The sequence below is a fragment of the Pedobacter jeongneungensis genome (assembly GCF_039538295.1).
GTDB classification, from domain to species: domain Bacteria; phylum Bacteroidota; class Bacteroidia; order Sphingobacteriales; family Sphingobacteriaceae; genus Pedobacter; species Pedobacter jeongneungensis.
Map to the genome: position 1 here is coordinate 576,717 of NZ_BAABBY010000001.1, position 115,343 is coordinate 692,059.

98 protein-coding genes, 7 tRNA genes and 1 pseudogene (2 of these 106 cut by a window edge) are annotated in these 115,343 nt (G+C 38.7%); 72 read left to right on the forward strand and 34 right to left on the reverse strand.

Annotated features, from left to right (window positions below):
- Nucleotides 1-2,023 carry the 3' portion of an NADP-dependent isocitrate dehydrogenase gene (locus ABD769_RS02540; protein WP_344849133.1) on the forward strand. The gene continues 197 nt to the left of window position 1, outside the view, so only the last 2,023 of its 2,220 coding nucleotides appear in the window; the start codon falls outside the window, past its left edge; its stop codon occupies nt 2,021-2,023.
- A 329-nt stretch (nt 2,024-2,352) separates the two neighbouring features.
- Here ABD769_RS02540 and ABD769_RS02545 read toward each other — a convergent pair whose 3' ends face one another.
- Nucleotides 2,353-2,826, reverse strand: coding sequence for a hypothetical protein (locus tag ABD769_RS02545; RefSeq protein ID WP_344849134.1), 474 nt, complete (start codon nt 2,824-2,826; stop codon nt 2,353-2,355).
- 328 nt (nt 2,827-3,154) lie between these two features.
- On the opposite strand from ABD769_RS02545, the gene ABD769_RS02550 reads away from it, so the two are divergent.
- Entirely contained in the window at nt 3,155-3,562 is a 408-nt protein-coding gene (locus ABD769_RS02550; RefSeq protein WP_344849136.1) for a hypothetical protein, read from the forward strand.
- A gap of 121 nt (nt 3,563-3,683) precedes the next feature.
- Here the strand turns inward: ABD769_RS02550 and ABD769_RS02555 are convergent, their stop codons facing one another.
- From ABD769_RS02555 to ABD769_RS02565, 3 genes are all read right to left on the reverse strand, one after another.
- Nucleotides 3,684-5,510, reverse strand: a complete 1,827-nt coding sequence (locus ABD769_RS02555; protein WP_344849138.1) for a DNA polymerase III subunit gamma/tau — start codon at nt 5,508-5,510, stop codon at nt 3,684-3,686.
- A gap of 422 nt (nt 5,511-5,932) precedes the next feature.
- The gene (locus ABD769_RS02560) at nt 5,933-6,688 is read right to left on the reverse strand and encodes a DUF1570 domain-containing protein (protein ID WP_344849139.1); all 756 of its coding nucleotides are present in this window, start codon (nt 6,686-6,688) and stop codon (nt 5,933-5,935) included.
- Between the two features lie 25 nt (nt 6,689-6,713).
- Nucleotides 6,714-7,577 (reverse strand): AraC family transcriptional regulator, encoded by an 864-nt coding sequence (locus ABD769_RS02565; protein ID WP_344849141.1) that lies wholly within the window; start codon nt 7,575-7,577, stop codon nt 6,714-6,716.
- A 182-nt stretch (nt 7,578-7,759) separates the two neighbouring features.
- Here ABD769_RS02565 and ABD769_RS02570 point away from each other — a divergent pair, with 182 nt between their 5' ends.
- The 4 genes from ABD769_RS02570 (at nt 7,760) to rplI (ending at nt 9,800) form a co-directional block, all read left to right on the forward strand.
- A complete protein-coding gene (locus ABD769_RS02570; RefSeq protein WP_344849143.1) occupies nt 7,760-8,353 on the forward strand; it encodes a hypothetical protein in 594 nt (197 codons plus the stop codon).
- Between the two features lie 371 nt (nt 8,354-8,724).
- Nucleotides 8,725-9,081, forward strand: a complete 357-nt coding sequence (gene rpsF, locus ABD769_RS02575; protein WP_025144598.1) for a 30S ribosomal protein S6 — start codon at nt 8,725-8,727, stop codon at nt 9,079-9,081.
- Entirely contained in the window at nt 9,081-9,344 is a 264-nt protein-coding gene (gene rpsR, locus ABD769_RS02580; protein WP_010599582.1) for a 30S ribosomal protein S18, read from the forward strand. The genes rpsF and rpsR overlap by 1 nt, the downstream gene beginning before the upstream one ends.
- A gap of 12 nt (nt 9,345-9,356) precedes the next feature.
- Nucleotides 9,357-9,800 (forward strand): 50S ribosomal protein L9, encoded by a 444-nt coding sequence (gene rplI, locus ABD769_RS02585; RefSeq protein WP_025144599.1) that lies wholly within the window; start codon nt 9,357-9,359, stop codon nt 9,798-9,800.
- A gap of 97 nt (nt 9,801-9,897) precedes the next feature.
- On the opposite strand, the gene ABD769_RS02590 is transcribed toward rplI, so the two are convergent.
- The 4 genes and pseudogenes from ABD769_RS02590 to ABD769_RS02605 form a co-directional block, all read right to left on the reverse strand.
- Entirely contained in the window at nt 9,898-10,683 is a 786-nt protein-coding gene (locus ABD769_RS02590; RefSeq protein ID WP_344849535.1) for a DUF4143 domain-containing protein, read from the reverse strand.
- Nucleotides 10,684-10,806: 123 nt separating this feature from the next.
- A pseudogene (locus tag ABD769_RS02595) lies at nt 10,807-11,151 on the reverse strand (AAA family ATPase); the annotation flags it as partial.
- 353 nt (nt 11,152-11,504) lie between these two features.
- The gene (locus ABD769_RS02600) at nt 11,505-12,203 is read right to left on the reverse strand and encodes an SDR family oxidoreductase (RefSeq protein WP_344849146.1); all 699 of its coding nucleotides are present in this window, start codon (nt 12,201-12,203) and stop codon (nt 11,505-11,507) included.
- 30 nt (nt 12,204-12,233) lie between these two features.
- On the reverse strand, nt 12,234-13,043 hold the full coding sequence (locus ABD769_RS02605; protein ID WP_344849148.1) for a 3-keto-disaccharide hydrolase: 810 nt from the start codon (nt 13,041-13,043) through the stop codon (nt 12,234-12,236).
- Nucleotides 13,044-13,376: 333 nt separating this feature from the next.
- On the opposite strand from ABD769_RS02605, the gene mtgA reads away from it, so the two are divergent.
- Entirely contained in the window at nt 13,377-14,105 is a 729-nt protein-coding gene (gene mtgA, locus ABD769_RS02610; protein WP_344849149.1) for a monofunctional biosynthetic peptidoglycan transglycosylase, read from the forward strand.
- A gap of 81 nt (nt 14,106-14,186) precedes the next feature.
- Here the strand turns inward: mtgA and ABD769_RS02615 are convergent, their stop codons facing one another.
- The 3 genes from ABD769_RS02615 to ABD769_RS02625 all read right to left on the reverse strand — a co-directional run bounded on the left by ABD769_RS02615 (nt 14,187) and on the right by ABD769_RS02625 (nt 17,478).
- Nucleotides 14,187-16,604: an AsmA family protein gene (locus ABD769_RS02615; RefSeq protein ID WP_344849150.1), complete on the reverse strand. Its 2,418-nt coding sequence runs from the start codon at nt 16,602-16,604 to the stop codon at nt 14,187-14,189.
- A 101-nt stretch (nt 16,605-16,705) separates the two neighbouring features.
- Nucleotides 16,706-16,993 (reverse strand): YciI family protein, encoded by a 288-nt coding sequence (locus tag ABD769_RS02620; RefSeq protein WP_344849152.1) that lies wholly within the window; start codon nt 16,991-16,993, stop codon nt 16,706-16,708.
- A 5-nt stretch (nt 16,994-16,998) separates the two neighbouring features.
- Nucleotides 16,999-17,478, reverse strand: coding sequence for an ABC transporter ATPase (locus ABD769_RS02625; RefSeq protein ID WP_344849154.1), 480 nt, complete (start codon nt 17,476-17,478; stop codon nt 16,999-17,001).
- A gap of 50 nt (nt 17,479-17,528) precedes the next feature.
- On the opposite strand from ABD769_RS02625, the gene ABD769_RS02630 reads away from it, so the two are divergent.
- Nucleotides 17,529-18,035: a hypothetical protein gene (locus ABD769_RS02630; protein ID WP_344849156.1), complete on the forward strand. Its 507-nt coding sequence runs from the start codon at nt 17,529-17,531 to the stop codon at nt 18,033-18,035.
- 147 nt (nt 18,036-18,182) lie between these two features.
- Here ABD769_RS02630 and ABD769_RS02635 read toward each other — a convergent pair whose 3' ends face one another.
- Together ABD769_RS02635 and ABD769_RS02640 are read right to left on the reverse strand one after the other, a co-directional pair.
- Nucleotides 18,183-18,971, reverse strand: a complete 789-nt coding sequence (locus ABD769_RS02635) for a (Fe-S)-binding protein (RefSeq protein ID WP_113948060.1) — start codon at nt 18,969-18,971, stop codon at nt 18,183-18,185.
- A gap of 115 nt (nt 18,972-19,086) precedes the next feature.
- Nucleotides 19,087-20,382 carry a 4Fe-4S dicluster domain-containing protein gene (locus ABD769_RS02640; RefSeq protein ID WP_344849159.1) on the reverse strand — a complete coding sequence of 432 codons (1,296 nt, stop codon included), beginning with the start codon at nt 20,380-20,382 and terminating at the stop codon, nt 19,087-19,089.
- A 229-nt stretch (nt 20,383-20,611) separates the two neighbouring features.
- Between ABD769_RS02640 and ABD769_RS02645 the strand changes: the two genes are divergently transcribed.
- A tRNA-Phe gene (locus tag ABD769_RS02645) sits at nt 20,612-20,684 on the forward strand.
- A 306-nt stretch (nt 20,685-20,990) separates the two neighbouring features.
- Nucleotides 20,991-21,063: transfer RNA gene (locus tag ABD769_RS02650), tRNA-Phe, on the forward strand.
- A 138-nt stretch (nt 21,064-21,201) separates the two neighbouring features.
- Here ABD769_RS02650 and ABD769_RS02655 read toward each other — a convergent pair.
- On the reverse strand, nt 21,202-21,660 hold the full coding sequence (locus ABD769_RS02655) for an SRPBCC domain-containing protein (protein WP_344849161.1): 459 nt from the start codon (nt 21,658-21,660) through the stop codon (nt 21,202-21,204).
- A gap of 315 nt (nt 21,661-21,975) precedes the next feature.
- On the opposite strand from ABD769_RS02655, the gene ABD769_RS02660 reads away from it, so the two are divergent.
- Nucleotides 21,976-23,571: a S41 family peptidase gene (locus tag ABD769_RS02660; RefSeq protein ID WP_344849163.1), complete on the forward strand. Its 1,596-nt coding sequence runs from the start codon at nt 21,976-21,978 to the stop codon at nt 23,569-23,571.
- A gap of 496 nt (nt 23,572-24,067) precedes the next feature.
- On the opposite strand, the gene ABD769_RS02665 is transcribed toward ABD769_RS02660, so the two are convergent.
- A complete protein-coding gene (locus ABD769_RS02665) occupies nt 24,068-24,670 on the reverse strand; it encodes a hypothetical protein (RefSeq protein ID WP_344849165.1) in 603 nt (200 codons plus the stop codon).
- A gap of 375 nt (nt 24,671-25,045) precedes the next feature.
- Between ABD769_RS02665 and ABD769_RS02670 the strand changes: the two genes are divergently transcribed.
- Together ABD769_RS02670 and ABD769_RS02675 are read left to right on the forward strand one after the other, a co-directional pair.
- The gene (locus ABD769_RS02670; RefSeq protein WP_344849168.1) at nt 25,046-25,528 is read left to right on the forward strand and encodes a GNAT family N-acetyltransferase; all 483 of its coding nucleotides are present in this window, start codon (nt 25,046-25,048) and stop codon (nt 25,526-25,528) included.
- A 117-nt stretch (nt 25,529-25,645) separates the two neighbouring features.
- Nucleotides 25,646-26,650, forward strand: a complete 1,005-nt coding sequence (locus tag ABD769_RS02675) for an LLM class flavin-dependent oxidoreductase (protein ID WP_344849169.1) — start codon at nt 25,646-25,648, stop codon at nt 26,648-26,650.
- A gap of 111 nt (nt 26,651-26,761) precedes the next feature.
- Here ABD769_RS02675 and ABD769_RS02680 read toward each other — a convergent pair whose 3' ends face one another.
- Entirely contained in the window at nt 26,762-26,977 is a 216-nt protein-coding gene (locus ABD769_RS02680) for a hypothetical protein (protein ID WP_344849171.1), read from the reverse strand.
- Nucleotides 26,978-27,498: 521 nt separating this feature from the next.
- Here ABD769_RS02680 and ABD769_RS02685 point away from each other — a divergent pair.
- The 7 genes from ABD769_RS02685 to ABD769_RS02715 all read left to right on the forward strand — a co-directional run bounded on the left by ABD769_RS02685 (nt 27,499) and on the right by ABD769_RS02715 (nt 38,928).
- Nucleotides 27,499-28,062, forward strand: a complete 564-nt coding sequence (locus ABD769_RS02685) for an RNA polymerase sigma-70 factor (protein ID WP_344849173.1) — start codon at nt 27,499-27,501, stop codon at nt 28,060-28,062.
- A gap of 63 nt (nt 28,063-28,125) precedes the next feature.
- The gene (locus tag ABD769_RS02690; protein WP_344849175.1) at nt 28,126-29,070 is read left to right on the forward strand and encodes a FecR family protein; all 945 of its coding nucleotides are present in this window, start codon (nt 28,126-28,128) and stop codon (nt 29,068-29,070) included.
- Between the two features lie 169 nt (nt 29,071-29,239).
- Nucleotides 29,240-32,539, forward strand: coding sequence for a SusC/RagA family TonB-linked outer membrane protein (locus tag ABD769_RS02695; protein ID WP_344849177.1), 3,300 nt, complete (start codon nt 29,240-29,242; stop codon nt 32,537-32,539).
- Between the two features lie 11 nt (nt 32,540-32,550).
- Complete coding sequence (locus ABD769_RS02700) at nt 32,551-34,074, forward strand: RagB/SusD family nutrient uptake outer membrane protein (protein ID WP_344849179.1); 1,524 nt, start codon at nt 32,551-32,553, stop codon at nt 34,072-34,074.
- Nucleotides 34,068-35,930: an alkaline phosphatase gene (locus ABD769_RS02705; protein ID WP_344849180.1), complete on the forward strand. Its 1,863-nt coding sequence runs from the start codon at nt 34,068-34,070 to the stop codon at nt 35,928-35,930. The genes ABD769_RS02700 and ABD769_RS02705 overlap by 7 nt, the downstream gene beginning before the upstream one ends.
- 197 nt (nt 35,931-36,127) lie before the next feature.
- Entirely contained in the window at nt 36,128-37,030 is a 903-nt protein-coding gene (locus ABD769_RS02710; protein WP_344849181.1) for a metallophosphoesterase family protein, read from the forward strand.
- 602 nt (nt 37,031-37,632) lie between these two features.
- Entirely contained in the window at nt 37,633-38,928 is a 1,296-nt protein-coding gene (locus ABD769_RS02715) for an esterase-like activity of phytase family protein (RefSeq protein WP_344849183.1), read from the forward strand.
- A 116-nt stretch (nt 38,929-39,044) separates the two neighbouring features.
- On the opposite strand, the gene ABD769_RS02720 is transcribed toward ABD769_RS02715, so the two are convergent.
- Nucleotides 39,045-41,459, reverse strand: a complete 2,415-nt coding sequence (locus ABD769_RS02720; RefSeq protein WP_344849185.1) for an outer membrane beta-barrel family protein — start codon at nt 41,457-41,459, stop codon at nt 39,045-39,047.
- Nucleotides 41,460-41,665: 206 nt separating this feature from the next.
- Here ABD769_RS02720 and ABD769_RS02725 point away from each other — a divergent pair, with 206 nt between their 5' ends.
- The 14 genes from ABD769_RS02725 to ABD769_RS02790 all read left to right on the forward strand — a co-directional run bounded on the left by ABD769_RS02725 (nt 41,666) and on the right by ABD769_RS02790 (nt 58,431).
- Nucleotides 41,666-42,673, forward strand: a complete 1,008-nt coding sequence (locus tag ABD769_RS02725) for a sensor histidine kinase (protein ID WP_344849187.1) — start codon at nt 41,666-41,668, stop codon at nt 42,671-42,673.
- A gap of 65 nt (nt 42,674-42,738) precedes the next feature.
- The gene (locus tag ABD769_RS02730) at nt 42,739-43,464 is read left to right on the forward strand and encodes a LytR/AlgR family response regulator transcription factor (RefSeq protein ID WP_344849189.1); all 726 of its coding nucleotides are present in this window, start codon (nt 42,739-42,741) and stop codon (nt 43,462-43,464) included.
- Between the two features lie 89 nt (nt 43,465-43,553).
- Nucleotides 43,554-43,772 (forward strand): hypothetical protein, encoded by a 219-nt coding sequence (locus ABD769_RS02735; protein WP_344849191.1) that lies wholly within the window; start codon nt 43,554-43,556, stop codon nt 43,770-43,772.
- Nucleotides 43,772-44,431 (forward strand): hypothetical protein, encoded by a 660-nt coding sequence (locus ABD769_RS02740; RefSeq protein ID WP_344849193.1) that lies wholly within the window; start codon nt 43,772-43,774, stop codon nt 44,429-44,431. The genes ABD769_RS02735 and ABD769_RS02740 overlap by 1 nt, the downstream gene beginning before the upstream one ends.
- Nucleotides 44,432-44,642: 211 nt before the next feature.
- Nucleotides 44,643-45,116 carry a pyrophosphohydrolase domain-containing protein gene (locus tag ABD769_RS02745; RefSeq protein WP_025144629.1) on the forward strand — a complete coding sequence of 158 codons (474 nt, stop codon included), beginning with the start codon at nt 44,643-44,645 and terminating at the stop codon, nt 45,114-45,116.
- A 6-nt stretch (nt 45,117-45,122) separates the two neighbouring features.
- A complete protein-coding gene (locus ABD769_RS02750; protein WP_344849195.1) occupies nt 45,123-45,974 on the forward strand; it encodes an alpha/beta hydrolase in 852 nt (283 codons plus the stop codon).
- A 641-nt stretch (nt 45,975-46,615) separates the two neighbouring features.
- A complete protein-coding gene (gene rhaT, locus ABD769_RS02755; RefSeq protein ID WP_344849197.1) occupies nt 46,616-47,710 on the forward strand; it encodes an L-rhamnose/proton symporter RhaT in 1,095 nt (364 codons plus the stop codon).
- A gap of 28 nt (nt 47,711-47,738) precedes the next feature.
- Nucleotides 47,739-49,859 (forward strand): bifunctional aldolase/short-chain dehydrogenase, encoded by a 2,121-nt coding sequence (locus ABD769_RS02760; protein WP_344849199.1) that lies wholly within the window; start codon nt 47,739-47,741, stop codon nt 49,857-49,859.
- Between the two features lie 457 nt (nt 49,860-50,316).
- The gene (locus tag ABD769_RS02765; protein ID WP_344849201.1) at nt 50,317-51,597 is read left to right on the forward strand and encodes a sugar isomerase; all 1,281 of its coding nucleotides are present in this window, start codon (nt 50,317-50,319) and stop codon (nt 51,595-51,597) included.
- 13 nt (nt 51,598-51,610) lie between these two features.
- The gene (locus tag ABD769_RS02770) at nt 51,611-52,996 is read left to right on the forward strand and encodes an FGGY-family carbohydrate kinase (RefSeq protein ID WP_344849203.1); all 1,386 of its coding nucleotides are present in this window, start codon (nt 51,611-51,613) and stop codon (nt 52,994-52,996) included.
- Between the two features lie 42 nt (nt 52,997-53,038).
- Nucleotides 53,039-54,070 carry a GntR family transcriptional regulator gene (locus tag ABD769_RS02775; RefSeq protein WP_344849205.1) on the forward strand — a complete coding sequence of 344 codons (1,032 nt, stop codon included), beginning with the start codon at nt 53,039-53,041 and terminating at the stop codon, nt 54,068-54,070.
- A gap of 282 nt (nt 54,071-54,352) precedes the next feature.
- Nucleotides 54,353-54,706: a type II toxin-antitoxin system RelE/ParE family toxin gene (locus tag ABD769_RS02780; RefSeq protein WP_344849207.1), complete on the forward strand. Its 354-nt coding sequence runs from the start codon at nt 54,353-54,355 to the stop codon at nt 54,704-54,706.
- Nucleotides 54,687-54,992: a helix-turn-helix domain-containing protein gene (locus ABD769_RS02785; protein WP_344849209.1), complete on the forward strand. Its 306-nt coding sequence runs from the start codon at nt 54,687-54,689 to the stop codon at nt 54,990-54,992. Before ABD769_RS02780 ends, ABD769_RS02785 begins: the two co-directional genes overlap by 20 nt.
- A gap of 25 nt (nt 54,993-55,017) precedes the next feature.
- Nucleotides 55,018-58,431 (forward strand): DEAD/DEAH box helicase, encoded by a 3,414-nt coding sequence (locus ABD769_RS02790; RefSeq protein WP_344849211.1) that lies wholly within the window; start codon nt 55,018-55,020, stop codon nt 58,429-58,431.
- A gap of 242 nt (nt 58,432-58,673) precedes the next feature.
- Here the strand turns inward: ABD769_RS02790 and ABD769_RS02795 are convergent, their stop codons facing one another.
- Nucleotides 58,674-59,474, reverse strand: a complete 801-nt coding sequence (locus ABD769_RS02795; RefSeq protein WP_344849213.1) for an SDR family oxidoreductase — start codon at nt 59,472-59,474, stop codon at nt 58,674-58,676.
- A 386-nt stretch (nt 59,475-59,860) separates the two neighbouring features.
- Complete coding sequence (locus ABD769_RS02800; RefSeq protein WP_344849215.1) at nt 59,861-60,442, reverse strand: thymidine kinase; 582 nt, start codon at nt 60,440-60,442, stop codon at nt 59,861-59,863.
- 123 nt (nt 60,443-60,565) lie between these two features.
- Here ABD769_RS02800 and ABD769_RS02805 point away from each other — a divergent pair, with 123 nt between their 5' ends.
- Complete coding sequence (locus tag ABD769_RS02805; RefSeq protein ID WP_344849217.1) at nt 60,566-61,774, forward strand: hypothetical protein; 1,209 nt, start codon at nt 60,566-60,568, stop codon at nt 61,772-61,774.
- Nucleotides 61,775-61,994: 220 nt separating this feature from the next.
- On the opposite strand, the gene rodA is transcribed toward ABD769_RS02805, so the two are convergent.
- The 7 genes from rodA to ABD769_RS02840 form a co-directional block, all read right to left on the reverse strand.
- Nucleotides 61,995-63,260, reverse strand: coding sequence for a rod shape-determining protein RodA (rodA, locus tag ABD769_RS02810; RefSeq protein WP_344849219.1), 1,266 nt, complete (start codon nt 63,258-63,260; stop codon nt 61,995-61,997).
- Nucleotides 63,261-65,270, reverse strand: coding sequence for a penicillin-binding protein 2 (mrdA, locus tag ABD769_RS02815; protein ID WP_344849221.1), 2,010 nt, complete (start codon nt 65,268-65,270; stop codon nt 63,261-63,263).
- On the reverse strand, nt 65,270-65,785 hold the full coding sequence (locus ABD769_RS02820; protein ID WP_183762780.1) for a rod shape-determining protein MreD: 516 nt from the start codon (nt 65,783-65,785) through the stop codon (nt 65,270-65,272). The genes mrdA and ABD769_RS02820 overlap by 1 nt, the downstream gene beginning before the upstream one ends.
- Nucleotides 65,778-66,617 carry a rod shape-determining protein MreC gene (gene mreC, locus ABD769_RS02825; protein WP_344849223.1) on the reverse strand — a complete coding sequence of 280 codons (840 nt, stop codon included), beginning with the start codon at nt 66,615-66,617 and terminating at the stop codon, nt 65,778-65,780. Before mreC ends, ABD769_RS02820 begins: the two co-directional genes overlap by 8 nt.
- 85 nt (nt 66,618-66,702) lie before the next feature.
- On the reverse strand, nt 66,703-67,725 hold the full coding sequence (locus ABD769_RS02830; protein ID WP_010601761.1) for a rod shape-determining protein: 1,023 nt from the start codon (nt 67,723-67,725) through the stop codon (nt 66,703-66,705).
- 244 nt (nt 67,726-67,969) lie between these two features.
- Nucleotides 67,970-69,496, reverse strand: a complete 1,527-nt coding sequence (gene purH, locus ABD769_RS02835) for a bifunctional phosphoribosylaminoimidazolecarboxamide formyltransferase/IMP cyclohydrolase (protein ID WP_344849225.1) — start codon at nt 69,494-69,496, stop codon at nt 67,970-67,972.
- 173 nt (nt 69,497-69,669) lie between these two features.
- Nucleotides 69,670-70,059, reverse strand: a complete 390-nt coding sequence (locus ABD769_RS02840; RefSeq protein WP_344849227.1) for a winged helix-turn-helix transcriptional regulator — start codon at nt 70,057-70,059, stop codon at nt 69,670-69,672.
- Nucleotides 70,060-70,135: 76 nt separating this feature from the next.
- Here ABD769_RS02840 and ABD769_RS02845 point away from each other — a divergent pair, with 76 nt between their 5' ends.
- The gene (locus ABD769_RS02845; RefSeq protein ID WP_344849229.1) at nt 70,136-71,539 is read left to right on the forward strand and encodes an MFS transporter; all 1,404 of its coding nucleotides are present in this window, start codon (nt 70,136-70,138) and stop codon (nt 71,537-71,539) included.
- Between the two features lie 7 nt (nt 71,540-71,546).
- Here ABD769_RS02845 and purN read toward each other — a convergent pair whose 3' ends face one another.
- The 3 genes from purN to ABD769_RS02860 all read right to left on the reverse strand — a co-directional run bounded on the left by purN (nt 71,547) and on the right by ABD769_RS02860 (nt 73,847).
- Nucleotides 71,547-72,125: a phosphoribosylglycinamide formyltransferase gene (purN, locus tag ABD769_RS02850; RefSeq protein WP_344849231.1), complete on the reverse strand. Its 579-nt coding sequence runs from the start codon at nt 72,123-72,125 to the stop codon at nt 71,547-71,549.
- A 175-nt stretch (nt 72,126-72,300) separates the two neighbouring features.
- Nucleotides 72,301-72,885 (reverse strand): hypothetical protein, encoded by a 585-nt coding sequence (locus ABD769_RS02855; RefSeq protein ID WP_344849233.1) that lies wholly within the window; start codon nt 72,883-72,885, stop codon nt 72,301-72,303.
- Nucleotides 72,886-72,920: 35 nt separating this feature from the next.
- Nucleotides 72,921-73,847 (reverse strand): DUF3289 family protein, encoded by a 927-nt coding sequence (locus ABD769_RS02860; RefSeq protein ID WP_344849235.1) that lies wholly within the window; start codon nt 73,845-73,847, stop codon nt 72,921-72,923.
- A gap of 241 nt (nt 73,848-74,088) precedes the next feature.
- On the opposite strand from ABD769_RS02860, the gene rpsT reads away from it, so the two are divergent.
- The 15 genes from rpsT (at nt 74,089) to ABD769_RS02935 (ending at nt 90,233) form a co-directional block, all read left to right on the forward strand.
- On the forward strand, nt 74,089-74,343 hold the full coding sequence (gene rpsT, locus ABD769_RS02865; protein WP_344849237.1) for a 30S ribosomal protein S20: 255 nt from the start codon (nt 74,089-74,091) through the stop codon (nt 74,341-74,343).
- 70 nt (nt 74,344-74,413) lie between these two features.
- Nucleotides 74,414-75,112 (forward strand): RadC family protein, encoded by a 699-nt coding sequence (gene radC, locus ABD769_RS02870; RefSeq protein ID WP_344849239.1) that lies wholly within the window; start codon nt 74,414-74,416, stop codon nt 75,110-75,112.
- Between the two features lie 105 nt (nt 75,113-75,217).
- The gene (locus ABD769_RS02875; protein ID WP_344849241.1) at nt 75,218-76,057 is read left to right on the forward strand and encodes an endonuclease/exonuclease/phosphatase family protein; all 840 of its coding nucleotides are present in this window, start codon (nt 75,218-75,220) and stop codon (nt 76,055-76,057) included.
- Nucleotides 76,058-76,822 (forward strand): prolipoprotein diacylglyceryl transferase family protein, encoded by a 765-nt coding sequence (locus tag ABD769_RS02880; protein WP_344849243.1) that lies wholly within the window; start codon nt 76,058-76,060, stop codon nt 76,820-76,822.
- A 5-nt stretch (nt 76,823-76,827) separates the two neighbouring features.
- Entirely contained in the window at nt 76,828-78,222 is a 1,395-nt protein-coding gene (locus ABD769_RS02885) for a radical SAM protein (protein ID WP_344849245.1), read from the forward strand.
- A gap of 1 nt (nt 78,223) precedes the next feature.
- Nucleotides 78,224-78,418: a hypothetical protein gene (locus ABD769_RS02890; protein ID WP_344849249.1), complete on the forward strand. Its 195-nt coding sequence runs from the start codon at nt 78,224-78,226 to the stop codon at nt 78,416-78,418.
- 16 nt (nt 78,419-78,434) lie between these two features.
- A complete protein-coding gene (locus ABD769_RS02895; RefSeq protein WP_344849252.1) occupies nt 78,435-78,629 on the forward strand; it encodes a hypothetical protein in 195 nt (64 codons plus the stop codon).
- A 139-nt stretch (nt 78,630-78,768) separates the two neighbouring features.
- Nucleotides 78,769-81,168, forward strand: coding sequence for a phenylalanine--tRNA ligase subunit beta (gene pheT, locus ABD769_RS02900; protein ID WP_344849254.1), 2,400 nt, complete (start codon nt 78,769-78,771; stop codon nt 81,166-81,168).
- Nucleotides 81,169-81,199: 31 nt separating this feature from the next.
- Nucleotides 81,200-81,490 (forward strand): hypothetical protein, encoded by a 291-nt coding sequence (locus ABD769_RS02905; protein WP_344849256.1) that lies wholly within the window; start codon nt 81,200-81,202, stop codon nt 81,488-81,490.
- 33 nt (nt 81,491-81,523) lie between these two features.
- Complete coding sequence (locus ABD769_RS02910; RefSeq protein ID WP_025143281.1) at nt 81,524-81,814, forward strand: cell division protein ZapA; 291 nt, start codon at nt 81,524-81,526, stop codon at nt 81,812-81,814.
- 328 nt (nt 81,815-82,142) lie between these two features.
- Nucleotides 82,143-83,714, forward strand: a complete 1,572-nt coding sequence (gene rny / locus ABD769_RS02915; protein ID WP_344849260.1) for a ribonuclease Y — start codon at nt 82,143-82,145, stop codon at nt 83,712-83,714.
- A gap of 142 nt (nt 83,715-83,856) precedes the next feature.
- Nucleotides 83,857-84,372, forward strand: a complete 516-nt coding sequence (locus ABD769_RS02920) for an Mpo1 family 2-hydroxy fatty acid dioxygenase (protein ID WP_344849262.1) — start codon at nt 83,857-83,859, stop codon at nt 84,370-84,372.
- A gap of 165 nt (nt 84,373-84,537) precedes the next feature.
- The gene (locus ABD769_RS02925; RefSeq protein ID WP_344849264.1) at nt 84,538-87,267 is read left to right on the forward strand and encodes a TonB-dependent receptor; all 2,730 of its coding nucleotides are present in this window, start codon (nt 84,538-84,540) and stop codon (nt 87,265-87,267) included.
- A 116-nt stretch (nt 87,268-87,383) separates the two neighbouring features.
- Nucleotides 87,384-88,766: a hypothetical protein gene (locus ABD769_RS02930; protein ID WP_344849266.1), complete on the forward strand. Its 1,383-nt coding sequence runs from the start codon at nt 87,384-87,386 to the stop codon at nt 88,764-88,766.
- 279 nt (nt 88,767-89,045) lie between these two features.
- A complete protein-coding gene (locus tag ABD769_RS02935; RefSeq protein ID WP_344849268.1) occupies nt 89,046-90,233 on the forward strand; it encodes a M57 family metalloprotease in 1,188 nt (395 codons plus the stop codon).
- A gap of 104 nt (nt 90,234-90,337) precedes the next feature.
- Here the strand turns inward: ABD769_RS02935 and ABD769_RS02940 are convergent, their stop codons facing one another.
- The 4 genes from ABD769_RS02940 to ABD769_RS02955 form a co-directional block, all read right to left on the reverse strand.
- The gene (locus ABD769_RS02940; protein ID WP_344849270.1) at nt 90,338-90,652 is read right to left on the reverse strand and encodes a hypothetical protein; all 315 of its coding nucleotides are present in this window, start codon (nt 90,650-90,652) and stop codon (nt 90,338-90,340) included.
- A gap of 115 nt (nt 90,653-90,767) precedes the next feature.
- Entirely contained in the window at nt 90,768-91,043 is a 276-nt protein-coding gene (locus ABD769_RS02945; protein WP_344849272.1) for a hypothetical protein, read from the reverse strand.
- A gap of 135 nt (nt 91,044-91,178) precedes the next feature.
- A complete protein-coding gene (locus ABD769_RS02950) occupies nt 91,179-92,360 on the reverse strand; it encodes a hypothetical protein (protein WP_344849274.1) in 1,182 nt (393 codons plus the stop codon).
- Between the two features lie 354 nt (nt 92,361-92,714).
- Entirely contained in the window at nt 92,715-94,466 is a 1,752-nt protein-coding gene (locus ABD769_RS02955; protein WP_344849276.1) for a bifunctional lysophospholipid acyltransferase family protein/GNAT family N-acetyltransferase, read from the reverse strand.
- 95 nt (nt 94,467-94,561) lie between these two features.
- Between ABD769_RS02955 and ABD769_RS02960 the strand changes: the two genes are divergently transcribed.
- The 3 genes from ABD769_RS02960 (at nt 94,562) to ABD769_RS02970 (ending at nt 97,526) form a co-directional block, all read left to right on the forward strand.
- Nucleotides 94,562-95,461, forward strand: a complete 900-nt coding sequence (locus tag ABD769_RS02960; protein WP_344849278.1) for a ComEA family DNA-binding protein — start codon at nt 94,562-94,564, stop codon at nt 95,459-95,461.
- A 409-nt stretch (nt 95,462-95,870) separates the two neighbouring features.
- Nucleotides 95,871-97,025 (forward strand): acyl-CoA dehydrogenase family protein, encoded by a 1,155-nt coding sequence (locus tag ABD769_RS02965; protein WP_344849280.1) that lies wholly within the window; start codon nt 95,871-95,873, stop codon nt 97,023-97,025.
- A gap of 327 nt (nt 97,026-97,352) precedes the next feature.
- On the forward strand, nt 97,353-97,526 hold the full coding sequence (locus ABD769_RS02970) for a DUF6496 domain-containing protein (protein WP_344849281.1): 174 nt from the start codon (nt 97,353-97,355) through the stop codon (nt 97,524-97,526).
- 92 nt (nt 97,527-97,618) lie between these two features.
- Here the strand turns inward: ABD769_RS02970 and ABD769_RS02975 are convergent, their stop codons facing one another.
- Complete coding sequence (locus ABD769_RS02975) at nt 97,619-98,005, reverse strand: hypothetical protein (RefSeq protein WP_344849283.1); 387 nt, start codon at nt 98,003-98,005, stop codon at nt 97,619-97,621.
- Between the two features lie 166 nt (nt 98,006-98,171).
- Between ABD769_RS02975 and rpsU the strand changes: the two genes are divergently transcribed.
- The 18 genes from rpsU to ABD769_RS03065 form a co-directional block, all read left to right on the forward strand.
- A complete protein-coding gene (rpsU, locus tag ABD769_RS02980; protein WP_025143268.1) occupies nt 98,172-98,366 on the forward strand; it encodes a 30S ribosomal protein S21 in 195 nt (64 codons plus the stop codon).
- 161 nt (nt 98,367-98,527) lie between these two features.
- Nucleotides 98,528-99,409 (forward strand): tyrosine-type recombinase/integrase, encoded by an 882-nt coding sequence (locus ABD769_RS02985; RefSeq protein WP_344849286.1) that lies wholly within the window; start codon nt 98,528-98,530, stop codon nt 99,407-99,409.
- A gap of 14 nt (nt 99,410-99,423) precedes the next feature.
- Complete coding sequence (hpf, locus tag ABD769_RS02990) at nt 99,424-99,771, forward strand: ribosome hibernation-promoting factor, HPF/YfiA family (protein ID WP_025143266.1); 348 nt, start codon at nt 99,424-99,426, stop codon at nt 99,769-99,771.
- 626 nt (nt 99,772-100,397) lie between these two features.
- Nucleotides 100,398-100,470: transfer RNA gene (locus tag ABD769_RS02995), tRNA-Thr, on the forward strand.
- Nucleotides 100,471-100,509: 39 nt separating this feature from the next.
- A tRNA-Tyr gene (locus tag ABD769_RS03000) sits at nt 100,510-100,592 on the forward strand.
- 81 nt (nt 100,593-100,673) lie between these two features.
- Nucleotides 100,674-100,749 (forward strand) — tRNA-Gly (locus ABD769_RS03005).
- A gap of 79 nt (nt 100,750-100,828) precedes the next feature.
- Nucleotides 100,829-100,900: transfer RNA gene (locus ABD769_RS03010), tRNA-Thr, on the forward strand.
- A gap of 125 nt (nt 100,901-101,025) precedes the next feature.
- Nucleotides 101,026-102,213 (forward strand): elongation factor Tu, encoded by a 1,188-nt coding sequence (tuf, locus tag ABD769_RS03015; protein ID WP_025143265.1) that lies wholly within the window; start codon nt 101,026-101,028, stop codon nt 102,211-102,213.
- Nucleotides 102,214-102,269: 56 nt separating this feature from the next.
- Nucleotides 102,270-102,340: transfer RNA gene (locus ABD769_RS03020), tRNA-Trp, on the forward strand.
- Nucleotides 102,341-102,450: 110 nt separating this feature from the next.
- A complete protein-coding gene (gene secE / locus ABD769_RS03025; RefSeq protein ID WP_025143264.1) occupies nt 102,451-102,648 on the forward strand; it encodes a preprotein translocase subunit SecE in 198 nt (65 codons plus the stop codon).
- 9 nt (nt 102,649-102,657) lie between these two features.
- Nucleotides 102,658-103,197: a transcription termination/antitermination protein NusG gene (gene nusG, locus ABD769_RS03030; protein ID WP_025143263.1), complete on the forward strand. Its 540-nt coding sequence runs from the start codon at nt 102,658-102,660 to the stop codon at nt 103,195-103,197.
- A 318-nt stretch (nt 103,198-103,515) separates the two neighbouring features.
- Complete coding sequence (rplK, locus tag ABD769_RS03035) at nt 103,516-103,959, forward strand: 50S ribosomal protein L11 (protein ID WP_010601094.1); 444 nt, start codon at nt 103,516-103,518, stop codon at nt 103,957-103,959.
- Between the two features lie 20 nt (nt 103,960-103,979).
- A complete protein-coding gene (rplA, locus tag ABD769_RS03040; protein WP_025143259.1) occupies nt 103,980-104,678 on the forward strand; it encodes a 50S ribosomal protein L1 in 699 nt (232 codons plus the stop codon).
- Nucleotides 104,679-104,680: 2 nt separating this feature from the next.
- Entirely contained in the window at nt 104,681-105,202 is a 522-nt protein-coding gene (gene rplJ / locus ABD769_RS03045) for a 50S ribosomal protein L10 (protein WP_025143258.1), read from the forward strand.
- Nucleotides 105,203-105,268: 66 nt separating this feature from the next.
- Entirely contained in the window at nt 105,269-105,646 is a 378-nt protein-coding gene (rplL, locus tag ABD769_RS03050; protein ID WP_025143257.1) for a 50S ribosomal protein L7/L12, read from the forward strand.
- A gap of 158 nt (nt 105,647-105,804) precedes the next feature.
- Nucleotides 105,805-109,608 (forward strand): DNA-directed RNA polymerase subunit beta, encoded by a 3,804-nt coding sequence (gene rpoB / locus ABD769_RS03055; protein ID WP_344849292.1) that lies wholly within the window; start codon nt 105,805-105,807, stop codon nt 109,606-109,608.
- 91 nt (nt 109,609-109,699) lie between these two features.
- Nucleotides 109,700-113,986 carry a DNA-directed RNA polymerase subunit beta' gene (gene rpoC / locus ABD769_RS03060; protein ID WP_344849294.1) on the forward strand — a complete coding sequence of 1,429 codons (4,287 nt, stop codon included), beginning with the start codon at nt 109,700-109,702 and terminating at the stop codon, nt 113,984-113,986.
- A 311-nt stretch (nt 113,987-114,297) separates the two neighbouring features.
- Nucleotides 114,298-115,343, forward strand: the 5' portion of a protein-coding gene (locus ABD769_RS03065; protein WP_344849296.1) for a DUF4091 domain-containing protein. The gene runs 688 nt beyond the window's last position; 1,046 of the gene's 1,734 nt are visible here — the first part of the coding sequence; it begins with the start codon at nt 114,298-114,300; its stop codon lies beyond the right edge, outside the window.

Below are 115,343 nucleotides of genomic sequence, written 5' to 3' on the forward strand. Positions count from 1 at the left end.
TTTGGCAGAGCTTGGTGCATTGGCTACCACTCCTGAAGCCAACATTATCAAATTACCCAATATCTCTGCTTCTATCCCACAATTGGTAGGTGCAATTACCGAGTTACAGGCTCAGGGTTTTGCCATTCCCAACTATCCGGATAATGCGCAGAGCGACGAAGAAAAAGCAATTAAAGCTAAATATGCAAAAGTTTTAGGCTCGGCAGTAAACCCGGTTTTACGCGAAGGTAACTCTGATCGCAGGGCGCCTAAAGCAGTTAAAAACTACGCCAAACAAAACCCGCACTCGATGGGTAAATGGTCGGCAGATTCTAAAACAAAAGTGGCCAGCATGACTGAAGGCGATTTTTATGGTTCAGAAAAATCGACCACTGTTGCAGAAGCCGGTCAGTTTAAAATTGAATTTGTAGCTGAAGATGGTTCGGTAACCGAATTAAAAGGATTATCGCCATTAAAAGCAGGAGAAGTGATTGATAGCTCGGCATTGAGTTTATCTGCATTGAAAACTTTTGTGGCCAAAGAAATTGCTGAGGCTAAGGCTGCAGGCGTTTTATTATCTGCGCACTTAAAAGCAACGATGATGAAAGTATCTGACCCGATTATTTTCGGTGCCATTGTTGAAGTTTATTTTGCAGATGTTTTTACCAAATATGCTGATCTCTTTAAAGAACTAAATATTGATACCCGCAATGGTTTAGGTGATGTTTATGCAAAAATTGCTGGTAACCCTAAACAGGCTGAGGTTGAAGCTGCATTGGCACAAGCCATCGAAAACGGTCCGGCTTTAGCGATGGTGAATTCTGATAAAGGAATTACCAACCTGCACGTGCCAAGTGATGTGATTGTAGATGCTTCTATGCCAGCTATGATCCGTACATCAGGCCAGATGTGGAATAAAGAGGGTAAACCTCAGGATACGATTGCATTAATTCCAGATCGTTCTTACGCTGGTGTTTATACCGCAACCATTGATGACTGTAAAGCAAATGGCGCTTTTGATGTAACTACCATTGGTTCGGTACCAAATGTGGGTTTAATGGCCCAAAAAGCGGAAGAATATGGATCTCACGATAAAACTTTCCAGGCTACAGGTTCGGGAATCATCCGCGTTACTGATGCTGATGGAAAAGTATTTTTTGATCAGAAAGTAGAAAAGGGCGATATTTTCCGTATGTGCCAAACTAAAGATGCCCCAATTCAGGATTGGGTAAAATTAGCGGTTAACAGGGCACGTTTGTCAGAAACCCCTGCGGTTTTCTGGTTAGATGAGCAAAGAGCGCACGACAGGGAAATTATTGCAAAGGTAAATACTTACTTAAAAGACCACGATACTACAGGTTTGGATATCCGTATTTTAGCACCAATCGAAGCAACCAAATTTACTTTAGAGCGTATCCGTAAAGGTTTAGATACCATTTCGGTTACCGGTAACGTATTGCGTGATTATTTAACCGATTTATTCCCGATTTTAGAATTAGGTACTTCGGCAAAAATGTTATCAATTGTACCATTAATGAATGGTGGTGGTTTATTCGAAACCGGTGCAGGTGGTTCTGCTCCGAAACACATTGAGCAGTTTATTGAAGAAGGTTATTTACGTTGGGATTCGCTTGGTGAGTTTTTAGCACTTCAAGCCTCTTTAGAGCATTTATCTCAAACCCAGAACAATGCAAAAGCACAAGTATTAGCTGATGCTTTGGATGAGGCAAATGCTAAATTTTTAGCGACAGATAAGTCACCGGGCAGGAAATTAGGAACAATCGATAACCGTGGTTCTCACTTCTATTTAGCTTTATATTGGGCTGAGGCTTTAGCCGCTCAAAGTAAAGATGCTGATTTAAAGGCTAGATTTGCGCCTTTGGCTAAAACTTTGTTAGAAAACGAAGCGAAAATTAATGAAGAATTGATCGGTTCGCAGGGCAAACCTCAAAACATTGGCGGTTACTACAACCCTAATGATGAACTGGCAAGCAAAGCCATGCGCCCAAGTGAAACATTAAATACTTCTTTGGCAGGTTTATAAGCTGAGTTGTCAACTTTAATGTGCTCCTAGCATAGAAGCTGACAATTATTGAAATATTTAGCGTCCTGATGTAAAAATCGGACGCTTTTTTTTGGAATAGGTTTGTCAGCATGATTAGTCATTTGTTAGGAGTACGTATTTTGGATTTGGAAAGCAGATACAGAAGCATTTGGGTTGCAGCAGTCCCGCTCCCGCTTCTGCTCCCGATGAAGGATCGGTAGCATCCCGCTTTGATCGGGTTTAGGTGGATTGACCAGCAGATACTATTTGCGCGGATGTATCTCTTGGTCTGTATTCCTATATACCTAAACAAAAACTAAGAGCAAATACTATTTTCGTGTAATTTGCCTTTTGTTAAATCTTTGCCCATTATCTGGCAAAAAATAAAAGGCGAAAAAGACAATAGAAGATGCAATGGTGAGAAAAAAGAGGAAAAATGAAGTGTTGCTGGCATCTTCAATGTTATCATAAATAATTAATCCATCGGCATTGATCTGATAGACTTTAACATCACCTGATAAAAGACTTTTCTTTAGCAAAAGATTGAGATTTTTTGAATTTTTTAAAGCCTCATTCACCGCATCCAATTCGTTTCGACTATCGTGAACCATTTCTAACCTTTTGGTAACTTCAAATAACCGGCCGTCATTTTTTAGGCCAAACCTTAATACTGCAAATTTAGTTGTGTCATCTGTAAAGGAGCGGCTTCTTCGGACTATTTTAGTCTCAATATCTACCATTGAATGATCGAGGATGCCATTCATTTCTTTAAGTAAACTACTGGAAAAAAGAATGTCAGCCAAAAGGTAAATGGCAAAAGTTAAAGTAACGAAACCTGATACTAAAGGCTTGAAGTTTTTCAATGTTGAGGCGTATTGGTTATTAGATTTTTCGACACAAATTTAGCTGAATAATTTACCTTTTAAAATGAAATTTTAAGCATTTTGCCTGCGTGAGGGATAGTAACGGAAAGTCCACAGCCACGAGGAACGAATGGCGAGGACTTGCAGTGTATAGCCCGACCCTTGCGTAGCTTGGGGCACGCCCGGATATTAATAAAATTCTTTGTTAATGAAAAACCTTATCTACACCGTTTTGTTATAACCTTATAAATTATAGGAGACCAATATCATGGCAATTAACGAGAACAAAGGATCGCAAGACAAAATACATAGCACCACAGAAAACAGCGAAATCAATAAGGAAAATTTATCGTACGATAAAAATAAGGAGAGTTACGAATTAGATGTAAAAGGAACTGACAGCGAATACGATCACCCGATGGGTTATGAAACCGTTGCGGCAGGTGCAAAAGATGATGATTCTACTTATGATGAAGCAAACCCATATGTTGGTGATGAATATGCACGCAATGAAGAAATTGCTGAAGATAATTTAGAAGAACTGGGCATGCATGTAGATAATGGTGAAAGTGTAAAACTTAATCCGGAAGATGAAATACTTGCTCGTACACCAGAAGATAACCGCGATGATTTAGATGAAGAAGGTTACCCGGTTAATGATGCGCCCCAAAAATAGTCAGGATATTGCCGTTGGAAGATGGTAATTTGACGAAACAATCATAAATAGAAAAGCAGGGTTATACGCGTGTAATCCTGCTTTTTGCTTTGTTACAGCATCAGGATTTTTTGATTATATCTTAAGGATTAATATCTAAATTAAACCTTCTGCGTAATTCATCCAGCTTAGGGTTTTTATTTACCAGGTAATCGTATTTTTCGCGGTTTCCGTATAACCGGTTTTCTATTTTACGCTCTACCAGTTTGTAGGTAACTTCTACACCAAAATTTCGGAGTTCGTTCCTTAAAAAATTTAGAAGCTCAACAGATTCCTGCTGGATAAGGTGTTCCTGCGTTTTACTTTCTACCGAAATCTCAATCAGCTGAGGGTTTAAAAGAGTAGGGGCAAAATTATTTAAAATGGTAAAAAGGTTAATTTTATCGGCAGCTTTAAGCTTTTGGGTATATATGCTCCAGATTTCCAGTAAGCGATCGTAACTAAAAACTTCACGGGCCTCGCCGGTTGCTTTTTTCGGTCCTTTATCTTCTTCTTCCTGGGCAATGCGATCAAAATCATTCAAAGATGGGATCAGCATGCTTGTTGCACTTGCCTTTGGAATATTGATGCTGATGGAAGTAGCAGAGGGCGGAGGACTGCTAACCCTTGGCGTTTCCTTTGCTTTTTCTTCTACAGGGATGCTGGGTAAAACAGGGGCACTAACAGTAGGTGCTGATACAGAAACGGTGTTTTCGCTTGCGGCTTTTGGCCTCGGGCTTTCAACCTGTTCGGCTACGACATTAGTTTTTTTTTTATCCTGATCTCCGTCAGTTGCTGTGTTATTAGTATTTAAAGGTTGTTGTGCTAAGTTGACGACAGACCGGATGTGGCACATTTTAATCAATGCCAGTTCTACCTGTAAGCGCTGGTTTTTAGAGTTTTTGTAGTTTAAATCGCAGGTATTGGCCAGGTTTAATGCAGTTAACAGGAACGAGAGTTCTGTTTGGCGGCACTGATCAAGGTATTTCTGCTTGATATTTTCGCTTACCTCTAATAATTTAATGGTAGCTGCATCTTTACCCACCAACAAGTTACGGAAGTGACTTGCCAAACCGTTGATAAAGTTATTGCCATCAAAACCATTGTTCAAAATTTCATCGAACAAAAGTAAAGTCTGGCTCACTTCGGCTGCAGTTAAATAAGAGGTAAGTTTAAAAAAGTAATCGTAATCTAAAATGTTCAGGTTGTCGATTACCGCTTTGTAGGTAATGTTCTTATTGGCATAACTGGCAATCTGATCGAACATCGAAAGCGCATCGCGCAATCCACCATCTGCCTTTTGGGCAATAATGTGTAAACCATCACTTTCGAAAGCAATATTTTCGCGTTGGGCAATGGTTGAGAGGTGACTGGCAATATCTTCTACCTGGATCCGGTTGAAATCAAAAATCTGGCAACGCGATAAAATAGTCGGCAGGATCTTATGTTTCTCGGTAGTAGCCAGGATAAAAATGGCATATGATGGCGGTTCTTCCAGCGTTTTCAGAAAGGCATTAAATGCACTTTGCGATAACATGTGGACCTCATCAATAATATAAATTTTGTATTTTCCGGCTTGTGGCGGTATGCGAACCTGTTCAATCAAACTACGGATATCGTCAACAGAGTTGTTCGATGCCGCATCTAATTCGTGCACATTAAAAGAATGTCCGTTTTGGAAAGAAAGGCAATTATCGCATTGGCCGCAGGCTTCCATTTCTGCTGTAGGGCTGGTACAGTTAATGGTTTTTGCAAGGATACGCGCGCAGGTGGTTTTACCCACTCCACGTGGTCCGCAAAATAGAAATGCCTGGGCGAGCTGGTTGTTTTTGATGGCATTTTTTAGCGTACCGGTAATATGCTGCTGGCCAACTACGGTTTCGAAGGTGGCTGGGCGGTATTTACGGGCAGAAACGATAAAATTTTCCATCGGCACGAAAATAGGAAAAATTTAGGTGTTGCAAGGGCGAAAAACCGGAATGTGGAAAAGTTGGTAAGAGGTTAAAATGTTGGAATGTTTTAAAGTTGCTGAGGGCAATTGTTTTATTGTTGAATGTTAAAACGTTGAAAGGTTAAGCTTAATTAAATCAATCACTCTTTAATTTGTTGTAAAGTTGAAATGTTAGATTTAACCTAAAAATCCAATCATTCAAAATTCAATTATTCAAAACCCGCTCACTCAATTCACTCATTCAAAATTCACTCATTCAAAATTCAATTATTCAAAACCCGCTCATTCAATTCACTCATTCAAAATTCACTCATTCAAAATTCAATTATTCAAAACCCGCTCACTCAATTCACTCATTCAAAATCCAATCATTCAAAATTCAATTATTCCTAAATCTAAACTCAGGGATGAAACCTGTAAAACTGTTTATAATTGCTTTCAAATGCATCAAAACTACCGTAAGTAAGCTCAATGGCCTTTTCAGTATCATAGCCTTGTGCCGTTAATTTGATGATGTTTTTTAACGCTTTGGTACTTTTATTTTTAATAAAATAGTAGATTATACTATAAGCCGTATTATAATTGTCATCTACACCGTGCCCGTAAAAAGTGCCATCGTATATTTTGAAAAACTTTTTTAATCTTTCTGTATCACTGTCGGCTATGCCTGTTTTTATGCTTTTAATACGGTAGGTTTGAGGGTAAGAATATAAATTTGCTTCGCTGTCGAAATCCAGTGTTTCGAAAAATTCAGCCAATCCTTCATTTAGCCATTTAGGTGCCTTTTTATAATTGAACTGAAAAATACTATGGCTGGCCTCATGCAAAGCTACTGAAATAAAGTTGCTTCCTTTCATAATAAAAGCTTCATTTATTGCCGGAATGTAAAACCCCGTGGGTGAAGGTGCGTTGTATTTGGCTTTTTCTAAACGGTAATCTTTAGATTTTCCGTAAAGGTTTATTTTAACGGGTACAGTAATGTTCTCGCTGGTTTCGAAAATTTCATTACAGAACATGCGCTCATAAGCAATCAGCTTTTCTATTTTCTTTTGCTCACTCTCGCTTATTTTGCAATTGACCAGGTTGATCTCAACATATTGTGCGTGAAGCGACAAGCTGATTAAATTAATAAATAATAGTACAAGGATCCTGTTCATGTGTTAAAAACTTATCCTAAATATATTATTTAATTACTGATTTCAATTCATTTCTATACTCAGAAGCACTTTTACCTGTAAATTCTTTAAATAATTTGTTAAAATGGCTAAAGTTGTTAAAACCGCTTTCGTAAGAGATATTGGCAATACTGATCGGTTTTTCGGCTAAAAGTTTTGAGGCGTGTACCACCCGGTATTCATTTACAAAATGTGTAAAGGTTTTTTTGGTGATTTTTTTAAAATAACGGCAAAATGAAGGGACCGTCATGCTCGACATTTCTGCCACATGCTGCAAGCTAATCTGTTCCTGAAAATGATCTTTTACATAATTGAAAATCATATTAATGCGGTCGTTATCCTGCACCTGCATTTCCATCGAAAAACCATCAGCGTTTAAGATTTTATAATCGTTGGCCAGCTCAAGTTCTTTTAAAACACTGAGCAAAGTTAAAAGCCTTTCAAAAGGTGGCTGATCGTCCATCATTTCTATTCTGTCGCCAACTTTACGCATGGTTTCGCTGCCAAAAGCAATTCCATCTTTAGCTTTATCAAATAATTCGTGGATTCCTTTAATTTCCTGCAGACCTAAAAAAGTACTGCCCAGAAATTCCGGTTTCATCTGGATCACCGTTTCATTTTTGTTCCCCGTATTGGTGTCGGTAAATCCGCAATGGGGCAGATTGCTGCCAATCAAAATCAGATCGCCGTCGGTATAATAAGAAACGTGACTGCCGATCTGCCTTTTGCCGGCGCCGCCATTTACAAATACCATTTCGATTTCCGGATGATAATGCCAGAGATGCGCCATGTTATTGGCATTTTCTACATATTTTGAATAATAGAACGAGCTCCCGAAAGAGGGTTCTACAACCTCGAAACTTGGTTTCATTATTTCCTGAATTATAACGCTAATTTACGTAAAAAATATGCTTTATTATGGCAATTGCTAAAATAGTGGTTTAATTGGGGTAATATAGCATAGAAAATGGAAAATATGCAACTAACTATATGTAAATTACCTTCTTACCTTAGTACCATCATATAATGATTAACTCTTTAAAAATATTGGTTATGAAAAAGTTCTTAAAAATCGGTTTAATAGCAGCTCTTTTTTTTACTGCTACGGGTGTTCACGCTAACGATGATGATTTTACGCTAAAGGTAAAAGGCGAGAAAGAAAAATATATCCGTTTTACTGCTGATAAAGCAGAAAATGTGAATCTATCACTTATAGGTTCGGATGATGAAGTTTTGTTTGAGGAAAATATTCACGCTGCTGGATTCTCAAGTAAAATTTATGATTTAAATGCACTTCCTGACGGAAAATATGTGCTTAAAGTAGAGTCTGATTTAAAACTGGCAAAATATACCGTTACCATTAAAGATGGTGAGGCAATTGTTTCTGAGCCAAAAATCTCTAGCATATTTAAACCGGTTTATACTTTTAATGATAAAGTGGTAACGCTTAGTCTTGATAACCTGGATAAAAACCCAATCGAAGTTAAAGTGTACAACGAATACAATGATGAGGTTTACAATGAGGTGTTTAAAGATAAAGCACAGTTGACCAAAAAATTCAATATCAGTAAAACAGATTCAAGAGAGTTAACCTTTGTGGTGAAATTTAAAGATGAATCTTTTGTTAAAACGGTACAAACTTACTAACAACAACAGCTAATTGATACAGGGGGATCATCGGATAGATGAATTCCCCTTTTTTATGTAAGATGGATAAGGAATGTAAGATGGACGAGGGACAATGTAAGATGGACGATGTAAGATGGATGATGTAAGATAGATGATATAAGATGGACGAGGGATGATGTAAGATGGACGAGGGATAATGTAGTATCATCATTTCCATCACAAATCATTCATTATAATTTTCCTTTATGCTTTTTCCATTATCCATCTTCCATTTCACATTTTACATCACATTTTCTAACTAATGCTTTGATTTTAAGAAAAATATTGTTACTTTTGCATCCCCGTAATATACCTCGGGATTAAAAAATTAAAAAACTTAATTAATAACAATGAATCAGTACGAAACTGTTATCGTTCTAACCCCGTTGTTATCAGAAGAAGCTGCAAAAGAGGCATTAGCCAAATTTAAAGCAGTTCTTACTGACAACAGTGCCGAAATTATCCAGGAAGATAATTGGGGTTTGAGAAAATTAGCGTATCCAATTGATAAAAAATCAAACGGATTCTTCAACTTAACTGAATACAAAGCTTCAGGAGATTTGATCGCAAAATTAGAGCTTGAATTAAAACGCGATGAGCGTGTGTTACGTTTCTTAACTATCCGTTTAGACAAACACGCAATTGCTTACAATGAGAAAAAGCGTAGTGGTGCTTTTAACAAAAAAACTAAGGAGGTTGCAGCGTAATGGCAAGAGAACAAATTCAATACGTAACTGCCCCTAAAGTAGAGGATAACCGTAAAAAATATTGCCGTTTCAAGAAAAACGGAATTAAATACATCGATTACAAGGATGCAAACTTCTTGTTGAAATTTATTAACGATCAGGGTAAATTATTACCACGCCGTTTAACTGGTACTTCGTTAAAATTCCAGCGTAAAGTGGCTCAGGCAGTTAAACGTGCCCGTCATATCGGTTTGTTACCTTTCGTTGCTGATCAATTAAAATAGGAGGCTAGAGATATGGAAATTATTTTAAAACAAGATATTAAAGGCCTTGGTGAGAAAGATGATGTAGTTACAGTAAAGCCAGGTTATGGCCGTAACTATTTAATCCCTCAAGGATTTGGAGCATTAGCTACTTCTTCTGCTAAAAAAGTTTTAGCTGAAAACTTAAAGCAAGCTGCTTTTAAACAAGATAAAATTAAGAAAGATGCTGAAGGTGTTGCTGAGCGTTTAACTGATGTTAAACTTTCAATCGGTGCTAAAGCTGGCGAAAGCGGAAAAATCTTTGGAGCGGTTAACACCATCCAGATTGCTGAAGCATTAAAAGCACAAGGCTTTGATGTAGACCGTCGTCGTATCACTTTCGAAACTGAACCAAAATTTGTTGGCGAATATGTTGCTAACTTAAACTTACACAAAGAAGTTAAAGTTCAGGTTCCTTTCGAAGTAATCGCTGAATAAGCATTCTTTTAAAGAATCAATAAAAAAGGCCTTCCGATGAAAATCGAGAGGCCTTTTTTATTGGATGTAAAATGTAATCATGTAAGATGGATGATGTTTACAAAGATTGATCTACTAACCAGGCTGCATATTCTTCTATGCGAGTTCCCAAATAATAAGGTAGGTTTAATAATAAATAAGGTTTGCCAGCTGGAGTATTTGTCTTTTCTAGCTTAAATTCCCCACCATATACCCGGATAGCGAAAGGATGTTCTGATGCATCTATAAATTGATGAAGGGATCTTAAACTTCCCGTAGTACCCGATTTGATTTCGATAGGTATTACAATTTTTTTATAAGGGTAAATAAGATCAACTTCTGCATCTGATTGTTTTTTATCTCTTACCCAAAAATTAGGCTTATGAGAGGATATACGTTCGGTTGATATCAGTTCCTGGGTAAATAGGTGCGGTATAACTGCTCCTCTATAGGTTGTACTTAAATCGTCAAGCGCGAGCATCTCACCCTGGATACCCAACGAATAGTTGATTAATCCAGTGTCTAAAAATTGTAGCCTGGGTGATTTTTTTAAATCAGGAATAATCGGAACTTTGGTGCCGGTAGATGGATATATTAACCTGATGATTTTTGCATCATCCAATATCCTAAAAGCTTCTCCAACCTCTCTCGATTTATAATTTGAATTACCAAAGCCCTGAAATACTACGCGCTTATCGAGGAAAAGGTGGGCACTGCCCATAATATGATTGATTGTTCTTCTTGCAGTGTCATTTTGGGTATATTTCTCGATGTCGTTTTTGTAGGTTGCCCAAATACTTTCGTAAACAATGGGCAAATCGGAGAGACTGTGCGCTTCTATGTCGGTTTTAACTACTTCTGGCATACCTCCGATAATTGCATACCTATGAAAAGCTTTTAATAATAATTTGTGCGCAACATTTTTGACCGGAGTTTGAAGCAAATATTTTAATAAATCATTTTTTTGATTAGCCTGAAGGTATTCTTGAAAATTTAATGGGTATAGATATAAAAATTCAACCCTGCCAACCGGAAAACTTGCTACCTTTTGTAGTACAAACTCTAAAAGTGAGCCGGCACTGATCACATGTAATTCGGGAATTTCTTCATAAAAGTACCTTAGCATTTGGATTGCTTTTGCACTTTCCTGGATTTCGTCAATAAATAATAGTGTTTCATTTATTTTATCTGCTTGAAGGCTATGGCCAAGGAACAGTGCTTCAAGAATGCTTTGTACGTTGTCAAAATCATCAAAATACTGACGGTGTGCAGGTTTTTCCAGGTTTAGAAAAATAGCATTAGGATAGCTTTTTGCAAAATCTTTTATCAGCGTTGTTTTTCCAACCTAACGTGCTCCCCGAATGATCAGTGGTTTCCTGTTTTTGCTGTTTTTCCATTGAATTAAATTGTCTTCAATAGATCATCTAAATGCCATTTTAAATAATTTGTAACAAAGTCAACCCAAATATACTATGTTTTTGTAACAAAGTAAGGGCATATTTTGATAAATCTTGTAACAAAGTCAGGGCATTTTATTTGGTTGATGAAGTTTTAGTACTGAAATACTTTCTAAGTCATCAAATCTGCATGATCTCTGGGAAACCATTATTGATCTCCCAGAGTTATAGATGATATGAAATTTAGTTAGTCCATCTTCCATCATCCATCTCACATCATCCATTCTTATTATCCTTTCGGCGTAGTCGGTCTGATTTCTACTTTACTCGGCAATGTTCTTGCTGGCATGGCTAATAGATCAACAATCAGTTTACCCATATCTTCTGGTTGGATTTTCCAGGCGTCGTTTTCACTATCCGGTTGGTGATCGTTAAAGTGGCTCGCTACAGATCCCGGCATAATGGTACTTACTTTCACGCCATATTTTCTTAAATCGAGCATCACCGATTGGGTAAAGCCAGTTAAGCCAAATTTACTGGCATTGTAGGCAGAACCGCCTGCAAAAAAGTTGGTTCCTGCCAAGCTTGAAATGGTAAAAATATGTCCTTTGCTTTTTTTAATCTCTTCAACCGATGCTTTGATGCTATAAAAAACACCTGTTAAATTGGTATCGATGGTTTCTTTCCATAAATCAACACCTAATTCATCGATCGGTGCGAAATGACCAATACCGGCATTGGCAATCAGCACATCCAGTTGTCCCCATTTTTCGATGATCAGATTGATGGCTGCCTGTTGAGAATTAAAATCTGCAACATTAGCTTCAATGGCCAGTACATCTCCATGCGTCACCAGGTTGGCGGCGGCCTGGTTTGCGCTATCTATTGTTCTGCTCGTAATGGCAACTTTATAACCGTTTTCTAGTAGAGCCTCGGCAATACCAAAACCAATTCCTTTACTTCCTCCTGTAATTAATGCAACTTTCATGTTCTTGTAACGTATGATATCGGAAAATGTTTAATTTGATTTTTTGTTGTTGCGATGTGGCAGTTCCATGATCTGGATATCTTTAAAATCTACCGGCTGACCTTCACTTTGTAACGCTATGAAACCTTCGGTAAGTGCTTTACCATCAATTTTGATTTTAGGATCGTAGCGATTAGCCACGCCGCCGCCAATTTGTGGTTTGCTATATTGTAAAACCGTATCGCCATTGATGATGTGTGTAACCAGCGAATCGCCCATTACAATCAATTCCGCTGATACCCATTGGTCGCCGTCATATGTTTTTGACTTTGAATCTAAACAATGGCCATCATATAACTTACCCTGATAAAAAATATCGGTACCTGGCGAGCACATGTTGCCTGTTGGCCGTGGCCTTCCATCGCTTAAACCTCCTAAAAGCTGCATTTCGATCGAAATTGGCCAATCTTGTTCTTTCGGCATTGTTTTGGGATCCTGCGAATGGAACATTACACCACTGTTCCGCAGGGTATAATCCGGCGCTCCTTTCTGCAATTCGCCAACAAATCGGTATTTCAGTTTGAGGTGATAATCAGAAAAAGGTGTTTTATAGTAGAGGTGGCCAAACTGATCGTTAAAATCTCCATACTGATCATAACGGACCTGAATGATACCATCCACCACTCTGAAAGTGTTTCCATAATTCACATTATAATCATGGTGATGGATTTTTACATTCCAGTCTTTAATATCTTTTCCATTAAAGAGTGTAATCCACTTTTCTGATTTATTATTAATGTTTTTCGTGCTGCTACAGCCCCATAAAGTTAGGGCCAGAAACAGATAGCTTAGTTTTTTCATTTGGTTAAATTGAACCACAAAATACATAAACATAGCCATTTTATAACAGTTGGTACTGCATATTTTATTTTTGAAAGACAAAAATCATAATTTTCCACCATCCATTTTTTGACCATTAAGGAGTTAAGAACATTAAGACAAACTACTTAATTTTGGGTGATCACTATTCTTTATCGGGCATTATTATACCATTAGTGACTCCCATTATCCATTTTACCTTTTCCATCATCCATTTTTATCGGACATTATTTTAACATTAGTGACTTCTATTATCCATTTTACCTTTTCCATCATCCATTTTTCATTTCCCATCCCTTTAATTACCTTTGGCGCATGGCAAAAAACCGGACAACCAAAACAAAAAGCAAAGCGAAACACCCACTTTTAAAGAAGACCACCAATATTGCGACAAAAGTATTTTTATATTTTTTGCTGGTTTCTGTGTTTTGGGTAATTGCATTGCGTTTCATTAATCCGCCAATAACACTTTTGATGGTGTTGCGCAATATCGAGCGTAAAGCCGATGGAAAACCTTTTAAAACAGAGAAAAAGTGGGTGAAGTTTGAAGATATATCTGATAACATGAAAAGGGCTGCAGTATCGGCTGAAGATCAGCTTTTTTTAAAGCATATCGGTTTTGATATGAAAGCCATTGAAAAAGCCTTTGCCAGTAATGCAAAAGGAAAGAAAGTGAAGGGTGGAAGTACCATTTCGCAGCAAACAGCCAAAAATGTTTTTTTATGGCCGGGCCGGTCGTGGATCAGGAAAGGTTTTGAAGCTTATTTTACGCTATTGATCGAACTATTTTGGAGCAAAGAAAGAATTTTGGAGGTATATTTAAATGTAATCGAAATGGGCGACGGCATTTATGGTGCCGAGGCGGCTTCGCAAGAATATTATGGTAAATCTTGTACCAAACTCACCAAAAAACAAGCCGCTTTAATTGCTTCGTGCTTTCCAAACCCAAGAAGATGGACGCCTAAAAACGCCACACCTTACATCAGGCACCGCCAATACCTGATTTTAAGGAATATGAACAGGTTAGGGCCGCTGGATTTTTGATGTATGATGTTTGATGTTTGATGTTTGATGTAAAATGGGTAATGGAGATACAGTTTGTTTCCATCATCCATCTTACCTCTATTAATCGTGATCTTTATTCCACCTGATTTTAATCCCGCCCTTTTCGTCATCTACTGCTTTTAAATGTAGCACAATACCACGCATCCGGGCTTGCTTTTTTTCTTCCTTGGTTAAGTTTTCGTCGCCTTTAGGGTTTCTTAAAGGAATGTCCATGGCTACATTTGTTCCACTGCCCAGGGCATAAATTCCTTTAACATTAAAGTTTAATGCACTAGAATTAACCAGCATTGGAGCGATTTCTACTTTGTCGCCCCTGATGTTAAGCGTTCCATCCAGGTTTTTGATCTCAACATTTGATAAATTCCGGTTTGCAAAAGCAAATTTCCCAACTTTAACCATCGGGTCGAAATTAACAAGTGCAGCATTATTCAGGTTAAATACCACTTTTCCATTTATTGATCGTGGCAGAATTTTTCCGGTATGCGAAATTCTTCCGGAAATATTTACTAAAGAAGACAGATAACCTTTTAAATTTTTGTTGGTGATGGTGTTTTGTCCGAAATTATCGAAAGAGTAAAAGAAATCTTTAACGCTTACGTGGCTGATTTTCGAATTGATTTTGAAACTGTTTGAAGCAGCTTCCTGCATGATATTTCCATCTAAAGATAACTGACCGCCGGCGTGTGCTACACTGATTTTATTAAAAAATATACCACCACCACGTAATGAAATATCAGCATCGAGGTTTTTGGCCGTAAAATTATCGTAAATGGCTTTATCTACGGTTAAACGGATATTCATTTTAGAAAGTTCGAGCACATTGCTCAATTCTTTAGAAACCACCCGTTTATTTCCGCTTGATTTTGGTTTATTGCTCGATCTTGGACCTAAAAAGGGTAGAAATTCTTTTAAATACAGTTGTGGGCTCGACATTTTTAAATTCACCAATATTTTATCTGGTGCAGTGTAATATAAATTGGCAAAGTTGGCAATGCTGCAGCTTACATTCAGCTCACTTTTACCTAGCTGGAAGTGTCCGTTCTGGATGGACAAATCATTCTGGTTAAAATCGATATTTAAAGCACTTTTTACCAGATGCAGTTTTCTGGGAATATAAAGGATATCGGCATCTGCAATCTGTATTTTACCTGAAACCACAGGTTTGGTAAACCTGAAATTATCGATATCGGCCTGGCAGTACAACCTGAGGTTTGCTGTTCCGTTTTTAAATTCGAAATCGTTGGTTCCTAACGAATTATTTAAGTTTGATAAAGGAAATTGGGAGGTAACCAGTCCGGTGGCAATTGGCCTTGCCAGGTTATTCACCGTAAAAGTGTCTATTTTAAGTGGTGCATTAAAATATTTTGCGGTAAGTTTATGAAATTTGATCGAAGAATTTTCATCACCAATAATCCCGCCGGCAGTATCGCGGTTGGTAAAAGATCCATCAAAATTACAGGCGGTTAATTTCCCCGCAGGGATAGAAACAATGTTATCTCGTACTGTAATCCCTACTTTGATCAGCGGATCTCCATATTTGCCTGATCCGTCATCAATAATATTTCCGCGGATGTTAATCGGTTTTTCGATCCCGAATTTTAAAAGTTTAGAAGAAATATTGGGCGACAGGAGTAATGCCACATCCCTGAATAAAATATCATCTACAGCAATGCTGATGGCAAAAGCAGATTTTGCCAGGTCTATTTTGGCGCCTATTTTAAAAGGATGACCACCAATATTTAAAACTTCGGGTTTTAAAATTACCGCATCCAGATCGCGGCTGTAATGTGCCAGTAAAGTTCCGTCAAGCGATTTATCTTTTAAAAAACTCCCTTTGCGGGTATTAAATGCGAAACTGTTTACTTTGGTTTTCAATTTTATTTTTCCCGTCCAGCCGCTATCCGGATATTCCATTCTACCCTGAATCTGGTCGATATCGAAGTTGAAAAGTTTAAACCTCTTTTTATTGTCGAGTATTAAACTCACTTTATTAAAATCTATCTTTTTTACCTCTAATGCCGAAGATTTTGGCGACGACTTCTTATCATCGGTTTTGGGCTTACTCTTAAAAATACTGGTGTTACTGTACCCGGTAGAATCGGTATAAATATATATAGAGGCATTATTAATGGCTATCTGTTTAATATTGATGTTGCCCACAATTAGTGAGAGCACATTTAACGATACATCAATATCCTGTGCTTTTAACAGATCATGTTTGTGCTGGGCCCATAAGCTATCCCTTAATAAAACGCCATTTAGTGAAACAGAAACGCCAGGGAAGCTTTTAAGGAGCGTAGGCTCCATGCTGGTGGCCGTAATCTGTCCGTTTAAATTTTTATTGAGCTGCGAGAGGATAGAAGCCAGCACTTCTTTCTTGTTGCGGCTAATGTAAAACGCACCCGCCAGCCAGGTTAATATAATCAGGACAACTAAAACCGATACGATTTTTAAAGAGATTTTAAGCCAGCGCTTCATACACATTATTTGATTTAACCAATATAATCTTTTTAAAGGCTAATTGTTTGGTTAGTAATGAAAAATAATCAGTATTAGTGCTTTAGGTTTTAAGAATGGCTTTATTTTAAAAGTAATTCGAGGTCAGGATGGTACTGTGAAGTGAGAAACTGTGTGATGGTGAAATCGGCCAGGCGGTGTTTGTAAAACGGATCTTCCATCAGGATTTTCTTTAGTGCTGCTTCATCTTTCGCCAGCGCTAAAATAATTCCGCCTGTGCGGGGCACTTTTCTGCCTGAAGCAACAAAAATGTTCTGATCGTAATATTTATTAAGGTACCGGACATGCTCCTTCATGTGTTCGTCCAGTTCTTCCAGCGGAACAATATATTTTAGATCTACAATAAACATGATGCTTACAGTAAATGGGCAAAAACGGTAGAATGCCAGCTATTTTGAAAAGGAACTTCCCATTTCGTTTCCAGTTCTGACAGATTTTGAACCATATTGTTAAACACAATGGTTTCTGGGGTTACCTGTTTGATGTTTACAAGGGTTTCGAAGTCTTCTTTACTGTTTACCACAACTTCTCCATTTACTTTATAGGCCATGTTAAAGCGGTTAAAAAGATCAACATGGTATTCCTGTTCAATTTCTTTGATTAACCGTACAGAGCTATCAATAGAGCATCCGGTAACGCCGGCCTGGCTTTCATCAACAGTGAGAATAATAAAAAAGCCGTAACGGATTTCTGCTTTCGCCAATAATTCGTTTCCGTGCGCTTTCCATTGGTTGGTAAAGGATGCTAATTTATTCAGGATCTCATTTTCTTCGGCTGAAGTAAATTTACGATCGCTTTGGTATATCCAAACTCTTGATTGTGGAGAAAAACTCATATACAAATTTATGATTTTAATTAATTTGCTGTAATAAAAACGCTAACCTGATGAAAAAGTTTACACTCTGCTTGAAAATATCCCTTGTTTCGGCTTTCTGTATGTTTTTATGCGCTTTTTCCGATCCCGAAACCCTTGAACAGTACACTGGTTATCTGCAAAAATCGTTTGCTGACCACTACGATTCCAGTCAGGAAAATGGCAAGGTAAAGAGTTATGAACTAAATGTTACCAACAATGGCTTTTGCCGTTACAAGCGTTATTATAATAACGGTAAAACAGAATATTTCGCATTTAAGTTAGCTAAATTTAAAGATATGGATTATTATGGTACAACCAATGCAGGTAAATTGTATATCCGTACCAAAGGCGATGATGTAATTGTGCAGACTTATAAGGACAGGGGAGGTGATGTAGACTCGATGGCTACGCAGATTATTATTCCGCTAAAAAATGTGGAGGCAGAAGATTTAAACCAGATCCGGAATAACCTGGAAAGGATAGTAAAGCTTCCGCCCGCTGAAGTACCTAAAACAGAAGTGAAATCTGAAGATTAGTTTTGCTGGCCGTCATCTCGACTGAAACGTAGTGGAATGGAGAGATCTGCCTCGAGAGATTTAGTTTCTTCTGAGTACTGCATGCTTCTCGACTACGTTGTAGTTCGAAATGACGGTAATTTTGGGGGTCAAAGGCAGAGACTTTTATTACAACCCGTTTGCCCTGGCTGTAATCTCTGCAATATCAAGCACTTTAACTTCCTGTTCTTTATCTTTTAACTTAATGCCATCGCTCAGCATCGTCATACAGAACGGGCAACCCGCTGCAATAAACTGCGGATTGGTTTCCAACGCTTCATCAATACGTTCTACATTGATGTCTTTATTTCCTTTTTCGGGTTCTTTAAACATCTGTGCGCCACCAGCACCACAGCATAAACCATTGCTTTTGCAACGTTTCATTTCTACCAGTTGGGCATCTAAAACTTCCAATGCTTTTCTTGGTGCTTCGTAAATTCCGTTTCCGCGGCCTAAATAACAAGGATCGTGATAAGTAATTTTTTTGCCTTTAAAACTTTCGCCACCTTCTGCTTTTAATTTACCCTCATTAATTAAATCCTGAATGAGTTGTGTATGGTGGATCACTTCGTAAGTGCCGCCTAAGCCGGGATATTCATTTTTAATGGTATTGAAACAATGCGGACAGCCGGTTACGATTTTTTTAATGTTATATGCATTTAAAACTTCTATATTGGTCATGGCCTGCATCTGGAAAAGAAACTCATTTCCGGCACGCTTAGCCGGATCGCCGGTACAGCTTTCTTCGGTTCCTAAAACAGCATATTTTATACCTACATGATGTAAGATCTTGCAGATGTCGCGGGTAATTTTCTGTGCCCTTTCATCATAACTTCCTGCACATCCAACCCAAAATAATATTTCCGGTTCTTCACCTGCGGCCATTAATTCGGCCATTGTAGGGACTTTAAATTCCATTTTTATCGATGTTGTTGGTTAATCGTTTAAATCGGTTAACTGGTTAATTGTATTGTTGAATTGCTCAATTGTTTTCACATCGTCCGACTTAGGACTTACGACTAAAGACTCGAGACTAAGAGCCTTCTGCCCAGTTAAAGCGATCGGCTGGCGAATATTTCCAGGGTGCCTGGTTGTTTTCGATATTTCCGAGCATCGCATTAATACTTCCGGGAGCCTGTGATTCTTCCATTACCGCGTAACGTCGCAATTCCATGATAATCTGCAAAGGATCAATATTTACCGGGCAGGCTTCTACGCAGGCATTACAGCTGGTGCAGGCCCAAATTTCTTCTCTGGTAATGTAATCGTCCAGTAAGGCTTTCCCATCCTGATGTTCTGCGCCATGTTTATCTATATTTTGTCCCACTTCGGTAATGCGATCGCGGGTATCCATCATAATTTTTCGTGGCGATAACAGTTTGCCGGTAATGTTTGCCGGGCATACAGAGGTACAACGCCCACATTCGGTGCAGGTATAGGCATTCATCAGGTTTACCCAACTCAAATCGGTTACGTCTTTTGCGCCAAATTTACCTGGTTCGGTTTCAGCGGGAACAAATGAAGGATCGAGCATAGCCTTTACCTCGTTGGTAACCGATGCCATATTGGTAAACTCGCCCTTCGGTTCCAGATTGGAGAAATAAGTATTTGGAAAGGCGAAAAGAATATGGAAATGTTTTGAATAAGGCAGGTAATTTAAGAAAGCCAAAATGCCGATAATGTGGAACCACCAGCAACTGCGCTCAACAATAACCAATGCACTTTCTGTTGAAGGAAGAATATTCATTAAATACTGGCTTACCGGAAAAGCACCTGCGTTAACATAGTGGCTTGCGCCTAAAAGCTGCAGTTTAGCATCGGCTGCGTTCATGAGTAAAAACGCACTCATTAATAAAATTTCGGTAATCAGGATATAATTGGCATCAGATTTTGGCCAGCTTTTCATTTCCACACCACTAAAGCGTTTAAGCTTAAGGATGTTTCTGCGGACCAGAAAAATGGCACATGAAACCCAAACGGTAAAGGCCAGGATTTCGAAAGAACCGATTAAAAAATTATACAAACCGCCCAAACCATTAAAAATACGATGGGTGCCGAACAATCCGTCGATCATAATTTCGAGTACTTCGATATTGATGATTACAAAGCCGATGTACACAAAAAAGTGCAAAAAAGCCGGGATGGGGCGAACCACCATTTTAGATTGACCGAAAGCTACCCGTAGCATGGTCATTAATCTTTTTTGAGGCTGGTCTTTACGGTCGACCGCTTTTCCCAACCGGATATTGCGAATTATTTTACGCAGGTTAACTGTAAACAGCGCAATTGCTGCAAGCGTAAGTACTAGAAAGAGGATCTGTGCCACCATGCAATATTAGATTGTTTACGCTAAATTAGGATATTAATATTTAAAAATTACTATGCATGCATAAAAAAAATAATAAAATTGTTTGTTTGTACTCATTCTAAGCAAGAATTAAGGCTTTTTTATCAGTTAACGAAAAATTAATTAATTGATAATCAGAGGGGCGCTTAAATAATTAAAAAAAAGTTTTGCTTTTGAAAAAAGAACACTACATTTGCAATCCCAAACGGATGGTGCCATAGCTCAGTCGGTAGAGCAAAGGACTGAAAATCCTTGTGTCCCTGGTTCGAATCCAGGTGGCACCACTTCCAAAAGTCCCGGTTTAACCGGGACTTTTTTGGTTTATAAGGTTTTGTTAATATTATTCGCAATCAGAGATGAATAAACCAGGCTAATTACCTTAGCTTAGTTTTTTTGACCACGTAAGCTACCTGAAATCACCTAAGTTTCTTGCGACTGTTAGATTAAGGAAGAAAAATGAAAATATTTTTTCAGTGCATCTTCTTGCTTATCAAAAAGATGGCGCTATAAGGTCTGGTTTTAACTAAAAAAACTGAAATCCTTTTTTGGAATTGAGAAAAAGAACACTACATTTGCAATCCCAAACGGATGGTGCCATAGCTCAGTCGGTAGAGCAAAGGACTGAAAATCCTTGTGTCCCTGGTTCGAATCCAGGTGGCACCACTTCCAGAAGCCCTTCAGAAATGAAGGGCTTTTTTGGTTTTACCGGAATTCTTACATTTAATTGGGCAGGTTAATTGCAGCGATTTTTCTTTTTTTATCACTTAAATCATTGAGTGCACCTGAGCTTCTTCCACCAGTTTACAAGGCTGTTTTGTATGTTTCAATATGATCGTGCTGTTTTTCAGCTATTTCTTTAACCTTATCGAGTGCTTTAGGCCAGGTTTCCTTAAAATAGTCAAGCCATTCTTTGGTGATGTCCATATCGATCAGAAGTTCCGTTTTACCATCTTTTTCGTTTAGTGTGTAATTTTCGAATGATTCGCCCCAGTCGTGCAGGGTTTCCTTACCGTCCATGATCTGGCCAATGTGTTTAACAGACATGTACTTATTGGGGATATTTTCATTGATAATGGCTAACATTCCATCTCCTTTATCATCGTGAAACAATGCTTTACTTCCTTTTTTCCAATCGGTTTTTACCTGCGATCCTTCTGCAAAAACAGCTGTCCACCTGGGGTAGGTTTTTACGCCGAAAAGGACGTCCCATACCTTTACTGCAGAAGCATTAATGGTAATTTTAAATTCGATCTTTTCCATGGTTTTTTGTTTTTTAGAAGGTTATTACTGAATTTTCATTAAGCTTATAATAAATTTCAAAAGAATCGGGCAATATAAAGCGGTGCAAAGGCGACAATTTTCAGGGGCCGGGGAGACTAAATTTTTTTATGATTTTTTAACATATTTAGCTTAAAATAAAGCAATTTAATCGATAGATTTACATAGTTGGACGGTACATCTGCCTGTCTTCACAATATTTTAACTTAAATTTAGTTATTTGGTAATAATTTAATTTCCAAACAACTTAACCATTGGCCAACACGTATATACATCAATATAATGCTACAAAAATCTATGAGAAATAACAGATTTACCCACCTGCTGGTGCTTGGTTTTTTAACTTTGGGTGCGATTTCTGCCTGCAAAAAGAGCAGTATTACGCCCGAAGAACCGGTTACGCCTACCACACCGAGCGGAACACGTACCGAACTGACAAAGGATTCGATCTTTTTATATGCTAAAGAACTATATTACTGGAATACTTCGTTACCTGCTTATGAGGCATTTAATCCTCGCGGATTTAGTTCAAATGAGGCAGAACTTTATGCCCTAACGCAATATTCTTCCGATCCATCAACGGGTAAACCTTATGAATATGTAAGCAATTCTACCGAACCGAAATATTCATTTTTTGATTATACTGCTGCTACCACGGGCAAAACGGGTGTACTTAAAGCAGATGTAAATGGTTCGGCAAATGATTATGGCTTTTCGGTAAGGTATAATACTACGGAAGATTTACGTGTAAAATATGTTTATGCCAATTCGCCGGCAGCTCAACAAGGTTTAACACGCGGCTGCAGGATAACGAGTATAAACGGCAGAACGAATTTAAGCTATAGTAGTACAAATATTGTCGACTTTTTAAACGGTGCCATTTTTGGAACCAACCCCAGCGTAACTTTAGGATATAATGATTTGAGTGGTAATGCAAAAACGGCAGTTATTGTAAGCGCAAACTATACGGTTAATCCTATTTTATATACCAATATTTACACCGTTGGTGCTAAAAAAGTGGGTTATATTGTTTTTAATAGTTTTACCAATAATGCTTCTGCAGCTTTAAATGCTACCTTTTCTAATTTTGCTACGCAGGGCGTAACTGAACTTGTTGTAGATTTACGTTATAATGGTGGCGGGTACGTATCTACGGCAACGCAGATCATTAATTTAGCAGCTCCGGCAGCACAAAATGGTAATATTATGTTCACTTCTTATTATAACAATTACCTGCAATCGATTACTACTGCACAAAGAAAGGCTTCTGTTTTGGCACACCAGCCCCTGTTGGATGATGCCGGAAAACTGCAAACATTTACCACAGGTGTAAATGGAAAATATGCTACCTACGCTGATTTAAACTATTCTCCAACTGCCGCAGATAACATTGAAAAATTTGCAAAATCGGGTTCATTGGCTTTAGACAGGATTTATTTTCTGGTTACCGGATCAACGGCTTCAGCGAGTGAGCTTACCATTAATAGCTTAAAGCCGGTGATGGATGTAAAACTGATCGGCACTACAACTTATGGTAAACCTGTTGGTTTTTTCCCAATCAGGATTGATAAAGTAGACATGTATATTCCTGAGTTTGAAACTAAAAACCAAAAAGGTGTTGGCGGTTATTATTCGGGTTTAACTGTTGATAAAGAATCATCGGAAGATTTAACAAAAGCTTTTGGAGATGAAACCGAAACCATGCTGGCCTACGCACTGGCTTATGCCAAAACAGGTACTTTTGTAATTCCGGCAGCAAAAACAGCAAGTTTAAGTAACTCAACGGTGCCTGTAGCTCCAAAATTATCCACTGCTGAAATGAAATCAGCGGATGAGCGTCTGGATCAGAACGAGTTTAGAGGCATGGTGATGACACCGAGAAAAAGATTTTAATAAAATTTTCAAGCAAAAAGCCCGGTTAGCCAATAATGCTGACCGGGCTTTTTTTATGGGATTGTAAATCCCCGGTTCAATGGTCGAGATTAAAAATCCCGACCAACAAGGGACAGTTTGATGCTAAATAAGGTCGACCCCGGACTTATTTAGTGTCAATGAGGGTGAAATAAGTATCAATGAAGGTAAAATAAGCTTCAAATCGGAGCAAATTAGTATCAACGAGGGTGAGAAAAGGTCGGTGCCGAGCTTATTTTGTGTCAACGAGGGTTAAATTAGTATCAACGAGGGTGAGAAAAGGTCGGTGCCGAGCTTATTTTGTGTCAACGAGGGGAAAATAAGTATCAATTAGGGTTGAGAAAAGGTCGGCGCCGAGCTTATTTTGTGTCAACGAGGGGAAAATAAGTATCAATGAAGATGAAATAAGCGCAATACAGATGCTGTTATGGTCAAAAAAACAAGTCAAGTTTTTAAAACTTGACTTGTTATATACCTGTTACAATAAAATTTTACTGCTAATGTCTTTATTAATGGTAATGTAACCCGGGTATTTAACCGGTGTATTGCCCAGCATAAAGGTTGGTTTTATTTTAATGGTTAGTAAACCCAGTTTTTCATCTTTAGAATTTGATCCTTTTTGAGCTGCTTTAATAATATCATTAAAAACATTTCCGTTTGATATCAGTCCGTAAATATTGCTAACCAATTGTACCGGGACAGTTACAGTTTGGCCTTGTGCAATGCTTACGTTCTGGTTAACCAGTCCTTCTGCAAGGTCAGTATTGTTTACCAATATTTTATATTCGAACTGGTTAATTGCAGCCAAATTACCCGATGGATTGGTGATTTCTAAATTCAGATTGGCCCTTAAAGGAATATCTTTTCTCAGCAATCCCAAAGCTACTCCGGGTAAGCTTGTTAAGCTAAAACTCTGCTGATCCATTAATTTTTTTACGTCTGTACCTGCAATAGAGATATTTTGTACGTTGGTAATCTTATAAGTGCAGTTTTCGAGTGCCTTTATTTGTTGCGCCTGTTTGTTAATGCCACAACCAAAAATTGTTATGGTAAGCAGGCAAATCATTAGTGTGTTTTTCATGTTAATCATAACGCCAAATTACTAAAACTATTTCAGAGCGGATGGTTAATTGGTTAATTGTTTCGTGCGATTGCTACATCATGCTATTGCTAAATTGTTCGATTGCGCTATTGTTATTGCAAATCGCTAACTGAAAACTGTTAAAGAGGGTTAATCGGTTAATTGTTTAAACTGGTTAATTGTTTACTCTTCGACTATGTTAAGGGGGAACTGACTTGTAGACCCCAACAATCAAACAATTCAGCAATACAACATTTATACAGTTAACCAACAATACAACAATAACAAACTACGCCCAATTAACCAGTTAACCGATTTAAACAGTTAACCAGCATTCAGCAATAAAACAATAACTTTGTCAGAAAACAAATCAACATGGCCGTTACCATCAGGAAAATAGAAGCAGCAGATAATAAAGCAACTGCAGAAATGATCAGAACGATTTTAAGGGAGTTTAAGATTGATAAGCCCGGTACAGTTTATACCGACCCAACAACTGACGATCTATCCACGCTTTTCGAGCAACCCGGATCGGCTTATTGGATTGCGGAAGAAGATGGGGAGATTATTGGTGGCTGCGGCATTTACCCAACAGCTGGTTTGCCAGATGGTTGCGCAGAACTGGTGAAATTATATACTGCTGCGGCTTCGCGGGGAAAAGGTATTGGCAAGTTGCTGATGGAAAAAAGTATCGAATCAGCACAGCATTTTGGCTATAATGAAGTATATTTAGAATCTTTCCCGGAGCTTACTACAGCAATTTCTATGTATGAAAAAGCGGGATTCAAAAAACTTGAAGCGCCACTGGGCAATTCAGGCCATTTTGCCTGTAATGTCTGGATGTTGCTGGTATTGTAGCGGATTTTTAATCGCAACGTAAGTTTAGTGTAGGTTAAACGTCATATCAACTTTAATCATCTATACTTGGCACGAATAAAGATATTTTTGCAGCATAGATTTTTATCCCTTTAGTTTATGGCTGATCACTCATTAAAAAATATACCTTACTCTGTTCTTGATCTTGCAACGGTTTTAGACGGTTATACTGCCGCTGATACTTTTAAAGCGAGCCTCGATTTGGCTCAGCAATCAGAAAGTTTGGGCTATACCCGTTATTGGTTTGCAGAGCATCATAATATGGCAGGTGTGGCCAGTTCGGCTACGGCTGTGCTTATTGGATATATTGCCGGTGGTACAAAAACTATACGTGTAGGTTCTGGTGGTATTATGCTGCCTAACCATGCGCCTTTAATTGTTGCAGAACAGTTTGGTACGTTAGCTTCGCTTTATCCAAACCGTATCGATCTGGGTTTGGGCAGGGCTCCGGGTACGGATCAGATTACCGCAATGGCCATCCGTGGTGAAAATTTTAATGCTGCCCATAACTTTCCGAAGGATATCGAAAAATTACAGCAGCTTTTTTCAGCTTCCAATAACCGGGCGAGCGTTAGGGCTATTCCTGGTGAGGGATTGGAGATTCCGATCTGGGTTTTAGGTTCGAGTACCGATAGTGCGCGTTTAGCCGCCGAGAAAGGATTGCCTTATGCTTTTGCAAGTCATTTTGCACCAACCTATTTCGAACATGCCATTTCTATTTACCGCAATAATTTTAAACCATCGGCATTTTTGCAGGAGCCATACGTAATGGCCTGTGTAAATGTAGTGGCAGCTGATACCGATGACGAAGCCGAACGTTTATCGAGTTCTGTAAAACGGATGTTTTTGGGTGTAATTACAGGTAAGAGAGAGTTATTAAAACCACCGGTAGATGATATTAATCAATATTGGGACCGCATGGAAAAAGAAGCAGTGGAGCAGATGTTGTACTATTCTTTTATCGGCAGTGGCGAAACCATTAAAGAAAATTTAACTGCTTTTGTAGATACTTATGGTGTAAATGAGATTATGAGTACTTCGCATATTTACGATCATCAGTCTAAACTGCATTCGAATAAGATTTTTGCAGGGTTGTTTGGGTAAAATAGTCCGTCATTGCTAGGTACGAAGCAATCCTACAACTCTGGGTGGGCAAAAGCATTAATTTTGCACTCAGCGATCGTTGTAAGATTGCTTCGTCGGCTGAAAAAGCCTTTATCTATCGGTCGGTGGCCCACCGACCGAAATTCTAATTGATTTTTGCCCATCAGCATGGTCTTGCCTCGGCTCGCCGCCGCCGAAGGGCTCTTTCTTTTTAGCATCAAAAAGACCAGCGTAGCTAGCTTGAATGCAATTAAAAACATAAAAAGCACATGAAAAAACAAAAAATGCCGGCTGAAAATTTTTCTTTGGAAGCCAGTAGGTTGGCATGGTCGGTGGAGCCCGAAAAATTTGTTAGGCCGGAATAAAGCAGAACGGTGAGGTAGTGCTTTGGCCTAGCTGGGCGGAAATATATAATTGTTTAAAGTGTTTATTATTAATAGATGACTAAATAACGTCGATGGTAGCATAGTCTAGAAATCTGTCTCGAGGTAGATCTCTCTCCCGAATATTCGGGACGTTCCGGTCGAGATGACGGCCGTTTTTGTTTGAGTCTGTCATCCTGAGCGGAGTCGAAGGATCTCCATTACGCGTTGCTACAGTCGGGATGACGCCTTTTATTGATAATTTGTTCCCCGTGGATTTCGCTAATGGGCGCAGAAAAGAGTTCCATATCCCATTATCCATCTTACTTTTTCCATTACCTTTATCGCCCAAACCTCCGACTTCGGTCCCCTGACTTTCGGACTTATTCCATCACCCCTCATCCATCTTACCTCACCTACTCTTTAAGATTTATTAATACTAAAGGAATATTGGGCTGCTAGCTTTGCTGCGATAAACAGTATCCCTTGAGCGAAACTTTACTTTCATCTTTGCAGTGCGGAAGCCATCGGGCCATGGAAGAAATCTACCAGGTTTACTGGGAGGGTGTTTTTGATGCTGCGCTTAAAAAAACAGGAGATGAAGCCCTTGCGCAGGATATTACCCAGGAGATTTTTATTTCGCTGTGGGAAAACCGTAAAACGATTAACCTATCCGGAAGCCTTGGTGCTTACCTGCATGGTGCGGTAAAATATAAGGTTATTAACTATTTCAGATCAGGAAGTATCAAAGAACAACATCAGCCTGCACTTATAGCATTAATGGATGAGCAGCATGCCGCCGCTGCCGATGATAAACTCATTTTAAAAGAACTCCATCTTGAGGTGGATGCTGCTATTGCCTTACTGCCAGAAAAAATGCAGCAGGTTTTTTCGATGAGCAGAAAACAGGAAAAATCAATCAAAGAAATCGCTACAGAACTGGATATTTCTGTCCAGACCGTTAAAAACCAGATCTCTGCTGCTCTAAAACTGCTCAAAAAAAGTCTTTCCTATATCCTGTTAATTGCCGCTTTAATCGGCTTAACATAAAGTTAATTTACTGATAACATTTTTGGATAGTACCTCTTTGCCTTTCAACTGACATGTATTTAAATGACAGAAGAACAGGCAAAGGAACTGCTGCAGAAATATCTCGATCAGCAGGCAAATCCTGAGGAACAAAAAATGGTTGAAGTGTGGTATGCTACGCTAGATTTGAAAAATCGTGTATCAGCCGATCAAAAAGCTGCGATAGGAGAACAAATGTTTGTCCGGCTTAAGGCGGCGATGTACGAAAAACCGGAGAAGCGGAAGATCATTAAACTTCAGGCTTTTGGTAAGATAGCCGCTGCGGTACTGCTTTTGGTTACGCTTGGGCTAAGCGTATGGAAAATGAGCAGCCCGTTAAAACCTGCCGAAAATCAGGTTACTGTCATTACAGGATCAGCAGAGCGGAAACGCATTACCCTGCCGGATGGTTCGGTGGTATTGCTCGGCCCGGCTGCAAAATTAAGCTACCCTAAGGTATTTGCTGCCAACAGCCGCCAGATTGCACTAAAAGAAGGTGAAGCTTTTTTTGATATCGCCCACCAGGAAAACAGGCCATTTACAGTACATGCCGCATCAGGCATCGACATTAAAGTTTTAGGAACCTCTTTCAAGGTCAAATCCTATCAGGCCAGTAAACAGTTCGAAGTTGCTGTAGTTACCGGTAAAGTTGCCGTAAGCAATAAGGAAAGAAACCTGGGTACACTGGTTAAAAACGAGACTTTAACCTACGATAAAAACGCCGATCATGCTGCTATCCGTAAAATCAAAGCACTTGCTTTTGTTGAGTTTGCGTTTGACGGTACTACACTCGATCAGGTGATCAGCAAACTCCAGTATGCCTACAGCATTAAAATTGTGCTGGGCGACAGCACTTTGGCTAAACTTAAAACCACTGCTTCTTTCAGTAGCAGGCAATCGGCTGAAGAGATTCTGGATATCATCTGCAGTCTCCACCACCTCAGGTTCAACAGATCAAAAAATCATAAAACATTTAATATATACAGATGAGATAAAGATAGGGGTATAGCAATTATCTACGGTACCGGTCAGATCGGTTGCCGCAATCTTTCTTTCTGGTCGCAGGGCCAGCATAATTAAAGCTTTACAGAAACAAAATCAAACAAATTAAGCAATGAAAACTACCTCCGCTAAGAGGACACCAGCTCTTTATAAGATCATGAAATACTCATGTTTAACATTTACAATCCTCTGTATTTTTTGCAGTTCTATCCTCGCTTCGGCAGGCATGGCACAAAAATTAGAGAAAACCACGATTAGCATTACGATAAACAAAGGCCGTAAAATGACCGAGATCATCAAGGAAATCGAATCGCGTACCGGGCTTAGTTTTGTGTACAACCCCGATCAGTTACAACAAAAAAACATGTTTGTAAGCGGCGATTTCACTACCGAACCGGTAAGGTCGCTTTTAGACAGGCTTGGTTTACAGGTTTTGGAAAAAGGTGAATATGTAATTTTGAACAATGCTGTGATGAACAAACCAGACCGCATCATCACCGGGGTAGTACGCGATACTACAGGTTTGGTGCTTCCCGGCGTTTCAGTAAAAGTATTGGGAACACAAAGCGGTACCATTACCGATGGAAACGGAACTTTCCGTATAGAAGTGGGTGCTGATGCGGTGCTTTCGTTCTCGATGATCGGTTACCAGACCAAAGAAGTAAAAGTTGGCGAAAACCAGGTGATCAATATTGCGCTGAAAGAAGAACGTTCAACCCTGGCTGATGTGGTAGTGGTGGGTTATGGTACCCAAAAGAAAGAGACCTTAACCGGAGCCATCAGCATTGTGGGGATGGATAAACTTTCTTCGCGCTCATTAAATAGTGTAGGTGAGGTATTGGCCGGAAAAACCCCGGGCGTAATTGTAACCAATGAGGGTGGCGATCCAACGTCGATGCCTCGTATCAATGTTCGTGGCTCAGGCGGTATAAACGGAGAAAATGTGCTTTACGTAATCGACGGGTCTATCTTTTCGGGCACTCCGCAGCTCAATCCTAACGATATCGAGTCTATTTCGGTACTAAAAGATGGATCTGCGGCCATTTATGGTGCAAGAGCTTCCGGCGGTGTGATTTTAATTACCACCAAAAAAGGTAAAAGCGGTAAAATGCAGATCAGTTTTGATGCAAAGGTTGGACAACAAAGTGCCTGGAAAAAATTAGAGCCCTTAAATGCAGAACAACGTGCGCAGGTTGCGGCAACCGCAGCTAAAAACGGCGGTACTACCATATTACCGGCATTTGATGCTACAAAATATCCTGACGGGCAGATTACACGTACCAACTGGATGGATGAAGTGTTTAGGGATGGTTTATTACAGGATTACAATGCCGCCATTAACGGTGGTTCTGAAAAATCTAATTATTACCTGAGTTTTAATTACCGTAATGCAGAGGGGATTGTGTTAAATACCAAAACCAAACGTTACAATTTCAGGATCAATACGGAACATGAGGTAACCAATTGGTTAAAAATTGGTGAAAACCTATCGTACAGCAGTACCAACGGAAACGGTGCCAATACCAGCAGCGATTATACCGGTGCTTTACTTTCGGCCATTTATTACCCTGCAAATGCTACACCTTATAATGCCGATGGTCGTTTTGCAGGTTTACCAGGTCCGTATGCCGGCGATTATGGCGATATTGTTAACCCCGTTGCCGATTTAATGCGCATCGATATCAACAACCCTGTAAATGTGCTGGTCGTTAATCCTTATGCCAATATCAAACTGGCCAAAGGTCTAACCTTTAGGTCTAACTTAAGCATCACCAAAACAGATGCTTCATTTAAAAGCTTTACGCCCAAAAGGCCTGAGGTAGGAAAACCCGTATTAAGCAATAGTTTACAGGAAAGCAGCAACCATAATAGCGATTTGTTAACAGAACAAGTATTAAACTACAAAGGTACCTTTGGCAATCATCAGCTCGATCTTACCGGTGGTTACTCATTTCAGAAAACACAATACAGAAGCTTGTTTGCTTCAGGATCAGGTTTTGATGACGAATCGCCACAATACCGGTATCTGATGAATGCTACGGTAATACAACCATCTTCAAGCAGTTATAGTGCACAGGCACTTTCATCATTGTTTTTGAGGGCAAACTACAACTATCGCGAAAAATACCTGGTGTCGTTAATCGGCCGCCGTGATGGATCATCATTACTCTCCAAAAACAACAGGACCAGAAATTATGGTTCGGCTTCGGTAGGATGGGTAATGAGCAAAGAAGATTTTCTTAAAGATGTAAGCTGGTTAAATGAATTGAAATTAAGGGGTAGCTATGGTTTCCTTGGCAATTTAGCATCGCTTACTTCTGATGCGGTTAATCCATTATTAACGCCAACGCAGAGTTATTTCGGCCAAACACCAACTTTGCAAAATGGATATGTACAAAACGTTTTAGCCAATCCTAACATTGCATGGGCAGAATCAAAGCAAACCAATATTGGTGTTGATGTAGCGGTATTGGGACGGATAAACCTTTCTGCAGATTATTTTATCAAAGAAATCGATAAAATGATCTTAACCCGCACATTGCCCGGAACGGCGGGTTTAAATACCCAAATCATTAACGCAGGTAAGGTAAAAGATAAGGGTATTGAGTTAGGGTTAACCTACAATAGTGATAAAAATGCAGCTTTCACTTATTCGGTAAATGCTACTTTAACTAAAATAAACAACAATATAGAAGAACTTATTCCGGGCATAGAAAACCAGGTGGTATCTACCAATTTCAGGAATGAGGTTGCCCCGCTTACCAATCGGGTTGGGCAGCCATTGTATAGCTATTTTGTATTGAAAACAGATGGTATTTTTCAGAGTCAGGCAGAAGCCGATAATTATAAAAATGCAAAAGGGACCAAGATCCAGCCGAATGCAAAAGCGGGTGATTTTAAATTCGTAGATATTAACGGCGATGGATCAATTGATGGTAACGACCGTTATTTTGCGGGCAGCGCTTATCCTGATTTTTCTTACGGATTAAGTTTCAATGCCAGCTATAAAAACTTCGACTTCAATATTTTTGCACAAGGGGTACAGGGAAATAAGTTATTCAATGCCGTAAAACGTACCACTTACAGTGCAGCCGGACCTTCTTACAATAAATTAGCAGGAATTTTAGATGCCTGGTCGCCGGAAAACCCGGGCGGAAAAGTGCCGATCATTTCGACCAGCGATGCCAACGGAAACTTTGCTGCTTCTGATTTTTATGTAGAAAATGGCTCTTACCTGCGTATCCGCAACGTAACGCTGGGTTACAGCCTGCCAAAATCTATCGCAAGTAAACTAAAAACCGGAGGAGTAAGGATTTATGCCACAGCAAACAACCTTTTTACCATTACTAAATATTCAGGCTTTGATCCCGAAATCGGAATGGACAACAACGGGGTAGATGTTGGCCGTTATCCGCAGGCACGCAGCTTCATCCTTGGTTTAAGTGTAAATCTATAATCACAACAACAATGAAAAAGAATTTAAAATATATCGCATTTGCAGCACTTGCTGTTTTTTCTTCATGCACAAAAGAGCTTGATATTGTACCCGAAGGTTCTCCATCGGCACAAAATTTCTGGAAAACAAAAGAAGATGCCCTGAAAGCTGAAGGTGGAATGTACGAAAACTACAATGCTGAAGATTTTTACGGTCGCGGCATGTTCTGGTTTATTAATGCCAGCGATGATATGGTTACTGGTCGTAACAAACCCGAGGCCGATAACATTAAAAACTTTAACCGTACATACGTGGGCGGCGGTTATACCGAAACACAGTGGAGCATGCGATATGCCATTATCAAACGCGCCAATGATATTATTATTAATGTGCCGGGCATCAATATGGACGAAACGTTAAAGAAACAGATTATCGGCGATGCTTATTTTAATGCTGGTTTGGTGTATTTCCAGTTGGCTGCAAATTATGGAAATGATAAAGCCGGTGTGCCAATTGTAACGCCGGAAACCGATGCTTCTCAGCCAATTGCACGTGCAAAAAATGTAAATGAAAATTACGATTATATCATCTCGCTATTATTAAAAGCTGCTGATAACCTTCCGTTGTTTTCGGCGATGAAAGCTGCTGATTATGGTAAAGCACATAAAACCGCTGCCTGGGCTTATCTCTCAAAAGTGTACCTCTACAAAAAGGATTACGCCAATGCTGCAAAATATGCCGATATGGTTATTACTTCGGGTCAGCATGATTTAGTAAATACAGGTTTTGCTGATGTGTTTAAAGCAGCCAATAATTGGTCTAAAGAGTATATCTGGTCTGTAGTTTGTACGCCAAGTGGTGGTGGTACAGGCTGGGGCAGTAAATTACCTGGTGTAATGTTAACCAACAAAGCCTGGGGAATTTATAACGGATGGGGTTATTACCTGCCAACCAAAGAGCTTTACGATTCGTACGAAGCCGGCGATCAGCGCAGGGAAGCTACCATCTTGAAACCTGGCGATAAATTTATGTTTTTCGGGGCTGAGCGTAGTTTCACTAAAGATGCTGGGGCAACTTCAAACTATCAGTTTAAAAAATACATGGAGCCTTTCTCGTATGCCAACCCGATACCTACACACGTTAACCCGAATGGCGATAACGGAACAACCGATTTAAATGTACCTTTGATGCGTTATGCTGAAGTATTGCTGATCAAAGCTGAAGCGGCTATTAATTTAAGCGGCGCAGGCGCAGGCGATACCGAACTGAACAAAATCAGGGTGCGTGCAGGTTTAAACGCAAAAAGCGGAATGACCATTGACGACCTTAAACGCGAACGCCGTAACGAACTGGCAGGCGAGTGGGCCGACCGTCACCGCGATCTGGTAAGATGGGGCGATGCACAGGCTGCTTATGCCAAACCATTGCACGATTTTGATGGTAGCGTAATCTGGCCGGCAAGAACTTTTAACCCACAAGTACACGATGTTTGGGCAGTACCACAGAGAGAAATCGATAACAGTGCAGGTGTAATTAAACAAAACCCAGGATGGTAAAATCAAATAAACTGATTCTCTTTTTATGGTTTGGATTAGGTGTACATTCGGTTTCTGCCCAGCAGAAACTGAATGCCGGTAACGGGCACAGCCATAATGATTATAAGCAACAGATTCCTTTGCTGGAAGCTTATTATGCAGGTATGGGATCAATTGAGGCTGATGTATTTTACCGCAACGGAGAGTTGTTTGTTGCCCACGAAAGCAGCGAAATCGCACCCGGTAAAACGTTAAAGAAATTATACATCGATCCCTTGGTGGCATTTTTTAAGGATCATGGCAACCATCCCTATCCCGATCCGAAGCAAAAACTTCAGCTGGTAATTGATATAAAAGAAGATTATGAACACGTAATCCCGAAATTATTGGCCGATTTAAAAGGTAATGAAGCTGTTTTCGATCAGCAGATCAATCCTTCGGCCATTAAAATTGTTATGAGCGGGGCTGTTCCACCTGCCGGAAAGTTTAAGGATTATCCTTCAGTTATCAGTTTCGATGGCCGTCCGGCAAATCAGTACACCGCCGAACAGTTACAGCACATCGGGATGATCAGCGACGATATTTCCCATTATTCGGTATGGAACGGAAAAGGTACGCCTACGCCAGCAGATTTAGAAAAGATGAAGGCGGTGATTGCCAAAGTACATGCCATGGGTAAGCCGTTCCGTTTCTGGGCAACCAAAGATAGTCCGAACAGCTGGAAAGAACTGGAACATATGGGGGTTGATTGGATCGGAACCGATCATCCGGCACTGTTAAAAGATTTTTACCAGAACAGGGCAAAACTAGAATATACCAGTCCGAAGGCATATCAGCCTTATCAGCCAAGCTACAAAAGCGACGGGTTAAAAACCAAAGCTAAAAATGTAATTCTTTTAATAGGAGATGGAATGGGGCTGGCTCAGATCCAGGCCGGTTTGAGTGCTAATTTTGGTCAGTCTAACATCATCACCATTAAACATCTTGGCCTGTCGCGTACCGAAGCCTCCAATTCAGATTTTACTGATTCTGCTGCGGGTGCAACAGCTATGGCCACCGGACATAAAACCAATAACCGTTACATCAGCGTCGATTCTACAGGCAAAGCACTTCAGTCGATTCCTGATCTTCTGGCTCCTTATGGTATTACCAGCGGGATTATTAGCAGTGGCGATATTACCGATGCTACGCCCGCGGCATTTTATGCCCATCAGCCTGAGCGGTCGATGACAAAGGAAATTGCAGCTGATTTTCAGAACAGTCATGTTGATATTCTGATTGGTTCGAAACGCCAGAGTTTTACCGAAAATCCTGATCAGAAACTGATGGATAAAATCTTGGGCAAAGGTTATACACTACAGAAAGACCTGAAAGGTTTTGTTGCTTCAAATGCGGCTAAACAAGTGGTGCTTTTAGACGATTCTGCCACGCGGAAAATATTGGAAGGCCGCGGGGAAATGCTGAAAACTTCGTTTTTAAAGACAGTTGAATTGCTTTCGAAAAATAAAAAAGGATTTTTCATCATGGCAGAAGGAGCACAGATTGACCATGGCGGACATGCAAACGACCTGCCTTTCGCGGTAACCGAACAACATGATTTTGACCGCCTGGTGGGCGAAGCCTTAAAATTTGCTGATCAGGATGGCGAAACTCTGGTCATCGTAACTGCTGATCATGAAACCGGGGGATTATCTCTCCTGGATGCCTCCAACAGAAAAGGAAGCGTTCGCGGCAATTTCAGTACTGATGATCATACCAATATTATGGTACCCGTATTTGCCTACGGCCCCGGCTCGGAAGCCTTTATGGGGGTATATTCCAATAACCAGATTTTTTATAAAATTATCGAAGCTTATCGTTTAAAGAAAGCTCAGTAAATCAAATAATAAACCACAGCACAATATCATTTTAACCACAGATGCACACAGATAAACACGGATTTATATCTGTGTGCATTCTTTTTATCTCCCGATAATCGGGACAAATAATGGTTAAATGTAATGACATTATCCACAGCACAGTTCATGTTAAGGTAACATAACGTTGCTAATTTTAACCCGATAAATAACAGATAATGGAAAGAAGATCTGCACTCAAAAATATAGGTGGCCTGTTTTTGCTGCCAACATTATCAAAAGTTTCGTTGCCAACGGAGAAAAAGCCTGTTTTAAGGGTAGCGCACATTACTGATGTTCACCTGAAGAACCAGTTTAATGCGCCGGCGAGGTTTGCCAAATGCCTGCACCATTTACAGGCACAATCGCCAAAAGTAGACCTGATTTTAAATGGTGGAGATATTGTTTTCGATATGAATAAAGAGAACATTGGTACTATAAACGATCAATGGAAATTGGTGCAGGAAACCATGAGAAACGAATGCAGTATTCCGGTGCGTTATTGTTTGGGTAACCACGATATCTGGTGGAACGAGGATAGCAAAGGCGATGTTTTTTATGGTAAAAAATACGCCATGGATAAATTGCAGCTGATAAAACCATATTACAGTCTGGTGCAAAACGGCTGGAAAATTATCGTACTGGATAGTACCCATCTTGATATCGACAATACCTGGTACATCGGCAAATTAGGAGATGAGCAACTAAACTGGCTAAAAAACGAGTTGCAAAGTACCGATAAAAAGATGCCTGTGATGGTAATGTCGCACATTCCAATCCTTACCGCCCTGTTGATGATAGAAGATAATATTGTAAACAAATGGACCATGCTGGGTGGCGATATGCATACCGATACCGCTAAAATCATCAGCCTTTTTTATCAGCATCCAAATGTAAAACTATGCCTAAGCGGACACCTGCACATGCGCGATAAAGTAGTTTACAATGGTGTTACCTACCTCTGCAACGGTGCCGTATCAGGCGCCTGGTGGGAGGGGAACAGAAGGGAAACCGCGCCGGGTTACGGCCTGATCGATTTATACGATGATGGGAGTTTTGAAGAAAAATATGCTAATTATTAGGATGGAAGATGGGAATGTAATACGGATGATGGAGCAGGCTAGGTTTAGGCCCGGTTGAATACTGCATCTGTATAGTTGTTCTACGCTTCAAGTCCTTCATTCATAAACCTGACAACAGCGGAAATCCTTTTTGTTTTGCAGCAACCTCAAATATACTGTCATTCTGAGGGATAATTAATTTTATAAAAATCAATATGAATGACAGAAGAATCTTCGCGCAATGATAAGCCGCTAAGTTCGTCATTGCGAGAAGGCTTTTTCAGCCGACGAAGCAATCTTTCTAACAATGATCGCTAGCAGGAAAGATTGCTTCGTCGTTCCTCCTCGCAATGACGACCTTTCTAAATCTGTCAATGGTAGGTACGAAGCATCTGCAGGCTATGAAACAGATGCTTCGTACCTCAGCATGACAGCATCACAAAAAGATTGGAGAGCATGGCAGGGCTGTGGTTGCCGATGGAAAATTGACGTACGTTTCCAAAAAAACTGACAAATTAATCCATAAAACCTGAGTGGAACTTTCTAAGCTGCTAAAACTATTCTTGTTATTCCCTTAACATTACCTTCATATCCAGATCCTTGCTTTGTTCAAAAAAGAATAAATGAAAAGAGATTTACTTACCTTAATAACTGCCGCATCTATCGGTATGGTATCGTGCAAAAAGAACCACGACGAAACCCCAGCAGCATTTACTTACCCCACCATGGCCGAAGTTTCCGATCCACCGGTGCTTTTTACCACTGCTGCAGGCGTAAAAGTATATAATGGTGGTTTTGGTTCGGCGGTAGCTGCCGATCCCAATTCGCCGGATGTTTTTTACATGTTAACCGACAGGGGGTCGAATGTTGCCGGACAGCTGGCCAATTCCATCATCATCGGGAAACCTGATTTCGATCCACAGATTGGTAAATTCAGCTTAAAAGATGGCAAACTGGTACTCGAGCAAACCATCGAACTAAAAAATGCCTCAGGTGGTAAATTAAACGGATTGCCTAATCCTGCGGGAATGGGTGCATCGGGAGAAATTGCATACGATTTAAACGGACAGGTTATTACGCCAAGTGCTGATGGCATCGACTCAGAAGGCTTGGTGAGGGCAGCCGACGGATCGTTCTGGATCAGCGATGAATACGGACCGCATATTGTACACGTTGATGCAACAGGTAAAACCATCGAACGTATAAATCCATTTGGAACAGGAACCGGCGGACGTAAAATCCCGGCAGTATTTGCCAACAGAAGGGCTAACCGTGGTATGGAAGGCCTGGCCATTACCCCCGACGGAAAAACTTTGGTAGGCATGATGCAGTCGCCAATGTACAATCCTTCTAAAAGCGCAGTTGCCAATTCGGTTGTATTGAGGATTTTAACTTTCGATATCGCCACCGGCGCTACCAAACAATATTCCTATTTAATGGATAATGTAACCTTAACCGGTGTAAGTGATATCGTTGCCGTAAACAGTACTACTTTTTTAACCATTGAGCGTGATGGTTTATATGGAGGAGCAGCAACCAATCCGGCCACATTTAAAAAAGTTTTTAAGATCGACATCAGCGGCGCTACAGACATTTCTGATGCCAATAATGGTGCTACTGGTAAACTTTACGGTGGTAAAACTGTAGAAGAGTTGAACAATGCAACAGGTTTAAGCGGAGCAGGAATTACACCGGTAAGCAAAACTGTGGTGCTGGATCTTTTAAAAGACCTTCCTTCCATCTATCCGCACGATAAAGCGGAAGGATTAGCCTTATTGCCGGGTAATATTCTGGTGATTTCTAACGATGATGATTTCGGTGTGGTAGATAATGGCGCAAGTGGCTTTGCCCAGAAAATTTTGCCTTTCACCAATTCAGTTGATAGAAACCGACTGTATTTTGTGAAGATTAAGCTTTAATTGATATATCGTCATTGCGAGGTACGAAGCAATTTTAATGCGAACGCTGGTAGCGATCGTTGTAAGATTGCTTCGTCGGCTGAAAAAGCCTCCTCGCAATGACGATCTTTTAAATTTTAATTTTTCCCAACCCGGTTCTCTTCATCACTGGTTCCTGTTCTTCTGCTGCGGGCAGTTTTAATTTTCATATTTCCAAATTTATAGGTGAAACTCAGGTTTACCCTCCGGCTTTCCCATTCGTTTTTCCAATAGGTTTTAATATTGTTATACTCCAGGTTTGCCCGAAATGCACTCGTATTAAATACATCATTAACTTTTAAAGCCAGCGTTGCATTTTTGTTCCAGAATGTTTTTTTCGCACCAACATTAAGCTGGTAACTTCCTAAACTGCGGAACAAACCCGAAACGGAAGGAGAATCGTAATAAGCATAAGCCGATAAACTATAGTTTTTAGGCAAGGTGAAGGTATTATCAGTCATTACCGACCAGTTCCAAGAGAAAGCATTGTAACCATTACCCTGCACAGCCGATTCGGTACGGTTAAATCCCGCTGAAACTTCTGTGCTATTGTTCCACCATTTGGTGATATCAAAAGGACTTCCGGTTGCCATATAAAAGTTGGTGGTGCGGCTCAGATTTTCCGGTCTGGTGATGGTTTCTTTGGTCAGGTCGTTCTGGTAAGCCACTTCCCATATCGATCCGTTATTAACCGAATAACTTAGTGTTAACACCCTGAAATTTTTGATGGAGTAATTAAATTCGAAGCTATTGGCATACGATGGTTGTAGAAACGGATTGCCCTGCAAAGCGGTGTACGGATCAGTATAAAAAGTAAAAGGGTTTAAACTGCTGTACGATGGGCGATTAATGCTTTTGCGGTAAGCTGCAGTGATCAGGTTGTTCGAATCAAGCTTCAATGAGATAAATAACGTTGGAAAAAGCTTCCAGTATTTTCTATCAATTACGGTATTTGTTCCCGATGAACTGCCATTGCCCAAAGTCTGCTCGGCACGCAATCCGGCTTTAATCTGTAAGTTTTTAAAACTTTGATCCAGCGAGAGGTAACCTGCATTAATATTTTCATTGTATAAAAACAGGTTGGTACGGCGTGGGTCGGTAATCCAGCCTGCGGTTTTCAGCGAATCGAAACGGACATCACTTTCCGATCTTACCCAGCTGCTTTTCCAGCCGGTTTCCATCTTTAATTTTTTGTTCAGGTTCAGCGTATAATCTGCTTTGATAGAATAGATGGATACTTTGCCCATGCCGTTATTTCGCAGATCGATCGGTGTACCAATCAGCTGATCATTTACATCAAGGTAATTATTGGTAAAAGTTTCGCTTCTGCTGTTATCATAACGTACATAATCTGCATCAATTCCCAGTTCTCCACCCAAAGTATCGGTTTTAAAACGGTAATTCAGGTTTAAGGCATGGTTTTTTTCGGTATTGCTTTGCGGATTGTACATGCTCGTTCCGCCCATTTTTGCCCCGGCCGCATTATAGTTTACCGAGTTGCTGTTCACTTTGGTTTCTTCTGGTGCAGTGTAACCCTTCACCATAATGCCGAAAGTATTTTTGTCGTTAATAAAATAATCGGCACCGGTAGAGTAATTTAAACTGTTGGTAACCGGGTGCCAGAAATTAAGCTGGTTATACTGCTCTTCTCCGATAGTCCTGTTAAGCGTTAACCTGTTATAGGAATTGTAATGTCCTGCATTCAAACGCAGATAAGTGCTTACTTTACCAATATTATAATTCAGGTTGGTGCCACCGAAAACTTTCTCGTAACGGCCATAACCACCGCCAAGGTTCATGTTGCCATTAAAACCCTGCATTTTATTTCTTTTCAGTTTAATGTTAATGATTCCTGCCGTTCCTGCTGCATCAAACGAAGAAGGTGGATTAGAAATCAGTTCGATTTTACTCAACACCGATCCCGGTAACGATTTTAGGTAAGTGGTTAATTCCATGCCCGTCATATAACTCAGTTTACCATCAATCATCACATTAATGCCCTTTTTGCCTTTAAGCACAATATTATCATCCTTATCGAGCTTTATGCCCGGCGACCTGCTGATCACTTCCAGTGCATTGTCTCCTGCCGTGTTCATTTGCTCTACATTGACCACCACCCGGTCGGCTTTTTGGTCGATAACCGGCATTTTGGAAATAATGTTTACCTCTTTAAGCTCTTGCGAACGGTTTGTTAAGGTAATTGCCGGTACTTTAACCGCTGCTTCTTTCACTTCGAACGCGGCAGATTGATTTTTATCATAACCCATCATCAAAGCCTTAATTAAATAACGGCCGGGTTTTACGCCGCTAAATTCATATAAACCCTGCTGGTTGGTAGCTTGTAGTGCAACCGAAGCCGAATCGGGCAGGTGGATCAGCGCTATAGAAGCATAATCAAGTGCTTTATTGCTTTTATCGGTAACAGTGCCTGATATTTTAACGTTTTGTGCAGAAACAGTTTTAATACCGAAAAGGAAGAAGAAAAAAATGGCAGGTTTTATTAAGCGGTTCATCTTATTTTTGTTTTAATTGATGATCCAAAGATGAAAAGCCTGCCCCAGCCTGTAAATTATATAATCCCAACCCCTTAAAATATTATCCCAATGCTTTTTTAGGCGATAAAAGGTGTTGATCCTTAAAATGCACACGTTCGGATAATTATTTACAGGTTTGGCATAAGAAAATAGGCTGTTAAAAAAGCTTTGTATAGTTTTAGGGCATGAAAACAATAAAAACAATTTCCATTCATGTTTTGTGCTGGATACTTATTCTGGGCTATTTTTATGGTGGCTATTTAATTGATGGCACCACTTTTACCAAGGCATCGCTTAGTATCTCCATGAATTTTATACAATTAATAGAATTTTACATCTGTTACTTATGGGTGTATCCCCGCTTTTTGAAAAAGAATAAAATACCACAGTTAATCGGTGGCATTTTGTTAACCATAGCTATATTTATTGCACTGAGGTATTTAATAGAAGAAGTACTTTATTTAAAATGGTTTGGTTTTCATAACTATAATGATGGTACAACTGCCTGGGCCTACATTTCGGATAACATTTACTGGAGTATTGCTTTTATTGTTACGCCAGCTGCGGTTTATGGTATCGAACAGAGCTTTAAATCGGAGCAGGTAAACCGGAAACTTAAAGAAGAAGTAGTAAAAGCTGAGCTTTCATTCCTCAAATCGCAGATTAACCCACATTTTTTATACAATACCTTAAATTATGTGTATTCTCTGGCTATTCCCGTTTCCGATAAACTGGCCAATGCCGTTTTACGATTATCTGATCTGATGCGTTATACTTTAAACGATAGTCCGGATGGTAAAGTGAGTTTAGATAAAGAAGTAGAATACCTCGAAAGTTATGTCGAGCTTTTTAAAATGCGTTTCGAACCCAAATTTTATGTCGATTTTGTAACCGAAGGCATCAGCGATCAGAAAATAGCTTCGTTAATCCTGATCCCTTTTGTTGAAAATGCCTTTAAACATGGCGTGGTGAACGATGAGGCCCAACCGGTCCGCATTAAGCTGAAAGTACAGAACAAACGTTTAAGTTTTGAAGTGAGCAATAAGATCAGCCATGCACAAAAAGACCATTCGAGTGGAGTAGGCATGGTGAATATCCACCGGAGGTTAGACCTGATTTATCCTGACAAGCACGAATTGCTGATTTCGAACAATGGAAATACTTACAAAAGCACTTTGATTTTAAATCTCTGATCGATAATTTGTGCCATTGAAAATAATTAACTTACGCTAACCGCCATACGCTAACCCCTTTTCCTATGATCCGTTGCCTTGCTGTTGATGATGAATCTTACGCTTCAGATATTATTGCCGCCTTTATTAATAAAACACCTTTTTTAGAACTCGTGGGTACTACCACCAATGCTTTTGAGGCACTAAACCTGGTGCAGGAAGGTAAGGTAGACCTCGTATTTCTGGATATCCAGATGCCCGAACTGACCGGAATCCAGTTTTTGAAAATCTGTGGCGGTAAATGTAAAGTGATCCTCACCACGGCCTATCCCGAATATGCTTTAGAAGGTTTCGATCTCGATGTGGTAGATTATCTCCTGAAACCGATTTCTTACGAACGTTTTTATAAAGCCGCCACAAAAGCGCAACAGATTTTAGCACCTGTGTTGCCTGTTCAGCAGGAAGTAATTGTACAGCAAGCTGCCCAGGGGAATGACTTTATTTTTATTAAAGGCGATACCAAAAACAAATTTATCAAGGTTAATTATGACGATATCCTCTACGTGGAAGGATTGAAAAACTACGTTTCGGTATATACGGCTACACAGCGGATTATTACCTACCAATCGTTACGTGAGCTGGAAACCGAGCTGCCTCAACCACCTTTTTACCGCATCCATAAATCGTATATCATCTCGCTCGAAAAAATTAAAATGATCGATGGCAATACCGTTTACATTAACGATCAGGCCATCCCGGTTGGTGAAACGTATAAGGAAGAGTTTTTTAAAGTGGTGAGGGAAAAAAAATAGGGTTAATTGTTTAAATTGGTTAAGTGGTTAATTCTGTATGACTCTTGGATCAAAATGATTATTTTTGACTTGTATATAATATGAAATAGATGAAAATATCCGAAATATCAACTGAAGATCTTTTGAAAAAAGGAGAAATGGTGGTCGCTCCATGGGATATGACTCCCATTGAAAGGCAGGCCTGGTACAAGTTAAATCAAATAAAAGCCAGAAATTATTTGTTTTCCATAGGGCAGCCACTTGTTTTCGAAAAGGAAGGGAAAATGATTGCAGAATATGCTGATGGCACGATTGAAGTAATACGTTAATGTCTGAAATATTCATTATAGCAGGGCCTCCAGGTATAGGGAAGAGCACAATGGGCTCGCAGTACATTCCTGCCGGTTTGGACTTACTTAATGAGGATGATATGAGGCTTAAATATAAAGAAAAGGGCTTCGTAGATTACAATGAATATTCAATTCATAGAGTTGCTGAGCTCATTAAAGGCAAATTAATTCGAAATGAGGACTTTGCATTGGAGCTTAATTTGGGCTTTCAACATCAGTATGATTATGTTTTGTCTGCTAAGCGATTCAATGCAGAAAATAAACTTAACCTAATATTATTCTATTGCGACACATTAAATCTATGCCTGGATAGAGCAAAAAAAAGACATGAAAATGGGCTTCATTTGGTAAAACCAGACATTATTACGCAAATGTATAACAATACAATCACTTTACTTAAGTCTAATTTTGCATCTGTAGATACCATAATCTTTATAGATGCATCCATTAAAAACGATTTTGTTTTCCTTGCAAAATATGATAGAGAAGATAATAACCTCTCTACGTTTGAAGCATCAGGAGAATGGTTCAAAGTACATATTGAACCATTTATTAACGAACAGATTAAAATACTGTATCCTAATAAATCAAATTTATTGCCTTGGCAACCGGAAGAGGATAGTAATGAATCTTTGTAAAGCCCATGTGCTAAACTATTTTTACTTATTAACCATTACCAGCAATTAACGAGGTCAAGAAATAGGGTTCTAAACAATTAACCACTTAACCATCCTTTACAGTTAACCAGTTTCAGCAATTAACCAGTTAACCAATCTACGGTGTGCATAAATTCTCCCCAATATTTAGCCTGATTTTTTTAAGTTTGCTGCGTAAATATTAAAATCAAACATGGCCGTACAAGAAACCAATTCGCTCAATCAGGTTGCAGAATTCCACACTACCTTTAAACATCCTATTCTCGAAAACCCGGTTATTCCTTCAAAACAAAGGGCTAATCTGCGTATTTCGCTTTTGGCTGAGGAATTGAAAGAATTACAGGAGGCAGTAGAAAATGATGACCTTGTAGAAGTGGCCGATGCCTTATGCGATCTGCAATATGTTTTGGCTGGTGCCATACACGAGTTTGGTTTAGGCGGGAAATTTAAAACTTTGTTTGATGAAGTGCACCGCTCTAACATGAGCAAAGCCTGCAAAACGGTTGAAGAAGCCGAACAAACCATTCAGTTTTATTTAGATAAAGATCAAACCGAATCTTATTATAAAGAAATCGACGGACTGTTTTTGGTGTTCAGAAAATCTGACGATAAAACTTTAAAGTCGATCAATTATTCTCCTGCAGATTTAAAATCTCACTTAGTTTAAGTTCAGTTGAAAAGACTAAAACAACTAATAACCGACCTGAAATTATCTCAGGATGCTCCCGATGCAGCTTTAATGCGTGAGTTTATTTTTTACTCGCCAAAAATGCCTTTGCGCCTGCATCAGGAACAGCTAATTGCAGAATCAAAACAGTTTAGCCTGCCGGTTTTTGATACTTATTTTACCAATTCCGAATTAAGTATTAATTGCTTTAGTTGGGGGAATGGAAAAAAGAAAGTATTGCTTACGCATGGCTGGGCTTCGAAAGCCCCGGACTTTTACGAGCTGATTGTTGAACTCCGGAAAATTGAAGATCTGGAGATCATTGCTTTTGATGCACCCGGAAACGGAAGTTCTATATCTGAGTTTTCTAACCTGATGTTATATGCTGATTCTGTAAAGGCCATTGCGCAAAACTATGCACAGCCTGAGGTACTTATCGGGCACTCGCTGGGTGGTATGGCCAATGTAATTGCGATACAGGAATTAGGAATCACTCCCGGTCTGCTCATCAGCGTTGCGCCATTAATCAGACTGAAAGAGAACTTCGAACAGAGCCTGGATTCGGTAAACATCGGTGCAAAAGATCAGGATATCTTTTTCGCAAATTTTGCAAAAGAGTTTCCGGTACCAGCCAGTCATTTTAACCTGACCGAACTTTATCGCTTAAATCCTGATATAAACCATTTTCTGGCTTTTGATCCAGAAGATCATATCTCACCATTTCCTTTTCTTAAAGAATTTCTGGATAAAAACCCTGCAATAAATGCAAAATCATTCGAGGGTGTGGGGCATTATAAGATCCTTAAATCTGTTGAAGTAATTGAGGCTATTGTACACAGCGTTCAATCCTTAAACTAATTTATGTAATTTTTGCATAATTTTTCGCCGCACACTAGAGGAAGGTTTTATTGCCACAATGATCTGGCGCTGCACCCTGCAGGCAGGTTTTATTGCCACAATGATTTGGCGCTGCGCATAGCAGGAAGATTTCATATAAATTTTTGAATGTATCCGTTAAATGGAGAGATTTTCGCATTTTAAAGATCCTTCGCTGCGCTCAGGATGACAAAAAACATCCCTTGCGAACTGAAACAGGAAGTCGATTGTGTGGCTGATCTAAATAGAAGGATCGTCATTTCGACCGCAGTGGAATCTATATCTAAAAATCACCACCCAGATACCTTCCGTGTCCTCAGGTGGCTTAGGTGGTCGAACAAAAAATGAATCGATATTATTTTCCATAGAAAGTGTTGTCAACTTTACCAGCAAATACGCCAGGAAGTTGACAACGCATTCTACTCGCCTGACGCCAGATAGTAACATCTGACACTCCTGCAAAGGGCTGCTATCTGTTTTCTACAATATGATTTCCGACCTCCGTCTCCGGACTTATAATTCCATCATCCATTTTACGTCTTCCATCTCTGATCCATAACAGTGCATAACAGTTAAAGCTGCTGCAAATTCTATTTTAGGGCAACCAAATATTAAATTAGAGCATGCAAGCAATTTTAGGTGTAATTTTTCATTTCTTCGGTGGTTTCGCCTCCGGAAGCTTCTATATTCCATACAAAAAAGTTAAAGGCTGGGCCTGGGAAAGTTATTGGATTGTAGGTGGATTATTCTCCTGGTTAGTTGTTCCGCCTCTTGCCGCTTTCCTAACCGTTCCTAATTTTAGCGAAATTATCAGCAGTACCAATGGTAACATATTATGGCTTACCTATTTCTTTGGCATCCTGTGGGGCATTGGCGGATTAACCTATGGCCTTGGTGTTCGTTACCTGGGTGTATCATTAGGAAGCAGTATCATTTTAGGGCTGTGTATGGTATTGGGCTCGATTCTTCCATCCATTTATTTCGATTTTTTCCCTCAGGCAGGTAAAGATACTTTTACCATGTTTCTGCATACCGATTGGGGTCGCATGGTATTGCTGGGCCTTTTAGTCTGTGTATTGGGTATTGTGATTTGTGGTAAAGCAGGCATGATGAAAGAAAAGGAAATGAAAACTGGTATTACCGATCCACACGGGATGGAGGTAAAAACAGAATTTAAATTCGGACTCGGTTTATTTGTAGGTATTGTTTCAGGCGTTTTAAGTGCCTGTTTCAATTTTGGTATCGAAGCCGGAAAGCCCATGGCCGATGCTGCAAATACCATCTGGAAAGCTGCAAATCCTGCTGAAACAGGCAATTTCCTATTCCAGAATAACGTTACCTATATTATTGTGCTCTGGGGCGGCCTAACCACCAACTTTATCTGGTGTATGGTACTCAACGCTCGCAATAAAACATTCGGCGATTATACAAATGCTGCAACACCATTGCTGAAAAATTATATTTTTTCTGCGCTTGCAGGTACCACATGGTTTTTGCAGTTCTTTTTTTACGGTATGGGCGAAAGTAAAATGGGTAATGGCGCCAGTTCATGGATTCTGCACATGGCTTTTATCATCCTGATCGCCAACATTTGGGGTTTGGTACTAAAAGAGTGGAAAGGCGTATCCAAAAAAACTTTGATTACTGTTTTGGCAGGTATTCTAACCATCATCATTTCGGTACTCATTGTAGGTTATGGTAATTCAATTAAAGGTTAATAAATAAAAATTTAAATATAAAATTAGAATGTCAATCGATACGAAAAGTTATAAGCACGTAAGCTATCTGTGGGATGAAGAGGAAGCCGCAAAACTGGCTGGTGATGAAGTAGCCCTCCTAATTTATCGCTCTAATTTATTGGGTGCTGATTTACGCTTAACCAATTATGGAGGTGGAAATACCTCGTGCAAAGTATTGGAAAAAGACCCGCTTACCGGTTTGGAAACCGAAGTAATGTGGGTAAAAGGTTCAGGTGGCGATTTAGGAACGTTAAAGAAAAGTGGACTTGCTGCATTATATGTTGACCGTTTACGCAGCCTGAAAAATATTTACCGTGGCGTGGAGCATGAAGATGAAATGGTTGAACTGTTTAACCACTGTATTTTCGATTTAAGCTCTAAAGCACCATCAATCGATACCCCTTTACACGGTTTCCTGCCATTTAAACATATCGATCACCTGCATCCGGATGCGGCCATCGCCATTGCTGCGGCTAAAGACGGTAAAAAAATTACCGAAGAATTATTTGGTGGAACGATTGGCTGGGTGGAATGGAAAAAACCTGGTTTCGAACTGGGTTTGCAATTAAAACAATGCCTGGATGAAAACCCGGGGATTCGTGGTATCATGTTAGGCTCACATGGTTTGTTTACCTGGGGCGATACCGCTTACGAAAGTTACCTCAACACCTTAGAAGTAATCGAGATCTGTTCTGATTACCTGAACCAGAATTATGGTAGAAAAGGTCCGGTTTTTGGCGGACAGAAAATAGAAAGCGCAGCAGCAGAGCAACGTAAAAAACAAGCAGCTGCAATAGCACCTGTATTGCGTGGATTATGCTCTTCTAAACAACACATGATCGGTCACTTCACTGATGATAGCCGTGTGTTGGAGTTCATCAATTCTAATGATCTCGATCGCCTTGCTCCAATGGGTACGAGCTGTCCCGATCACTTTTTACGGACCAAAATCAGTCCGTTGGTTTTAACATTAGAGAGCGATGCCGATTTATCTGATGTTAAAGCGTTAAAAGAAACATTGGAGCCTGCGTTTGAAGCTTACAGGGCCATGTACACCGCTTATTACGAAGCATGTAAGCATCCAAACAGTCCGGCAATCCGCGATACCAATCCGGTTGTAATTTTATATCCCGGAATCGGAATGTTTACTTTTTCTAAAGATAAACAAACCGCCAGGGTTGCAGCAGAATTCTATATCAACGCCATTAACGTAATGAAGGGTGCTGAGGCAGTTTCCGAATATACTTCATTACCTCATCAGGAAGCTTTTAACATTGAATATTGGTTGCTGGAAGAAGCAAAATTGCAGCGCATGCCCAAACCAAAACCTTTAACGGGTAAAATTGCCCTCATTACAGGCAGTGCCGGTGGTATCGGTAAAGCAATTGCTAAAAAGTTTGTTGCCGAAGGCGGAGTAGTAATTTTAAACGATATGAATGCCGAACGTTTGGAAGAAGCAGGTAAAGAATTTGCTGGCCAGTTTGGTAAAGATTCTTACAGTACTGCTATTTTAAATGTAACCAGCGAAGCAGATATTAAAGCCGCCTTCGATTCTGCCTCCCTGGCTTTTGGCGGAGTAGACATTGTGGTAAACAATGCAGGTTTATCAATCTCCAAAACCATTGCCGATCATACCGAAAAGGATTGGGATTTATTATATGATGTTTTAGTAAAAGGCCAGTTCTTTATTACCCAGGCTGCAACAAATACGATGCAAAAGCAGGATATTGGTGGCGATATCATTAATATTGTAAGTAAGAACGCCCTGGTAAGCGGACCAAATAATGCCGGTTATGGCAGCGCAAAAGCCGCCCAGTTACATTTAAGCAGATTAAACGCTGCCGAACTGGGTGCCGATAATATCCGTGTAAATGTGGTTAACCCCGATGCGGTAATTAGTGATAGCAATATCTGGGCAGGTGGTTGGGCCGAAGGCCGTGCAAAAGCTTATGGCATTACCGTTGCAGAGCTACCGGCTTATTACGCAAAACGTACTTTGTTGAACCAGATCATATTGCCGGATGACATTGCCAATGCCTGTTTCGCCTTTGTGGGTGGCTTGTTGCACAAATCAACCGGAAATGTTTTAAATGTTGATGGCGGAGTAGCCATGGCATTTGTAAGATAAGACGAATCCTCGGTCTGTGTTCGCACAGACTTTGTTCCTCGGTTTGTGTCTCCATAGACCGAAACAAAGAAATTAGTGGTCTGTGAAGACACAGACCACGGAGAAGGAGACACAGACCACGGCGATAAGAGTAGAATGGATTAAATAATACTAACCACAGATAAGAAGGATGCACACAGATACAAATCCGTGTTTATTCCCACCTGAACGGACGGGCAGGTATTAAATCCGTGGTTAAAAAACATTGGTCTGTAGCATGCAGACCATGGCAAACAGAATTTTAAATTCAGTTTTAGTAAGTTGTTTAACCGGTCTGTGCCTCGCACAGACTGGAAATGACTTTAAATTTTATAATCATCCTCGTTTGTCACAAAGTGATTTCTTAGGAACAACGAGGAAGAGTGAGAACGGCGATGGTATCGCCACAAGATTAACCTGATAAAAACCAAATATCCTCATGAATATCGAGCAGAACCAAATAGAAAAACACAACGACTCCCTTTTAACTTCACACCAACGCAAACTGGCCTTTTTAAAAGAAGATTGGTCGCACGTTGACCTCGAAAGTGTCATCCAAAAACTGGTCGATTTTCAGATTGCCATCCCAAGCTGGGCATTGGGTACCGGCGGAACCCGTTTTGGCCGTTTTGCTATTACCGGTGGTGAGCCACGTACCATTGAAGAAAAAATTGAAGATGTGGGTTTACTGCATGCCCTTAACGGTGCAAGTGGTGCCATTTCACTCCACATTCCATGGGATATCCCTCAAAATGCCGAAGCTTTAAAAACTTTAGCTGCTAGTTATGGTTTAAAGTTCGATGCCATGAACTCCAATACCTTTCAGGATCAGGCAGGTTCTGCACACAGCTATAAATTTGGTTCATTACAAAATGTGAATAAAGACATTCGCAAACAGGCTATTGAACATAATATCGAAGTAATCAAACATGGTATTGCACTGGGATCGGATGCTTTAACCGTTTGGCTTGCCGATGGTTCTTGTTTCCCCGGACAGCTTAATTTCCGTAAAGCTTTTGAAAACACCCTGGAGAGTTTACATGAAATTTATTCAGCCTTGCCAGAAAACTGGAAAATATTTGTAGAGTACAAAGCTTTCGAACCCAATTTTTATTCAACTACCGTTGGCGATTGGGGGCAATCGTTGCTTTACGCAAGCAAACTGGGTAAAAAGGCTTATACTTTGGTTGATTTAGGTCACCATTTGCCTAATGCGAATATCGAACAGATTGTCGCCTTGCTCTTAATGGAAGGGAAATTAGGTGGTTTCCATTTCAACGATTCTAAATATGGCGACGACGATTTAACCGCAGGAAGCATCAAACCATATCAATTGTTCTTAATTTTTAATGAACTGGTTGAAGGTATGGATGCAAAAGGCATGAACCATGCAAAAGATCTGGGCTGGATGATTGATGCTTCGCATAATGTGAAAGATCCTTTAGAGGATTTATTGCAATCTGTTGAAGCCATTATGATTGCCTATGCACAAGCTTTATTAGTAGATAGAAAAGCATTAAACGAAGCACAGGACAATAACGACGTGGCCAAAGCGCAGGAAATTTTACAACATACTTTCCGTAGCGATTTGAGGGCCTTGGTAGCCGAAGCCAGGTTAAGATCCGGTGCAGCATTATCGCCAATTGGTTTATACCGTGATTTAGAAGTAAGAAATAATTTAGTTAATCACCGCGGAAATACTGTTGCCACAGGTTTATAAATAGGAGAATAAAATGCCAAAACCTGTTATTGCCATATTTGATGTTGGGAAAACGAATAAAAAACTCTTTCTGATCGACGAAAACTACCAGATTGTTTACGAACGCTCTGCACGTTTTGTAGAAACAGTTGATGAAGATGGAGAACCCTGCGAAAACCTCGAAAGCCTCCGTTCTTCCGTTTACGATTCCCTGCATCAGGTTTTGCAGTTAAAAGAATTTGATGTTAAAGCCATTAATTTTTCTACCTATGGTGCCAGTTTTGTGTACCTGGATGAAAATGGTGAACCTTTAACACCACTTTATAATTATTTAAAAGAATATCCCGAAGAGCTTAAACAAGCTTTTTATGCAAAATATGGAGGGGAAGAGAAGATTTCATTAGAAACAGCCTCACCAATTTTGGGCAGCTTAAACTCGGGCATGCAACTTTACCGATTAAAGCATGAGAAGCCCGAAATATTCCAAAAAGTGAAATGGGCTTTACACCTGCCTCAATATTTAAGTTATCTGATTTCTGGCAAGGCCGTGGCCGATATCACCAGTATTGGCTGCCATACCCAGCTTTGGGATTTCGGTAAAAACCAATACCACAATTGGGTTTCTGCAGAAAAAATAACAGAGAAATTTGGTGAATTTACCCCGGCAGATTCGAGCTTAAACACCAATTTTGAAGGCAGCAGCGTAAAAGTTGGTGTTGGACTGCACGACAGTTCTGCAGCTTTAATTCCTTACCTGGCTAATTTTAACACGCCATTTGTACTCATTTCTACAGGAACCTGGTGCATCAGTTTAAATCCTTTTAACCAACAGCCTTTAACTGCCGGAGAGTTAAAACAGGATTGTTTGTGTTACATGCATTATAAAGGCAAAGCAGTTAAAGCTTCGCGTATTTTTGCCGGTTACGAACATGAAGTACAGCTAAAGCGGATCGCTGAACATTTTGACCGTGCAGCATACCTGTTTAAACACCTCAAGTTCAATCCATCAATGATTTTAAAACTGGCGAATAAAATTCCCGAAAACCAACAGGAACAACAGGGTTTTTCTGCAAGTTCTGCCTTCCCAGACCGCGATCTGAATCTTTTCCAGACAGCAGAAGAAGCTTATCATCAGTTAATTTTTGACCTGATTAAACAGCAGATTTATTCATTAAAATTAATTTTAAACGCTGGTGTAAGAAGAATTTTTGTAGATGGAGGTTTTGGTAAAAATGCCATTTATATGCATTTACTGGCTACTTCTATTCCCGATATTGAGGTTTATGCTTCCTCCGTTTCGCAGGCTACGGCCATTGGTACCGCACTGGCGATAAATGATGCCTGGAATGAAAATCCGGCACCGACAGATATGATCCAGCTAAAATATTATTCTGCCATTCAGCGTAGCTTAGATTTTTAGGAATTTGCCTATATTCGAAATCCCTGTACCAATGTAACCATTTTGAAACCAGAAGACTTAATCCCCTATATCAAAGTTGATGAATATTCATCAACGCCAAAATATAAGCAGTTAACCAACGCTATTTTGGCCGCTATTGAAAGTGGTAAATTACTGAAAAATAGTTTGTTGCCTTCTATAAACGAATTGAGTTTCAGTTTGGAAATGTCGAGAGATACCGCTGAAAAGGGATACCGCAACCTTCGAAAGCTTGGTGTAGTAGATTCAGTGCCAGGTAAAGGCTATTTTATCATAAATACCGATTTTTCGCGTAAATTAAAGGTTTGTTTGCTTTTTAATAAGCTCAGTACCCACAAAAAAATCATTTACGATTCCTTCACCAAAACCATTGGCGAACGTGCCGCAATAGATTTTTACATCTATAACAATGATTTTGCGCTGTTCAAAAAGATGATTGTGGCTAAACGCGATGATTATTCGCACTTCGTTATTATTCCGCATTTTCTGGAAGGCGGCGAAAATGCCCACGAAATTATCAATACTATCCCAAAGGAGAAGCTTGTGATCCTCGATAAATTGCTGCCCGGTATCACCGGAGATTACGCTGCGGCTTACGAAAACTTTGCACAGGATATTTATGCAGCTTTAGAACAAGCTTTAGACCGACTTTCTCATTATCGCACCTTAAAAATTATTTTTCCGAAGAACAGTTATTTTCCTCATGAGATATTAACCGGTTTTTACAGGTTTTGCCAGCAATATGCTTTCGACCATAAAGTAATCCATAACATTAAAGACGAAGAAATTAACCCGGGAGAAGTTTATATCAACCTGATGGAAGATGATCTGGTAATGCTTATTGAGCGTTTAATTGCTCAAAAACTTAAAATTGGTATAGATGTTGGCGTAATTTCTTATAACGAAACCCCGTTAAAAAGGATCATTTTAGATGGAATTACCACCATTTCTACTGATTTCAGCAGACTTGGCGCACAAGCGGCAGAGTTTATTCTCAGTGGAAAAACCGAAAAAGTTGAAGTCCCTTTTTATTTGAATTTGCGAAAGTCGCTGTAAACTAGGAGAGCCGTCATTTCGAGCGCAGCCGAGAAATCTATCCATATGGCACATAAATCTTTCCCCGACTATAAGGGTAGGCATTTTACTATGCTCCAGTTCAGATGACTGTCCTTCTGCTGAATCTGTCAATGGATAGTATCGTTAAAGACTTCTAACGGTTGGTAAATGATAAGGAATTGTCGTTCAGCTTTTTTACATATTTTACCAGGCTTTATAAATCATATTCGTTTGGAAGTTGTTATCTAATTAGCTAACTTTGTGTTGGCTTAAATTTGGTTAATGAACGAAGAATTTATCAGAGACATTTTCTATTTTGAAGAGTATTATTTGGATTTTTACGAGAAGCTTAAACCTAACGTAAAGAAAAAATTCAACTGGACATTACAATTAATCGCTACGCTTGAAAAAATTCCTGAAAAATATTTTAAGCACATCACGGGATCTACAGGACTTTTTGAAATTAGAGTTGAAGTTGGTTCAGATATTTTTAGGGTGTTCAGTTTTTTTGATAAAGGAAAACTGATCATACTTGTAAATGGCTTTCAGAAGAAGACACAAAAAACACCTAAAAATGAAATTGAATTAGCGGAGAAACTTAAAAAGAAATATTTTGATGGAAAAGAAAAAGAATAAATTGACATCATTTGCTGATCATTTGGACAACGAATACGGTAAGCGAGGGACAGAAAGCAGAGAGAATTACGAACAGGAATTCGAGAGTTTTAAACTCGGCGCAATGCTACAAGAACTTCGCAAGGAAAAAGGAATGACACAGGAGCAACTTGCTGAAAAATGCGGGACTACAAAAACCTACATCTCCAGAATCGAGAATAATGCAAGTGACATTAGACTTTCAACTTTAATGAGGATTATTAAAGTTGGATTAGGTGGGCACTTGAATCTAAACGTGAGTTTATAAAACAAAATACCCTATTTCAGTTTAAATGAGTGAACAGGTAACCGCGCAACAGCTTTCAGATCAACATCCCTACGATTATATTTTAAAGGATTTTAACCTGAAAGATCTGAGTCAGGTGGTGATTCTGAAGCATTTAAATAGATTGATCCATACCGATGTTAAGGGTTTTTACCAGCTTTATCCTGAACAGATTGAATTGGATTATGCAGCCTTTAGCGATGAAACTTCCGAACTTTTCTTTCCAATTGTTCAGGTACAGCAGCACCCAAATTCGGTAAAACTTTCTTGTCGTTGCGCTACACCAAAAAATAAACTCTGCGAACACCAGGCGAGGGTTTTATACAACATTCTTCAACGGCAGGAACTGCTGATTTTTTTCGATGCTAACCTGCGCAGGCAAAAGCTTGCTAAAATTGCGGTTGATTACGGATTGGAAAAGGAAGAAAAACTCGATCTGCTGTTTAACCTCCAGTACGAAAACGGTGAGGTAGATATCCGCCCAAAAATGGATGCCCTGCAGCCCTTTAATAAAGAAGCGCAGCAAAATCTGCAGGAACTTTTACTGCCGCCAGCGAAACCTAAAGTAAAACTACAGTCTAAAAACGATCAGAGTAAAATGATCCTGGTTTTGGGTCAACACCGCTATTACAATAATCTGGTTGTAGAACTCTTCGAAGCCGAAACCACTAAAAGTGGTAAGGTTAAAAATCCCATTAAAAGCGTTAATCCCAATGAGCTGCTTTTTAAAACCGATAACCATGACCTGGTGAAATTTTATAGCGGCATTACTACTTTTCAGCAGAATTACAATACCGATCAGAATGAAGTAGAAATAGAAGCTTTGAGGGCGATTGTAAAAAATCCTCAGCAAATTCCATTTTACCTGCAGGACAGTAAACAGTCGTCTGCTATCCAGGCCTCAACCATTATGCCTGTAAAGGTTCATTTATTGGAGGTAGATTTAAGACTTTCCGTAAACCAGCGCGATGATTATTATGAAATTACAGGTAGGTTAATTATCGAAGGAAAATCTTACGAACTGGATAATCTGGTATTGGTACACCAATATTTTGTTAAGCTTAAAGATCAGCTTTATTTAATCGGCAGACTGGATTTTCTACGTGTGATCGGGTTTTTCAAAAAGCAGAGCAACCGTTTAATCCTGCACAAAACAAAATATCCCGAGTTTCAAAAAACGATCCTCATTCAATTGGAAGGCAGTATCCATGTCGATTATTCTTATTTAAAACCGGCAACCAAAAGCCAGATCGAAGAAAAAGGTTTCGACCTCGAAAATGAGCAGTTAATTTACCTCTCAGAATCCGAGGATTATATCCTACTTACCCCGGTAATGCGTTATGGGAATCTGGAAATTCCAGTGCTCACTAAAAAGCAAATCCAGGCAAAAGATAAACTTGGGAATGTTTTTAAACTTGAGCGTGATGAAAAGGCCGAACTTCAATTTATTTCCAATGTAATCAGGTCGCACCCACATTTTTATGAGCAAATGGAAAACGATTTCCTGTTTGAGCAAAATAGCTATGATTCCTTTTACCTGCACCGAAAAAGGTTTTTAGAAGCGGGTTGGTTTCTCGAAGTTTTTGAAGTATGGCGAAATAAAGGCATTCATATTTTAGGCTTCAATCAGCTTAAAAATAATAAACTGAGCGAATTTCAGGCTAAAATCAATATTGAGGTGTTGAGTGGAACTGACTGGTTCGAAACCAAAGTGAAAGTGAAATTCGGAAAGCAAGAGGTTGCCTTGAAACTCCTGCATAAATCCATCAGGAACAAAAGTAAATTCGTTACCCTTGATGACGGTACACAAGGAATATTGCCAGATGAGTGGATCGAGAAATTTGCAGCTTATTTTAGCGCAGGTGAACTCACCGAAGAGGCCATTCTTACTCCAAAAATCAAATTTGCATCGATAAACGAACTTTATGAAGATGCTTTACTGGATGGTGAGGTTAAGAATGAACTGAAACTGTACAAACAGAAATTTGAAGGTACTGATGCCATACAGGAGGTGGAGGTGCCAAAAGGTTTAACCGCAACTTTAAGGCATTACCAGAAAGATGGTTTAAACTGGCTTAACTTTCTGGATGATTTTAATTTTGGTGCCTGTTTGGCCGATGATATGGGTTTGGGTAAGACCATACAGATTTTAGCTTTCATTTTATCACAGCGTGAAAAAGTAAAGCACAATACCAACCTCGTGGTGGTTCCGGCATCCTTAATATTTAACTGGAAAGCCGAAGTAGAGAAATTTGCACCATCTATAAAAGTTAAAACCATTTATGCTGGCCAACGCACAAAAACTACGGATACTTTCGACGGTTATGAAATCATTTTAACCTCTTACGGCACATTGCTCTCGGATATTCAATTCTTAAAGAATTACCGTTTTAATTACATCTTTTTAGATGAATCTCAGCTGATCAAGAACCCAGATTCGCAGCGATACAAAGCCGTTCGCATGTTGCAATCGCGTAATAAAGTGGTCATGACCGGTACACCGATCGAAAACAATACCTTCGATTTGTACGGACAGTTGTCGTTCGCTTGCCCTGGACTTTTTGGTAGTAAACAACAATTTGCCGATTTATATTCTACCCCCATCGATCAGTTTAAAGATAGCAGAAGGGCAGAAGAACTGCAGAAAAAAATCAGGCCATTTATTCTCCGCAGAACGAAAGAGCAGGTAGCAAAAGAACTTCCTGATAAAACTGAAATTGTACTTTATTGTGAAATGGGAGAGGAGCAGCGCGAGGTTTACGAAGCAAACAAAAAAGAGATCCAGGATTTTATTTTGGGTAAGCAGGAAGATGATCTGCCTAAAAGCTCAATGCATGTACTGAAAAGCATCACCACTTTGCGCCAGATCTGTAATTCGGCCGCGCTATTGGCCGATGGAAAATCATATTTACAGGCTTCATCAAAAATTGATGTATTGATGGAACAGATTGAAAGTAAGGCCGGAAATCATAAAATTCTGGTTTTTTCTCAATTTGTAACCATGCTCGATCTGATTAAAAAACAATTGGAAAACCGCGGAATCAGGTATGAATACCTCACCGGGCAAACGCGTAAAAGGGAAGAAGTGGTTACCTCTTTCCAGCAGAACGCTGATATTCCTGTTTTTCTGATCAGTTTAAAAGCAGGCGGAACCGGACTTAATTTAACCGAAGCTGATTATGTTTACCTGGTAGATCCCTGGTGGAACCCGGCAGTAGAAAACCAGGCAATAGATCGGGCATACCGAATCGGCCAGCACAAAAATGTAATGGCGGTACGTTTAATCTGTCCAGGTACCATCGAAGAAAAAATTATGAAGTTACAGGCTACTAAAAAAGACCTCGTAAAAGATCTGATCCAAACCGATGGAAATTTGTTTAAAAATTTGACTAAGAAAGAATTACTTGGCTTGTTGAGTTAGGATAAGTTCGTTAAATACACTCGGATTGTCATCCTGAGCCTGCCGAAAGACTTATATTATCCGCTATTGATCCGTGGAGACACGAATAAAGTGCTCCGTTATTATTATAAATAAGGTCCGTCATTTCGAGCGGAGTGCAACGAAGCCGGGAAATCTTTAATGTTGTTTAACATTCAAAGATTTCTCCATTTCGCTACCGATGAAAATCGGTAAGCTTCAGTCGAAATGACGTAATCACTATCCTAAATCCCTACCTCAAACTCATAAGCCAAAAATCCAGGCACATTCAAACTCTTTACAATTTTCCAATCCTTCTTTTCCGCGATAAAATTAGGCTCAGCGAGGCCGGTAGATTTAGCAGCATGGGTGTAGAAATCCATTTTCGCAGGGTGATCTGGAGCACAGGCATTGTATGTTCTGCCAAAGGCATGTTTCTCTAATATTTTAACGGCAATACCTACTGCATCGGTTTGATGGATCAAATTTACTGGCGCTAATCCGTTCGGTACATTACTTTTTCCGGCAAAAAATCTTCCAGGATTACGGTCGGGACCAATTAAGCCTGCAAAACGGATTACCGTGCAATTTTCAGGGTATAATGCTTTCAAAAGCTGCTCTGCAGATAAAACCATTTTGCCCGAATCGGTATCAGGATTAGTTTCGCTATTTTCGTTAACTGTTTTATTTTCATCCGCATAAACACTGGTCGAGCTGATGAGCACTACCTGTTTCGATTTATCTTTCGCTGCTTCTAAAATTGATTTTATCTTTTGAGGATAATCATGAAGCTCAGTCGAATTTCGTTTTGGTGGAATACAGATAAATAAAGCATCGCCCTCAAAAAATGCCGGATCAGCTTCAATGTTTTCTGCCGTAAAATTAACTAAATAAGGCTGTATATTTTCGGCCTGAAGTATGGCTAACTTCTCCTTACTTGTAGTTGAACCTTTCACAGTATAATTTAACGAAACCAGTTTTTTGGCCAAAGCCAATCCAAACCAGCCGCAACCTAAAATAGAAACGGTTTTAATTTTTTGATTCATGGTACTAAATAACGATTAAACAATTTAGAAAGATAGAATTTTATCCGTTTTGGAAATTGAAGGTTCTGTATTTCATGGGGACTTCAGTCCCGCCATTCGCTATAGCCCTCATTGAAAAATTCGGGGCTGTCGCTGCTGTCGGGTTTAAAATGAATGTTTTGTACATAAACGGTTAATATTTGCAATTTTTTGCCCCCTAGCCCCCTGCCCGTTGCAGGCGGGCGGGTGAAGCAGGTACCCTGCAGGGTTGAGGTATCCCGAACTTTCGGGAAAGCGTACCGCAAAACACGGGAACAAACTTTAATTTTAGCACGGATACTGCGCTTCAGAAAAAGAATACGCATTTACCAATTAACTAATAACTATTGAACTAATGAATCAAATAACTATCCTTTACCCAAGTTATAACAAGCCCTGCACCGTGGCTCATAACTTTCCTTTTCGCCCAGTAAAACAGTAGCTTCATCAGCTGCGGTGCGGTAACTATAAAGTGCCGGATTGCCACAGCAAACACAAACCGCATTTACCTTAGTTACATGCTCGGCAATGGCCATTAGGGCTGGCATCGGACCGAAAGGTTTACCGGTAAAATCCATATCCAGTCCGGCTACAATCACACGGATACCCCTAAGAGCCAGTTTATTGCAAACGTCAGGTAATTCATTGTCAAAAAACTGTGCCTCATCTATTCCAACCACCTGGGTATTGGTACCTAATAATAAAATGGCTGATGCACTATCAACCGGGGTAGAATTAATTGAATTAAGATCGTGCGAAACTACCGCAGTTTCGTGGTAACGGGTATCGGTACGGGGTTTAAAAATTTCGACATTCAATTTAGCAATCTGAGCTCTTTTTAACCTTCTGATCAGTTCTTCCGTTTTACCCGAAAACATAGAGCCACATACCACCTCTATACTTCCCGAAAATTCGCCTCTTCTCCTAAAATTTTGTTCGCTAAATAACATGCCCGATTTTTTATTCCCCTATGTTCGCTCTATAATTTTTAAACCGAACAAATATGAGAATTATGTGTTATTTTTGGACACATAGTTACCAACATAAATCGCTAAAAAATTCGTTTTAACTTTATGATGAACCAACAAGATATTTTCAGAAAGATCGGCAATATTTTAACAGAATTAAATGAGCAATACCAGTTTCTCGCTCAAAATCCTCAACAATTGAACGATTTGGAGCTTGAGCTTTTTCTGGCCAATGCCCATTTCCTTACCGATCATGTTAATATCGTCAAAAAACTGAATACCGCAGTAGAAGACAAGGCTCCTCAGGCGGGAAATCATGTTTTGCTGGCCGAACAGAATACCATTATCTTACCAGAAACAGAAAAAAACGTTACTGATGAAAACGCCAGCAAGGCACCTCAGGAACTGGAAGAAATAGCCACCGCTGAGGAAGAGGAAGAACGCATTGATGTAAAACCGGCTCAGGAGATATGGGATGATGAAGTAATTGAAGAAGAAAAGACAGCGTCACTTTTAAATCAGGATTTTTTCAAACCCGATCAGGACGACCATACTTTCGAATTTGTGTTGGGTAACCATGATGAAAACGCAAAGTTTGATTACGAAGCAAAGTCTGTAGAAGAAATTTTTGACCGTCCTTTAAGCAAAGAAGAAGCCGAAATTTTAGCGCAGAAAAAGAAGATACATGAAAAAGAAGCTTCAGCTCCTCAGGAAGATATTTTGCCTGCTGAAGAGGATGAAATTGGTCCGGAGCCTTTTTTAATTCCACATGAAGAGGAAGAGCCGCAGGTAATTGCAAAAGAAGAACCTGTTATAGAAGTAAAACGCGAAGAGCCGGTTGCTGAAGTAAAAAGGGAAGAGCCGGTTGCCGTGGCAAGTCAGCCTATTGAAGCGCTTAGGGACGTAAAGTTGGATGATCCCATTATTTCGCCTCCAGTTGAGCAGGAGCGCCCATTGTTTACCCCAGAAGCCGTTCCTGTAAAACCACCACAGCCCACAGTCTCTAAACCTGCACCTAGTTTAAATGATTTATTGGCAAAAACAAATAGTCAGAATAATGAACCGGTTAAGGCACCAATTGCTGATTTAAAACAGGCCATCAGTTTAAATGAAAAATTACTTTTTATCAGGGAGCTTTTTAATGGCTATAACCTGGCCTATTCTGAAGTGATTGATATCATCAATAGGATGAATAGTTTTGAAGCCGCCGACAGTTATCTTCAACACAATTACGCTGCAAAAAATAACTGGGCCAGTAAACAGGCTACGGTTGATCAGTTTTACGAGTTGCTGAACAGAAGGTTTAGTAAGTAGGCGGGGAACGATAAGCGTTTAGCGGAGGGCGTTTAGAATAAATTTATAATCGTACTATTAAAAAAGTCGTCCTTTCGACTGAAGCGTAGCGAAATGGAGAAATCTAAATTAAAAGCGCTCTTCAAGATAGATTTCCCGGCTGTGGTGCACTCCGCTCGAAATGACATATCTTTAATTTACGCGAAATATCGACTCCAGACTAAAGACTTCGGACTCCAGACTAAATAAATCCCATTCGGTTAGAATCCAGCTTTAAAAAGATAAACAACAGTATTGTAAAACTCCAGAGTGATGATCCTCCGTAACTGATGAACGGCAATGGAATCCCGATTACCGGAATAATTCCGATCGTCATCCCAATATTAATAAAAACGTGGAAAAACAGGATACAAGCTACACTATAGCCGTAAACCCTCGAGAAGGTAGATCGCTGCCTTTCTGCCAGATTGATCAACCTGAGCAATAAAAACATGTATAAGCCAATTACAACCGAACAGCCCATAAAGCCCCATTCCTCACCAATAGTAGAGAAAATAAAGTCGGTACTTTGTGCAGGTACGTAACCATATTTGGTTTGGGTTCCCTGTAAAAAACCACGACCGGTTGCCTGCCCTGAACCAATGGCAATCTGCGATTGAATTACGTTATAACCTGCACCTTTATTATCAGCTTTAAGACCTAACATTAATTCGATGCGGCTCCGCTGATGGGGTGCTAAAATTTTCTCGTAAGCAATTTTAACAACAAATAGGTAAGCAATCGCGACGATGGTAACTAATACGGTAGAAATGATGATTTTTTGTTTTCTTCTGTTATTATAAATAAAAAGTCCGCCGATGGTGGTAAGGATCAGGATTAATACATAAGTTGGTACCAGGAAATCTGCAACGAACAATACAATCATTCCCAAAAATATCAAAAGAAAATAGCCTGATAAACCCTCACGGTACAAAGGGAACATAAAGGCGAGGAAAACCAATGCCGAACCTGTATCGGGCTGTAGCATAATTAATAAGAGTGGAGCAAGTACAATTAATCCTGCAATTACGATCGATTTAATATCCCTGAATTTAGGGTTAAAGGTACTTACGTACCTCGCCAGCAACAATGCAGTACCAAATTTGGCAAACTCTGATGGTTGCAGCCTGAAAGAGCCAATGGGGATCCAGGCCTGGTTTCCGCCCACATTTCGGCCCACAAACAGCACCACAACAAGCAGAAAAAGAGTAGCACCATAAATAAAAGGTGCAAATACATTAAATAAGCGCCCATCAAATAATAAGATGGATAAACCTAATATAAGGCCGGTAATTACATAAATTAACTGTTTGCCATAACTGCTTGCAAAATCGAAACCTGCTGCTTTTTCCGGATTGTAAATGGATGCATAAACATTTGTAAAACCAACTGCGCATAAAGCAATGTAAATGAGGACGGTAATCCAGTCTACATTAAAAAAGAAACGGTTTCCCTGTTGTTGTATCATTTACTTATTGTTTACAGGTTTATTGGTTACAAGTGGTGTGCTTAATTTAGGTTTTGTGGCAACTGTTCGTTTTAATATTGCTGGTTTTATTTTCAAACTGTCTTTTATCCTTTTAACGGAGTCAGCCTTTTTTAAGTTTAAACTGTCTAGTTTAGTTAATTTAACCTTTTTTGTTTTATCAATCAGAGCTGGTAAAAGATTGGTTTCGGAGAATGCTTTTACGGTATAACCATTAGAACGTGGTTTAATGGTATCTGTTAAATATTTTTCTACCATGAAACTCGATATCGGGGCAGCGTAAGAACCTCCAAAACCACCATTTTCTACAATTACGGCAATGGCAATTTTAGGGTTATCCATTGGTGCAAAACCGATAAAAACCGAGTGGTTTTTGCCATGGGGATTTTGTACCGTACCGGTTTTACCACACATTACAATATTGGGTATCTGCGATTCTTTCGCTGTTCCCCAGGGACTGTTAACTGCATCCCGCATCCCATCAATTACAATCGGGAAATATTTAGCATCCACACCAACATAGTTTTTAACTACATATTCTTTCTTTACCACATTTTTATCGCCTATACCTTTAATTAAGTGAGGTTTTAAATAATAGCCACGGTTGGCAATTGCAGCCATTACGTTTGCCATTTGCAATGGGGTAGAGGTAATTTCTCCCTGACCAATGGCCTGAGAAATTACAGTGGTGTAGCCCCAGCGTTTACCATAAATTTTATCGTAATGATCGCCCTGATAAAATATTCCCTTTTTTTCGAAAGGCATATCAATACCTAATTTCTGGCCAAAACCCCATTTAGCAATCTGCTCGTGCCAGTTGGCATAAGTTTGACGTTGGTTTTTCATGCCGTTTTTGGTAATGATGCTTTGAAAAACATGGCAAAAATAGGTGTTGCAAGATCGTGCAATACCGCGTTGCATGTTAATGGTGCCATCTACGTGCTCGCACTTTACTTTATGGTTTCCGGCCATATAATAACCCGGACAGAAGAATGTCGTATTTGGGTCAATTGCCCCAGCCTGAAGCGCCACAAGGGCATCAACCGGTTTAAATGACGATCCTGGAGAATATTGGCCTGCAATTGGCCTCACAATTTGCGGACGGTAAGGATTTGCAATTAAACTCATGTAGTTTTTCCCCCAATCTTTACCCACCAGTTGGTTAGGGTCGTATCCCGGGCTGCTTACAAAGGCGAGGATTTCTCCGGTTGAAGGTTCGATGGCAACAATGGCACCTACCTTATTTTTCATTAATTCTTCGCCGAGGCGCTGAATCCTGATGTCTAAGGAAGAGATTAAACGATCTCCTGCTACTGCATTTACATCATATTTTCCGTTGGCGTAGCTGCCCTGGGCGATGTTTTTAGCATCATAAAGTATCCTTGTTTCGCCTTTTTCACCACGTAAAAAATCTTCATAAGACCGTTCCAGACCACTTTTGCCGATAAAATCGCCTGGTTTGTAATAGCCTTCTGAATTTTCAATATCATTCGGACTCACTTCTTTAACATAGCCGAAAAGTTGTCCGGCAATGCTATCTGGATAATGTCTGATGGTTCTGTCCTGCGTTCTGAAACCCGGGAAACGGTACATGATTTCCTGCAGGCGGGCATAACTCTGCACAGAGATCTGACGTTCGAAAAATGTAGCCTGGTAATTCGACTGCGCCCTTGCTTTTTTCAGCTTTTTGCGAACATCCTCAACAGTAATTTCTAAAGCATTGGCCAATCCAAGGGTATCAAAGGGCTTAACTTCGTTTGGGGTAACCATTAAATCGTAAACGGGTTCGTTCTGCACAATTACCTTCATGTTTCTGTCGAGGATGGCACCACGCGCAGGGTATTTGTAGATTTTACGCAATACGTTACTTTCGGCAGAGCTGAAGGCCTTGTCGCTAATGATCTGGATATAGAATAACTTCCCTAATAAAATCAGGGCGATTACAATAAATAATCCTTGAACGATATATTTCCGGTTAAATAACTGATCCATTAACGTGGTGTTCTTCTATAGAATATAAACTCTACCAATAAAATAATAAGCAGTGTAAAGATACAACTTAAGCCGCATCTCATTAAGGTATAACCTACTTCGGTTAGCCTGAATGTTTCTAAAAAGAACAGCACCAAATGATGTGCAATAACGCAGAGAAAAGCATAAAGTGAAAACCATTGGAAACCCATATAACTTAACGAAGGTTCGGGGTCGTCAATTGCGTCGCGGTTTAAACTTATTGATATAAAAGAAATCCTCACGAAAGCCAATACCACACAGGCCGTAGCATGTACGCCCATGGTATCGTAAAAGGCATCGAGGGTTAATCCTGTTCCGAAAGCCAGTAAATACAATACAATATTTGGAATGCCAAATGGAAGCAGCAGTAAAAACAATACGTAAATAAATGGCGTAGAAAGATCGTAAAAGCCCATATTCTTGAGCAGGAATATCTGCACAAAAAGTAGCAAAAACCACCTGATCACATTTACAATTATGATTCTACTATTCATTCGGTTTAACGATGCCTTCTAAAGCTTTTTGCTCTTCAGCCTTTTTATATTTAACCACATATACATATTGCAATGTGCTAAAATCTGTAAATAAATTCAATTCGCCTGATAAGAAATTATCATTGGTGGCTACATTTGGCTTGCTGATCCTTCCCACCAAAATCCCTTTCGGAAAGGATGCAAAACCGGAAGTAACTATGGTATCGCCCACATACATTTTAATGTGATTGGGTACTTCCTTGATAAATGCCTTTTTGATATCGAAATTACCATCGCCCCAAACCAGCGAGCCCAAAGCGTTATTCTTTTTCAAAGTCACACTTATTTTGGTGTCTTTATGTAAAAGCGACTGGATAGTTGCGAGGTGTTCAGAAACATCACGAATGAAGCCAACCACGCCTTTTTGCGGTGCAATAACGGCCATTCCCGCTTTAATTCCATCTATGCTGCCTTTATTAATCGTCATGATGTTATTGCGTAAAGTAATGGAGTTTTTAATCACTTTAGCGGCCAAATAGGTATAATCCTGATTGGTGAGGGTATCTATAACCTTAACATCTTTGGCGGTATCAACAGTGGTTAAGCTTAACAGTTTACTTTTAAGCTTGGCATTTTCTGCGGCAAGGCTATCATTTACCATCCCTAAGTTTAAATAGCGCTTAAAAACATTTAACCTTTCGTAAGCGGTACCCACAACTTCATTGGTAGAGTTTAGAGTTACGCTGCGCTGATAGGAGTTGTTCTTCACCGTTAGGTAAAGCCCAATAGTAAAAAAGATAATAAACAGGAAAAATGCGTTGTATCTGCTGATGAAAATCCAAAGGTTACGCATTGCTCATGAGATATGAGATGTAAGATATTAGATATGAGTTTGGATAATTAGTCTCAAATCTCATATCTAATATCTCAAATCTAGGTTATTGCATTAAGAATTTATATCCGCCGATGTTTTTAAGGGCGATGCCGGTTCCGCGTACTACCGCACGAAGCGGATCTTCGGCAACGTGAACAGGTAATTTTGTTTTAGCAGCCACACGTTTATCTAAACCTCTCAGCAAAGCACCACCACCTGTTAAATAGATACCGGTTTGGTAAATATCTGCAGAAAGTTCTGGAGGCGTAATCTCTAAAGCTTTTAAAATCGCTTCTTCAATTTTAGAGATCGATTTATCTAAACAATGTGCAATTTCGGTATAAGAAACGGTGATCTGTTTTGGAACTCCCGTCATTAAATCACGGCCCTGAACGGCAAAATCAGCTGGAGCATCCTGTAATTCAGGTAAAGCTGCACCAACTTCAATCTTGATTTTCTCAGCAGTACGGTCGCCGATCATAATATTATGCTGACGACGGATGTAGTTTACAATATCAGAGTCGAAGTTATCTCCGGCCACGCGGATCGATTGATCACAAACGATACCTGATAATGCAATAACCGCAATTTCAGTGGTACCACCACCTATATCGATAATCATGTTACCCATTGGTTCTTCTACATCAATTCCGATACCTACAGCAGCAGCCATTGGCTCGTGAATTAAATATACTTCTTTTGCACCTGCAATCTCCGCAGAGTCGCGCACAGCACGTTTTTCTACCTCAGTGATACCTGATGGAATACAAATTACCATACGTAAAGAAGGGAACATCCATCCTTTACCGCCATTAAGCATACGGATCATGCCTTTAATCATCGCTTCAGCAGCGTTGAAATCAGCAATTACCCCATCTTTTAATGGACGAACGGTTTTAATGTTATCGTGGGTTTTACCCTCCATTTGCATTGCCTGACGACCTATAGCAATGACTTTGTTTGTAGTACGATCGAAAGCAACAATAGATGGCTCATCTACAACTACTTTGTCGTTATGTATAATCAGGGTATTCGCAGTGCCTAAATCGATGGCAACTTCTTGCGTAAACCAGTTAAATAATCCCATGTATAAGGTATGTTTTCTTTATTTTGTCAAATCTATACTATTCCTAATGTAAAAATAGCTTTTTTATTGTTTTAAGTTTTATTTTCTTCAGTTATTGAATTGTTTTTAAGGCAATTAAAATGTGTGGAAAATAAAAAGGTGAAAGACCAAAGCTGAAAGACCAAAGGTAAAAGACTAAAGCGATTTGCAATGTGCTTTCAGCATTTCTTCGCTTTAAGCTTTGGTCTTTATCCTTTCAGCTTAATTAGTGTTTAAAGTGTCTTACCCCGGTAGTTACCATTGCAATACCTTTTTCGTTTGCTTTTGCAACAGAATCAGCATCTTTAATCGATCCGCCTGGTTGCAATACAGCAGTAATGCCGGCATCGGCAGCAATCTCTACACAATCAGGGAAAGGGAAAAATGCATCAGAAGCCATAGCGGCACCTTTAACGCTGAAACCGAACGAAGCAGCTTTTTCAATCGCTTGTCTTAACGCATCAACACGCGAAGTCTGTCCAACACCACTTGCAATCAGCACATCATCCTTAACCAATACGATGGTGTTCGATTTAGTATGTTTTACAATTTTATTGGCAAAGAATAAATCTTTCAGTTCTTGTTCGGTTGGTGCTTTTTCGGTAACGGTTGTCATTTGCTCCGGACCTTCGATAATTAAATCTTTATCCTGCTCAATTACACCGTTTAATAAGGTTTTAAATTGTTTTTTGCTTAATTCTACCTCATTACGCTGTAAAATAACGCGGTTTTTCTTTTTGCTGAACAATTCTACCGCTTCTGGCTGGTAAGAAGGTGCAATTAATACTTCGAAAAACAGGTTGTTAATTTCTTCTGCCGTTTCAAGGTCAACTTCTACATTGGTAATCAATACACCACCGAAAGCTGAAACCGGATCGCAGGCCAAAGCATCAATCCAGGCCTGTTTAACGGTAGGGCGTGAAGCAATTCCACAAGCATTTGTATGTTTTAAGATCGCAAAAGTCGGATCTTCGAATTCGTCGATTAAAGCAACGGCTGCATCTACATCAACCAGGTTATTGTACGAAAGCTCTTTACCGTTCAGTTTGGTAAACATGGCATCTAAATCGCCATAAAATACACCACCCTGGTGAGGGTTTTCGCCATAACGTAAAGTTTTAGCTTCTGTTACACTCTGTTTAAAAACATCAAGTGGTTCTTCCGTATTAAAATAGTTGAAAATTGCAGTATCATAGTGTGAAGAAGTATGGAAAGCTGTTTTAGCAAACGATTTACGTTGTGCCAGAGTTGTTTCGCCATTTTGTGCTTCTAACTGGGCCTGTAAAGTAGGGTAATCATTTTTAGAAGCGATAATTACCACATCGTTAAAGTTTTTCGCCGCAGCACGGATTAAAGAAATACCGCCGATATCGATTTTTTCGATAATTTCTTCTGGTGTTCCGCCTGCTTTTAAGGTTTCTTCAAAAGGGTATAAATCAACAATAACAAGGTCAATCTCAGGGATCTCATATTCAGCAATCTGCTCCTGGTCTCCGGCTAATGCCCTGCGGTTTAAAATTCCACCAAAAACTTTCGGATGTAAAGTTTTAACACGTCCGCCCAAAATAGAAGGGTAACCGGTTAAATCTTCAACTGCCGTAACCGGAAGATTTAAATCTTTAATAAATTGTTCTGTTCCACCGGTAGAAAATAACTGCACACCCTGTGCCGCTAACAATTTTACCAATGGCTCCAAACCATCTTTATAATATACTGAGATTAAAGCGTTTTTGATTTTGATTGATTGACTCATTCTACTGAAAATTTTGAGCCGCAAAGGTAGTAAAACAGGGGCATTTATTTAGGTGCCAAAATCAATAAAAATGAAATTATTTGCAGATTTTACTTCACCCTTTATTTTTTCTCTTTTGTTGCTGTTTTTAGCTTCTGATTGTGTACGTAAAATTTAGGTTACCTCTTTGTGTTTCATTGCTTTATCCGGATTTTTTTAGGTTTGGTGTTTGTTTGGAAATCTGCGTACCAATCTTCTAAAACACCTATAACCGGGAGGAGGGTTTTTCCTACATCGGTAAGTTTATATTCTACCCGGGGCGGAGATTCTGCAAAAGCTTCCCGGATAATAAGTCCGTCGCGTTCCATTTCTTTAAGCTGGGTAGTTAATGGTCCCTGACTTAAGAAATGCATTTCGCGTTTAAGCTCACCGAACCTTTTTGGGCATTTGGCCGCGATTGCCTTAATGAGCATAATTTTCCATTTGCCGCCAATCACCTTAAATACACCCGTCAACGGAGCGTCATTTAAAAATAAATCCCCATTTATAAGTGCTTCATGTTCATTATTAGTACTGTTTTGCATACCTGGTACTGTTTAGGTGACTACTTGATTACCGTTAAAGGCTTTTCTTCCTTTGAATTTTAAATATAAGAAAAGCATGAAAAAATACAGAAAATGGTTGGTGTTCCTGATTGTTTGTTCGGCCATATTTTTATCCGTTTTGGATCTGTTTATAGTAAATGTAGCGCTCCCGTCTATTAAAACAGGAATTAAAGGAACAGATGCTGATATGCAGTTGGTAATTGTGATGTATATTATAGGTTACGCTTCATTTTTAATTACCGGCGGCCGTGCAGGCGAGTATTTTGGAAAGAAAAAAGTTTTTTTAACCGGAATGCTGATCTTTACCATTGCTTCTTTATCCTGTGGTTTGGCACAATCGGCTGTTCAGTTAAATATTGCCCGTTTTATACAGGGGATTAGTGCTGCATTTATGGTACCTCAGGGTATTGCTTTTATCCCTGATTTATTTCCTGATCCAACTAAGCGGACGAAGATGCTGGGGGTTTATGGAAGTATTGCGGGTATTGCTTCCGTTGCTGGCCAGTTTCTTGGCGGGTTGATTCCTGATCTGGAAATTATTCCCCAGGGCTGGCGGCTGGTTTTTTTAATCAATGTGCCTATCGGATTAACCGCAGTAGTATTGGGTTTTAAATACCTTAAAGCATTGCCCGTAAAAACCAATGGAAAATTTGATTTTACCGGTAGTTTATTATTAGTGTTAACATTAACGACATTGATTTATCCACTTATACAAGGGAGAGAGCTGAATTGGCCTGTTTGGAGTATTTTACTTTTGTTTTTATCGGTAGTGTTGTTGCTTGTATTTATTTATTACCAACGACTGAATATAAGAATGGGAAAGAGTCCGCTAATTAGTCTTAGTCTCTTTAAAAATTTCGATTTCAGGATGGGGTTGTTGATTTCCCTGTTATATTACCTCGTTCAGGATTCTTACTTTTTAATTAATACTGTGAATTTACAAAATGGTATGGGTGTCAGTTCAGCCTGTACAGGGATGTATTTTGTTTGCCAGGGGGTAGGTTACGTCGTTGCATCTGTGTTTTTTACGCCACTGGTGGCCCGCTATGGCAAATCTGTTTCACTTACAGGGTCGCTTATTATGATTTTAGCGCTCGTTTTCCATTTGATTATATTTAATTTAAATGAGGTACCTCAACTATATATCATACTGGTGTTGTTTACATATGGAGTGGGCTGTGGCACGATTTTACCTTCTTTAATGACGTTAGCCTTAAAAAGTATCCCGGAAAAAATGATGGGTGCCTCATCAGGCATATATTTAACATTACAACAGGTCTCGGTAGCCTTTGGGGTTGCCGTTGTAGGCGGTGTTTTCTTTAATCAGCTTCAATCGCCCCTGGCAGCACCGTATCCTGTGGCATACCAATGGGCAACTTTGCTTAATATCGGGTTTCTGGTTGTAGTAAGCGTATTATTGTTCCTTGCGCCAAAAACAAAGCACACCTCATTAAGTTGAGATCAGATTACTTTTTTATCTTTTTTACAAGTGTTTCAACTATCCGCGGATAATGTTGGTGTTCGAGCTGCTGACCTTTAAACTTTACCATTTCGAGGTTATCATTTTTGTCGATCCGGTAACGGGCCTGGTAAATGTATTCGCCTTCATCGTAGTTTTCATCTACATAGTGAATGGTGATTCCGCCCTCAGTTTCACCGGCGGCCATTACCGCATGGTGCACATGATCGCCATACATGCCCTTGCCACCAAATTTAGGCAGAATTGCAGGATGGATATTTACAATGCGGCCCGGGTATGCATCGATCAGGTTTTTAGGGATTAACCAAAGGAAACCAGCCAGTACAACAAAATCGATCTCAAGATTTTTGAGCAGATCCACCACCTCATCAGTTTTATAAAATTCGTTTTTGTCGAAAATGTGGGTTGGGATTTCGAAGTTATCAGCCCTTTGCAGCACATAAGCCTCGGCATTATTAGTTAGCACCAAAGAAATTTCAATTTCGTTACTCCGTTTAAAATGCTCCATCAGTTTTTGGGCATTAGAGCCAGAACCTGATGCAAAGATGGCGATACGTTTTTTCACAAATATTTTTTTTCAAAAATAGCATTTTTTGCAGTTAATGGTAATGTTTTGTTTGATTGACTATTTATGGTTTACTAATATGTATTAGCCCCAATATTTTTCGATTTGTAATTTTAAAAGCGGGTTAAGCTCGCCGTAGCCATCAAACATATAGATAGAATTTAATAAGTCTAGTTTATAAGCTCTGGGGATTTTTGTCAAGCAACCATATTATTAGCAAAATGAATAAAGTAAATGTTGTAAATAGCGTGTAGGGCTTAGTAAAATTTAGTTTTTCTATTTTTATTGACTTGTAGATTAATAATAGAGAAAAAATAACTAACGGGATTGAAAGATAAAACATCGATGTTAATGCGGATGCCATGTCGTCACTAAAAAAAATCCAGTTATTGCTGTACCATCTTGTCCAAACTTTTGGTTTAAGATTTTTTTCTGCCAGATAATTTGTCCATACATCCTTATTTAAGAAGGTATCAATTTTAAAAGTAGTCTCGTCAACTACAAAATATCTTGCTTCATTAACCGGAGTGTAAATGGTATCTTTTTCGCCTATGATGTGATTTTTATAAAAAAACCAGCGATTTAAATTGTCGATCTGATCACCATTTTTTAGATATATCGCATTACCCGAAAAATTGTTAATTTCATTTGAGCCGGGTGTTTTTGCCGACCAGTCAGCTAATCCAATCCCGGCATATAAAGGGATAGGTATAATAAAACAGAGTAGGATAATATTAAATTTTATAATTCTGTTCCTCATTTTTTTTAGGGGATTTTACTGCCAAATTAAATTTTTTAAAATTTGTCGTTGATAATGTGGTTAAATTTAAATGCTGTTCTAAAAGGTTTGTAGCCCTTTTGTCTCTGTAATATCCAAAATGCAATTAATCCTTGCATGCCTAAACTTGCAGTAAATGATGCGTTTGAAATATCTGATTCGTTGATGCCAAATTGGTCGTATATAGTAATCTCAAATTCTGCCCGATATTTAAAATCATTTCGATGATGTAGTTTGTTAAATTGATAGTGAATATTTTTTAAAATAACATCTAATTGTTGTACCCCTCCAACTAATACCTTTAATGCAGTACTATCATTATAAGAAATCCCGAATGGAAAATTTTTTAAATCAGATCTTTTCTTCTGATTTTCCTTTAAAGAATGAATCAGGGTGAAATCATAAGTACTTATTGCCATTTTTTGTCTAAAAGCTGTGCTGATCTCTTTAATTAATAATTTGAAAGATTGTTGCGATAGCATTAAAGTACTTAATTCAATGGTATCGTTAAAATCTTTGCCGTTTCCGGTTTTAAGATGGTTTACAATTTTATCAGCAATCTTTTTATAGGTGTCGCCCCATAAGCCCATATGCAAAGTTTGTTTTAAGGCATTAAAGAGCATGGTGTCGCTTTGTGTAAGCATTGTATGGTATTGGCCAGAAATAGCTATTTTGCTTTTCATGCCATGTTCTATTGGTATATTCTCGTATTTTGGAACTTCTAAATATTGTTTTAGCTTGCCGCTTTTGGGGATTGCATTCACAGAGCTTATACTATCATCCCGTTTTCCTGTATCGCCTTCACTATGTATAAGTTGAGGCATATTAAACCTTACAGTATCACTTAATTGCCTTTCAAGATTTTTAGTAATAGTACTGTCTTGGGTGTGCTGTGATTTTAATCTTTTGAGTGTTTCTATTAATTTCTGTATTGAGGTAGGCATGCATGTTTGATGTTCAATTAAAAGTACAAAATATATCGTAGAAACGCCAAAATTTATTTGGTTATCCGGAGGACTATGTAAGCTTATTTGCCAACAGTTAGGTTGCTTTTATTTTGTTTTCTTTAGTTTCAGAAATTTGTTTTAAAAAAAATTAAAACTGTTTGTAATTTAAAAACATTAATCCTATATTTGCAACCCGAATTATAGGAAACGAATAAGAAAAATAAAAGGCTAAATAGAAATGGCAAATCATAAATCTTCATTAAAAAGAATTAGAGCAAACGCAACAAAACGTTTACGTAACAGATATCAGGCAAAAACTACACGTACTTTCATTAAAAGATTACGTGCTGCAGAAGATAAAAAAACTGCATCTGATTTATTGCCTAAAGTAATCTCTATGTTAGATCGTTTAGCTAAAAAGAGTGTTATCCACAAAAACAAAGCGGCAAACAATAAATCGAAATTAACGAAATTCGTTAGCGGTTTAAAATAAGCCAATTTTTTTACGATATTAGCAAAGGCATCCCAACCAAAAGTTGGGATGCCTTTTTTTTGTCGAAAAAATGAAACCATACGAACAGAAATTAGGGGTAAAATTATGGGCTGAAGAAGATCGCCCGCGTGAAAAACTTTTACTGCATGGCAGAAGGCATTTAACTGATGCCGAACTTATTGCAATTTTAATTGGCTCAGGAAGTAAAACTGAAACAGTGGTAGATCTGAGCAAAAGGATTCTGGCTTTTTACGATAATAACCTCACCCGGCTTGGCAAAGCATCCATTCAGGATCTTTCCAGGTTTAAAGGCATTGGCGAGGCAAAAGCCCTAACCATTATGGCTGCACTCGAACTTGGCCTGCGACGAAAAGAAACCGCTGAAGAAGAGGTTACCCAGATTACCACCTCCGGCGATGTTTACAGGTACATGCACCATACCTTTGCCAACCTCAACCACGAAGAATTCTGGATACTGTTGCTCAACAGGTCTAACCGCATTATTGGGAAATTTCTGATCAGTAAAGGAGGGCAGGCGGGTACAATAGCCGATCCGAAAATTATTTTTAAAACCGCCTTAGAAAACAATGCGGCAAATATCGTACTAACCCATAACCATCCTTCAGGAAGTTTAAAACCCAGTGAAAGTGACGACAAACTAACTAAAGATATGGTTGCTTCAGGCAATTTGCTTACCCTCTTCGTGGTAGATCACGTTATTTTCGCCAATAACCGCTACTACAGTTATAAGGACGAAGATTTAATTTAAAAGATATTTCATTGTTAAAATACAATTAACCTTAATTTAGTATTATCGCAGCTTAAATTTATAATCTTCCGGAGAGTGCCGGAAATAAAAAAGCATAAGTATAATATGAATAGTTTAAAAATCATCCCTGTTTTTCTTTTATTAACCGTTTTTGCTTTTGCTCAAAAAGCAGCTGTACCCATTAACATTATTACTTATAATATCCGTTTAAATGTAGCTTCCGATGGCGTTAATGCCTGGCCGAACCGAAAAGATAATGTAAAGGCGCTGGTTAAATTTCATGATGCCGATATTCTTTGTGTGCAGGAAGCTTTGCCTGAGCAGTTTGATGCGCTGCTCGAAAATTCTAATTTCGATGTAGTGGGCGTTGGCCGTGATGATGGCAAAAGAAAAGGCGAATTTTCTGCCGTATATTTTGATAAAGACCGTTTCACTAAAAAAGATGGCGGAACTTTTTGGCTGTCGCAAACACCTGACGTGCCTTCCAAAGGATGGGATGCCGCTTTAAACCGGGTTTGTAGCTGGGTTAAACTGTACGACAAATTGAACAAGAAAGAATTTATCGTTTTTAATACGCATTATGATCATATTGGCGTTCAGGCAAGGATTGAATCGGCTAAATTGCTGAAACAGAAAATCCAGCAAATCGCACCAACATTGCCTGTTATTTTTACCGGCGATTTAAATGTAACGCCTGAAACAGAAGCCATCGCAACCATTAAATCTTTTCTAACCGATGCAAAAGAGGTTTCTGTAGAAGCACCTTACGGCCCGGCAGGTACTTTTAACGGTTTTCATTTCGATAGCGACCTGAAAGACCGTATTGACTATATTTTTGTGAACAAAAGTTTTAGAGTGCAAAAGTTTGCCGTTTTAACAGATAGTAAAGATAAAAGGTATTATTCTGACCACTTACCTGTATTTTGCCGTTTATTCTTTAAATAAATGCTGTTAAAATCTGCATCACCATTTCCTTTTCAATTCGAACTTTTCGGAGAACAATATCATTATCACTATATTTTCGAAACACTGGCATTTATTGTTGGTGTAAGGCTGTATTACTATTATAAAAAGGGAATTGCAGATCCGATTTCTGATGAAAACAGGCTTTGGATAATGTTGGGGGCAATGGTTGGTGCATTAATCGGCTCGCGGCTAATAGCTGTACTCGAAACCCCCGAAGTAATCCATCACCTTACTTTTTCAATCCTCTATCAAAGTAAAACTATTATTGGCGGATTACTTGGCGGCCTGTTTGGTGTAGAATTAATCAAAAGAATAATCGGAGTTAATATAGCATCCGGAGATATTTATGTAATCCCGATTTTGGTGGCACTGATTATTGGCCGCATCGGTTGCTTTTCAATGGGAATTGATGAGCCAACTTATGGTGTGCCTACTCGCTTTTTTACGGGCATGGATCTGGGTGATGGCATCCTTCGGCATCCCATTATGCTTTATGAAATAATTTACCTCCTCCTTTTAATCCTTCTTTTTAACAGTTTAAAACACAAAGCACTCATCAATGGCGACCGCTTTAAATTATTGATGGTATTGTATTTTCTGTTCCGTTTTTTAATCGAATTTTTAAAACCTTACCATTCATTATTTTTAAATTTAAGCAGCATTCATTGGTCGGCATTGTTTATTTTTATCTATTATTATAAATTCATCATCAGGATTTTTAAAAAGATAGCTACTAAACAATAAACGCCATGGCCAATACCAGAGATTATATTTATTACGATTATACCAAAAGTCTTTGCCCCGAATGTTTACAGCTTTGCGATGCGAAAATTGTTTTTCAGGACGCCAAAGTGTTCATGCTGAAAAACTGCAGAACGCATGGCGATAGTAAAGTAATGATTGCTGATGATGTAGATTATTATAAACAGATCCGGAATTATAACAAACAGTCGGAAATGCCGCTTAGGTTTAATACCAAAGTGCATTACGGCTGTCCTTACGATTGTGGTTTATGTACCGACCACGAGCAGCATTCTTGTTTAACCGTAATTGAAGTTACTGATCGTTGTAACCTGGCCTGCCCAACCTGTTACGCCATGTCATCTCCAAGTTATGGCCGGCATAGAACTTTGGCAGAAATAGAGCGGATGATGGATGTGGTGGTGGCCAACGAGGGCGAACCCGATGTGGTTCAGCTTTCAGGTGGGGAACCGACGGTACATCCTGAATTTTTTAAGATTTTAGACCTCGCCAAAACAAAGCCGATTAAACACCTGATGGTAAATACAAATGGGATCAGGATAGCGAAAGACATCAAATTTGTGGAGAAACTGGCCGGATATATGCCCGATTTTGAAATTTACCTGCAGTTTGATAGTTTCAGTCCTGAAGTGTTAACTAAATTACGTGGCGAAGACCTGACCGAAGTAAGAAGAAAAGCTATCGATCATTTAAATCAATTCAATGTATCTACTACTTTGGTGGTTACCTTGCAAAATGGCTTAAACGACCATGAAATTGGCGATATTCTGGATTATGCACTAAAACAGAAATGTGTTCGAGGTGTAACCTTTCAGCCCACACAGGTTGCCGGGCGAAATGATGATTATAACGATCAGCAGGGAAGGATTACCCTGACCGAGGTGCGAAGAAAAATTTATGAGCAATGCCCAACCTTTACCCCGCAGGATTTAATTCCTGTGCCCTGTAATCCTGATGCGCTGTGCATGGCTTATGCCTTAAAAATTGGTGATGAGGTAATCCCGATGACACATTTGATCAATCCTGAAGATTTACTGAACAATTCGAAAAACACCATCGTTTTCGAACATGATGAAAAATTAAAAGAACACATGCTCAACTTGTTTAGTACAGGTGTTTCTGTTGACTGTGCCGAAGATACCTTTGGCGAACTGATGTGCTGCCTGCCGAGGGTAAAATCCGACAATTTAAGCTACGATAATTTATTCCGGATCATCATCATGAACTTTATGGATCCGCTGGATTTTGATGTGCGTGCGGTTAAAAAATCATGTGTGCACATCGTGAGCGATAAATATAAAATGGTGCCTTTCGAAACCATGAATATTTTTTACCGCGACAATAAAATAGATCTGATCAGGGAAAAATTAAATATGAATTAATATGGGTGGCTTATTCGGCTTATTTGTAATTTATTGTCTTACCGCAGTCGTGCTTTTTGTGGTGGGGATTATTCAGGTTATCATTAAATCATCAAGAAATGAACCTGTAAAACCCGGACTAAAATTAATTATCATTTCGGTAATTATGGTGGTAATCGGTTTTGGTGCCTGCGCCGTACTGCTTGCCAACAGTTAATCATCAGTTTAAACTAATGGAACTTTTTATCGTATATTGGGCAGTAGCCGTGTTGCTATTTATAGTGGGGATCATTCAGATGATCATCAAAGCAGCAAAAAATAAGCCCGTAAAGTCAGGACTAAAATTGGTTATTGCCTCTGTAATTATGCTGGTAATAGGAGCAGGGGCATGTGCCGTAATTCTATCCAATTTAAATATTAGCCATTAGTCATTTTTATTGTGAAGATAGTGGGTTTAACTTTCTCCTTTGGGCTTTAAATAATATCTTTGCGTTTTATAATTCTTGAACTAAGGTTTTAGCGCTCGCATGCCTCAAATCTCATGTCTAGGATCTCAAATCTCAATAAATGAAAATATCATATAACTGGTTAAAACAATTCGTACAGATAGATAAGACACCTCAGGAGCTTTCATTAATCCTTACCAATGTAGGTTTGGAGGTTGAAAGTGTAGAAAAGGTACAGCCTGTAGTGGGCGGCCTTGAGGGTTTGGTTATTGGCGAAGTATTAACCTGTGTTCAACATCCCAATGCCGATCGTTTGCGCATTACCACGGTTAACGTTGGCGGTAAAGAAAATCTGCAGATTGTTTGTGGTGCGCCAAATGTAGGTGCCGGCCAAAAAGTAGTGGTGGCAACCGTAGGCACAACCGTTTATCCTTTAGAGGGCGAACCTTTTAAAATCAAGGAATCGAAAATCAGGGGAGAACTTTCGCAGGGTATGATTTGCGCTGAAGATGAAATCGGTTTGGGTAAATCGCACGATGGAATCATGATCCTTGCCGAAGATACCGAAGTAGGAATCCGTGCTAAAGACCATTTCAAAATGGACGACGATTTTGTTTTCGAAATCGGATTAACGCCAAACCGCGCTGATGCTGCTTCACATTTAGGTGTGGCCAGAGATTTGGCTGCTTATTTCAGAAGTGAATACGAAATGCCTGATCTTTCTGCTTTCAAAACTGATAACGAAAATCTGGTTATTCCGGTTGAGGTTGAAGATTTAGCAACTTGCCCGCGTTATAGCAGCGTAACCATTTCTGGTGTTACCGTACAAGAATCGCCAGACTGGTTAAAAGATAAACTAAAGGTAATCGGTTTACGTCCGATCAATAACGTGGTTGATATTACCAATTATGTGCTTCATGGTTTAGGTCAGCCATTACATGCTTTCGATGCCGGTAAAATTACCGGTGGTAAAGTAATTGTAAAAAAAGTGGCAGAAGGTACGCCTTTTGTAACTTTGGATGATGTAGAGCGCAAACTCAGTGCAGATGATTTAATGATCTGTAATGCCGAAGCGCCAATGTGTATCGCTGGTGTGTTCGGTGGAAAATCTTCGGGTGTTGATACCAATACCAAAAATATTTTCCTGGAAAGTGCTTATTTCAATTCTGTTTCGGTTCGTAAAACTTCTAAAAGGCATGGTTTAAAAACCGATGCTTCTTTCCGTTTCGAGCGTGGTACCGATCCTGAAATTACGGTAACAGCTTTAAAATATGCAGCTTTATTGATTAAAGAACTGGCTGGCGGCGAAATTTCTTCGTCAGTTTCTGATATCTACCCAACACATATTAAACCATTTGAATTTGAGGTAAGTTACACCAACATCAATAAATTAATCGGTGCAAATATTCCCTCGGCCGAAATTAAACACATTATTACTGCTTTGGGTATTTCGGCAACCAATACTTCTGATGATACTTTGGCCTTAAGGGTACCGTCGTTTAAAGTGGATGTTACCCGCGAGTGTGATATTACAGAAGAGGTTTTGCGTATTTACGGCTATAATAACATTGAAATTCCTGCCAAGGTAAACGCATCACTTTCTTATAGCATTAAGCCTGAGAAAGAAAATACGCATAACGTAATTGCCGATATGCTTACTTCTAACGGTTATGCTGAAATTATGTGTAATTCGTTAACTAAATCTGCTTACTCGAAAAATTTAGATGAGGCGGTATTTATTTTGAATCCGCTAAGCAGCGATTTAAATGTAATGCGTCAGAATTTACTGATGCCGGCTTTAGAAAGTGTTGCTTATAACCAGAACCGTAAAAATGGCGATGTAAAGTTTTATGAATTTGGTAAGACCTATCATTTAATTAATGAGCAATATGTAGAACGTTCGAGACTGTTATTGTTAATTTCAGGCGCTAAACAAAGCGAACAATGGAACCATAATTCAAAATCAGCTACTTTTTACAACTTAAAATCTGCGGTTGATGCGATTATCTCACGCTTGGGTATTGCAAGTTATCAATCGGATGTGCTAAATGATGAAAACTTTGCTTACGGCATCAAATATTTCCGTGGCGATAAAACATTGGTAAGTTTTGGAGCAGTTTCAAAAGCCGACCGTAAGGTAGCTGATGTAAATGCACAAGTATTTTACGCTGATTTCGATTGGGCTGCCTTATTGGATATTGTTAAGAAAAACAAAATTGTTAACAAAGAAATTTCTAAATATCCTGCAGTGCGTCGCGACCTTTCTTTATTGATCGATCAGGCCGTAACTTTTGAGACCTTAAAAGGCATTGCTTTTAAAACAGATAAAAAACTGATTAAAGAAGTGGGTGTTTTTGATGTGTATGTGGGTGATAAACTGCCGGAAGGTAAAAAATCTTATGCACTGAATTTTATTTTGCAGGATGAGGAGCAAACCTTAACCGATAAGCAGATAGACAATACCATGCAGAAGCTGATTGCGAATTTAACCGCACAAGCTGGGGCAGAAATTAGGAAATAAAATATAAATTCGTATTTTTAGAAATAAATTCATGACTTCTGTTGCAGATCAATTAGATAAAGTATTACAAAAAACGGCTCAGGTAATTGAGTTATGTAATGCGCTACAGGAAGAAAATGATTTATTAAAGCTTGAAAATCAATCGTTAAAAGTCGCACTCGATACCGCAAAGGGCAAAAATGTAGAACTTGATGAAAAACTCAGGGTTACAAAATTGGCCAAAAGTATAGAGGGAACAAGCGAGAAATCGCTTGACATTAAACAAAAAATTAACGATTTTGTGCGGGAGATTGATAGAAGTATCGCGTTGTTAAAGAAATAATGATGCGAAAAAATCAGAAACTAAGCTAAACAAATGGGAGAAATCTCGATTAAAATAACCATTTCCGACCGTATTTATCCTTTAAAGGTGAATATGGAAGAGGAAGAAATTGTGAGACGGGCAGCAAAAATGATCAACGAGCGCATAAAAGATTATCAGGATAATTATGCGGTTAGAGATAAGCAGGACCTTCTTTCTATGGCAGTATTGCACTATGCAACCGCCGTATTGAGAACAGAAAACAAAGTACAAAACCAGGATACTGCTGTTGCCGATAAAGTTGAAGAATTGGATGTTTTACTCAATAATTTCTTTTCAAAATAAGGTTCGTTCTTTATATTTTTTTGTCATCCTGAATGCAATGAAGAATCTTCTGGAATGTCTGGGGATTTTTAAAACGGCTTGCGCTATGCGCTTTGCTTCATTGGTCAGCATGGCAAATCACACATATTAGCACAAAAATATAGCCGCAGCTAGTTTTTGAGTTTCAAATTTTATAAAACTTAACACTTCAATATCTATAGGGTTAAGAGGGCGTATTTCATTTGCTTTGCACCTGAAAATGGCTTAAACCCTAATTATGCTTAGTTGAGGTTTAAAATGTATGAGACTTTAAAAATTAGTTGCGGTTTTTTTTTACTTAAAAAACAAAATGGAAATAGTTGAAATATTAGGATACGTATTTGCCGTAATAGCAGGTATAGCTATCGGAGTAGTGGTAGGAAGATTCCTCCTGCGTAACTTGCTTAAACAGCAGGAAGTTGCTGCACAGAACAAGGTGAAAAAGATTTTAAAAGACGCAGAAAATAATGCCGAAATTTTAAAAAAGAATAAACTTTTAGAAGCAAAAGAGAAATTTTTACAATTAAAAGCGGAGCATGAGCAGGAAGTGAATGCAAAAAACAACAGCATTAACCAGCGCGAAAACACCATGAAGCAGAAAGAGCAATCGGTGAACCAGCGCATGGAAAACTTCAATAAAAAAGAACAGGAGCTTGATAAACAAAAGAGCCACCTTGAAAAGCAAACCGAACTTGCCATTAAAAAGCAGGAAGAGGTAGAAGTATTAAAAAATCAACATTTAACCCAATTAGAAACCATTGCAGGTTTATCGGCCGAAGAAGCTAAAAACCAATTGGTAGAAAACTTAAAGGAAGTTGCCCGTACACAAGCCATGATCCAGATTAAGGATATCGTTGACGAGGCAAAACTAACCGCTAGTAAAGAAGCTAAAAAAGTGGTTATCCAAACCATTCAACGTACCGCTACCGAGGCGGCCATCGAGAATTCTGTTTCAATTTTTCATATCGAAAGCGATGAGATTAAAGGTCGTGTAATTGGCAGGGAAGGTAGAAATATCCGTGCTTTAGAAGCGGCTACCGGTATCGAGATTATTGTTGATGATACCCCTGAGGCTATTATTTTATCAGGTTTCGACCCGGTAAGGAGAGAAATTGCCCGTTTGGCCTTACACCGTTTGGTAACCGATGGCCGTATCCACCCGGCCCGTATCGAAGAAATTGTAGCCAAAACCAAAAAACAGATCGAAGATGAGATTGTAGAAATTGGCGAGCGCACGGTAATCGATTTGGGGATCCATGGTTTACACCCTGAACTGATCCGCATGGTTGGCCGTATGCGTTACCGTTCATCTTATGGGCAGAACCTGTTGCATCACTCACGTGAGGTGGCCAATTTCTGTGCTACCATGGCGGCAGAGCTTGGTTTAAATGCTAAAATGGCTAAACGTGCCGGTTTACTACACGATATCGGTAAAGTGCCTGATGATAATCCTGAACTGCCACACGCAATTTTAGGGATGCAACTGGCCGAAAAATATAAAGAACATCCGGAAATCTGTAATGCAATTGGAGCCCACCACGATGAAATCGAGATGACTTCGATGATATCACCGATTATTCAGGCTTGCGATGCCATTTCAGGTGCCCGTCCGGGTGCACGCCGTGAGGTGGTAGAAAGTTACATTAAACGTTTAAAAGACCTTGAAGAACTGGCTTTATCATACCCTGGTGTAGAAAAAACCTTTGCTATCCAGGCCGGTAGAGAGTTACGCGTGATTGTTGAAAGCGAACGCATTACCGATGCACAGGCAGAACTTTTAGCTGCTGATATTTCTACGCGTATCCAAACAGAAATGACTTATCCTGGCCAGATCAAGGTTACCGTAATCAGGGAAACCCGTTCTGTGGCCTTTGCAAAATAGATTAAATCGTCACCCTGAATTTATTTCAGGGTCTTAGTAACAAAAGATGCTAAGCCCGAATATTCCGGGCAGCATGACGAGCAGTTTAATAAACAAGATATAAAGCGATGGATATTCCATCGCTTTTTTTTATTTTTACATAATGAGCAAGCAAACCATCCAAATAGAACCAAAACGTCCGGTCGATGTACTTTTTGATAAGTACGCCGAAAGTCACCAAAACCCGACCAACAAGCTGGTTCACTGGATCTGTGTGCCATTAATCGTATTCAGCTTATTAGGTCTGGTTTGGCAGATTCCTTTTCCACATATTGGGTTTTTGGGAAGTTATAATGGTTTTTTTAACTGGGCATCATTTCTATTGGCCTTCAGTTTATATTATTATTTTACCTTATCGCCCGTATTGTTTTTTTTAATGATCTGGGTTGTTGGTTTAATGAGTTATATCATCGTAAAAATTGAACAGGCCGTTGGTTTGGGCAGTGGAACCGCTTATGCTATTTATGCGGCAATATTTGTAGCTGCCTGGATCGGTCAGTTTATTGGCCATAAAATTGAAGGGAAGAAACCCTCATTTTTAGACGATGTTAAGTTCCTGTTAATCGGTCCGATCTGGTTATTGCACTTCATTTGTAAGAAAGTTGGTATTAGGTACTAATCCAAAATACGGTTAACCTTTAATTAACCTTAACGTAAAGTAACATTAATTAACACCTAACTTCGTGTTAACACTGCGGTAATATTTTTGCCCTTATCAAATAAAGGCAAATTGGAATTACTAAACTCTTTTAAAAGAGCGGCACTTACTGTGTTCGCTTTGACGATGAGCATACTTTCGTATGCGCAAACAGGAAAAATTTCCGGTAAAATATCTGATCAAAAAACAGGTGAGACCTTAATTGGTGTTACAGTAAAAATTTCAGGTACAACAAAAGGTACTTCAACAGATATTGAGGGTCGATATGTTATTGCAGGGTTGTCGGCAGGAAAACACGCTATTGAGGTTTCTTATGTGGGTTATGCAACTAAAAATGTTGTCGATGTAGAGGTAAAAGACAATGCTTCTACTAATTTAGATATTTTATTGAGCGAGTCGAACTCACAAAAATTAAACGATGTAGTAATAACTGGAAGCGCTAGTAAAGAATCAGTTAATACTTTATATGCTAATCAAAAATCAAGTATTAGTATTTCAAGCGGTATATCAGCTGAATTGATTAAAAGAAGTCCCGACCGTAATACTTCTGAAGTTTTAAAACGTGTAAGCGGTGCAAGTATCCAGGACAATAAGTTTGTTATCGTGCGTGGTTTATCTGATCGATACAACTCTGCTATGTTAAATAACTCTATGCTTCCAAATACAGAAGTAGATAAAAGAGCATTTTCATTTGATATTCTTCCTTCAAACCTGATAGATGCCATCGTAATTAATAAAACGGCATCAGCAGATATTCCTGCAGATTTTTCAGGAGGTGTAGTACAGGTAACCACAAAAGATTTTCCGGTTAATACTTTTTTCAATGTTTCATTAGGAACTTCTTACAACACACAGTCTGCCTTTAAAGATTTTCTGTCTTCTCCAAAAAGTGGTAACGAGATTTTCGGATTTTATAATAAAGACAGAGATATCCCAACGGGATTTCCTTCTTCAAAAGATTATCGCGCTTTACCAAACGGTGCAAGTGAAACTTTTACCCTATCTAAACTTTTTAAAAACAATTGGGGATATAGTTCTGCGAAATCAACCATAGGTCCAAATTTCCAAGTAAATTATGGATCCAGTAAGGTTTTTGATGATAAATCTAAATTTGGCGCTGTTTTATCTTTAACCTATAGATACGACGAACGTTTAAAAACTAGTGATCAAAAAGCCTATGTTGGACAGGCGCTAGGTGATGTGTACCATGATGATATGTATAATTTTAATACAAATATTGGTGCACTTGCCAACTTTGCATATTCGTGGGGCAATAATAAAATTTCATTAAAAAACTTATATAACAGGGTTTTAGAAAATCAATTTACCTATCGTGTAGGTATAGACGATGCTGGTGGTGAATTTATCAGGACCGGTGATTACCTGCTTCAAAGATCTTTAATGTCTAATCAGTTAACCGGTGAGCATTTATTGTCTACAGAGAGCAAGATCAAGATAGACTGGAACTTAAACTATGCAAATACAGACCGGAAAGAGCCTGGCTATAAACGTATGGATTATTCCAAAGATGGTATTGCTTCTGTTCAATCGGGATCTGCCGTAGCCGGTTTAGCTGGTAATTTTTCTTCTGTACTTAATGAAAATGCCTACGGTGGTGCAGCTAATTTAACAATTCCGGTTAAATGGTTCAGAGATAATAATAAAATCAAAGCTGGTTATTTTGGGCAATACCGCAAACGTGATTTTAGTGCAAGGGTAATCGGTTTTATTAGGAACGGGAATTTCGATGCTTCATTGTTAACGCTTCCGCAGGATCAGATTTTCTCTCCTGAAAACATACGCGCCAACGGCTTTGTGTTAAACGAAATTACAAATGGTAGCGATCAATATCAGGCTAATTCTTTACTGAACGCAGGTTATGTGATGTTTGATGGCTATTTAACTGAAAAATTAAGATTAGGTATTGGCGCAAGGTTAGAATCGTATAAGCTATCATTAACCAGTGAAGATAATGGAAAGCCAGTAAACATTGATTCAACGGCTACTAACTTACTTCCTTCCGCAAATCTGATTTATAACTTAAGTGATAAAGCTAATATCCGTTTATCAGGATCCCAAACTATTGGAAGAGCTGAATTTAGGGAACTAGCACCATTTCCTTTCTACGACTTTAATAAAAACGTTAACGTTAGGGGTAATGCTGGGTTAAAGCAATCTAAAACTACTAATATTGATTTAGGTTATGCCATTTATCCATCATCGGGCGAAACCTTTTCGATATCAACCTTTTACAAATATTTTGATTCTCCAATAGAACAAACACTTCAATTAGGGACGTCTGGAAGGTCGTTAAGCTATGCTAACTCTGCTTCGGCTACTGTTTATGGAGCTGAACTTGAAATAAGAAAATCGTTAAAATTTATTGATAACAGTTTAAAGAACTTCACATTTAATGCTAATGGATCTTATATCAAATCAAAGGTTCAGGTTTCAAGACTTGTAAATGCTCAAGGTTCGAGACCATTACAAGGGCAATCTCCTTACTTAATCAACGCAGGACTATCTTATGCATCTGCTGTCGAAAACTCAACTGGTGTAACAGTATTATATAATAGGGTAGGACCAAGAATCTGGGCGATTGGTAATGTGGAAGACCCCGATATCTATGAATATTCAAGAAATATTTTAGATCTGCAGGTTTCACAAAAGTTTGCAAAATCGAAGGGAGAAATAAAAGTTAACTATAGCGATATCTTTAACAACAAAGCTTATTTCTACCAGAAAGTTAAAGGTTCAGATCCAAATGCAGGCTTCGATAAAAAAACAGATAATATAAATATTGCCGATAGGTTTGGATCTACCATATCGCTAACACTATCCTATAAATTTAAATAGCAGAATAATTTTTTAACATTAAAACGCCCTTCATTTAATGCTGAATTGATATTGGCATAATCTGCAGGAAATATTTTTGAACAAATCATAAAAGGAAAAGGAAAATCAAAATGAAAATGAAAAACAGATTAAACTTGGGCATGCTGGCAATTTTGGTAGCTGGTGCTACAGTAGTTTCTAGTTGTAAAAAAGATAGTACACCTATCGAGGAACCAACAAAACCGGATTCGAACGAATCTTTGGCAGATGCATTTTTTGATAAAGTATCCTATAAAGGAGCATTTGGATCATCAGACTGGACTGCAAGCTGGACCAATTTTACACCAAAAGTAACTGTATATGGTGAGGCAACTGAAACTTTGCAGGGATCAATCGATGCTAACAGAACATTAGATGCGAATAAAGTTTACAAATTAGTTGGATTTGTGTACGTTAAAGATGGCGTTACATTAACCATTCCTGCCGGAACTGTTATCCGTGGAGATAAAGATTCGAAAGCTACTTTAGTTATCACACGCGGTGGTAAATTAATTGCTGAAGGAACTGCAGCAAAACCAATTGTATTTACTTCAAACCAGGCTGTTGGTTCAAGAGCTCCTGGTGATTGGGGTGGAATTATTATTTTAGGTAAATCAACCAACAATATCCCTGGTGGTACAGGTTTAATTGAAGGTGGATTAACTCTTCCTGAAGGAAACCACGGTGGTAATGTTTCTGCCGATAACTCTGGTGTACTTAAATATGTACGTGTAGAGTTTCCTGGTATTGCTTATGCAACCAACAACGAAATTAACGGTGTTACTTTTGGATCGGTTGGTTCTGGTACTACCGTAGATTACGTACAGGTTTCATATTCAGGTGATGATTCATTCGAATGGTTTGGTGGTACTGTAAATGCTAAGCATTTGGTTTCTATTGCAAACGTTGATGATGTTTTCGATTTTGACAACGGTTTCTCTGGTAAATTACAGTTTTTAGTAGCTCAAAGAGATCCATCTTTAGCTGATCAGGCTGGTCAATCTAATGGGATCGAGTCTGATAACTCAGAAAAAGTATTCGATTCTAGTCCACGTACCCGTCCGGTTATTTCAAACATGACACTAATCGGCCCTGGAAACGTAGCTGTTGATGCGAAGCACGAATATGCTAACCTATGGAGAAGAGGTTCAAAAATGATCTTGGCAAATTCAATCTTTATTGGGTTTAAATTTGGTATCGATATCCGTGATAAAGAAACCGGAGATGCATTAACGGATGGAACATCATTGATCAAAAACAATATTTATCAATCATTTACTGCTGGTAAGGATGTTGTTGCCGATGGTGCTACACTTTCTTTTGCAAGTTCAGATTTATTGAAACAATATTTAACTTCTAAAGGAAATACCATCATTGATGAAACTGCTGCAGCAGCCTTATTGAATGCCCCTTTCAGCTTAACAGCTCCTAACTTTACAGTTAAAGCTGGTTCTTCGGCGGCAACTGGCGCAACTTTCTAGATATTAAACAATTCGCCTGATTAAAACAGGCAGATCATAAGAAGAGCCTTTATCAGATATTGATAAAGGCTTTTTTATTGCTTTAATTTATGTTATGCCTTAAAAATATAATCACCCTTGTTTAGGTAATTGTAATTGTTAGATTCATCATTGTACGTTTAATTATTTTAAATTGACTTATTATTTTAATTTTTTTGTCTGTTTTATAATATTAAAATTAATGATTTGTTTATAATGCATTAATATTGAGATGGTTAAATTAGAATAAAAAAATCATCCATGAAAAAATCATCTATTTTAAGCTCATTCTCAAGGACAATGTGCTTCGCATTTTTGATGCTAACTTTAAGCATCTATTCGTGTAAAAAATCTGAAACTCCTGTTATAGCTCCCGATAACAAAGTTGAAGTTGAGCCCAATGCGCTCGCTAAAATTAAAGAACTTGGTTTTGCAACCGATGGCATCAAAGAATCTGGCGATTACTATGTAGTAGAAGGTGATATCTTAATTTCAAAGAAATCGTTAACTACAGTTAAAATTGCAGAAAAAGCAACCAATGCTGGCGGTAAAATAGCGCAAGGCCACACCAATCAGTTAATTCAGGGAAACCTCACCAATGTGATTATCACCCAGGAAGATTTCGATACCAGGTGGTTTTATGCAATTAGAGAAGCTGTGGCTGCATGGAATGCAATAGGCAATTGTCGTATTAACTTAATCCATTCTTATAACCAGTTTTATGCACCATATACCAGTTCTGTTACGCCTCATATTACCGTTAAAAAGTTAGATATGGGAACCGGTGCATTTGGACAAGCTGATTTTCCAACTAATGATGGGCAGGCAGGCGCCAACATCTGGGTGAATCATATTACCAATAATGTTAACAGTGCAGGTGCCAACAATGGCATACCAAGAAGCCATGAACAGGATGTATTTATGCTGATACACGAAATTGGCCACTGTTTGGGTTTGCGTCATACAGATTACAGCGGAGAAGGTAATTACGATAACTATGGTAGGTATGTTGGCGTGAATGCAACACCTGGTACACCCTCAACCGGCGCTGCGTCAGCAGATCCTAATTCTGTAATGAACTCAGGTAGATTAGGCACTTCGAGAGGCTGGACAGGTTTTTCTTCCTATGATGTAATCGCTGCCCAGTATTTATATCCGCCCGTAACCACTCCGTTTGTAAGTACCTTTAAAAATGTAATCAATGGCCCATCTAGCAATTCTGCAGGCAGTACGGTAATTAGCACAGCTGGTGCCATGTACGATAGCGGTTACTACGAGTGGAGAATGTTAGATCAAAGTTTAAATGTGGTGTTGCCGGTAAGCACTTTTAGTAATTCGCCACAACAAGAATGGTCGTATGGTACACCCGGCACTTATTATTTAGAGTGCAGATTGGTTGGCTTAGAGTGCACAGGAGAATGGGCAAGACAAACCATTACTTTTAATTAATCAGTTATAATCTTGCCTTTAATTAAATAAACATAAAAAAGCATTGTAACAATCACAAAGTTGCAATGCTTTTTAATTAATATGCGTTTATAAAAATTTATTCACTAGCCTTCCGTTTTCTCAGCTACCAGTTCCTTTTTAGGTGTTTTTACTGCAGCAGTTTTAGCCGGCTTTGTTTTGCTAACTACAGGAGCAGTTTTTTCTTCCTTAATAAATGGGGTAATTGAATCTTCTGTAGCAGAAATCGTAACTTTTTTAGCCAGTTGTTTGGCAAATTTTCCGATTACTTTATCTGCTTTTTTTGCTTTGCCATAAGCTGATACCACTTCGCCGAAAGCTGCAGCCAATTTTGTTTCTAACTCTTTACGTACTTTCTTGCCTGCTGAATGGTTTCTTGATTTTGATTTATTTTTTTTCATCGAACTTAAAATGGATATTTCCAAAGATATGTTATCGGAAAATTAAATCAATATTATGATTTTGTTAACTAATTGGTTTGGAGTTAACATGTATAATATTTTAGTTAATGCAAGGCTAAATTTTAGCCCCTTCCGCTACATGCCCGCCAAGGTCTAAAGTATTCTGAAACTCTTCCAGGTATTGAAGCAGGTGCCTTTCTGCATTTGCATACGAAGTAAAGGTAGAAGCCGGTTGATTAGGATCAGAATCGCTTTTGCTTTTATAATATAAGCTGGTCTGAAAAATAAACACACTGTCATCATTAATCGGCGACATGATCCTGGCTTTAACCTGATGCTGGTGAATTTCGACAAAAAACTCTTTTAAAATGGTATATATGACTGCAGACATAAGGATATCGTTTACGTTTTAACATCAGTTAAAAAATAAAAGTAATGCAAATAGCCTTTCATTCAGCGTGTTTTTAATAAGATAACATTGATTAAACAATTAATTAACATTAAATTAATATTAAAACGTCAGATATCATCGTTTAATGGGCTCATAGGCATATACCACCTCAAATTTACTGTTTTTCAGGTTTGAGGAGAGCTGTCCGATTTTCAGGTTCTGCGCCTGTGGGGTAGGCTCGCAATAAGAGTATTTTTTACCTTTATAGGTAATGGCTTCACCAACAGGTTTGTCAAACTGTACAGCAATGGTTAAATGTTTGGGGTAGAGTAAGGCAATCATAGGCAGGTTATATATTTCTTTTACCAGGTAGAAAAAGAGTGCTGCCCGGTCGTCGCAATCGCTGTAGGTACTTAATAATGTCTGTTCTGGCGAGAAACGTTTTTCTTTACCAAAATTTTCATCATCATCTTCGTATAAAAAGCCGTAACGCGTAAACCTCATCAAATAATCAACCCCTTTTTTCTGATCCATGTGCTTTAAATTTTCTTTTAAAGTAGGAATAAGCGAGCTGTAAGTTTCTCGGCTTAACGGGATATTAAAATAACTTTCAAAATCGACTATCGGGTAGTTTTTAAAAATAGCCTGCACATCCTCATTTACTTTGAGTTTAAAATGATGTATTTTTTGACGATAACTAAACTCGATGTCTTTTTCCTGGTAGTTTTCCGGCTTGAAATCGGGCATACGCGTAACTTTATACGAGAAAGGATTTTTAGCCTCAGGAATTGAAATTTTAACTGGTTTGTAAACGTCGGCCTGTTTAAACAATTTTCCATAATCATGATAGTTCAGGCACATGTATTTTTTACCTTCAATTATAAAAAATGGAATATCGCTGATGTCTTCCTCATTTCTGACATAAAAAATAACCTGGTTATTGCCCACAGCCAACCTTGCATCGTAACCGCATTTGCTGAGCAAAAACCATTTGTATAACGTATAACGGAAATAATTATCGGCTTTCGGGCTGATTAGTTCTGCCGTTTTACGGATGAGCTGGTAATAGATCCAATCGTTTAAATTATACTTTTCCTGATACTTTTTAAGTGAAATAACCAATGGGGTATAATTGCCTGATGATATCATGGTGTAGAATTTTGAAACCTCAGCTGCATTTGCTGTTTTTGATACCGGAAGATTAACCGTTGAATCTGCACTGAAATTGAAAGTTCCGTTGTAAAAATCGAAAGTGTAGTTCTGTCCCTTTGCGATGGTGGTACTCAACACCAGGCTAACGAACAAAAAGATATTCAAAAAATATATGCAGATCCCTCTTTTCAAACCACGCCATATTTGGTTACATTAAATTTACCTATTATTAATGCAAAAGCAACAATTTCTTTATGTTAAGCAGCTAATCACATTTTATAATAAATTAACATGGGGTCAGCTTTTCAATAAATTTTAAACACAATTAAAGAATTATTGAAATGTGATTTGTAATCATGCTCGTAATATTAAATATTCTATAAATAACATTTCATTAATACCAATTTAACAAGCTGACCATACTTTTGTGGCATAAATATTTGGTTAGTATTTATAAAGTTTAGGTTAGTTGATAATAAAAAACCCAGATGGATGTCTGGGTTTTTTTATTGCCTTAAATTATAAGTTCTTGCCAAGTTTTTCCAGCATTTCTGGTGGAATATTATGTGTATCCACCACTAAGAAACCATCTAAACAATCTGAAAATTTAGGATCAATATTGAAAGAGATAATTTTCGCATTCAGGTTCATATACTGTCTTAACAATACCGGAATTTTGATGTGCGAGTTTTCAATATCGCCAATAATACTGTCTAAATCCTTGAAAGATTCACTGCTATCAACCAATGTATCAGTTGCGATAGGCAATAAATCGGCCTTAAATTTATTTCTCGGTTTAACATATTTTGCCATCTCGTAATCGAAATGGTTTTTGGTAATGTAATCAACAATTAAAGCCTTGCTGAATTTCGAAAAATTGTTGCTGATACTTACCGGCCCGAACATGTAACGGTACTGCGGGTTATCGATCAGGTATTTTAAAATTCCTTTCCAAAGCAAAAACAATGGAAGTGGTTTACCCTGGTATTCTTTTCTGATCCACGACCGGCCCAGTTCAATCCCTTGCCTCAACATCGGGTAAAACTGATCTTTCATTTTAAAAAGTTCCGAAAGGTAGAAACCACGGCGGCCCATACTTTCTAAAATCTCATCGCCTTTACCAATGCGGTAAGCACCTACTATATTTTCAAGGTCCTTATCCCAGATAAATAAATGGTTATAATAAATGTCGTAGTTGTCAAGATCGATTTTCTTGTTTGTGCCCTCACCAACTTCGCGGAAAGTGATTTCGCGTAAACGGCCAATCTCTCTTAAAATATTTGGAATTTTTAAGGTTGGTACGATATATACTTCATAGTTTTTTTCCGTCCAAACCTTAAAATCCTCTAGTTTTTCTACTTCTTCTTTAATTAAAACCCTCGAAGTTTCTTCAATTACCTCAACCGGTTTCTTTTTAATTTTGAATAAGTTTAAGGGATTAAAAAGCTTTTTCTCCGTATCCAGTCCAACACCCAAAGCATAAGTACGGGCCCTTAAAAAGTCCATTAACTTATTGCTGCTGTTCATGTGCGAGATTTCAGAAATCGCAATCGGCTTACCAATCCTTACTTTGATGGTACGGCCGTGTTTATTTAAAAATTCAGATGGAAGCTTTGCCGTACGTAAAGTTGGGTGTATAAAACTTAAGATATTAAAGAAAACACCGTTATTGCCATGAAAATAGATGGGTACCACCGGAACTTTTGCTTTTGCAATGAGTTTTCCAACCACAGGGTGCCACATTCTGTCGGTTACCTGCTGTGCATCCAGTTTAAATGTAGAAACCTCTCCAGCCGGAAAAATGCCGATCGGTGTTCCATTTCTAAGCAGATCGAAAGTTGTTTTTAAACCACTGATGCTTGATGAATGCTGAACATTTTCGAAAGGATTAACCGCCACAAAAAATTCATCAAGGTTAGGGATTTTTTTCAATATGAAATTTACCATCACTTTGGCATCAGGCCTCACCGTACATAAAAGTTTAACCAGAGCCAGACCTTCTACACCGCCGTAAGGGTGATTTGCTATGGCAATAAACGGACCCGTTTTAGGGATGCAGTTTAAATCATCCTCGTCAAATTCGATCGAAACACCAATGGTTTCCAATATTTTATCTACAAACTCTAAACCCTTAAAGTGTTGATTTTGAGCGAATACATCATTGATATCATTCAGTTTCATGATCTCCATCATCAAACCTGCCAAACCCGGTACACCTAGCTTATCTATCTTCGTTGCTTTAGCAAATTCGGACGTTGTTATGATCTTCATATAAAATTCTTAGGTTGTTGATAGGCAAAACCTGCTCAGTTTTGCAATCCCAAAAATAAGATTTATATTTATAATACACATGTCATATCGCATCAATGAGAATTTGGCTGAATAAATATTTCGGTTTTAGTAAAGGTGAGTTCAACGGATTGTTGTTGCTGATCCTGATTATTATGGTACTTAAGGCAATACCTGTTATATATGGTTATACCCGGCAGATAGAAAAAGACGACCCAAATCTTTTAGCGCAGCTTCAGAAAATAACCGTTGCTGATGAAAAATATGCAGGCAACCTCCGCGACAGGATTGAGAATTCTTATCCAGAAAAAACAATTAAGCTGTTTAATTTTGATCCCAATACTTTAAATGCTGATGGCTGGCAGGCTTTGGGTTTATCGCCAAAACAGGCTAAAGCAATTATTAATTACACCAGTAAAGGCGGGAAATTTTTTAAGCCTGAAGATCTGCAGAAAATGTACACCATTTCTCCGGAAATGTATAAAAAGATTTTGCCCTATGTTAAAATTGCAGATCAGGATGTAAATACCTCCAAAAAATATTTCCCATTTGAAAAGAAAGAATATGTTAAAAAAGCACCGGTAATTGTTGATATAAACCAGGCTGATTCTGCAAAATTGGATGAAATAAAGGGAATTGGTGCTGCTTTTGCAAAAAGGATTATTAAATACCGGGAGCGTTTGGGTGGTTTTTATAAAAAAGAACAATTAATGGAAGTTTATGGCTTAGATTCTGTTAAATATGCCGAAATTAAAGACCAGATTTCGATAAGTAGTGTCCCTTTAAAAACAATCAATATCAATACGGCGGTTTTTGATGATCTAAAAAGGAATCCATACCTTTCTTATAAACAGATTAACGCCATTATTCAATACCGTAAACAACACGGCAACTATTCAAATGTAGCTGATTTAAAAAAGATAGCCATTTTAAATCAGCAGGTGATCGATAAAATTGCACCCTATATTTCTTTTTAGAAATCGAATATGGTATAAGGATTTAACCTTGCTGAGGAATTGTGGTTTCCGGCTACAATGTAATACACCCAAAAACAATCTTACCTTAAATCAGTATGAAAGCTTGCCGTTTCGTTAGGGACGATATCCGGGTAGCAAATAACCATTGGTTGTTTGCGTTTCGTTCCGTAGGAAAGTTTCGTGGAATTTCACCATATCAATCAAAAATCATCATTCTCCTGATTATTCGCAGATTTTTATTAAAAAAATAAAAAAATCTTTTTTAATCTTTTTCAGGGTTTAAAATTTAACCCATAAACTAAATGAACCAAATACCATTTCATTCTGTAATTGCGCAAATATTTAATGGTAACTAACTATCAAATAATTGATTATAATTGCCCCGAACTAACTTAAAATATAAAATTTAATGAGCGTGAGCTTCGATTTTTCAGAAACAGAAACTCAGCAGAATGTAAAGGCTATGGTCCGCGATTTTGCAGAGAAAAACATTCGTCCAAATATTATGGAATGGGATGAGGCACAGCATTTTCCGGTAGCGCTGTTTAAGCAACTTGGAGAATTGGGCCTGATGGGCGTTTTGGTTCCCGAAGAATTTGGTGGCTCGGGTTTGGGCTATCAGGAATATGTTGATGTAATTGTAGAAGTGGCCCGTGTATGTGGCTCAATCGGTTTATCATTGGCGGCACACAACTCGCTATGTACAGGCCATATCTTAGCCTTTGCCAATGAGGAGCAAAAACAAAGATGGTTACCTAAACTGGCAACTGCCGAATGGATTGGTGCCTGGGGTTTAACCGAAGCGAACACCGGTTCGGATGCTTTAAGAATGATGACTACTGCTGTTGAAGACGGCGATGATTATATTATAAACGGTGCAAAAAACTGGATTACCCATGGCAAAAGCGGCGATGTTGCCGTTGTAATGGTAAGAACAGGGGAGCAGGGAAATTCGAAAGGGATTTCGGCCATTGTGGTAGAACGCGGTACGCCTGGTTTTACGGCAGGAAAAAAGGAAAATAAACTGGGGATGCGTGCTTCAGAAACTACTGAAATGATTTTTGATAACTGCCGTGTACCGAAAGCCAATTTATTGGGCAATGTTGGCGAAGGTTTTAAACAGGCTATGAAAGTTTTAGATGGTGGCAGGATTTCTATTGCTGCATTGGCTCTTGGTATTGCAAAAGGTGCTTTTGATGCAGCAGTAGCTTATTCGAAACAACGCCAGCAATTTGGCCAGCCGATCTCAAGTTTTCAGGCCATCAGTTTTAAACTAGCTGATATGGCGACTGAAATTGAGGCTGCAGAATTATTAATCCGCCAGGCAGCTGACTTAAAGAACAGGCATTTACCTGTGACAAAGGAATCGGCCATGGCTAAATATTTTGCCTCAGAAGTATCGGTAAGGGTAGCCACAGAAGCCGTGCAGATATTCGGCGGATACGGTTACACCAAAGATTTTCCGGTAGAGAAATTTTACCGTGACAGTAAATTATGTACAATAGGCGAGGGCACCTCCGAAATCCAAAAGATTGTAATCGCCAGAGAAATATTGCAAGGGTAAAAAGTATAAGGTTTAGGGTTTAAGGCAAATGCCGATCACCTTATACCTTACATCCTACACCTTCAACCTTATTAAAAACCAAATATATTATGAGTAATCCGGACGGTTTAACCACCTCCGGATTTTTTTTGTTAAAATTTTCAAAACCTCCTAACCGGAATCAATGTTTTGACTAATGACTAATGACTAATGACTAATGACTAATGACTAATGACTAATGACTAAAGTTAGTTTGGCGCTTGAACCAGTTAATCGATTTAAACAATTAACCGATTAACCATTCTTAAACCAATGACCAATTAACCATTAAACTAATAAACTAAAAACATGGCAAAATATTCAGAAAAAGCTGGTGATAAAGTAAAAGAAACCATGCACGAAATGAAAGAAGGTAAGCTTAAAAGCGGCTCGGGCAAAAAAGTAACCTCCAAAAAGCAAGCAATTGCCATCGGATTATCAGAGGCCAGAAAAGAAGGAGCAAAGGTACCTAAGAAAGATTAAAAGACTAAAGCTGAAAGACCAAATAGGATCACTTATAAGTAATTCTGCTTCGTGCCTGTAACGCTTTTAGCTTTAGTCTCTAGACTTTCAGCTTACTCCGGTAAATCTTTCGTAGTTAAAATGCTATCTACTACGTAAACGCTAAATCCTCTCCAGGGCAGGGTATGTTTATACTCTTTATAATGTAATTCGAAAAACTTTCCGCTATTGGCCATCATTTTTTCTGCAATTTCTTTATTGGCGATAGAAAATTCAAATTCATTATTTTGTAAGGTACCTGTTTGTCTGGATTTTATCCCGCTCTGGATTAATTTGCCCTCATACGTTTTAAACACATAGCCCTTTTTTACCACATAGTTTAATTCACCTGCTTTCACCCCTTCGCCAAACACAAAGAAATAGCGGTAGTAACAAATTGCGATTAATACGATAACAACTATAACTGCGATAATTGAACCTACTTTTTTGCCTGTTGTCATATATGATAATGTATATATAAATGTAGCTAAACAACACATAAGTTTAACTAATGATTTAAATAAAAATTCTTTTTATAAATCTTTCTCGTTTTCAATATTTTGCTTACATTTGCAGCCCGTTAACACGGGAAAATTTAAAAACCACGAGAGGAGGTATTTCAGCGTTATGATCATTATCAACATTAAAGACGGCGAATCATTAGATAAAGCCCTTAAACGTTTCAAGAAAAAGTTTGAAAAAACTGGTGTATTGAGAGAACTACGTAGTCGCCAAGCATACGAGAAAAAATCCGTTGCTCGTCGTACTGAAATTAAACATGCTGTTTACATTCAGAATATGAATCTGGATACAACTTCATAGTTGTTCACGATATAAATGTATTAAAGCCTTCCCAGTGTAAAATCGGGAAGGCTTTTCTGTTTTAAAAGAAATCCAAAACTTTACAATAAACAATTAATTAATGATTTCTTTATATCAAAACAATTTGTAACTTCATATCAATGGCCGTAAAAAGATATTGAATGTTGCTAAAAAGTTTTATCACATATTTAACCCACGAGAAGCGCTATTCTCAGCACACCATTACTTCTTATCAAACCGATTTAGATCAGTTTGAAGAATTTCTTAAGGCATCAGAACTTGATTTTCCTGAAGTTAAACACACTCACCTGAGAAGTTACCTGGTTGAGCTGATGGAAAAAGAAAATTCAGAAAATACCATTAACCGAAAAATCTCTGCATTAAGAAGTTTTTATAAGTTTTTACACCGTTCCGGAAAGATCGATCAAAATCCAAGTGCTTTAATTAAGGCACCTAAAATTCCTAAAAGGCTACCGGTATTTGTTGATGCACAAAAAATGGATCATCTGCTGGATTCGGAGCAGTATTTTAATGAAAGTTTTCCCTCTGTTCGCGATCACCTGGTAATCGAACTGCTGTTTGGAACCGGCATGCGTTTAACCGAACTGTTGCAATTGAAAGATACAGATATCGATGTTTATTCGGGAACGATAAAAGTGTTGGGTAAAAGAAATAAGGAACGGATTATTCCTATAAATAAACAGCTTATCAATCAGGTAAATACCTATATCGGACTAAAAAAGTTGCAAAACTTTAATAACAATTTACTTATATTAATCGTTACCAATACAGGTGCAGCGGCATATCCGAAATTAATATACCGTATTGTTACCTCATACCTAAACCACATATCAACCAATGAAAAGAAAAGTCCCCACGTGTTGCGGCATAGCTATGCAACAAGCCTGTTAAACGCAGGAGCAGATTTAAATGCGATTAAAGAACTTTTGGGTCACGCCAGTTTGGCAGCAACCCAGGTTTACACGCACAACTCAATCGAAAGATTAAAAACAATTTATAAACAAGCCCATCCAAAGGCGTAAAAAAAGGAGGAAAAATGAAAATCGGAGTTCAATCAATCCACTTCAGTGCAGACAGTAAGTTGTTAGATTTTATACAAAAGAAGGCAAATAAGCTCGATCAGTTTTTTGACCAGATCATTAGCGGCGAAGTGTATTTAAAGTTAGAGAACGTAGAGGACGAGGCCAATAAGATTAGCGAAATTAAACTTATTGTGCCGGGGGGTACCTTGTTTGCTAAAGAACAATGTAAATCATTTGAAGAAGCCACTGATCTGGCCATCGAATCATTAAGGAAACAGATCACTAAACATAAGGATAAAACGCGTGCTAAATTAAGTGAGCATAAAGCAATTTTAAGCGAAAGCGAAGCGGCTGATTATTAATAAGCATAAAATTATATAAATTTAAAGGAGCGGTACAGTTAAATGTGCCGCTCTTTTTGTTTGAAGAGACCGTTGAACGAGGAAAATCGAAAAGATAACTTCCTTTAGCATCATCATCCCGAGCGGACTGCAACGTAGTCGGGAGATCTTTCCAGGAGATGACGATTTTTTTAAAATTAAAGAAACTGAATGCATTCTGCGCAGATTTCTATAAATCAAAATCAGTTTTTCATCAGATTCTCTTTAAAAAAATCAGCTTCGCTACATTAATTTTAACTTTTATTGAAATTAATTCAATTGTTATTATCCGCCAATAATTGTGATTACAGATCCCAATCATGTTTTTGAGGGCTACGGGCACAAAAAAATGAAAAAAAATATTCCATTTTAAGAGATTGATTATTAAGCTTCTTCATCGGTATAATGGTTGTCAATTAAAATAACTTCACTATTTTTTTTCAAATTTATTTTGAAGTGAAATATAAGTGTGTATATTTGCATTCCCTTTCGGAAACGGTGTTAAGCCAGGAAAAAAAGGGTTGTTCTTTAAAAAGATAAAAGTTTTAAAAAAACACGTTAATAGTATGAAAAATGAAGATTTTTCGTATCATTGCACAAAATTTAAAGCCTCCTTAGCTCAGCTGGTAGAGCAACTGACTTGTAATCAGTAGGTCATTGGTTCGATTCCGATAGGAGGCTCTTTTTATTTTAAAGTGTTAGCATTTTAAAGTAAAAGATGGGGAGATTCCAGAGCGGCCAAATGGGACAGACTGTAACTCTGTTATCGCAAGATTTCGAAGGTTCGAATCCTTCTCTCCCCACACTTTAAATGAATGACCAAATGTTTTAATGATAGAATAAATCTCTCATTCTTTCATTTAATCAATCACTAGTTTTTAAAAGCGGAAGTAGCTCAGTTGGTAGAGCGATAGCCTTCCAAGCTATAGGTCGCGAGTTCGAACCTCGTCTTCCGCTCCAATAAAATTAGAAAAGTGGGCAGTTATTGGTTGCGGTTTTAATTTAGTTAAAACAAAAGGCTGGAACTGGAAACTAAAAAGCCGACTTAGCTCAGCGGTAGAGCACTTCCTTGGTAAGGAAGAGGTCATGGGTTCAATTCCCATAGTTGGCTCAGGATAATAAAGCTTTGTTAAATCTGTTTAATATGCAGGGTAGACAAGGTTTTTTGTGTTGCATTGCATCAAAACAATAAATAAAATTAATAAAAAGTTAACCTACTAATTAGTTATAAATAAAATGGCAAAAGAAAAATTTGACCGTAGTAAACCGCACTTAAACATCGGTACAATCGGTCACGTCGATCACGGTAAAACAACTTTAACAGCAGCTATTACAAAAGTTTTAGCTGATGCAGGTTTATCTGAGGCACGTTCATTCGATTCAATTGACTCAGCTCCTGAGGAAAAAGAAAGAGGTATTACAATTAATACTGCGCACGTTGAGTATTCAACTGCAAACCGTCACTACGCACACGTAGATTGTCCAGGTCACGCGGATTATGTTAAAAACATGGTTACAGGTGCGGCTCAAATGGATGGTGCTATTATCGTTGTTGCTGCTACTGATGGTCCAATGCCACAAACTCGTGAGCACATCTTATTGGCTCGTCAGGTTGGTGTACCTTCATTGGTTGTATTCATGAACAAAGTGGATATGGTTGATGATCCTGAATTATTAGAATTAGTAGAAATGGAAGTTCGTGAATTATTATCGTTCTACGATTTCCCTGGTGATGATATTCCTGTTATTCAAGGTTCTGCTTTAGGTGGTTTGAACGGAGATGCTAAATGGGTAGCAAAAATTATGGAATTAATGGATGCTGTTGATAGCTACATTCCAATTCCTCCACGTTTAACTGATCTTCCATTCTTAATGCCTGTTGAAGATGTATTCTCGATCACTGGTCGTGGTACTGTAGCAACTGGTCGTATTGAGCGTGGTGTAATCAACTCTGGAGATCCTGTTGAAATCTTAGGTATGGGTGCTGAGAACTTAAAATCTACAGTAACTGGTGTTGAGATGTTCCGTAAGATCTTAGATTATGGTGAAGCTGGTGATAACGTAGGTTTATTGTTACGTGGTATTGAGAAAACTGATATCCGTCGTGGTATGGTAATCTGTAAACCAGGTTCAGTAACTCCTCACACTGATTTCAAAGCTGAGATCTATGTATTGTCAAAAGCAGAAGGTGGTCGTCACACTCCATTCTTCAACAAATATCGTCCTCAATTCTATTTCCGTACTACAGACGTAACTGGTGAGATCTCACTAGCTGAAGGAACTGAAATGGTAATGCCAGGTGATAACGTTACAATCACTGTTAAATTAATTAACGCGATTGCAATGGAAAAAGGTCTACGTTTCGCTATCCGTGAAGGTGGTAGAACAGTAGGTGCTGGTCAGGTAACTGAAATCTTAGCTTAATTTTAAGCTATAACAATATAAAAAGAGCTGGTTTAGGCTAGCTCTTTTTTATACACACGGGAATAGTTCAACGGTAGAATAGAGGTCTCCAAAACCTTTGATCAGGGTTCGAATCCTTGTTCCCGTGCTTAATATAATGATTGAGTATTTAGATGAGTGAATGATTGAATTTGAAGGGGCAACTTTCGGATATTATCATTCACTCATTTACTCATTCAGTCATTCAATAATTTTAATATGGCTAAAGTAGTTGAGTTTATAAAAGAATCGTACGATGAAATGACCAATAAGGTTACCTGGCCTACTTGGGGCGAACTTCAAAGTTCTGCAATTCTTGTTTTGGTAGCTTCCCTTATTATTGCACTGGTAATTTTTGCAATGGATAAAGGGTCTACATTTGTATTGGATACTTTTTATAAATCACTTTCTAATTAATTTTTTCTAATGAGCGATCTAAAGTGGTACGTTGTAAGGGCTGTTAGCGGTAAAGAAAAGAAAGTAAAACAGTACATTGATGCTGAGATCAGCCGTTTAGGTTTCTCTCATTTGGTTCCTCAGGTGTTAATACCAATGGAAAAATATTACCAGATGAAAGATGGTAAAAAAATTGCCAAAGAACGTAACTTTTATCCTGGTTATGTTTTAATCGAAGCTACATTAGATGGGGAATTAGAGCATATCATTAAAGGTATTAATAGTGTTATCGGTTTCTTAGGCGATAAAGCTGGTAACCCGATCCCGATGCGCCAGGCAGAAGTTAACCGTATTTTAGGTGTGGTTGATGAAATGAGCGAGCAAGGGGAGACCATGAATGTTCCTTATTATGTTGGCGAAGGCATTAAAGTAATGGACGGACCTTTCAACGGTTTCTCAGGTATTATCGAAGAGGTAAACGAAGAGAAGAAAAAACTGAAAGTAATGGTTAAAATCTTTGGACGTAAAACCCCGCTTGAGCTTAACTACATGCAGGTAGAAAAAGAGTAATAATATTATCAAAAATATTTATAAAGCCCCGGATTTACTTCGGGGCTTTTTTTATGCCTTCTATCAAATTAAGTACGGACAATAACTATAGCTTGTTAACCGTTAAATACCAATAAGTTCTTAACTTATTTTTTATTAAGGATTATCATTTAACAGGATCACAAATATTTAATAATTAAATTTTGTCGATACTATTGTTTTACTGTAAGTTAATCCATATCTTTGCAGTCCTTTAAGCTTTATAGGAGCCCTAAGGAAAATAAATGTTACATGCTTCCAATATTTAACATTGAGTTTTAAATAAACAAAAAACACAAAATGGCAAAAGAAGTCAGTGCAATGATCAAATTACAGATCAAAGGCGGAGCGGCAAATCCATCGCCACCAGTAGGACCTGCATTAGGTGCTAAAGGGGTGAACATTATGGAGTTTTGCAAACAGTACAACGCTCGTACCCAAGATAAAGCAGGTAAAGTATTGCCAGTTGTAATTACTGTTTATGCTGATAAGTCATTCGATTTCATCATCAAAACCCCTCCTGTAGCTATCCAGTTAAAAGATGCTACTAAATTACAGAGTGGTTCTGCTGAGCCTAACCGTAAAAAAGTTGGATCGGTGACCTGGGACCAGATTAAAGTTATTGCTGAAGATAAAATGCCTGATTTAAATGCATTTACAATCGAATCTGCAATGAGTATGGTTGCCGGTACAGCACGCAGTATGGGAATCACCGTTTCTGGTGACGCACCCTGGAACAATTAATTAAAAAACAGTTTACAACAGTGGCGAAATTAACTAAAAATCAAAAAAAGGCACATGCTAAAATAGAAGCTGGTAAAGCTTATACTTTGAAGGATGCTGCTGCTTTGGTAAAAGAAATCACTACTACTAAATTCGATGCTTCAGTTGATATTGATGTATCTTTAGGTGTAGATCCGCGTAAAGCCAATCAAATGGTACGTGGTATTGCTACTTTACCACACGGAACAGGTAAAACTGTACGTGTTTTAGCTTTAGTAACTCCTGATAAGGAAGAAGAAGCAAAAGCAGCTGGCGCAGACTTCGTAGGTTTAGACGAGTATGTAGCTAAAATTGAAGGTGGTTGGACCGATGTAGACATTATTATCACTACACCAGCTTGTATGGCTAAGGTAGGTAAATTGGGCCGTGTTTTAGGTCCAAGGAACTTAATGCCTAACCCAAAATCAGGAACAGTTACCAACGAAGTTGGTAAAGCTGTAACAGAGGTTAAAGCAGGTAAAATTGATTTTAAAGTAGACAAAACGGGTATCATACACGCCTCGATAGGAAAAGTATCATTCCCAGCAGATAAAATTTATGAGAATGCACTTGAAATCATTCAGGTAATTTCTAAATTAAAACCATCTGCTGCAAAAGGAACTTATTTTAAGAGCATTCACGTGTCTTCTACAATGAGTCCTGGAATTGCAATTGAAACAAAATCAGTAGCGGGGATCTAATCATGAACAGAGAAGAAAAAAACGAAGTAGTTTTAGAACTACAAGGACAAATGCAAGAGTTTGGCAATTTTTATATTGCTGATACTTCTAGCCTTTCTGTTGAGCAGATCAATAACATCCGCCGCAAATGTTTCGAAGGTGATATCGTAATGAAGGTTGCTAAAAACTCTTTAATCCGCAAAGCGATTGAAGGTTTAGAAGGCGATGCTTCTGAGATATACGAAGCGCTTAAAGGTTCATCATCATTATTATTCTCAAAAACAGCAAACGCTCCGGCTAAGTTGATTAAAGCTTTGAGAAAAACTTCTGATAAACCTGTGCTTAAAGCAGCATTTATAGATTCATCAGTATATGTTGGCGACGACCAGTTGAATAACCTGGTAAGCTTGAAATCAAGAGAAGAGCTTATCGGCGATATCGTTGGATTACTACAGTCACCAGCTAAAAACGTGCTATCTGCGCTTCAATCAGGCGGTAACAAAATTGCAGGAATTGTTAAAACTCTTCAGGAAAGAGAAGGTTAACGAACACCTTAAGTTCGCAAATTAAACAAAATTATTACACACGTAAATTTTTAAAATCTTAATAAAATGGCAGATTTAAAAGCGTTTGCTGAGCAATTAGTAAACTTAACAGTAAAAGAAGTTAATGAATTAGCTCAAATCTTAAAAGATGAGTATGGTATTGAGCCTGCAGCTGCTGCTGTAGTTGCTGGTCCTGCTGCTGGTGGTGATGCACCTGCTGCTGCTGCAGAAAAAACATCTTTTGATGTAATCTTAAAAGAAGCTGGTGGTCAGAAATTAGCAGTTGTAAAACTTGTTAAAGACTTAACTGGTTTAGGTTTGAAAGAAGCTAAAGACTTAGTAGACGGAGCACCAAAAGAATTAAAAACTGGTGTTGCTAAAGACGAAGCAGAAGCTCTTAAAAAACAATTAGAAGAAGCTGGAGCAGTAGTTGAGATTAAGTAATCACTTAACTTAGCTAAGCTAAAAATGTATTAGACACCGACTGAAAATGTCGGTGTCTTTACCTGTTTATAAACATCTCATTTTGTTTGGTTAATGAGCATGGTTAAGGAACGAAACCAAACAAATAGTTTATTCTTAAACTAAAATCTTTTAGTCCATTGGCAAAGACAGTCGAACAAAGAGTAAATTTTGCAACTAGTAAGCACATTATAGACTATCCGGATTTTCTGGATGTGCAATTGCAATCATTCAGAGAATTTTTCCAGATAGATACCACTTCAGACGATCGCTCAAGCGAAGGTTTGTTTAAAGTGTTTGCTGAAAACTTTCCAATAACAGATTCAAGAAATATCTTCGTATTAGAGTTTCTTGATTATTTTGTTGATCCGCCACGTTACGATATACATGAGTGTATTGAGCGTGGATTAACCTACAATGTTCCATTAAAAGCAAAGCTTAAGCTTTCTTGTAATGATGTAGAACATGAAGATTTTGAAACCATTATCCAGGATGTGTACTTAGGTACTATCCCGTATATGACACCAAAAGGTACGTTTGTTATCAACGGTGCAGAACGTGTTATCGTTTCGCAATTACACCGTTCTCCAGGGGTGTTCTTCGGCCAGAGCCGTCACACCAACGGAACCAAATTGTACTCAGCACGTGTTATTCCTTTCAAAGGTTCATGGATCGAGTTCGCTACAGACGTTAATAACGTGATGTACGCGTATATCGATCGTAAGAAAAAATTCCCGGTTACCACTTTATTACGTGCTATCGGTTACGATTCTGATAAAGATATCTTAGAACTTTTTGATCTTGCCGACGAAGTAAAAGTTAGCAAATCTGGTTTAAAGAAATATATCGGTCGTAAACTGGCTGCAAGGGTATTGAAAAAATGGGTTGAAGATTTTGTTGATGAAGATACTGGTGAGGTAGTTTCTATCGACCGTAATGAAGTGATTCTTGAAAGAGAAACCGTTTTAGAAGACGAACACATCGATATGGTTATTGAGGCTGGCGTAAAAAGCATCATCTTATCAAAAGAAGATGGCGCAAGTCAGGCTGATTATACCATTATATATAATACATTACAGAAAGATACATCGAACTCAGAAAAAGAAGCTGTTGAAAACATCTATCGTGCTTTGCGTAACGCAGAACCACCTGATGAGGAAACTGCACGTGGTATCATTGATCGTTTGTTCTTCTCGGATAAACGTTACGATTTAGGTGATGTTGGTCGTTACCGCATCAACCGTAAATTAAAAATGAATACCCCTGATGAGGTTAAAGTATTAACAAAAGCAGATATTATTGCAATTGTAAAATACCTGATCAAGCTGATCAACTCAAAAGAAGAGGTAGATGATATCGATCACTTGTCTAACCGTCGTGTACGTACGGTAGGTGAGCAATTGTACGCACAATTTGGTGTAGGTTTAGCCCGTATGGCCAGAACTATCCGTGAGCGTATGAACATCCGCGATAACGAGGTGTTTACACCAACTGATTTGATTAACGCCCGTACGTTATCATCTGTGATCAACTCGTTCTTTGGTACTAACCAGTTATCTCAGTTTATGGATCAAACAAATCCATTGGCAGAGATCACGCACAAACGCCGTTTATCGGCCTTAGGTCCAGGTGGTTTATCACGTGAGCGTGCCGGTTTCGAGGTACGTGACGTTCACTACACCCACTATGGTCGTTTATGTACCATTGAAACTCCTGAGGGACCGAACATTGGTTTGATTTCGTCACTTTGTGTGCATGCAAAAATCAACAATTTAGGTTTTATTGAAACACCATACAAACGTGTTGAAGAAGGTAAAGTAGTTGTAGATTCAGACGTTATTTATTTATCTGCAGAGGATGAAGATGGTAAAACCATCGCTCAGGCCAACGCAGAGTATGATGATAAAGGTAACTTTACCACACCACGTGTTAAAGCGCGTTATGAGGGTGACTTCCCGATTATTGAGCCTGAGAAATTAGACTTAATGGACGTTGCGCCAAACCAGATTACTTCAATTGCTGCTTCGTTAATTCCGTTCTTAGAACATGATGATGCGAACAGGGCTTTGATGGGATCGAACATGCAACGTCAGGCCGTGCCTTTGTTACGTCCTGAAGCACCGATTGTTGGTACAGGTTTAGAAGGTCGCGTTGCTCGTGACTCAAGAACTTTGATCAATGCAGAAGGTGATGGTATTGTTGAGTATGTAGATGCTAACGAAATCACCATTAAATATGAGCGTAACGAAGATGATCGTTTAGTTTCATTTGAAGGTGACAGCAAAACTTACCGTTTAATTAAGTTCAAAAAAACCAACCAGAATACTTGTATCAACTTGAAACCAATCGTAAGAAAAGGTCAGAAAGTTACTAAAGGACAAGTGCTTTGCGAAGGTTATGCAACTCAAAACGGTGAACTGGCATTAGGTAGAAACCTGAAAGTGGCTTTCATGCCTTGGCAGGGTTTCAACTTTGAGGATGCGATTGTAATCAACGAGCGTATTGTTCGTGATGACGTTTTCACTTCACTGCATATTGAAGAGTTTGAATTAGAAGTACGTGATACTAAACGTGGAGAAGAGGAATTAACACCAGATATCCCTAACGTTTCTGAAGAGGCTACTAAAGACCTTGATGAAAATGGTATTATCCGTATTGGTGCTGATGTAAAAGAAGGTGATATTTTAATTGGTAAGATCACTCCAAAAGGAGAATCTGATCCTTCACCGGAAGAGAAATTACTACGTGCAATCTTTGGTGATAAAGCAGGTGATGTTAAAGATGCTTCTTTAAAAACTCCTCCTTCAATCCAGGGTGTGGTAATTGATACTAAATTATTCAGCCGTGCTAAGAAAACTACAAAAGCTGAAGAAAAATCGGCAATTGAGAAATTAGACAAAGGATATAACAATATCACTGAGAAATTAAAAGCAGAATTAGTAGACAAATTATTCACTATCGTAAACGGAAAAACATCTCAGGGTGTATTTAACATTTACAAAGAATTATTGGTTGCTAAGGGCGCTAAATTTACACAGAAAATTTTAGCAGAACTTGATTATAACCACATCAGCCCTAACAAATGGACAACTGATGATGATAAAAACGAGTTAATTAAAATGTTGCTTCACAACTACGGTATCCGTGTTAACGAAGAACTTGGAGCTTACAAACGCGATAAATTTGCGATCAGTGTAGGTGATGAGCTTCCATCGGGAATTGTACAGATGGCAAAAGTTTATGTTGCTAAAAAACGTAAATTAAAAGTAGGTGATAAAATGGCAGGTCGCCACGGTAACAAAGGTATTGTTGCACGTATTGTACGTGATGAAGATATGCCTTTCTTAGCTGACGGTAGCCCGGTTGATATCGTGTTGAACCCACTGGGTGTACCTTCACGTATGAACCTTGGTCAGATCTACGAAACCATTTTAGCATGGGCAGGTCAGGAGTTGGGTGTTAAATTTGCAACCCCGATTTTCGATGGTGCTTCTCATGACGAAGTGGAAGAATGGATTGCTAAAGCCGGTGTTCCTGCCTCAGGAAAAACCTACTTATACAATGGTTTAACAGGTGAGCGTTTCGATCAGACTACAACAGTAGGTATTATCTACATGCTGAAACTAGGTCACATGGTTGATGATAAGATGCACGCCCGTTCAATCGGACCATACTCATTAATTACACAACAACCATTGGGTGGTAAAGCCCAGTTTGGTGGTCAGCGTTTTGGTGAGATGGAGGTTTGGGCATTAGAGGCATTCGGTGCAGCTAACATCCTTCAGGAGATCTTAACCGTTAAATCGGATGATGTAATCGGAAGGGCCAAAACTTACGAAGCCATTGTTAAAGGTGAAAACCTGCCAACTCCGGGTGTACCAGAATCGTTCAACGTATTGGTACATGAGTTACGTGGTTTAGGTTTAGATATTACGTTAGACTAATTGAATGAAAGAATGAGTGAATGATTAAATGATGGGTAACTTTCATTCAATCATTCAATCACTCAATCCTTCGATCATTAAAGAAAGAGATATGTCTTACAAAAAGGATAATAAATTAAAAAGCAATTTCACATCAATCACGATTAGCTTATCGTCTCCGGAAATTATTCTGGAACGTTCAAGCGGTGAGGTGTTGAAACCAGAAACCATTAACTACCGTACTTACAAGCCAGAACGCGATGGTTTGTTCTGTGAGCGTATTTTTGGTCCGGTAAAAGATTACGAATGTCATTGCGGTAAATACAAACGTATCCGTTATAAAGGTATTGTTTGCGATCGTTGTGGTGTTGAAGTAACGGAGAAAAAAGTACGTCGTGAGCGTATGGGACACATTGCTTTAGTGGTTCCTGTGGCGCACATCTGGTACTTCCGCTCTTTACCAAACAAAATCGGTTATTTATTAGGTTTACCTACTAAAAAATTAGATTTAATTATCTATTACGAGCGTTACGTAGTTATCCAATCAGGCTTAATGGCTGAAGAAGGTATCAACTATATGGACTTCTTAACAGAGGAAGAATATTTAGATATCTTAGATAAATTACCTAAAGAAAACCAATATCTGGATGATAAAGATCCTAATAAATTCATCGCCAAAATGGGTGCTGAAGCATTAGAAGATTTATTAAAACGTATTGATTTAGATACTTTATCTTACGATTTACGTCACCAGGCTGCTAACGAAACTTCTCAGCAACGTAAAAACGAGGCTTTAAAACGCCTTCAGGTTGTTGAAGCTTTCCGTGGTGCCAATACACGTATCGAGAATCGCCCAGAGTGGATGATTGTTAAAATTGTTCCGGTTATTCCACCAGAATTACGTCCTTTAGTACCATTAGAAGGTGGCCGTTTCGCTACTTCCGATTTAAATGATTTATACCGTCGTGTAATTATCCGTAACAACCGTTTAAAACGTTTGATTGAGATTAAAGCACCAGAGGTAATTTTACGTAACGAGAAACGTATGTTGCAGGAAGCTGTAGATTCGTTATTCGATAACTCACGTAAAGTTAACGCGGTAAAAACTGAAGGTAACCGTGCCTTGAAATCACTTTCAGATATTTTGAAAGGTAAACAAGGTCGTTTCCGTCAGAACTTATTAGGTAAACGTGTGGATTATTCAGCTCGTTCGGTAATTGTTGTAGGGCCTAGCCTTAAATTACACGAGTGCGGTATTCCTAAAGATATGGCTGCTGAGCTTTACAAACCATTCATCATTCGTAAAATGATTGAGCGTGGTGTGGTAAAAACAGTTAAATCTGCAAAGAAAATCGTTGATAGAAAAGATCCGTTAGTTTGGGATATCTTAGAAAATGTACTAAAAGGTCACCCGGTATTATTAAACCGTGCACCTACGCTACACAGACTGGGTATTCAGGCTTTCCAGCCAAAATTAATTGAAGGAAAAGCAATCCAGTTACACCCATTAGTTTGTACCGCATTCAACGCCGATTTTGATGGTGACCAGATGGCTGTCCACTTACCACTAGGTAACGCAGCAATTTTGGAAGCCCAGGTATTAATGTTGGCTGCACACAACATCTTAAACCCTGCAAATGGTACACCAATTACAGTACCATCTCAGGATATGGTTTTGGGTCTTTATTACATTACTAAAGGCCGCAGAACTGATGAAACAAGGGTTGTAAAAGGACAGGATTCGAATTTCTATTCTCCGGAAGAAGTGATCATCGCTTATAACGAGAAAGAATTAGATCTACATGCTTTTATCAAAGTAAGGGTAAACGTTAAGCAAAGTGACGGTTCTATCGTTAATAAATTAACTGAAACTACTGTTGGCAGGGTATTGTTTAACCAGATGGTTCCTGAAGAAGTTGGTTACATCAACGAGTTATTAACTAAAAAATCGTTAAGAGATATTATCGGTGAGGTAGTGAAAATGACTGGTATGGCACGTTCTTCTCAATTCCTGGATGATATCAAAGAATTAGGTTTCCGTATGGCATTCCAGGGAGGTTTATCGTTCAACTTACAAGACGTTAACATTCCGGTTGAGAAACATACTTTACTAGAGCAGGCTGCTAACGAAGTTGAAGAGGTAAGAAACAACTATAACATGGGTTTCATTACCAACAACGAGCGTTACAACCAAATCATCGATATCTGGACACGTATTAATAACAGGTTAACTACATTCGTAATGAACCAGTTATCAAGCGATAACCAGGGTTTCAACTCGGTGTACATGATGCTTGACTCCGGAGCACGTGGATCTAAAGAGCAGATTCGTCAGCTTTGCGGTATGCGTGGTTTGATGGCGAAACCTCAAAAATCTGGTTCAGGTGGCGATATCATTGAAAACCCGATCTTATCAAACTTTAAAGAAGGTTTATCGGTATTAGAGTACTTTATCTCTACTCACGGTGCCCGTAAAGGTTTGGCGGATACGGCGTTAAAAACAGCTGATGCGGGTTACTTAACCCGTCGTTTACATGATGTTGCTCAGGATATGATCGTTAACGATAACGATTGCGGTACTTTAAGAGGTATGTACACAACTGCCTTAAAAGATCAGGAAGATATCGTTGAGCCGTTATTTGATAGAATTTTAGGCCGTACTTCGCTACATGATGTTTACAATCCTCTGGATAATACATTATTGGTAGGTGCTGGTGAAGATATTAACGAAGAAGTTGCCAAACTGATCGAAGAATCGCCTTTAGAAGGTATCGAAATTCGTTCAGTATTAACTTGCGAAGCTAAACGTGGTGTTTGTGCATTATGTTATGGCCGTAACTTAGCATCTGGTAAACGCGTTCAAAGAGGTGAGGCAGTTGGTGTAATTGCAGCACAATCAATCGGTGAGCCGGGTACACAGTTAACACTTCGTACTTTCCACGTGGGTGGTACTGCATCGAACATTGCTGCAGAATCAAACATCGTAGCTAAGTTTGATGGTGTTATCGAATTCGAAAATATCCGTACAGTTGATACTCAGACTGAGGAAGGAACAGTACAGGTTGTATTGGGTCGTTCAGGTGAGTTCAAAATTGTTGAACCGGGTACTGGCAGGGTAATCGTTACAAATAACATTCCTTACGGTGCATTCTTATTCGTTAAAGAAGGCGATAAACTTTCAAAAGGTGATAAAATCTGTTCATGGGATCCATACAACGCGGTTATTCTTTCAGAATTTGCCGGTAAAGCACAATTTGATGCCATTATTGAAGGTGTTACCTTCCGTGAAGAATCAGATGAGCAAACTGGTCACCGTGAAAAAGTAATTATCGATACACGTGATAAAACGAAAAACCCTTCAGTTCAGATCGTTGATAAGAAAGGTGAATTCATCAAAGGTTATAACATTCCGGTAGGAGCTCACGTTTCAGTTGACGAAGGTGAAACTATCCAAACTGGTCAGATTATCGCTAAAATTCCTCGTGCTACTGGTAAAACCCGGGATATTACGGGTGGTTTACCTCGTGTAACAGAATTATTTGAAGCACGTAACCCATCTAACCCGGCTGTAGTAACTGAGATTGATGGTGTGGTAACTTTAGGTGGCGTTAAACGTGGTAACCGCGAGATCACAATCGAATCGAAAGATGGTGAAGTTAAAAAATACCTTGTTCCATTGTCTAAACACATCCTTGTACAGGATAATGACTTTGTGAAAGCAGGTATGCCTTTATCAGATGGTTCAATTTCTCCTGCTGATATCTTATCAATTAAAGGCCCTGCAGCGGTTCAGGAATACCTGGTAAATGGTATTCAGGAAGTTTACCGTTTACAAGGTGTGAAAATTAACGATAAGCACTTCGAGGTAATTGTTCACCAGATGATGCAGAAAGTTCACATTGAAGATCCGGGTGACACTATCTTCTTAGAAAATAATGCTGTTGACCGTTGGGATTTTGCTGACGAGAATGATGCCATGTACGACAAGAAAGTGGTTGAAGATGCAGGTGATTCAACCGAAATCAAACCAGGTCAGATTGTTTCATTACGTAAATTAAGAGATGAAAATTCTCAGTTAAAACGTAAAGATTTAAAACAGATTACGGTTAGAGATGCAAGACCAGCAACTGCAAGTTCTATCCTACAAGGTATTACACGTGCATCATTAGGTACTAAATCGTTCATTTCTGCGGCTTCGTTCCAGGAAACTACGAAAGTATTGAATGAGGCAGCAATTGCAGGTAAACGCGATAATATGTTAGGCTTGAAAGAAAACGTGATCGTTGGTCACTTAATCCCTTCAGGTACTGGTGTACGTGGTTACGAAAGAATCATCGTTGGTTCTCAGGAAGAATACGATAAATTATTAGCTTCGAAACAAGAAGAAGTAGATGCTTAATATTTAATCTAAATAGTTTGAAACCCCGGCATTTTGTCGGGGTTTTTTTGTTTAAATAGATTTTGTAAATTAATAGATAGTAAAACGTGAACTCGTGAGTGTTAAATTTATGATAAAATAATTTTTTTTTGAATTTGTAATATTGAATATCAAAAATATAAACTTCACTTTCAAAAGATTAAATACCTTCAATATCCGGACTAACCTCTATTTCTTATCTATCTATTTTGTTACAATTCGTCAAACGTTTGCGTAAGCATAGCTTTTCAATCTCTTAATTTAATTCTGATCGGTTTCATTAACTTAGGTTTATGAAGTTTTTATCAGTGATATTAATGATGGGTTTTGGCTTAACAAGCGCCGCCCAGGATGTAAGTTTAGCCCTCCAGAAACCAAAACTGCCAGACAGCGAAACCATTAATAAACAATGGGAAAATACCACTAAAGCGTTAAATATTAGCTTCGCCAGCAGCAATGTGAGGTTTGCAAAAGAAGTACCTCCGGCGGTTCCAGTTCAAAACACATGGAATACCTCCGCCTGGAAAGGCGAAAAAATACACACCCAGCTATTGCTGTGGGCCAACAATAAGGTTGCCGGGGTAAGTATAGAACCATCCGATCTCAAAGATCAGCGGGGTAACAACATTAAAAAAGAAAATATTACTGCGGGCATTATCAAGTATGTCATTACCGACGAGTTTAGAGATGGCTGTGGTTACCGTAAAGCAGCCGATTTTGATTCATCTTATGTGGCCGACCAAATTGATACAAAAATAAATAACATTGTAATTAATGCCAGAAATACACAGCCGGTTTGGTTGAGTATAAAAATTCCGGCAGCTACCAAAGCAGGTATTTATTCAGGAATAGTCAAAATTAAAGGTGAAAAGGAATATGATCTGCCTGTTCAGATTCAGGTGCTCGATAAAACTTTACCTGCGCCGGCACAATGGAAGTATGACTTAGATTTATGGCAACATCCCGCAGCCATTGCCCGTACGCATCAGGTAAAATTATGGAGCGATGAACATTTTGCCTTAATTAAGCCATATTATACAATGTTGGCCAATGCCGGGCAGAAAACCATTACCGCAAGTATTGTTAACGAACCCTGGGGCCATCAAACTTATGATGATTACCCAAGTTTAATTAAATGGACAAAGAAAAAAGACGGTACCTGGAGCTATGATTACAGCCTGTTTGACAAATATATTGCTTTTGTAATGACTACCGGCATCAATCAGCGCATCAATTGCTATAGCATGGTACCCTGGAAAATTGCCTTTAGCTATTGGGATGAAGCCACCCAGAAAGAAGCAGTATTTACTGAATCCATCGGTACACCTGCATATGATGC

What these genes read in the sequence shown, in the direction of transcription:
- ABD769_RS02550 (WP_344849136.1), top strand. Translation starts at nt 3,155, where the DNA reads ATGGCAATTAACGAGAACAAAGGATCGCAAGACAAAATACATAGCACC.
- ABD769_RS02555 (WP_344849138.1), bottom strand. Translation starts at nt 5,510, where the DNA reads ATGGAAAATTTTATCGTTTCTGCCCGTAAATACCGCCCAGCCACCTTC.
- ABD769_RS02560 (WP_344849139.1), bottom strand. Translation starts at nt 6,688, where the DNA reads ATGAACAGGATCCTTGTACTATTATTTATTAATTTAATCAGCTTGTCG.
- ABD769_RS02565 (WP_344849141.1), bottom strand. Translation starts at nt 7,577, where the DNA reads ATGAAACCAAGTTTCGAGGTTGTAGAACCCTCTTTCGGGAGCTCGTTC.
- ABD769_RS02570 (WP_344849143.1), top strand. Translation starts at nt 7,760, where the DNA reads ATGAAAAAGTTCTTAAAAATCGGTTTAATAGCAGCTCTTTTTTTTACT.
- rpsF (WP_025144598.1), top strand. Translation starts at nt 8,725, where the DNA reads ATGAATCAGTACGAAACTGTTATCGTTCTAACCCCGTTGTTATCAGAA.
- rpsR (WP_010599582.1), top strand. Translation starts at nt 9,081, where the DNA reads ATGGCAAGAGAACAAATTCAATACGTAACTGCCCCTAAAGTAGAGGAT.
- rplI (WP_025144599.1), top strand. Translation starts at nt 9,357, where the DNA reads ATGGAAATTATTTTAAAACAAGATATTAAAGGCCTTGGTGAGAAAGAT.
- ABD769_RS02590 (WP_344849535.1), bottom strand. Translation starts at nt 10,683, where the DNA reads ATGCCAGAAGTAGTTAAAACCGACATAGAAGCGCACAGTCTCTCCGAT.
- ABD769_RS02600 (WP_344849146.1), bottom strand. Translation starts at nt 12,203, where the DNA reads ATGAAAGTTGCATTAATTACAGGAGGAAGTAAAGGAATTGGTTTTGGT.
- ABD769_RS02605 (WP_344849148.1), bottom strand. Translation starts at nt 13,043, where the DNA reads ATGAAAAAACTAAGCTATCTGTTTCTGGCCCTAACTTTATGGGGCTGT.
- mtgA (WP_344849149.1), top strand. Translation starts at nt 13,377, where the DNA reads ATGGCAAAAAACCGGACAACCAAAACAAAAAGCAAAGCGAAACACCCA.
- ABD769_RS02615 (WP_344849150.1), bottom strand. Translation starts at nt 16,604, where the DNA reads ATGAAGCGCTGGCTTAAAATCTCTTTAAAAATCGTATCGGTTTTAGTT.
- ABD769_RS02620 (WP_344849152.1), bottom strand. Translation starts at nt 16,993, where the DNA reads ATGTTTATTGTAGATCTAAAATATATTGTTCCGCTGGAAGAACTGGAC.
- ABD769_RS02625 (WP_344849154.1), bottom strand. Translation starts at nt 17,478, where the DNA reads ATGAGTTTTTCTCCACAATCAAGAGTTTGGATATACCAAAGCGATCGT.
- ABD769_RS02630 (WP_344849156.1), top strand. Translation starts at nt 17,529, where the DNA reads ATGAAAAAGTTTACACTCTGCTTGAAAATATCCCTTGTTTCGGCTTTC.
- ABD769_RS02635 (WP_113948060.1), bottom strand. Translation starts at nt 18,971, where the DNA reads ATGGAATTTAAAGTCCCTACAATGGCCGAATTAATGGCCGCAGGTGAA.
- ABD769_RS02640 (WP_344849159.1), bottom strand. Translation starts at nt 20,382, where the DNA reads ATGGTGGCACAGATCCTCTTTCTAGTACTTACGCTTGCAGCAATTGCG.
- ABD769_RS02655 (WP_344849161.1), bottom strand. Translation starts at nt 21,660, where the DNA reads ATGGAAAAGATCGAATTTAAAATTACCATTAATGCTTCTGCAGTAAAG.
- ABD769_RS02660 (WP_344849163.1), top strand. Translation starts at nt 21,976, where the DNA reads ATGAGAAATAACAGATTTACCCACCTGCTGGTGCTTGGTTTTTTAACT.
- ABD769_RS02665 (WP_344849165.1), bottom strand. Translation starts at nt 24,670, where the DNA reads ATGAAAAACACACTAATGATTTGCCTGCTTACCATAACAATTTTTGGT.
- ABD769_RS02670 (WP_344849168.1), top strand. Translation starts at nt 25,046, where the DNA reads ATGGCCGTTACCATCAGGAAAATAGAAGCAGCAGATAATAAAGCAACT.
- ABD769_RS02675 (WP_344849169.1), top strand. Translation starts at nt 25,646, where the DNA reads ATGGCTGATCACTCATTAAAAAATATACCTTACTCTGTTCTTGATCTT.
- ABD769_RS02680 (WP_344849171.1), bottom strand. Translation starts at nt 26,977, where the DNA reads ATGCCAACCTACTGGCTTCCAAAGAAAAATTTTCAGCCGGCATTTTTT.
- ABD769_RS02690 (WP_344849175.1), top strand. Translation starts at nt 28,126, where the DNA reads ATGACAGAAGAACAGGCAAAGGAACTGCTGCAGAAATATCTCGATCAG.
- ABD769_RS02695 (WP_344849177.1), top strand. Translation starts at nt 29,240, where the DNA reads ATGAAATACTCATGTTTAACATTTACAATCCTCTGTATTTTTTGCAGT.
- ABD769_RS02700 (WP_344849179.1), top strand. Translation starts at nt 32,551, where the DNA reads ATGAAAAAGAATTTAAAATATATCGCATTTGCAGCACTTGCTGTTTTT.
- ABD769_RS02705 (WP_344849180.1), top strand. Translation starts at nt 34,068, where the DNA reads ATGGTAAAATCAAATAAACTGATTCTCTTTTTATGGTTTGGATTAGGT.
- ABD769_RS02710 (WP_344849181.1), top strand. Translation starts at nt 36,128, where the DNA reads ATGGAAAGAAGATCTGCACTCAAAAATATAGGTGGCCTGTTTTTGCTG.
- ABD769_RS02715 (WP_344849183.1), top strand. Translation starts at nt 37,633, where the DNA reads ATGAAAAGAGATTTACTTACCTTAATAACTGCCGCATCTATCGGTATG.
- ABD769_RS02720 (WP_344849185.1), bottom strand. Translation starts at nt 41,459, where the DNA reads ATGAACCGCTTAATAAAACCTGCCATTTTTTTCTTCTTCCTTTTCGGT.
- ABD769_RS02725 (WP_344849187.1), top strand. Translation starts at nt 41,666, where the DNA reads ATGAAAACAATAAAAACAATTTCCATTCATGTTTTGTGCTGGATACTT.
- ABD769_RS02730 (WP_344849189.1), top strand. Translation starts at nt 42,739, where the DNA reads ATGATCCGTTGCCTTGCTGTTGATGATGAATCTTACGCTTCAGATATT.
- ABD769_RS02735 (WP_344849191.1), top strand. Translation starts at nt 43,554, where the DNA reads ATGAAAATATCCGAAATATCAACTGAAGATCTTTTGAAAAAAGGAGAA.
- ABD769_RS02740 (WP_344849193.1), top strand. Translation starts at nt 43,772, where the DNA reads ATGTCTGAAATATTCATTATAGCAGGGCCTCCAGGTATAGGGAAGAGC.
- ABD769_RS02745 (WP_025144629.1), top strand. Translation starts at nt 44,643, where the DNA reads ATGGCCGTACAAGAAACCAATTCGCTCAATCAGGTTGCAGAATTCCAC.
- rhaT (WP_344849197.1), top strand. Translation starts at nt 46,616, where the DNA reads ATGCAAGCAATTTTAGGTGTAATTTTTCATTTCTTCGGTGGTTTCGCC.
- ABD769_RS02760 (WP_344849199.1), top strand. Translation starts at nt 47,739, where the DNA reads ATGTCAATCGATACGAAAAGTTATAAGCACGTAAGCTATCTGTGGGAT.
- ABD769_RS02765 (WP_344849201.1), top strand. Translation starts at nt 50,317, where the DNA reads ATGAATATCGAGCAGAACCAAATAGAAAAACACAACGACTCCCTTTTA.
- ABD769_RS02770 (WP_344849203.1), top strand. Translation starts at nt 51,611, where the DNA reads ATGCCAAAACCTGTTATTGCCATATTTGATGTTGGGAAAACGAATAAA.
- ABD769_RS02780 (WP_344849207.1), top strand. Translation starts at nt 54,353, where the DNA reads ATGAACGAAGAATTTATCAGAGACATTTTCTATTTTGAAGAGTATTAT.
- ABD769_RS02785 (WP_344849209.1), top strand. Translation starts at nt 54,687, where the DNA reads ATGGAAAAGAAAAAGAATAAATTGACATCATTTGCTGATCATTTGGAC.
- ABD769_RS02790 (WP_344849211.1), top strand. Translation starts at nt 55,018, where the DNA reads ATGAGTGAACAGGTAACCGCGCAACAGCTTTCAGATCAACATCCCTAC.
- ABD769_RS02795 (WP_344849213.1), bottom strand. Translation starts at nt 59,474, where the DNA reads ATGAATCAAAAAATTAAAACCGTTTCTATTTTAGGTTGCGGCTGGTTT.
- ABD769_RS02800 (WP_344849215.1), bottom strand. Translation starts at nt 60,442, where the DNA reads ATGTTATTTAGCGAACAAAATTTTAGGAGAAGAGGCGAATTTTCGGGA.
- ABD769_RS02805 (WP_344849217.1), top strand. Translation starts at nt 60,566, where the DNA reads ATGATGAACCAACAAGATATTTTCAGAAAGATCGGCAATATTTTAACA.
- rodA (WP_344849219.1), bottom strand. Translation starts at nt 63,260, where the DNA reads ATGATACAACAACAGGGAAACCGTTTCTTTTTTAATGTAGACTGGATT.
- mrdA (WP_344849221.1), bottom strand. Translation starts at nt 65,270, where the DNA reads ATGGATCAGTTATTTAACCGGAAATATATCGTTCAAGGATTATTTATT.
- ABD769_RS02820 (WP_183762780.1), bottom strand. Translation starts at nt 65,785, where the DNA reads ATGAATAGTAGAATCATAATTGTAAATGTGATCAGGTGGTTTTTGCTA.
- mreC (WP_344849223.1), bottom strand. Translation starts at nt 66,617, where the DNA reads ATGCGTAACCTTTGGATTTTCATCAGCAGATACAACGCATTTTTCCTG.
- ABD769_RS02830 (WP_010601761.1), bottom strand. Translation starts at nt 67,725, where the DNA reads ATGGGATTATTTAACTGGTTTACGCAAGAAGTTGCCATCGATTTAGGC.
- purH (WP_344849225.1), bottom strand. Translation starts at nt 69,496, where the DNA reads ATGAGTCAATCAATCAAAATCAAAAACGCTTTAATCTCAGTATATTAT.
- ABD769_RS02840 (WP_344849227.1), bottom strand. Translation starts at nt 70,059, where the DNA reads ATGCAAAACAGTACTAATAATGAACATGAAGCACTTATAAATGGGGAT.
- ABD769_RS02845 (WP_344849229.1), top strand. Translation starts at nt 70,136, where the DNA reads ATGAAAAAATACAGAAAATGGTTGGTGTTCCTGATTGTTTGTTCGGCC.
- ABD769_RS02855 (WP_344849233.1), bottom strand. Translation starts at nt 72,885, where the DNA reads ATGAGGAACAGAATTATAAAATTTAATATTATCCTACTCTGTTTTATT.
- ABD769_RS02860 (WP_344849235.1), bottom strand. Translation starts at nt 73,847, where the DNA reads ATGCCTACCTCAATACAGAAATTAATAGAAACACTCAAAAGATTAAAA.
- rpsT (WP_344849237.1), top strand. Translation starts at nt 74,089, where the DNA reads ATGGCAAATCATAAATCTTCATTAAAAAGAATTAGAGCAAACGCAACA.
- radC (WP_344849239.1), top strand. Translation starts at nt 74,414, where the DNA reads ATGAAACCATACGAACAGAAATTAGGGGTAAAATTATGGGCTGAAGAA.
- ABD769_RS02875 (WP_344849241.1), top strand. Translation starts at nt 75,218, where the DNA reads ATGAATAGTTTAAAAATCATCCCTGTTTTTCTTTTATTAACCGTTTTT.
- ABD769_RS02880 (WP_344849243.1), top strand. Translation starts at nt 76,058, where the DNA reads ATGCTGTTAAAATCTGCATCACCATTTCCTTTTCAATTCGAACTTTTC.
- ABD769_RS02885 (WP_344849245.1), top strand. Translation starts at nt 76,828, where the DNA reads ATGGCCAATACCAGAGATTATATTTATTACGATTATACCAAAAGTCTT.
- ABD769_RS02890 (WP_344849249.1), top strand. Translation starts at nt 78,224, where the DNA reads ATGGGTGGCTTATTCGGCTTATTTGTAATTTATTGTCTTACCGCAGTC.
- ABD769_RS02895 (WP_344849252.1), top strand. Translation starts at nt 78,435, where the DNA reads ATGGAACTTTTTATCGTATATTGGGCAGTAGCCGTGTTGCTATTTATA.
- pheT (WP_344849254.1), top strand. Translation starts at nt 78,769, where the DNA reads ATGAAAATATCATATAACTGGTTAAAACAATTCGTACAGATAGATAAG.
- ABD769_RS02905 (WP_344849256.1), top strand. Translation starts at nt 81,200, where the DNA reads ATGACTTCTGTTGCAGATCAATTAGATAAAGTATTACAAAAAACGGCT.
- ABD769_RS02910 (WP_025143281.1), top strand. Translation starts at nt 81,524, where the DNA reads ATGGGAGAAATCTCGATTAAAATAACCATTTCCGACCGTATTTATCCT.
- rny (WP_344849260.1), top strand. Translation starts at nt 82,143, where the DNA reads ATGGAAATAGTTGAAATATTAGGATACGTATTTGCCGTAATAGCAGGT.
- ABD769_RS02920 (WP_344849262.1), top strand. Translation starts at nt 83,857, where the DNA reads ATGAGCAAGCAAACCATCCAAATAGAACCAAAACGTCCGGTCGATGTA.
- ABD769_RS02925 (WP_344849264.1), top strand. Translation starts at nt 84,538, where the DNA reads ATGAGCATACTTTCGTATGCGCAAACAGGAAAAATTTCCGGTAAAATA.
- ABD769_RS02930 (WP_344849266.1), top strand. Translation starts at nt 87,384, where the DNA reads ATGAAAAACAGATTAAACTTGGGCATGCTGGCAATTTTGGTAGCTGGT.
- ABD769_RS02935 (WP_344849268.1), top strand. Translation starts at nt 89,046, where the DNA reads ATGAAAAAATCATCTATTTTAAGCTCATTCTCAAGGACAATGTGCTTC.
- ABD769_RS02940 (WP_344849270.1), bottom strand. Translation starts at nt 90,652, where the DNA reads ATGAAAAAAAATAAATCAAAATCAAGAAACCATTCAGCAGGCAAGAAA.
- ABD769_RS02945 (WP_344849272.1), bottom strand. Translation starts at nt 91,043, where the DNA reads ATGTCTGCAGTCATATATACCATTTTAAAAGAGTTTTTTGTCGAAATT.
- ABD769_RS02955 (WP_344849276.1), bottom strand. Translation starts at nt 94,466, where the DNA reads ATGAAGATCATAACAACGTCCGAATTTGCTAAAGCAACGAAGATAGAT.
- ABD769_RS02960 (WP_344849278.1), top strand. Translation starts at nt 94,562, where the DNA reads ATGAGAATTTGGCTGAATAAATATTTCGGTTTTAGTAAAGGTGAGTTC.
- ABD769_RS02965 (WP_344849280.1), top strand. Translation starts at nt 95,871, where the DNA reads ATGAGCGTGAGCTTCGATTTTTCAGAAACAGAAACTCAGCAGAATGTA.
- ABD769_RS02970 (WP_344849281.1), top strand. Translation starts at nt 97,353, where the DNA reads ATGGCAAAATATTCAGAAAAAGCTGGTGATAAAGTAAAAGAAACCATG.
- ABD769_RS02975 (WP_344849283.1), bottom strand. Translation starts at nt 98,005, where the DNA reads ATGACAACAGGCAAAAAAGTAGGTTCAATTATCGCAGTTATAGTTGTT.
- rpsU (WP_025143268.1), top strand. Translation starts at nt 98,172, where the DNA reads ATGATCATTATCAACATTAAAGACGGCGAATCATTAGATAAAGCCCTT.
- ABD769_RS02985 (WP_344849286.1), top strand. Translation starts at nt 98,528, where the DNA reads ATGTTGCTAAAAAGTTTTATCACATATTTAACCCACGAGAAGCGCTAT.
- hpf (WP_025143266.1), top strand. Translation starts at nt 99,424, where the DNA reads ATGAAAATCGGAGTTCAATCAATCCACTTCAGTGCAGACAGTAAGTTG.
- tuf (WP_025143265.1), top strand. Translation starts at nt 101,026, where the DNA reads ATGGCAAAAGAAAAATTTGACCGTAGTAAACCGCACTTAAACATCGGT.
- secE (WP_025143264.1), top strand. Translation starts at nt 102,451, where the DNA reads ATGGCTAAAGTAGTTGAGTTTATAAAAGAATCGTACGATGAAATGACC.
- nusG (WP_025143263.1), top strand. Translation starts at nt 102,658, where the DNA reads ATGAGCGATCTAAAGTGGTACGTTGTAAGGGCTGTTAGCGGTAAAGAA.
- rplK (WP_010601094.1), top strand. Translation starts at nt 103,516, where the DNA reads ATGGCAAAAGAAGTCAGTGCAATGATCAAATTACAGATCAAAGGCGGA.
- rplJ (WP_025143258.1), top strand. Translation starts at nt 104,681, where the DNA reads ATGAACAGAGAAGAAAAAAACGAAGTAGTTTTAGAACTACAAGGACAA.
- rplL (WP_025143257.1), top strand. Translation starts at nt 105,269, where the DNA reads ATGGCAGATTTAAAAGCGTTTGCTGAGCAATTAGTAAACTTAACAGTA.
- rpoC (WP_344849294.1), top strand. Translation starts at nt 109,700, where the DNA reads ATGTCTTACAAAAAGGATAATAAATTAAAAAGCAATTTCACATCAATC.